107 protein-coding genes and 3 pseudogenes (2 of these 110 running past the window's edge) are annotated in these 115343 nt (G+C 52.7%); 47 read left to right on the top strand and 63 right to left on the bottom strand.

The window, feature by feature from the left end; translation table 11 throughout:
• The 3 genes from NR195_RS01940 to NR195_RS01930 all read left to right on the top strand — a co-directional run.
• Positions 1–1997, top strand: partial view of a DUF4401 domain-containing protein gene (locus tag NR195_RS01940; protein WP_256843994.1) — the 3' portion only. Its footprint begins 211 nt before the window's first position; only the last 1997 of its 2208 coding nucleotides appear in the window; the start codon falls outside the window, past its left edge; it ends in the stop codon at positions 1995–1997.
• Complete coding sequence (locus NR195_RS01935) at positions 1990–2520, top strand: GDYXXLXY domain-containing protein (protein WP_132499258.1); 531 nt, start codon at positions 1990–1992, stop codon at positions 2518–2520. The genes NR195_RS01940 and NR195_RS01935 overlap by 8 nt, the downstream gene beginning before the upstream one ends.
• A 189-nt stretch (positions 2521–2709) precedes the next feature.
• Positions 2710–3123 carry a hypothetical protein gene (locus NR195_RS01930; RefSeq protein ID WP_256843993.1) on the top strand — a complete coding sequence of 138 codons (414 nt, stop codon included), beginning with the start codon at positions 2710–2712 and terminating at the stop codon, positions 3121–3123.
• Positions 3124–3342: 219 nt separating this feature from the next.
• On the opposite strand, the gene NR195_RS01925 is transcribed toward NR195_RS01930, so the two are convergent.
• From NR195_RS01925 to NR195_RS01900, 6 genes are all read right to left on the bottom strand, one after another.
• Positions 3343–4347 (bottom strand): DKNYY domain-containing protein, encoded by a 1005-nt coding sequence (locus NR195_RS01925; protein ID WP_256843992.1) that lies wholly within the window; start codon positions 4345–4347, stop codon positions 3343–3345.
• 371 nt (positions 4348–4718) lie between these two features.
• Positions 4719–5324, bottom strand: a complete 606-nt coding sequence (locus NR195_RS01920; protein ID WP_256843991.1) for a hypothetical protein — start codon at positions 5322–5324, stop codon at positions 4719–4721.
• Between the two features lie 200 nt (positions 5325–5524).
• Positions 5525–5872, bottom strand: a complete 348-nt coding sequence (locus NR195_RS01915) for a cupin domain-containing protein (protein WP_256844105.1) — start codon at positions 5870–5872, stop codon at positions 5525–5527.
• 352 nt (positions 5873–6224) lie between these two features.
• A complete protein-coding gene (locus tag NR195_RS01910) occupies positions 6225–10349 on the bottom strand; it encodes a BapA prefix-like domain-containing protein (RefSeq protein WP_256843990.1) in 4125 nt (1374 codons plus the stop codon).
• Positions 10350–10955: 606 nt separating this feature from the next.
• Positions 10956–12173 (bottom strand): cupin domain-containing protein, encoded by a 1218-nt coding sequence (locus tag NR195_RS01905; protein ID WP_182500524.1) that lies wholly within the window; start codon positions 12171–12173, stop codon positions 10956–10958.
• A gap of 561 nt (positions 12174–12734) precedes the next feature.
• Positions 12735–13523: an enhanced serine sensitivity protein SseB C-terminal domain-containing protein gene (locus tag NR195_RS01900; RefSeq protein ID WP_256843989.1), complete on the bottom strand. Its 789-nt coding sequence runs from the start codon at positions 13521–13523 to the stop codon at positions 12735–12737.
• Between the two features lie 438 nt (positions 13524–13961).
• Here NR195_RS01900 and NR195_RS01895 point away from each other — a divergent pair, with 438 nt between their 5' ends.
• The 3 genes from NR195_RS01895 (at position 13962) to NR195_RS01885 (ending at position 16605) form a co-directional block, all read left to right on the top strand.
• Positions 13962–14570: a dTMP kinase gene (locus NR195_RS01895; protein WP_256843988.1), complete on the top strand. Its 609-nt coding sequence runs from the start codon at positions 13962–13964 to the stop codon at positions 14568–14570.
• 331 nt (positions 14571–14901) lie between these two features.
• Positions 14902–16215 (top strand): FAD-binding oxidoreductase, encoded by a 1314-nt coding sequence (locus NR195_RS01890; RefSeq protein ID WP_256843987.1) that lies wholly within the window; start codon positions 14902–14904, stop codon positions 16213–16215.
• 111 nt (positions 16216–16326) lie between these two features.
• Positions 16327–16605, top strand: a complete 279-nt coding sequence (locus NR195_RS01885) for an NmrA family transcriptional regulator (protein WP_244641231.1) — start codon at positions 16327–16329, stop codon at positions 16603–16605.
• A 144-nt stretch (positions 16606–16749) separates the two neighbouring features.
• On the opposite strand, the gene NR195_RS01880 is transcribed toward NR195_RS01885, so the two are convergent.
• Complete coding sequence (locus NR195_RS01880; RefSeq protein WP_256843986.1) at positions 16750–17496, bottom strand: NADPH-dependent F420 reductase; 747 nt, start codon at positions 17494–17496, stop codon at positions 16750–16752.
• A 100-nt stretch (positions 17497–17596) separates the two neighbouring features.
• Here NR195_RS01880 and NR195_RS01875 point away from each other — a divergent pair, with 100 nt between their 5' ends.
• Positions 17597–17965, top strand: coding sequence for a helix-turn-helix domain-containing protein (locus NR195_RS01875; protein ID WP_029519582.1), 369 nt, complete (start codon positions 17597–17599; stop codon positions 17963–17965).
• An 89-nt stretch (positions 17966–18054) separates the two neighbouring features.
• On the opposite strand, the gene NR195_RS01870 is transcribed toward NR195_RS01875, so the two are convergent.
• A complete protein-coding gene (locus tag NR195_RS01870; protein WP_033768707.1) occupies positions 18055–18405 on the bottom strand; it encodes a DUF3147 family protein in 351 nt (116 codons plus the stop codon).
• A gap of 830 nt (positions 18406–19235) precedes the next feature.
• Positions 19236–20315, bottom strand: a complete 1080-nt coding sequence (locus tag NR195_RS01865; RefSeq protein WP_029519583.1) for a zinc-binding dehydrogenase — start codon at positions 20313–20315, stop codon at positions 19236–19238.
• A gap of 103 nt (positions 20316–20418) precedes the next feature.
• On the opposite strand from NR195_RS01865, the gene NR195_RS01860 reads away from it, so the two are divergent.
• Positions 20419–21189, top strand: a complete 771-nt coding sequence (locus NR195_RS01860) for a helix-turn-helix transcriptional regulator (protein WP_010246768.1) — start codon at positions 20419–20421, stop codon at positions 21187–21189.
• Between the two features lie 98 nt (positions 21190–21287).
• Here NR195_RS01860 and NR195_RS01855 read toward each other — a convergent pair whose 3' ends face one another.
• Positions 21288–21713 carry a RidA family protein gene (locus NR195_RS01855; RefSeq protein WP_010246770.1) on the bottom strand — a complete coding sequence of 142 codons (426 nt, stop codon included), beginning with the start codon at positions 21711–21713 and terminating at the stop codon, positions 21288–21290.
• Positions 21714–21854: 141 nt separating this feature from the next.
• Between NR195_RS01855 and NR195_RS01850 the strand changes: the two genes are divergently transcribed.
• The gene (locus NR195_RS01850) at positions 21855–22451 is read left to right on the top strand and encodes a TetR/AcrR family transcriptional regulator (protein WP_010246771.1); all 597 of its coding nucleotides are present in this window, start codon (positions 21855–21857) and stop codon (positions 22449–22451) included.
• 89 nt (positions 22452–22540) lie between these two features.
• On the opposite strand, the gene NR195_RS01845 is transcribed toward NR195_RS01850, so the two are convergent.
• Positions 22541–23110 (bottom strand): TetR/AcrR family transcriptional regulator, encoded by a 570-nt coding sequence (locus NR195_RS01845; protein WP_033773654.1) that lies wholly within the window; start codon positions 23108–23110, stop codon positions 22541–22543.
• Positions 23111–23246: 136 nt separating this feature from the next.
• Here NR195_RS01845 and NR195_RS01840 point away from each other — a divergent pair, with 136 nt between their 5' ends.
• Entirely contained in the window at positions 23247–23969 is a 723-nt protein-coding gene (locus NR195_RS01840) for a glutathione S-transferase (RefSeq protein WP_256843985.1), read from the top strand.
• A 124-nt stretch (positions 23970–24093) separates the two neighbouring features.
• On the opposite strand, the gene NR195_RS01835 is transcribed toward NR195_RS01840, so the two are convergent.
• From NR195_RS01835 to NR195_RS01805, 7 genes are all read right to left on the bottom strand, one after another.
• Positions 24094–24873, bottom strand: coding sequence for an ABC transporter ATP-binding protein (locus NR195_RS01835; RefSeq protein WP_010246775.1), 780 nt, complete (start codon positions 24871–24873; stop codon positions 24094–24096).
• A complete protein-coding gene (locus NR195_RS01830; RefSeq protein ID WP_033779991.1) occupies positions 24870–25556 on the bottom strand; it encodes an ABC transporter permease in 687 nt (228 codons plus the stop codon). Before NR195_RS01830 ends, NR195_RS01835 begins: the two co-directional genes overlap by 4 nt.
• A gap of 9 nt (positions 25557–25565) precedes the next feature.
• Complete coding sequence (locus tag NR195_RS01825) at positions 25566–26291, bottom strand: ABC transporter permease (protein ID WP_256843984.1); 726 nt, start codon at positions 26289–26291, stop codon at positions 25566–25568.
• A 6-nt stretch (positions 26292–26297) separates the two neighbouring features.
• Entirely contained in the window at positions 26298–27146 is an 849-nt protein-coding gene (locus NR195_RS01820) for a transporter substrate-binding domain-containing protein (RefSeq protein ID WP_176442686.1), read from the bottom strand.
• A gap of 21 nt (positions 27147–27167) precedes the next feature.
• Positions 27168–28355, bottom strand: a complete 1188-nt coding sequence (locus NR195_RS01815) for a M20 family metallopeptidase (protein ID WP_256843983.1) — start codon at positions 28353–28355, stop codon at positions 27168–27170.
• A gap of 241 nt (positions 28356–28596) precedes the next feature.
• Positions 28597–29496, bottom strand: a complete 900-nt coding sequence (locus NR195_RS01810) for an alpha/beta fold hydrolase (RefSeq protein ID WP_256843982.1) — start codon at positions 29494–29496, stop codon at positions 28597–28599.
• Positions 29497–29546: 50 nt separating this feature from the next.
• Positions 29547–30161, bottom strand: a complete 615-nt coding sequence (locus NR195_RS01805) for a TetR/AcrR family transcriptional regulator (RefSeq protein ID WP_122889524.1) — start codon at positions 30159–30161, stop codon at positions 29547–29549.
• Positions 30162–30374: 213 nt separating this feature from the next.
• On the opposite strand from NR195_RS01805, the pseudogene NR195_RS01800 reads away from it, so the two are divergent.
• Positions 30375–30753: pseudogene (locus NR195_RS01800) on the top strand (LysR substrate-binding domain-containing protein); the annotation flags it as partial.
• Between the two features lie 34 nt (positions 30754–30787).
• Here the strand turns inward: NR195_RS01800 and NR195_RS01795 are convergent.
• Positions 30788–31045 (bottom strand): annotated as a pseudogene (locus tag NR195_RS01795) (aldo/keto reductase); the annotation flags it as partial.
• A gap of 144 nt (positions 31046–31189) precedes the next feature.
• Here NR195_RS01795 and NR195_RS01790 point away from each other — a divergent pair.
• From NR195_RS01790 to NR195_RS01780, 3 genes are all read left to right on the top strand, one after another.
• Positions 31190–31633 (top strand): antitoxin Xre/MbcA/ParS toxin-binding domain-containing protein, encoded by a 444-nt coding sequence (locus NR195_RS01790; RefSeq protein WP_033760867.1) that lies wholly within the window; start codon positions 31190–31192, stop codon positions 31631–31633.
• On the top strand, positions 31630–32100 hold the full coding sequence (locus tag NR195_RS01785; protein ID WP_033760865.1) for an RES family NAD+ phosphorylase: 471 nt from the start codon (positions 31630–31632) through the stop codon (positions 32098–32100). The genes NR195_RS01790 and NR195_RS01785 overlap by 4 nt, the downstream gene beginning before the upstream one ends.
• Positions 32101–32271: 171 nt before the next feature.
• Positions 32272–33303 (top strand): AI-2E family transporter, encoded by a 1032-nt coding sequence (locus NR195_RS01780; RefSeq protein WP_256843981.1) that lies wholly within the window; start codon positions 32272–32274, stop codon positions 33301–33303.
• Here the strand turns inward: NR195_RS01780 and NR195_RS01775 are convergent.
• Complete coding sequence (locus NR195_RS01775) at positions 33292–36021, bottom strand: cation-transporting P-type ATPase (protein WP_256843980.1); 2730 nt, start codon at positions 36019–36021, stop codon at positions 33292–33294. The genes NR195_RS01780 and NR195_RS01775 overlap by 12 nt on opposite strands.
• A 514-nt stretch (positions 36022–36535) precedes the next feature.
• Here NR195_RS01775 and NR195_RS01770 point away from each other — a divergent pair.
• The 3 genes from NR195_RS01770 to NR195_RS01760 are packed head-to-tail and all read left to right on the top strand — an operon-like array spanning position 36536 to position 41644.
• Positions 36536–37624: an efflux RND transporter periplasmic adaptor subunit gene (locus NR195_RS01770; RefSeq protein WP_256843979.1), complete on the top strand. Its 1089-nt coding sequence runs from the start codon at positions 36536–36538 to the stop codon at positions 37622–37624.
• Positions 37624–40686 carry an efflux RND transporter permease subunit gene (locus NR195_RS01765; protein ID WP_256843978.1) on the top strand — a complete coding sequence of 1021 codons (3063 nt, stop codon included), beginning with the start codon at positions 37624–37626 and terminating at the stop codon, positions 40684–40686. The genes NR195_RS01770 and NR195_RS01765 overlap by 1 nt, the downstream gene beginning before the upstream one ends.
• On the top strand, positions 40679–41644 hold the full coding sequence (locus NR195_RS01760; protein WP_256843977.1) for an acyltransferase family protein: 966 nt from the start codon (positions 40679–40681) through the stop codon (positions 41642–41644). The genes NR195_RS01765 and NR195_RS01760 overlap by 8 nt, the downstream gene beginning before the upstream one ends.
• Here the strand turns inward: NR195_RS01760 and NR195_RS01755 are convergent.
• The 4 genes from NR195_RS01755 to NR195_RS01740 form a co-directional block, all read right to left on the bottom strand.
• Complete coding sequence (locus NR195_RS01755) at positions 41630–42322, bottom strand: DJ-1/PfpI family protein (protein WP_064690945.1); 693 nt, start codon at positions 42320–42322, stop codon at positions 41630–41632. The two genes, NR195_RS01760 and NR195_RS01755, sit on opposite strands and share 15 nt — an antisense overlap.
• A 55-nt stretch (positions 42323–42377) precedes the next feature.
• Positions 42378–43280 carry an alpha/beta hydrolase gene (locus tag NR195_RS01750; RefSeq protein ID WP_163800109.1) on the bottom strand — a complete coding sequence of 301 codons (903 nt, stop codon included), beginning with the start codon at positions 43278–43280 and terminating at the stop codon, positions 42378–42380.
• A gap of 107 nt (positions 43281–43387) precedes the next feature.
• Positions 43388–43711, bottom strand: coding sequence for an AzlD domain-containing protein (locus NR195_RS01745; RefSeq protein WP_010246806.1), 324 nt, complete (start codon positions 43709–43711; stop codon positions 43388–43390).
• On the bottom strand, positions 43708–44376 hold the full coding sequence (locus NR195_RS01740; protein WP_010246808.1) for an AzlC family ABC transporter permease: 669 nt from the start codon (positions 44374–44376) through the stop codon (positions 43708–43710). The genes NR195_RS01745 and NR195_RS01740 overlap by 4 nt, the downstream gene beginning before the upstream one ends.
• Positions 44377–44487: 111 nt before the next feature.
• On the opposite strand from NR195_RS01740, the gene NR195_RS01735 reads away from it, so the two are divergent.
• Positions 44488–45036, top strand: a complete 549-nt coding sequence (locus NR195_RS01735) for a helix-turn-helix domain-containing protein (RefSeq protein ID WP_033768731.1) — start codon at positions 44488–44490, stop codon at positions 45034–45036.
• Between the two features lie 123 nt (positions 45037–45159).
• Here the strand turns inward: NR195_RS01735 and NR195_RS22940 are convergent, their stop codons facing one another.
• Positions 45160–45375 (bottom strand): ASCH domain-containing protein, encoded by a 216-nt coding sequence (locus NR195_RS22940; protein WP_372340741.1) that lies wholly within the window; start codon positions 45373–45375, stop codon positions 45160–45162.
• A gap of 118 nt (positions 45376–45493) precedes the next feature.
• On the opposite strand from NR195_RS22940, the gene zigA reads away from it, so the two are divergent.
• The gene (zigA, locus tag NR195_RS01725; protein WP_010246814.1) at positions 45494–46723 is read left to right on the top strand and encodes a zinc metallochaperone GTPase ZigA; all 1230 of its coding nucleotides are present in this window, start codon (positions 45494–45496) and stop codon (positions 46721–46723) included.
• A 92-nt stretch (positions 46724–46815) separates the two neighbouring features.
• Positions 46816–47994 (top strand): FAD-binding oxidoreductase, encoded by a 1179-nt coding sequence (locus NR195_RS01720; protein ID WP_089414700.1) that lies wholly within the window; start codon positions 46816–46818, stop codon positions 47992–47994.
• A gap of 3 nt (positions 47995–47997) precedes the next feature.
• On the opposite strand, the gene NR195_RS01715 is transcribed toward NR195_RS01720, so the two are convergent.
• Positions 47998–49368 carry an aldehyde dehydrogenase family protein gene (locus tag NR195_RS01715; RefSeq protein ID WP_256843976.1) on the bottom strand — a complete coding sequence of 457 codons (1371 nt, stop codon included), beginning with the start codon at positions 49366–49368 and terminating at the stop codon, positions 47998–48000.
• A 459-nt stretch (positions 49369–49827) separates the two neighbouring features.
• Between NR195_RS01715 and NR195_RS01710 the strand changes: the two genes are divergently transcribed.
• The 3 genes from NR195_RS01710 (at position 49828) to NR195_RS01700 (ending at position 54779) form a co-directional block, all read left to right on the top strand.
• Entirely contained in the window at positions 49828–50757 is a 930-nt protein-coding gene (locus NR195_RS01710; RefSeq protein WP_010246820.1) for a RepB family plasmid replication initiator protein, read from the top strand.
• A 1843-nt stretch (positions 50758–52600) separates the two neighbouring features.
• Positions 52601–53800 (top strand): AAA family ATPase, encoded by a 1200-nt coding sequence (locus NR195_RS01705; protein WP_256843975.1) that lies wholly within the window; start codon positions 52601–52603, stop codon positions 53798–53800.
• Between the two features lie 7 nt (positions 53801–53807).
• Positions 53808–54779: a ParB family protein gene (locus tag NR195_RS01700; RefSeq protein ID WP_010246824.1), complete on the top strand. Its 972-nt coding sequence runs from the start codon at positions 53808–53810 to the stop codon at positions 54777–54779.
• 1144 nt (positions 54780–55923) lie between these two features.
• Here NR195_RS01700 and NR195_RS01695 read toward each other — a convergent pair.
• The 4 genes from NR195_RS01695 to NR195_RS01680 are packed head-to-tail and all read right to left on the bottom strand — an operon-like array spanning position 55924 to position 59893.
• On the bottom strand, positions 55924–56934 hold the full coding sequence (locus tag NR195_RS01695; RefSeq protein ID WP_022624574.1) for a transketolase family protein: 1011 nt from the start codon (positions 56932–56934) through the stop codon (positions 55924–55926).
• A 1-nt stretch (position 56935) separates the two neighbouring features.
• Complete coding sequence (locus NR195_RS01690; RefSeq protein ID WP_256843974.1) at positions 56936–57778, bottom strand: transketolase; 843 nt, start codon at positions 57776–57778, stop codon at positions 56936–56938.
• A gap of 12 nt (positions 57779–57790) precedes the next feature.
• On the bottom strand, positions 57791–59089 hold the full coding sequence (locus tag NR195_RS01685; protein ID WP_010246829.1) for an MFS transporter: 1299 nt from the start codon (positions 59087–59089) through the stop codon (positions 57791–57793).
• A 54-nt stretch (positions 59090–59143) separates the two neighbouring features.
• Positions 59144–59893, bottom strand: a complete 750-nt coding sequence (locus NR195_RS01680) for an SDR family NAD(P)-dependent oxidoreductase (protein WP_256843973.1) — start codon at positions 59891–59893, stop codon at positions 59144–59146.
• 197 nt (positions 59894–60090) lie between these two features.
• Between NR195_RS01680 and NR195_RS01675 the strand changes: the two genes are divergently transcribed.
• From NR195_RS01675 to NR195_RS01660, 4 genes are all read left to right on the top strand, one after another.
• The gene (locus NR195_RS01675) at positions 60091–60993 is read left to right on the top strand and encodes a LysR substrate-binding domain-containing protein (protein WP_010246833.1); all 903 of its coding nucleotides are present in this window, start codon (positions 60091–60093) and stop codon (positions 60991–60993) included.
• Between the two features lie 199 nt (positions 60994–61192).
• Positions 61193–62644, top strand: a complete 1452-nt coding sequence (locus tag NR195_RS01670; protein WP_022624569.1) for a sugar porter family MFS transporter — start codon at positions 61193–61195, stop codon at positions 62642–62644.
• 345 nt (positions 62645–62989) lie between these two features.
• Positions 62990–63550, top strand: a complete 561-nt coding sequence (pagP, locus tag NR195_RS01665; protein ID WP_010246837.1) for a lipid IV(A) palmitoyltransferase PagP — start codon at positions 62990–62992, stop codon at positions 63548–63550.
• An 18-nt stretch (positions 63551–63568) separates the two neighbouring features.
• The gene (locus tag NR195_RS01660; RefSeq protein WP_256843972.1) at positions 63569–65068 is read left to right on the top strand and encodes an alpha/beta fold hydrolase; all 1500 of its coding nucleotides are present in this window, start codon (positions 63569–63571) and stop codon (positions 65066–65068) included.
• A 39-nt stretch (positions 65069–65107) separates the two neighbouring features.
• On the opposite strand, the gene NR195_RS01655 is transcribed toward NR195_RS01660, so the two are convergent.
• Positions 65108–65962, bottom strand: coding sequence for an aldo/keto reductase family oxidoreductase (locus NR195_RS01655; protein WP_187496428.1), 855 nt, complete (start codon positions 65960–65962; stop codon positions 65108–65110).
• A 95-nt stretch (positions 65963–66057) separates the two neighbouring features.
• Here NR195_RS01655 and NR195_RS01650 point away from each other — a divergent pair, with 95 nt between their 5' ends.
• Entirely contained in the window at positions 66058–67005 is a 948-nt protein-coding gene (locus NR195_RS01650; RefSeq protein ID WP_256843971.1) for a LysR family transcriptional regulator, read from the top strand.
• On the opposite strand, the gene NR195_RS01645 is transcribed toward NR195_RS01650, so the two are convergent.
• Together NR195_RS01645 and NR195_RS01640 are read right to left on the bottom strand one after the other, a co-directional pair.
• Positions 66970–71502 carry an ATP-dependent helicase gene (locus NR195_RS01645; RefSeq protein ID WP_256843970.1) on the bottom strand — a complete coding sequence of 1511 codons (4533 nt, stop codon included), beginning with the start codon at positions 71500–71502 and terminating at the stop codon, positions 66970–66972. The genes NR195_RS01650 and NR195_RS01645 overlap by 36 nt on opposite strands.
• A gap of 109 nt (positions 71503–71611) precedes the next feature.
• Positions 71612–72802, bottom strand: a complete 1191-nt coding sequence (locus tag NR195_RS01640; protein ID WP_132499236.1) for an MFS transporter — start codon at positions 72800–72802, stop codon at positions 71612–71614.
• Positions 72803–72953: 151 nt separating this feature from the next.
• On the opposite strand from NR195_RS01640, the gene NR195_RS01635 reads away from it, so the two are divergent.
• From NR195_RS01635 to NR195_RS01625, 3 genes are all read left to right on the top strand, one after another.
• Positions 72954–73226, top strand: a complete 273-nt coding sequence (locus NR195_RS01635; RefSeq protein ID WP_033773606.1) for an antitoxin — start codon at positions 72954–72956, stop codon at positions 73224–73226.
• Positions 73226–73591, top strand: a complete 366-nt coding sequence (locus tag NR195_RS01630) for a type II toxin-antitoxin system PemK/MazF family toxin (RefSeq protein WP_256843969.1) — start codon at positions 73226–73228, stop codon at positions 73589–73591. Before NR195_RS01635 ends, NR195_RS01630 begins: the two co-directional genes overlap by 1 nt.
• Before the next feature lie 289 nt (positions 73592–73880).
• The gene (locus tag NR195_RS01625) at positions 73881–74273 is read left to right on the top strand and encodes a VOC family protein (RefSeq protein ID WP_010246853.1); all 393 of its coding nucleotides are present in this window, start codon (positions 73881–73883) and stop codon (positions 74271–74273) included.
• A gap of 123 nt (positions 74274–74396) precedes the next feature.
• Here NR195_RS01625 and NR195_RS01620 read toward each other — a convergent pair whose 3' ends face one another.
• Entirely contained in the window at positions 74397–75014 is a 618-nt protein-coding gene (locus tag NR195_RS01620; protein ID WP_010246855.1) for a pyridoxamine 5'-phosphate oxidase family protein, read from the bottom strand.
• A 410-nt stretch (positions 75015–75424) separates the two neighbouring features.
• Between NR195_RS01620 and NR195_RS01615 the strand changes: the two genes are divergently transcribed.
• From NR195_RS01615 to NR195_RS01605, 3 genes are all read left to right on the top strand, one after another.
• Positions 75425–75973, top strand: a complete 549-nt coding sequence (locus NR195_RS01615; RefSeq protein WP_256843968.1) for a GNAT family N-acetyltransferase — start codon at positions 75425–75427, stop codon at positions 75971–75973.
• Between the two features lie 142 nt (positions 75974–76115).
• Positions 76116–76247 (top strand): hypothetical protein, encoded by a 132-nt coding sequence (locus tag NR195_RS01610; protein ID WP_010670579.1) that lies wholly within the window; start codon positions 76116–76118, stop codon positions 76245–76247.
• A gap of 127 nt (positions 76248–76374) precedes the next feature.
• Positions 76375–76962, top strand: a complete 588-nt coding sequence (locus tag NR195_RS01605) for a TetR/AcrR family transcriptional regulator (RefSeq protein WP_124890711.1) — start codon at positions 76375–76377, stop codon at positions 76960–76962.
• On the opposite strand, the gene NR195_RS01600 is transcribed toward NR195_RS01605, so the two are convergent.
• Complete coding sequence (locus tag NR195_RS01600; protein WP_089414710.1) at positions 76928–77809, bottom strand: LysR substrate-binding domain-containing protein; 882 nt, start codon at positions 77807–77809, stop codon at positions 76928–76930. The two genes, NR195_RS01605 and NR195_RS01600, sit on opposite strands and share 35 nt — an antisense overlap.
• A 96-nt stretch (positions 77810–77905) precedes the next feature.
• On the opposite strand from NR195_RS01600, the gene NR195_RS01595 reads away from it, so the two are divergent.
• Genes NR195_RS01595 through NR195_RS01585 form a run of 3 tightly spaced genes read left to right on the top strand, consistent with a single transcriptional unit; the run spans position 77906 to position 79124 of the window.
• The gene (locus NR195_RS01595; RefSeq protein ID WP_256843967.1) at positions 77906–78211 is read left to right on the top strand and encodes a carboxymuconolactone decarboxylase family protein; all 306 of its coding nucleotides are present in this window, start codon (positions 77906–77908) and stop codon (positions 78209–78211) included.
• On the top strand, positions 78211–78600 hold the full coding sequence (locus NR195_RS01590) for a tautomerase family protein (RefSeq protein ID WP_182504868.1): 390 nt from the start codon (positions 78211–78213) through the stop codon (positions 78598–78600). Before NR195_RS01595 ends, NR195_RS01590 begins: the two co-directional genes overlap by 1 nt.
• Entirely contained in the window at positions 78597–79124 is a 528-nt protein-coding gene (locus NR195_RS01585) for a DUF4865 family protein (RefSeq protein WP_033768760.1), read from the top strand. The genes NR195_RS01590 and NR195_RS01585 overlap by 4 nt, the downstream gene beginning before the upstream one ends.
• Positions 79125–79149: 25 nt before the next feature.
• On the opposite strand, the gene NR195_RS01580 is transcribed toward NR195_RS01585, so the two are convergent.
• Complete coding sequence (locus NR195_RS01580; protein WP_256843966.1) at positions 79150–79527, bottom strand: RidA family protein; 378 nt, start codon at positions 79525–79527, stop codon at positions 79150–79152.
• A 460-nt stretch (positions 79528–79987) separates the two neighbouring features.
• Here NR195_RS01580 and NR195_RS01575 point away from each other — a divergent pair, with 460 nt between their 5' ends.
• Both NR195_RS01575 and NR195_RS01570 read left to right on the top strand, forming a co-directional pair.
• Positions 79988–80263, top strand: a complete 276-nt coding sequence (locus NR195_RS01575) for a hypothetical protein (protein WP_010246864.1) — start codon at positions 79988–79990, stop codon at positions 80261–80263.
• 14 nt (positions 80264–80277) lie between these two features.
• Positions 80278–80616 (top strand): type II toxin-antitoxin system RelE/ParE family toxin, encoded by a 339-nt coding sequence (locus tag NR195_RS01570; protein ID WP_010246865.1) that lies wholly within the window; start codon positions 80278–80280, stop codon positions 80614–80616.
• A gap of 294 nt (positions 80617–80910) precedes the next feature.
• On the opposite strand, the gene NR195_RS01565 is transcribed toward NR195_RS01570, so the two are convergent.
• From NR195_RS01565 to NR195_RS01550, 4 genes and pseudogenes are all read right to left on the bottom strand, one after another.
• Positions 80911–81231 carry a hypothetical protein gene (locus tag NR195_RS01565; RefSeq protein WP_052271311.1) on the bottom strand — a complete coding sequence of 107 codons (321 nt, stop codon included), beginning with the start codon at positions 81229–81231 and terminating at the stop codon, positions 80911–80913.
• A 28-nt stretch (positions 81232–81259) separates the two neighbouring features.
• A pseudogene (locus NR195_RS01560) lies at positions 81260–81773 on the bottom strand (phage integrase family protein); the annotation flags it as partial.
• A 73-nt stretch (positions 81774–81846) separates the two neighbouring features.
• Complete coding sequence (locus NR195_RS01555; RefSeq protein WP_256843965.1) at positions 81847–82218, bottom strand: hypothetical protein; 372 nt, start codon at positions 82216–82218, stop codon at positions 81847–81849.
• A gap of 79 nt (positions 82219–82297) precedes the next feature.
• A complete protein-coding gene (locus tag NR195_RS01550; protein WP_256843964.1) occupies positions 82298–83230 on the bottom strand; it encodes a hypothetical protein in 933 nt (310 codons plus the stop codon).
• Between the two features lie 571 nt (positions 83231–83801).
• Between NR195_RS01550 and vapB the strand changes: the two genes are divergently transcribed.
• The gene (vapB, locus tag NR195_RS01545) at positions 83802–84032 is read left to right on the top strand and encodes a type II toxin-antitoxin system VapB family antitoxin (protein WP_163641098.1); all 231 of its coding nucleotides are present in this window, start codon (positions 83802–83804) and stop codon (positions 84030–84032) included.
• Entirely contained in the window at positions 84029–84445 is a 417-nt protein-coding gene (locus NR195_RS01540; protein WP_163641100.1) for a type II toxin-antitoxin system VapC family toxin, read from the top strand. Before vapB ends, NR195_RS01540 begins: the two co-directional genes overlap by 4 nt.
• A gap of 40 nt (positions 84446–84485) precedes the next feature.
• Here NR195_RS01540 and NR195_RS01535 read toward each other — a convergent pair whose 3' ends face one another.
• The 9 genes from NR195_RS01535 to NR195_RS01495 all read right to left on the bottom strand — a co-directional run bounded on the left by NR195_RS01535 (position 84486) and on the right by NR195_RS01495 (position 93559).
• Positions 84486–85364 (bottom strand): restriction endonuclease, encoded by an 879-nt coding sequence (locus NR195_RS01535; RefSeq protein ID WP_256843963.1) that lies wholly within the window; start codon positions 85362–85364, stop codon positions 84486–84488.
• A gap of 387 nt (positions 85365–85751) precedes the next feature.
• Positions 85752–86342, bottom strand: coding sequence for a LysE family translocator (locus tag NR195_RS01530; protein WP_256843962.1), 591 nt, complete (start codon positions 86340–86342; stop codon positions 85752–85754).
• A complete protein-coding gene (locus NR195_RS01525; RefSeq protein WP_256843961.1) occupies positions 86335–87504 on the bottom strand; it encodes an MFS transporter in 1170 nt (389 codons plus the stop codon). The genes NR195_RS01530 and NR195_RS01525 overlap by 8 nt, the downstream gene beginning before the upstream one ends.
• A gap of 54 nt (positions 87505–87558) precedes the next feature.
• Positions 87559–88827, bottom strand: coding sequence for an acetyl-CoA carboxylase biotin carboxylase subunit family protein (locus tag NR195_RS01520; protein ID WP_256843960.1), 1269 nt, complete (start codon positions 88825–88827; stop codon positions 87559–87561).
• Positions 88824–89576 (bottom strand): SDR family NAD(P)-dependent oxidoreductase, encoded by a 753-nt coding sequence (locus NR195_RS01515; RefSeq protein ID WP_256843959.1) that lies wholly within the window; start codon positions 89574–89576, stop codon positions 88824–88826. The genes NR195_RS01520 and NR195_RS01515 overlap by 4 nt, the downstream gene beginning before the upstream one ends.
• Positions 89551–90453, bottom strand: coding sequence for a DapH/DapD/GlmU-related protein (locus NR195_RS01510; RefSeq protein ID WP_256843958.1), 903 nt, complete (start codon positions 90451–90453; stop codon positions 89551–89553). The genes NR195_RS01515 and NR195_RS01510 overlap by 26 nt, the downstream gene beginning before the upstream one ends.
• Positions 90450–91412 (bottom strand): phytanoyl-CoA dioxygenase family protein, encoded by a 963-nt coding sequence (locus NR195_RS01505; RefSeq protein ID WP_256843957.1) that lies wholly within the window; start codon positions 91410–91412, stop codon positions 90450–90452. The genes NR195_RS01510 and NR195_RS01505 overlap by 4 nt, the downstream gene beginning before the upstream one ends.
• A gap of 16 nt (positions 91413–91428) precedes the next feature.
• Positions 91429–92592, bottom strand: a complete 1164-nt coding sequence (locus NR195_RS01500; RefSeq protein WP_256843956.1) for an NAD/NADP octopine/nopaline dehydrogenase family protein — start codon at positions 92590–92592, stop codon at positions 91429–91431.
• Between the two features lie 16 nt (positions 92593–92608).
• The gene (locus NR195_RS01495; RefSeq protein ID WP_256843955.1) at positions 92609–93559 is read right to left on the bottom strand and encodes a hypothetical protein; all 951 of its coding nucleotides are present in this window, start codon (positions 93557–93559) and stop codon (positions 92609–92611) included.
• 627 nt (positions 93560–94186) lie between these two features.
• Here NR195_RS01495 and NR195_RS01490 point away from each other — a divergent pair.
• Together NR195_RS01490 and NR195_RS01485 are read left to right on the top strand one after the other, a co-directional pair.
• On the top strand, positions 94187–95272 hold the full coding sequence (locus tag NR195_RS01490; protein WP_256843954.1) for a hypothetical protein: 1086 nt from the start codon (positions 94187–94189) through the stop codon (positions 95270–95272).
• 82 nt (positions 95273–95354) lie between these two features.
• A complete protein-coding gene (locus tag NR195_RS01485) occupies positions 95355–96482 on the top strand; it encodes a hypothetical protein (protein ID WP_256843953.1) in 1128 nt (375 codons plus the stop codon).
• A gap of 287 nt (positions 96483–96769) precedes the next feature.
• Here NR195_RS01485 and NR195_RS01480 read toward each other — a convergent pair whose 3' ends face one another.
• The 4 genes from NR195_RS01480 to NR195_RS01465 form a co-directional block, all read right to left on the bottom strand.
• Positions 96770–98149 carry a trehalose-6-phosphate synthase gene (locus tag NR195_RS01480; protein ID WP_256843952.1) on the bottom strand — a complete coding sequence of 460 codons (1380 nt, stop codon included), beginning with the start codon at positions 98147–98149 and terminating at the stop codon, positions 96770–96772.
• Between the two features lie 10 nt (positions 98150–98159).
• Positions 98160–98675: a flavin reductase family protein gene (locus tag NR195_RS01475; RefSeq protein ID WP_256843951.1), complete on the bottom strand. Its 516-nt coding sequence runs from the start codon at positions 98673–98675 to the stop codon at positions 98160–98162.
• A gap of 61 nt (positions 98676–98736) precedes the next feature.
• Positions 98737–99798: a zinc-binding dehydrogenase gene (locus tag NR195_RS01470; RefSeq protein ID WP_256843950.1), complete on the bottom strand. Its 1062-nt coding sequence runs from the start codon at positions 99796–99798 to the stop codon at positions 98737–98739.
• Between the two features lie 51 nt (positions 99799–99849).
• The gene (locus tag NR195_RS01465) at positions 99850–101025 is read right to left on the bottom strand and encodes an acyl-CoA dehydrogenase family protein (protein WP_256843949.1); all 1176 of its coding nucleotides are present in this window, start codon (positions 101023–101025) and stop codon (positions 99850–99852) included.
• 461 nt (positions 101026–101486) lie between these two features.
• Between NR195_RS01465 and NR195_RS01460 the strand changes: the two genes are divergently transcribed.
• Together NR195_RS01460 and NR195_RS01455 are read left to right on the top strand one after the other, a co-directional pair.
• Positions 101487–101834 (top strand): helix-turn-helix transcriptional regulator, encoded by a 348-nt coding sequence (locus tag NR195_RS01460; protein WP_033781278.1) that lies wholly within the window; start codon positions 101487–101489, stop codon positions 101832–101834.
• Positions 101827–103044: a sugar MFS transporter gene (locus NR195_RS01455; protein ID WP_256843948.1), complete on the top strand. Its 1218-nt coding sequence runs from the start codon at positions 101827–101829 to the stop codon at positions 103042–103044. The genes NR195_RS01460 and NR195_RS01455 overlap by 8 nt, the downstream gene beginning before the upstream one ends.
• Here the strand turns inward: NR195_RS01455 and otsB are convergent.
• The 9 genes from otsB to NR195_RS01410 all read right to left on the bottom strand — a co-directional run bounded on the left by otsB (position 102979) and on the right by NR195_RS01410 (position 113898).
• Positions 102979–103782 carry a trehalose-phosphatase gene (gene otsB, locus NR195_RS01450; protein WP_256843947.1) on the bottom strand — a complete coding sequence of 268 codons (804 nt, stop codon included), beginning with the start codon at positions 103780–103782 and terminating at the stop codon, positions 102979–102981. The two genes, NR195_RS01455 and otsB, sit on opposite strands and share 66 nt — an antisense overlap.
• 43 nt (positions 103783–103825) lie before the next feature.
• Positions 103826–105256 carry an MFS transporter gene (locus NR195_RS01445; protein ID WP_256843946.1) on the bottom strand — a complete coding sequence of 477 codons (1431 nt, stop codon included), beginning with the start codon at positions 105254–105256 and terminating at the stop codon, positions 103826–103828.
• A 545-nt stretch (positions 105257–105801) separates the two neighbouring features.
• Positions 105802–109620: a pcar gene (locus NR195_RS01440; protein ID WP_256843945.1), complete on the bottom strand. Its 3819-nt coding sequence runs from the start codon at positions 109618–109620 to the stop codon at positions 105802–105804.
• Positions 109621–109984: 364 nt separating this feature from the next.
• A complete protein-coding gene (locus NR195_RS01435) occupies positions 109985–110278 on the bottom strand; it encodes a DUF1493 family protein (RefSeq protein ID WP_256843944.1) in 294 nt (97 codons plus the stop codon).
• Positions 110272–110730: an STM2901 family protein gene (locus NR195_RS01430; RefSeq protein ID WP_256844104.1), complete on the bottom strand. Its 459-nt coding sequence runs from the start codon at positions 110728–110730 to the stop codon at positions 110272–110274. Before NR195_RS01430 ends, NR195_RS01435 begins: the two co-directional genes overlap by 7 nt.
• 147 nt (positions 110731–110877) lie before the next feature.
• On the bottom strand, positions 110878–112182 hold the full coding sequence (locus NR195_RS01425; RefSeq protein ID WP_256843943.1) for a DUF1173 family protein: 1305 nt from the start codon (positions 112180–112182) through the stop codon (positions 110878–110880).
• 19 nt (positions 112183–112201) lie between these two features.
• Positions 112202–112411: a phospholipase D-like domain-containing protein gene (locus tag NR195_RS01420; protein WP_256844103.1), complete on the bottom strand. Its 210-nt coding sequence runs from the start codon at positions 112409–112411 to the stop codon at positions 112202–112204.
• A 355-nt stretch (positions 112412–112766) separates the two neighbouring features.
• Positions 112767–113087 (bottom strand): hypothetical protein, encoded by a 321-nt coding sequence (locus NR195_RS01415; protein WP_033768762.1) that lies wholly within the window; start codon positions 113085–113087, stop codon positions 112767–112769.
• A 115-nt stretch (positions 113088–113202) separates the two neighbouring features.
• Positions 113203–113898 carry a B3/4 domain-containing protein gene (locus NR195_RS01410; protein ID WP_256843942.1) on the bottom strand — a complete coding sequence of 232 codons (696 nt, stop codon included), beginning with the start codon at positions 113896–113898 and terminating at the stop codon, positions 113203–113205.
• A 43-nt stretch (positions 113899–113941) separates the two neighbouring features.
• On the opposite strand from NR195_RS01410, the gene NR195_RS01405 reads away from it, so the two are divergent.
• Positions 113942–114544: a helix-turn-helix transcriptional regulator gene (locus tag NR195_RS01405; protein ID WP_010670569.1), complete on the top strand. Its 603-nt coding sequence runs from the start codon at positions 113942–113944 to the stop codon at positions 114542–114544.
• A gap of 5 nt (positions 114545–114549) precedes the next feature.
• On the opposite strand, the gene NR195_RS01400 is transcribed toward NR195_RS01405, so the two are convergent.
• Complete coding sequence (locus tag NR195_RS01400) at positions 114550–115056, bottom strand: MarR family winged helix-turn-helix transcriptional regulator (RefSeq protein ID WP_045139980.1); 507 nt, start codon at positions 115054–115056, stop codon at positions 114550–114552.
• Between the two features lie 137 nt (positions 115057–115193).
• On the opposite strand from NR195_RS01400, the gene NR195_RS01395 reads away from it, so the two are divergent.
• Positions 115194–115343 carry the start of an MFS transporter gene (locus tag NR195_RS01395; RefSeq protein ID WP_201500615.1) on the top strand. Its footprint extends 1008 nt past the window's final position, so only the first 150 of its 1158 coding nucleotides appear in the window; it begins with the start codon at positions 115194–115196; the stop codon falls past the right edge of the window.

Raw genomic sequence — 115343 nt, 5'->3', positions numbered from 1 at the left:
TTGCCGGAGCGGTGTTCTTTATTGCCTGGAACTGGGCCTGGCTGCCGAAAATGGCGAAATTTGCCCTGGCCGAGCTGTTGATCGTCGCGCTGGCGGTGATTGTCTGGTGGCGCTGGTACAGCACGCTGGCACGCAACGCATTACTGGCGACAGGGTTAAGCTTCGGTGCCCTTTTTGCGCTGTATGGACAGATTTATCAGACCGGTGCTGACAGCTGGGAGCTATTCCGGGCCTGGTTATACGTTCTTCTGCCGCTGGCGCTGATTGCACGGCAAAACAGCCTTTGGTTTTGCAGCTGGCTGGTCGCTAATCTGGCGTTCCAGCTCTATTACAACACCCTGCCGTCGTCACTGCTGGATCTGGCCGCGTCTGACAGTTTAACCAGGCTCCCGACCGCTGTGCTCTACGGATATCTGGCGTTGCTGGCAGCCTGCCTGATTGTCAGGGAAGCGCTGGCGTGGCGCGCGATAACGCATCATCCCGAGAGCTGGCTGGCAAGCCGCTGGTTCTCGCGAGTCATGGCGGGATTTTTACTGCTTCAGCTGACCGCCATTGTGGCCGGGAACCTCTCTGACTGGGGTGGCGGTGACCACCTTCCTAATATCACCGGCGGTTGGGTGATCACCCTGCTGGCAGGTTATTACCTGTACCGTTACCGCTATCCGGATCTCTGCATGCTGACGCTGGGCATCGCCAGCCTGACCGTGGTTGGCTGTGCGCTAATAATGCAGTTATTTCTTTTAGCCTACGATACGGGTGATCTGTTTTTGACCGGCATCCTGATGGCGTTCTGGGTGGCGGTAAATGGTTCAATTCTGCTGAAGTGGCAACGCAAACTGGTTGAAAAGGGGCCAATCGATCTGGTTCCGGCCAGGCTGACCTTACTGACAGACACTTTGCGTCAGCAGGGTTTGCTGAGCGCCTCGCAGGTTGAGGAAATTAAGCAGCGCGGTCACGCATCCGACCTGCCCTGGTATCTGAGGCTGGCGCTAAGCGTTGGGGGCTGGGTGGCAGCGATCATCATTCTGTTACTGATGATACTGATGCTCTATGCCACTGATCTGCTGGAAGACCCGAATGCTGCCACCCTTATTATTCCTTCGCTGCTGCTTGCCGCCATTGCGCGTGGCCTGTTAAGCAGTCAGCGTGACGGTAAACATCACCTCGGGCTGGCATGGGCGATTGCGGCAACGTGCGGGCTGATAACCGGTGTTCTGCTGCAAATTCAGAGCAATGATGCCAGCTTTATTATGCTGAGTTCACTGACTGCCTTGCCGATCCTGGCCGCAATGGCGATGGCGATGCCCGACCGCACTTATCGGTTTATGGCCATCACTGCCCTGACCTTTTTCCTGGTGCTGGCGGGCTACTCTCTGGCCCGGATCTGCCTGTCTCCGATGGCTGCACGACTTGCTGTGTCCGTACTGGTGGCGGCGGTTATATTTTTGTGGATGTGGACTGTCAGTCATCAGTTGAGGTTACAGGCAGGGCCGTATGCTGACGCGGTACATCCTCTGCAGCATGGCATCCCGTGTGGTCTGATGTTGCTGAGTTTCCTTGGGATAAACGCGGCTTATCTCACGGATTTCCTCTGGTCAGCATCGCAATTTTCCACGCTTCAGTCTGGGACAGGCACAGGGATCGCGGCTGGCTTAGTGCTGAGTGCACTCAGTCAGAAAAGACACAGCAAGCCGCTGTTTTCGATTATCACGCTGCCTGCTGCACTTATCTGCGGGGCTGCCGCCCTCTATGCACCGGGTATAGGGCTGGGATTGTGGTTAATTCTGATGGCACGTTATCAGGGAAGTCTGGGGTTGCTGGTGGCCAGTGGCGGTTTCATGGTGCTGTATGTCATTGGCTGGTATTACTTCCTGGAGGTAATTCTGCTGCAGAAATCCCTGCTGCTGCTGGTCAGCGGTCTGGTTTTACTGGGGCTGGCATGGGGAGTCAAAAAAGTATTACCCGCACAAATCGGAGGTGCCAGTGAGAATGCATAAACAGGGCCGATGGCTGGCTGGCGCTGTGATAGCGCTGGCGCTGATAGCCGTCAATATCAGTATCTGGCAAAAAGAGCAGTTGCTGAAGCAAGGCGCGGTCATGATTTTACCTCTTGCCCCGGTTGACCCGCGATCCCTGATGCAGGGTGATTATATGGCGCTGAACTATGCCCTCACCCGCCCACTGGAACTGGCGTTGTATCAACAGGCTGAGTCCTGTGGCGCGACCCTGTCAGCGTCATGCCTGCCCACCAGCGGAACCCTGATTGTTGACCTCGATGCGCAGCGTCATGCGACTCAGGCCCGTTTTGATCAGGGTGAACCTCTGCAGCCGAATCAGCTACGGGTAAAATACCATCAACATTATGGCTCGCTGACCGTCGGTACTAACGCTTATTTCTTTCAGGAAGGTCATGCCGACAGATTCGCGCAGGCACGTTATGGGGCATTTCGGGTGGGAAGCGATGGAACGGCTCTCCTGACGGATCTGCTTAATGAGCAGGGTAAAGCGATTCAGCCTTAAGGATGCGAGACGCTCACTGGCCTGGCGCTAAATACCCTGACAGGCGGCCTTAATGTCCTTATTGCCGGATGCCCGTCACAGGTCAGCAAAAGGATGCTGTGCCGGAAGCCTGTTTTGCTATCAAGCCTCGCGCCGAAAATTTAAGCGGGTACGCTGCATCAATATAGCTGCTCAGACATAGAGAAAATTATGACGAACATTACTAACGACAACTGGATTAGGGTATCTGTGATATCAGCAATATTTAGTAGTGTCGTGGGTTCATTACTGGTTTTAACCTATCTTTCCTTGGGAAAAAGCAGTACACCCGTAATGGGTTTAATTTTTACTTATTTTTTCATTGTTACGGTGAGTATTATTGGCACCACGATGGGCTCAATGATAATCGGCATGCCATTAGCGATGATTTCAAAGCGATTTTATCCTGACGCTGCCCTGAAGGGGAGCTTTTTTATCGTGTGCTCTGCGCTCTTCATGTGGCTGGTTGTACTGGCATGGCCTGTTATCAGGATATGTGAAACGCCTTATTCGGATATTTTACTTTTAAGCCCCTATGCCTTCTGTTCAGCTGCCGCACTTGCTTATCTGGTTTACTGGGATTGATGCGTATCATATCAATCAGAATCGGGGCAGTAGGACCGTTAATGAAAAGAGCTAATGGTATCACTTTTCAGCCAGACATATAGAAACAGGTGAGTCCATGGTGTCGGAATTCGGATGTTTTCCACCCCCCTGAGAGCAGTTTCAATTACAGACTCACCTGGATGTTAATTAGATAATGTTTACGTGACAGCACGTGATCACATTTTGCCTGCCAGATAATCATGGATTCTGCTCGAAATACTGTTTATCCATCTCGACAAGTTTCTTTTGTAATCCTGTCTCACCTTCAACCACTTCGTAAAATTTACTGTAACTATAAAGATAAATACGCTCGGATGACGCAAACATAAACATGTCTGGTGAAGCCATATTTGAGAAGCGACTGATCACTTCAGGCTGTAAAAAGATGACATCATTCCCGATGTGACCAATCACTCCGCGCCCCCAGTTTCCCGCACGAAAAAAGGTATCTGGATTGCTATATCCCGTGCATCTGGTAAGCCCATGCTCCGGACAGGAGACAACAGAAAGAAGATGAAATTTACTCAGATCTAAATCACCAACATTATAGCCACCGACATAGGTTGAGCCATTACTTTTGAAGACATTGTAAATACGCCATTTATCATCCTTTCCAAATGGAAAAATAACCTGGAAATCTTCCGGGTTAACCTCTTTTATCTTCTCGCTCCGGAAATATACAGACGATTCATCTTGCGCGTAGCTCGCTAATTGTTCCGATTGCCAGTATGGCCGGGTAGTCTTAACGTAATCAACCGGTCGAAACGCAGAGGAGTATTTAGCCACTAAATAAAGATCGCGCTTTTCTATTTTATTGACCTGCATGGGCTTTGCTGTTAAGCAACCCCAGGAAGTGATGTTATAAATTAAACCTGAAGTATCGCCCGTCCCAGTAATGCAGGGAGAGTGTTCGTAATTAATTTTACTCACCCAGTAAATATTGTTCTTAATGGATACATAGTTACTGAAAACAGGCCGTATATCATTTGAACATTGCTGACTTACCTGAAATAAGTTATCTCTCTCACCATTCTGGTTAAATTTACCATGAACAGATTCGCTACAGACATTAAGGACAGGCCTGCCACGCACATCGCTTTGCATTGGCCGACTTGCATCGAAAATATATTTTATGAAAATAAAAATCAGAAACACTCCAGTAATTAACCCTATCCTGACAAAGATACTATGGTTTGACTTCATGTGTTATTCCCTTTAACCGCTATCCTGGTATCACATCAGATAGTGCAGACCGAAGGTAAACGGCAAGCGCGCCGCCTGGCATGAACGCTATTCAACATAATTAATGCTTTTCCGGGATCATACATTCTGCAGCATAGCCCGCATTTAATTTTATATCTGCCCACATAACACTGTTTCTCTGGGGTACGGAGCGTAAATCTTCAGTGTAATCATTTTCTCATCTTCCCATGCTTACTTGTCTGGTGGCGCAGGTTTAAAAACCCCGGTGTGCTGGGCACGGCTAATGAACCCGGTTTACAGACATAAATAGATGATGAGTTTTAGCGGACACATTATATTTTGCCTGGTATAGAGGTCAGGCCTGTGGTTGCTTACCACCCTATCGACTTGCATTGACTGAATTCAGTCCTTGGAACAATGAGCGCCATATGGTTTTCTGCCATGCACTGTTTAAAAACCTGCTCTTTGTAACGGCCCGCCTGTAAACCCAGCATGGTGCTGGACCGTTCCGCTGCGTTATTTTCAATGTAAGAGCCACAATTTTCTTTGAACTCCTGAGGATTATCGCTATAAGACATCGACCATTTCAGCTGAGCTTCAACTGAATCATCTGATTGATGCTGGGGGACGGCTTTTACTGGTTCCAGGCCAGAATAGAGTGGATTGCCGAGTAATTTCTGTGCAAATTGTTGATTTTCTGCGGTTAAACGTCCGGTTTTACACATCTGCAGATAGATCTGCGAAAGGCGTTGCTCCTCAGCATCGGCAGCATGGGTGCATTCCTCCAGGACTTGTTCATTAGTCTTAGCCGGATTTTTTTCAGTAGATCTCCAGTAACTATTTTTCAAGTCCGGAATCGTGCCTTCGGTGGTGCCAAAAGGGCAAAGTGCACTGGCGCAACCCAGTAAAAACATGGGCACACACGTCAACGTCAGAACACGTAACAGGGAAAACGCTTTAAGACTGCTTTTGTTCATTTTATTTTCACTTTAGTAAGCTGCGGACATGGGGTCTGAGCAATGTCATTATTTTTAATGTTCCGCTTTTCGCTCAAAGCGGACCTACCGGAATGCAGGTCAGGTTTGTGCCTGAAGCAGGCGTTGCAAATAATCAGTTAAGTTAACACCTGGCGCGCAGTCCTTACCTTAAGACAAGCCATAGCGGTGTTCATAATTCGTCAGCAGGATGAAGGAAGGTCAGAACGATCTCCTCGCGTCGTTGGGTGCGAAATTACAATAAATTCTACAGGAAACTCAGTGTCGTTTCTGGCTTGATGCTTTGACCCCGGTGGAATTTCTAGCCTCTGCAGGGCTTTAATATTATGCATCTTACCCTTCAGTTCCATTGAAAGAACACCATCGAGAACAAAGAAAAATTGTCTGTAAACGGAGTGAAAGTGTCGCTTTTCAGAAGTGCCGGCAGGCATTTTCTCATGAATAACCAGCATGTCCTGACGGTTTACCAGATACCAACCATCGCAATTGTCGCCCCAGAAATAATGCTCTGCATTTTCCTTTGAAATCATCATCCTTCTCCTGTTTACACGCGCCCATCTATCAACATCTTAAGAAAGTGATACCGAGATATAGTATCGATTCTCAACAGGTTATGCTTTTGATTATTTACCTAAAGATCTGAACTGCATCGTTCAACATAACTAGTAGTTATCAATGTATTGGGATAGCAGAATTTTATCTGGCCATAATGTCCGCTTTTCGCTCATAGCGGAAATTAGCCTGACGTTAGTCTTCCCTATACCGGCAGCGTAGGTTCGCACGCCATTAGAGAATAGCTACGCTGGGCACTCGTATGCGCTTCACTGGCAATCTTAATTGCGGAAAATGGCCAGGGAAGAAAATCCGCCCCGGCCATCTGATTTAAGCCAGTTGTAAGTGAAGATTATGTTGCATCAGGATATCAGCCAGCGAACCTTCATGGCTGGCAGAGGCATTGTGATACAGGTCGTATTGCTGACCGTTACTAATACGCTGCCCATCCTCGCTCCAGACGCCGCCTTCAATGTTACTTAGCGTAACCACATTGCCGTCCGCGTCTTTTATCGTCGGCGCCTCACTCGCATTGTCGTTCATTGGCAACTGCTCTTTTTGCCCCAGATTGACGCTATTACTGCTGAAAGCGCCCAGATTAATGACCTCAGCGTTGCCTGATCTCAGCCCAAGCGTGGCAAAATCAAACGTCTCATGCGCACCATTCAGCTGAAACGAATCGTCATCGGCAGCACCGTTCAGGCTGGTGTGCAGATTTGAATATAAAAGCGAGAGCGTTTCAATGTTTACTGTTTCAGAGAGATGGAGATTGTCAGCCATATCAGGATGAAGAGACGCGTGCTCCAGTGTGATAGCACTATGGCTTTCCGAATTGCTGCCATCTTCTGTGTTGCTGCTGATCACAGTTGTGGCATTGATCAGGTTGTCCTGCGCTGCGGTTGCAATACTCAGCTTCGGTTGCGGCTCGGCCATATAAAGCTCGACGTTTTGCGAAACGTGGTTAACGTTTCCGGCAGCATCACGAATAGTTGCGGTTATCCTGTGCTCGCCCGGTTCAGGCGTGAGTGCGTCCAGCGTTTCAAGCTGCACGGCCCACGTGCCTTTGCTGGTCACACTGGTTTGCCACTGGTGGTCGCCAAGCCTGACAGTAACAATATCACCGGCTTCACCCGTACCTGATACATGCTGATCATGGCTGGAGGCAAGGTTGATTTGCTGCCCCTCTGTGAGGTGAGTAAAAGCGATTTTGGGTGCGCAGACATCCACCTGATAGCTGGTCGTTATCGTAGCCGTATGGCCAGCCGCGTCGCTAGCAGTCACGACAATGTCATGCTGCCCCTTGCCGAAACCTGTTTTCATCGTCCCCGGCGCCAGTGGCAGGCTCCAGTGACCGTCGTCGCTTACTGCCGCATTGTGATGTTTACCACCAATAATCACCGATACCGTCTGACCGCTGCCGGTGACGCCCGTTGTGCCGGTCAGCATCGAGCCCTCTTTTTTCTCCGCACGGTTCAGCCAGCCGTCACCAAATGGCGTATCAATTTCAGGTGCAGGCTGACCTGGAATATCGACCACTGGCGTAGTATTGCTTCCATCGGTGGGATTATCGGGGGTGACCGGTGGCAACGGATCGCCGCTGTTATCACTGACCGGAGAAGTCAGATCCGCTGTGACGTAACCACTCTGTTCAAACCAGTTTCCGGCGCCATCCAGCACGCCAAACGACAGGAAGTTGCCGCCCTGGGAAAGCTCCGACGCGCTGATTTCCGCGCGCCAGCTGCCATCTGCCTCTACCACGGCATAATTCCAGTGGAAGGTATCAGAAACCTGCACCGCAAAAGTCTTAAGCGGCAGCGGCGCTTCAAGCGTGCCGCTGATAACGTACCAGGTCTGACCGTCATGCTGTACCGCATCCGCCAGCGTGATGTCGTTAACGGTGACTTTCGGGTTGCTGCTGTTGTAGTGGGTAATCAGCAGCAGATTCTGGCTGAGGCTGGTACTGTTTCCATTCAGATCCGTTGCACTGACCTGAATGGTGTGGTTGCCATCCTTGATAGTTTTCACGTCGCTGTCAGAGAGCTGAACCTGCCACTGATCCTGGTAGACGCTGCCCTGCCAGGTTCTGCCGGCAAGGGTCAGTTCAACCGGCGTGCCGGAGGGGAGATGGGCGGCGGAGCCGGTGAAGATAATGCCGTATATCCCCTCCTGGTAACTGACCGCATTGTCGCCGGTGATTGGATCAAGGGTCAGCTGCGGCAACGCCTCAGTAGCGAAGATTTGCACGCCTGCTGAGGCATAACCTTTGTTGCCCGCTTCGTCGGTTGTTTCAGCAATGGCACGGTAGCTCCCTTCCTCCATTCCCTGCAGCGTTTCCGCGGGAACTGAGAACTGCCACTGGCCATTTTGATCGACGATGCCGCTCCAGTGGGAGGCCCCAAAACTAACTTCAATCGTGCTGCCGGCTTCGCCTCTGCCAGAGATCACCAGCGGGCTGCTGATTTCATGACTGTCGATCACCCCGTCCCCTGCCAGGGTATTAATCGTGACAAGAGGATCCTGCGTATCGGTAATAAACGTCGTCTCCGTGATACCGGACTGGCCCCAGCGATCGGTGGCGGTTAGCGTAACGGAATGACTCCCCTCGGCTAAATCTGCTTCCATCAGCTGCCCGGTGGAGAGTGAGACAAGCCAGTTGCCCAGACTGTCCACAGCGCCCGCATAGTGAACACCATCTACGGTCAGATCGATCTTCTGGCCCGCCCCGGTCACACCAGTGGAGCCGCTCAGCGTAACAGGCTCGAAGCGTTCATGTGCGTTCATAAACCCGTCGACAAACGGCGTGTCTATAGTCGGCTGTGGCGGGATAGCGTCTGATGGCGGTGCTGACGCCTCTACGGTAATGACTTTGTTTGCGGTGGTCGTACCGCCAACGCTGTTTTCAAAGGTTACGCTGATGTGGTTAGACCCTACCGGCAGCACCTGCAGATCGGCAGACGGCAGGGTAACACTCCAGCTGCCGTCAGCGGCCAGCGTTGTGGTATAGGTCTGACCGTTCAGCATTATGGTCAGCGTGCTCTCTGCGGCGAGGTTCGCTGTGGTGCCGCTGAACGTCTGTGGGGAGAGCTTCTCCTCAGCGCTTAACACGCCGTCACCAGTAAAACTGTTAATGGTTAAAGAAGGGGGCGTGCTGACAGGCGGAATCGGCGTGCCACCATCGGCGGGTGGCGTGTTGCCACCATCCGTTGGATTGTCATCGATAACCGGCGGAACCCCATTGCCGCCTTCAACGGGCGTAATAAGGTCGGCTGTGACATTGCCACTCTGCTCAAACCAGTTTCCGGCACCGTCCAGCACGCCAAACGACAGGAAGTTGCCGCCCTGGGAAAGCTCCGACGCGCTGATTTCCGCGCGCCAGCTGCCATCTGCCTCTACCACGGCATAATTCCAGTGGAAAGTATCAGAAACCTGCACCGCAAAAGTCTTAAGCGGCAGCGGCGCTTCAAGCGTGCCGCTGATAACGTACCAGGTCTGACCGTCATGCTGTACCGCATCCGCCAGCGTGATGTCGTTAACGGTGACTTTTGGGTTGCTGCTGTTGTAGTGGGTAATCAGCAGCAGATTCTGGCTGAGGCTGGTACTTTTTCCATTCAGATCCGTTGCACTGACCTGAATGGTATAGTTGCCATCCTTGATAGTTTTCACGTCGCTGTCAGAGAGCTGAACCTGCCACTGATCCTGGTAGACGCTGCCCTGCCAGGTTCTGCCGTCAAGGGTCAGTTCAACCGGCGTGCCGGAGGGGAGATGGGCGGCGGAGCCGGTGAAGATAATGCCGTATATCCCCTCTTTGTAACTGACCGCATTGTCGCCGGTAACCGGATCAAGAGTCAGCGCCGGTAATGGAATGGCGCTGGCCTTCATAGCGTCGGAGATGGCGGGGGCATCTGAAGCTGTTGCTGACTCAACCTGGGGCGTAAGCGTTAAGGTTGAATCAGCTTCGCTGGTCGTCGCCCTCAGGGCGACAGCTGCTCCGTTTAACGGCGTGCCTGACGGGATCAGAATCTGGCTTTGGGTAGACTCTACGATTGATAACGCGGGATCTGACTCTGGACTGGCAGGGAATGGCATTGGAGATGTTGCAGAAGCTGGAGATTGCCAGACAGGTGTCAGCGTGGTGACAGTCTGAGCATCGCCGGAAACGTCTGTGCTGAACTGTGCCTCCTGAAATAAACTTCCCTGCTGGAAAAGCATTTTACTCTGCTGGCCTGCAACCTCAGTAAAGAAATTCTGATAGCGAAGCGTATCGCTCTCGTGCAGGTTAAGAATGAGATCGTCACCCTGTTTCTGAAAAGAAGAAATCTGAGAAGGTGAGCTTTGCAGCGTGATAAGAGCGGGTTCGCTCAGAATAGATTGTGATTTTCCTTCAGTGGACTGAGACAATGGGTAACCGCTTTTCAGCGATATGACCGTGGCGCGGCCCGTTCCTGAAAATGCCATGGAAATCTCCTTATATACCAGTTATTAAGTAGGCAATGCCGTTGGAAATAAAGTGACGCTTTACTTATTTCAGGCACGCAACGGCCAGCGCCAATAAAGGTGCTGAGGCAGAGCCGGCACTCAACGCATTAAACGCAATTCGTAGCAACAATAAAGGGCATAACCAGAGCCAGATTAAATGTTCGTTTTTGAAAACAGATTATTTCTGCTGGCAAAATAAAAAGTACCATTCTTTGCAAGAGTCCGGGCATCGGCTCAATTAACCTTTACTGACTTTAACGACGTATCGTCAGGAAAAGTGAATAGTTGATGCTGGATAGACATAAGCTAAACTTCGTTTTCATGTCTGGCTACCAGGTAAAATCTGGAAATGTCCCCTGTTAATAGCAGATGCTTCATGATGATTTAACTGCCCTGCTGTCTCAGTTTAGTAACGACTTCCCCATCCCTGTAAGAGCAATGCTGATGCTATTGCACCATTTTAAGTGGCAGGTGGGATATTGCATTACCGATATAAGTGTCCGCTTTATGCTAAAAGCGGACACTTTAATTTAAATAGGAATAAGTCAGCGTCAATCCTTATTAATCAGGTAACGACTGAGCCAGTTACTTCACCACCGGGTTCTTTTTAAGTGAAAGCATGTTCATAAACTCTTCATCCAGATGCAGGTGTTGCCGGACAAGTTCAGGTGGTGTACTGGCGAGCCACTGGTTAAGCGAAATATCGGCATAGTAATCACTTTTAAAAAGCTCAAGAAAACGCAGTGGTCCCTTACCGGTGTTTTCGATGTAGTGTCCCATAGCGAAAGGAACATATCCCACATCGCCGGCGCGGTAGTCAAAAGTCCTTGCCTGACCGGATGATGCAAAGACCCCCATCCGTCCCTCTCCTTCAAGGTAATACTGCCATTCATCATTGTTAGGATGCCAGTGCAGCTCGCGCAGTCCGCCTGGCTCAATTTCCACCAGTGCGGCAGCAATCGTTTTTGAAACCGGAAAATTGGATGAATCCGTAATCCTGACGGTTCCTCCCGGCGCGCGTACCGGATCCTGAGCCAGCATCTTGTGGGTAAAGCGGATTTTCGACTTCACCCCGCCTTTTATACTGTCTGATTCCAGGCTGCCCGGAACGTTGCCGGCAAAAATGTACTCATCATCAGGTGAAGGCAGGTGAGAAAATGAAGATACCGGAACCCTGAAGTTTTTGGCGAGAATTTCCGGGGGAATATGCCTGAACCAGTCTGACAGCAGAAAAGTGCTATCCTCATCAAAATTTCCGTCGTCAAAAGCCAGTAAAAATTCACAGCCGTCGGGACCGAGACCCTGAATCGAATGGGGAATACCGGGCGGAAAATACCATAGGTCACCTGCAGCGATATCATCAACAAACCATCCTCCGCTGGCGTCAAAAGCGGTAATCCGCGCGTTGCCATAAGTCATGTAAGCCCACTCCCCCTCTTTATGCCAGTGCAGTTCGCGAATACCTCCGGCATTGAGGCGCATGTCCACACCCGCAATCGTCGTAGATATGCCCAGCTCCCGCTGCGTCACCTGACGCGTCCAGCCACCGCTTCCTTTGCGTACGTGCGCATCACTGAAAGAAAAGCGAAGGTTTGGCAGCGTTCCGCTGTCGGTAACGGGCGGATTTACGATGTCCGGACTTTCAGCCTCACGAATAGGGTCATGTGGTCCGGGATCTCGTCCTCCGCTCCCTGCCGGAAACGTCTTTACGCCGTTGTCATGTGCCATGGCCTGACCCGCCGCAAGCGCGACCGTTCCTCCTGCCGCAAAAGCCATAAAATGTCTTCTTGTCAGTGTTTTCATATTCATCCCTCTTAATAATCTTTTTATAAACGGTATTATTTTTGTTACCGCCATAAAGTTATAAGCGGGCTGAATGCGGAGGGAAAAACAACTTTGTAACACTGTGGAAAGAGTGCAATTTTCACGCAAAAAGTAAAGATACTTGAATGTATTAAGAAAGATTAATGTTGTTTAATCACCGTATAGTTATAAAGGGATTATCCTGTGCTTAAGCGCACTAATCGTCAATTAATGTGGGTCTTTTTGATTTTCATTTACCCGGTGATCGGTAACTGCTGATAAGAATTTTTACGAATTGAGGGGTTTAACGAGGCCTGAGCCTTTGATGCGTGAGCTTTCACGCACGTACTCAGATAGACGAGGCGCATGTGCAGGGCCGCTCTGTTACGCCTGATTAAGCCCGAAGCATAAAGTCCCCTTCTCGCTCATAGCGGACATAGATAAATCCGCCCTGGATCACGTATTTCAGTCACTATCACTGGCACTGTTGAAACCGGAGATCAAAGTCACCCCCGATTTACTACGCTGGTTACAAGACAACATTCAGAAGCCGTTCAGCGCTCAGCGTCCAAACATGCCCTTTAGTTTTTGCTTCATGCTCCGAACATAGAATGGCGTAAACTGCGACCTGATATGTGAGTCCAGACCTTTGTCGTTCTGGCCAAGGCGCATCAGATCCACCGCCTGCCCATCCGGAGAGGTATCCGCTGCGACAAGACCCGCACCATGCATCACCTCTTGCACATCACCGCTCATTTCCACCCCCACCAGATAATGCGGTTTATCATCGACTGACGGGTCGTGCATTAAAACCAGGAAAGCACGGCTGACCCCGGGACATTTTGCAAACCAGGCTGATAACTCTTTCAGAAGCCTGTCCGGAACAACGGCAGGTACTCCCACTAATACCTGTGTTTCTTCCTCAACCACCCTTGTCTGCGGCAGGCGACCCGTTCCTTCCGCCAGCATGGCTTCTATTTCTTCCGGCACAAACTCCTTTCCGTAATCCGACCTGGGATTAAGAAACACACCCTCTCCCCGCGTCATTTCAAAAAAGGCTCTGGCAGGCAACTTCATGTATTTACTTTCCTGGCTGATGGCGCGCTGCAGGGTGGCAAGCGAGCTGAATACCGGAATGACAGGCGTTCCATCCGGTTTTTCCCAGTGCTGAATCGAGATATTCTCACCCGCCTTTAGTTCGACCTCACCATCACCCGTTGCCCCTCCGGAACTACCCAGGACGTAAAGCGATGAATCTAACAGTACCCGGTAAAACTCAGGTCGTTCTGCTGGATGATCGGCCGCCAGTTTTAAAGCAGTCTCCAGTTTGATTTCCCTTTCGTCAGACATTTAACCACCTTAGGCAGGATTGGATTAGGATCAATTTAACAAGGGCTTATGAGCATAATATAGATAATTTCTACTCGCCAGATTCCTGCACGTACCGGAGGATTGCCTTTGAGGGCTCGTTATTGCGATTAAGGACATGCGTTTGAATGGGTAAATGGCAGAACAGGCACGATCTTTTCCGTTTTCCAGACGCTTCCCTTAAACTACACCGCACAGGCATCAACTATTAAGCTTACCTGACTAACATCCTGTTCTATAAACTCGTGAGTCAGAACCGTTACCGGCGTGTTCATCAGGGTTTGTTTAAAATCATGCTCACGCTGACATGCCATACTGCTACAGAGAACGATGTAGGTTCAGCTGTTCAAACCAGGAAAATAAGATGTTTTTACCGGATGCACGATTCATAAAAATCTTTCCTCACTTCTCATTCCAGGCATGAGTCGTCAGCTGTTTATTTCTCTGGATGGGCCCAAGGGAACCGGTAAAACCACCCTGCTGGAGTCCATTACGCAAGTGCTAAGAGCAGATAACAGGAAGGTGATCCGACTTAGCGAGCAAAAAAGCGATCCCTTCAGGTCGGAAACAATGGCGCTGGTTAACAGGCTCGCCAGAAATCCCTCAGTGGATCTTGAACGGGAAATTTGTGAACGTTTTGCCGTTAGCCGTGCCTGGATTTCACAGAATGTACTCACTAAACAGCCCGGGAACTGCATTATCCTGATGGATCGCTGGTATCCGTCTGATGCCGCGTTTCGGCGGATGGTGCCCTTTGCAGAGATTTTGCAGCGAAACATTAAGCTCAATGTGCGAGCGCCAGATCTGTATGTCGGGGTGGTCACGGCACCTGAAGTTTCATGGGAACGAGCCGCGGCACGATCGCGTGGGCTGGGGAGTACAGTGATTCACAGGCTGGAAGAGCATGTCGCTTGCACCAGAGCGTTCGAGCAGGAGATGACTAACCACGGCTGGTTTTTATGTCGCAATGAAGGAACCATAGAAGAGGCAACGATGCAGGTCATTGCTGAAATCTATAAAACGCTTTGATGCCCTACAGTTATCCGTTTCAGGGGCTGATTCCTACTCGAAATTGCCAGTTAACAGCGCGACCTGTTCCGTTTCGCTCTCCCATGCTCGCGCTTTATGAATACCGCTTTGCATATCACTGGTTTCGGTCTTTGACACCAGCAAATAAAACACATAACAGTCGCGTTATCATCTCTTCTTCGAAAATTCGTGCCACCTTTGGTTGTTAACTCAAAAATCATCCACCTAAATTTTACTTGTCTGAAATCAACAATAATCAGATTACCGCTGGCACAGATATCCCGCTTTAACTTATAAAATTGCTTTATTTTTCAGATAAGGGCACAGGGAATTGCGCTACGCATCGATACCATTTAATCACAATCAACTGGGCTGGCCTGCGGGTGAGCATTGTTTTACACCGCAGCCCATGCTGCGAGAGGATATCACTGCCGACTGGGTTATCGTCGGCGCGGGATTTGCAGGTATTGCCTTTGCGCGCCGCCTGGCTGAAATTAATCCCGACCTGAAAATTATCATCGTCGATGCGCACAGCACACGAGAAAGCGCATCGGCACGTAATTCCGGGTTTGTTATCGGTCTGCCTCATAATATTGGCAGCTCCACCGCTGAATTAAAAAAGGCCAACGCTTATCGTAACCTGCTTCAGGAAGGCATTCGTCAGCTGGAGCAGGTTATTTCTCAGCATCATCTTCATTGCGACTGGGAACAGGTCGGTAAATATCACTGCCAGGCTGAACGTGGCAGTGATCGTATTTTAAAAGAGTACGCCAGCCAGCTCGATTTAATGGATGAGCCATGGCAGATGTCAGACAGCGAGGAGCTTTACCTTAAACTCGGCACGCGCTTTTACAGCAAAGGGATATATACACCTGGCTGTGTGCTGGTTAATCCGGCGCAGTTGATCGCCGGGCTAAAACACTCTTTACCTGAAAATATTCAACGCTTCGATAACACGCCAGTGCTGGGGATTCGCTACGGCAGCATGGCTGAAGTGCTGACACCGTTTGGCATCATCAAAACGCCAAAGGTGATGCTGGCCACCAACGCATTATCGCCAGAGTTGCGACCAGGACTTTCGCGTCAGGCAGCAATGGCGACCTTCGCCAGCATTACCGATCCGCTGACGGATGAACAACTGGCCACGCTGCCCCTCATGCAGAGCTGGGGGCTTACGCCGGTTAATGCGATTGCCGGTGCAACCTTCCGTTTTACCTCAGACCGCCGTTTCCTGATTCGCCAGCACGTGATACCCGCACTCAGCGGTCAGGTGAATGCCGCGCAGACCTGGCAGGCAACCCAGCTGCATCAGCGCTTATTTCATAAAGTCTATCCGACCCTCGGCAGCGTAAAGATAACCCACACCTGGTCCGGCACCATCGGCGTCACGCGAAACGGCGCGCCTGAATGGGGCATGCTGAACAAATTTATCTGTACGGCGAGTGGCTGTAACGGTGCAGGTGTTTCAAAACAGACCGTGGCGGGCAATCTTCTGGCGGATTTCATGATGAAACAGGACAACCCATATATTGCGGATATGCTGTCGCTGGGTAAGGCCAGTTTTATGCCGCCATCGCCGGCGCTGGATATCGGCATAAAACTGTCACTGATGAAAGAGTGTTATCTGGGCCGTAAAGAGGTCTGATAATCCGTAACTGTAATCATCGAAACACGGAATATTGCTGAAGTAGCGGCAATTGAACTGATAAGGCGCGACCAGGCCAGCGAAGAATTACCGGTCGAAACGCTCAATCTCGTGGGGCCGGATACGCTCAATGGAGAAGAGGCAGCAGCAGCCTGGCAACAGCTTCTGGGCCGTCCGGTAATTTATGGAGGAGATAATCCGGATGCATTCGAAGCCAATATGGCGGAGTTTATGCCGCGCTGGATGGCGTATGAAATGCGGCTGATGGCTGAGCGTTACGTCAGTGATGGGATGCTTCCACAGGATGGCGACCGGGAACGTCTGGTCACCCTGCCTGGCCGCCCACTGCATACCTATCGTGACTTTATTACCGCACTCGCCGGAGAGTAATCTTGATCTCTCAGGCTTAAGGACAAGCCTGTAGAGCACTGCCGTGGACGATAGATGCCTGAGCCAGAGCCACTATGCAAAAATATTCTCAGAACAATCTTTATCCAGAACTTCAATGCAGACAGATTATCCTTGCCGGGCGATTTAAACCGGCCAGTTTATGGCACGGTTGTTTTCGATAATATCCTGATGAGAGGGCGCATCACCCAGCGTCGCGAAACTGGCATAAAGCTGTGGCAACCGAGCCTGACCTTCTCCCTTTCTGGCCAACGCCAGAGCTCGCAGCATCACGGGCGCTTCCCAGTCACAGCAGTAACAAGGTGTGCAGGGCTGCTGACGCCATGATTCAGCGATAGTCCCTGAGAACACAGGATCAAAACCGGTGTCGTTAACCAGTGACATGGCCGTCTGCACAGCATCAGGATGATCTCCCGCTACGGCAACTGACAGACGCCCCCGACTTCCCTGCGACTGGCCCAGATCGGCGAGCGAGTCGGCAAGGATGTTATTAAAAGCTTTAACCACAGGGTGCCCGATTTGCTCCTGAACCCATTCGCTTTCGGTCTGCCCATTATCCAGTGCAGTAATCGGTGCATCGCGCAGGCCAGGATAGTAGTTGCTGGTGTCGATCACCGGGACATGGGGTGGCAGGTGATCGAAAAGCCCATCCGGCAGGCTGCTAAGTGCCGGAAGCGGAATGGAGAGAATCACAGCTTCCACGTCTGTAACCGCTCCCCTGATGTCTGTGGGTTCTGCATTAATTTCACCCGCAAAATCACGCACGCCATCAACTCCGCGAGAATTAGCGATTTTTACCTTGTGCCCCGCTTCACTGAGCTTACGTGCCAGGGTACCACCGATATTACCTGTGCCAATTACGCCGATTTTCATATTTCGCTCCTGATTCTTTGATGAAGTGAGATACCCTATATATTTACTGAATAAACAACAAGAACCGACAAAATAGTGGGTTACTAACCTGAAGGTAAGTATGGAAAGAGACTGGCGTTGTGATATTCCGGAGCAGCGACTGGTGTGGGCTCAGGCTACCACCGAGGCGCTGAAGATTATTGAAGGAAAATGGAAGACAATTATTATCTGTCAGCTTTTCGCCGCTAAAGGCCCGCTGCGCTTTTCAGAGCTGGAGCGCCGGATTGAGGGCGTAAATCAAAAAATGCTGATCCAGCAGCTTAAGCAACTGGAACAGGATGGCATCGTGACACGCACGGTGTATCCCGAAGTCCCTCCGCGTGTTGAGTACTCACTTACCGATCTGGGAAAAGCGCTTGGGCCATCAATGACTGCTCTGATTGACTGGGCCTTACTACGTCGTGAAACGCTGGGGCTTGATGGCTCCTGAAGCTCACAGATGGTTCAGGTCATGCAGAAAGCCCGGAGTGTCTGAGCAGTGCAAAAGCTGTTAATACTCTCTTTGGCACGCTGATTTCTTCACATGAGCATGATGCCAAAGCGCTTCAGAAGCAGCGCCCAGAGAGTGAAGAGCAAGACAGTGATGGCGCAGGAGATCAGCAGCGTCAGCCAGAAGCCGGTACGCTGGTAGATAAAGGGAAACAGAATAAACATGGGAAGTGTCGGCACCACATACCAGAAGGTGTACCAGGCATGAGCACTGATCTTTTCCGACGTCTCCCCTTCCAGCTTCATCCAGATCAGTACCATTATCGTGACTAGCGGTAAAGCGGCAAGCAAGCCGCCCAGGCGATCGCTGCGCTTAGCCGCTTCTGAAATCAGCACGACCATAAAAGCCGTAATCGCATATTTGGATAGTAGCCAGAGCATGTTTTTCCTGTGAGCTGGTATATCTGCAAACAAACCTGTTATAGGCCTGCGGAAGTGGGCTTAAGAAAGGGCGGGTTGTACTGGCGTAAGGTTAAACCCTCGCCGCGATCTGGCCTCTAGCATCGTTTTGTCTGATATTAATCTGCCAGTTGCACCTCTCTGTTTGATAACAATCTCGAAAAGCTGCATGCGACACTAAATTGATTATTTCAGATGAGCCTGTGCGAAGCCATGAATAAGCAGCAGCGCCGGCACACTGGGCCACAATTAACGCTGGCAAACCGGCGCTGTCCACCAGTGCCGGGGATGTCTCGGTATTAATGGCGCTCTGGCATGCTCAGAGGGGGCTGAGACCATTCGCCAGGAATTGATCACTCGCCGCATTGGCTCGGAGACGGCTTTACTTGAGAGGCTCAAACGTGCAAAACACGAGGGCGAGCTTTCTTCATCCGCTGATTGTGAAATGTTAGCGAAATACCTTATGACTGTAGCGCAGGGCATGGCTGTTCAGGCAAAGGCTGGCGTAACGAGAGAGAAACTCCAGCCGATGGTGGATTATGTCGTTTCTGGCTGGTCCCGATGACCCCGGGACACCCTTGTCGCTGATCCAGAAAAACGGCCATGATGCCCCCAATCTTTTGCATCTTTCCCCACGTGCCGGTCGCATTAAAGGGGAAACCGTATTGATTAACGCTGCGGGAGGCGGCGGTGGACATCTTGCGGTGCAGATTGCCCGATGTAGGGACGCACGGTTTATTGCTGTGGTCTCCGGGCGACATGAAGCCCTGATGCGTGAACCAGGCGCAGAGACCTTTGTTGATTACATAAAGTTATGGACGAACTACCGTCAGTTTAAAGGGGCCACTATTTTCGGCGGCGTGAATAATGGCATGATTAATCTCACTCAGTGTAAATTCCGTTACTGCGTAATGGCTGAGATCCAGCAGTCCTGCCCGGATAAGCCCCACCAGTGTGTAAACAGCTTCATGTTCATACATCCACTGTCCTTTAATCGTGATGAGATTACGCATGATCCACGGATAAGGGAGTGCCAGATCATCGCCGCCCAGCATGCCAACGCCTCCCATCAGCACAGCACGACCATAAGGCCTTACCGACATAATGGCGTTGCGCGCCGCCGATGCCTCAGCTGAAGGCGGGAGCAGGTCGAGCACGGCATCGATTGGCCCACCCGCCGCGCTTTTCATCGCGCTGATATCTTTATCGGCCATGCCGCTCAGCGTGACGGTTTCTATCCGCGAACCAAACCGTTTCCTGAGATCCTGTAAAACCTGCGGGTTGCGTCCGGGTGCAATGACTTTACTGGCACCCATTGCGATAGCGGCCAGAACCGCTGAACTACCGAAATTACCGGTCGCCCCACTTACCAGCACGTTCTCACCGGCTTTAAGCTCCATGGCCAGCAAACCGCCATAAGCCACCAGCAACGTATTTATGGCACACCAGGCTGAGGCGTCAGCAGGATCGATATTACCGATTGGCAGTGCGTTTTCAGTGGGAACACGAATCTGTTCAGCGAAGCTGCCATTCAAATGATACTGCTGGATTTTTTGCCCGCCCTCACCTCGTGCACTCCAGCCCTGCAATACGATTTCAGGTGATTGAGCGTTATCTCTCGATCGGACTGTCGGATCGCAAAAAACCCAGTCGCCGGGTTTAAGCCAGGCCGCATCGGGGCCGGTTTCACGTACCCGACCAATTGCCCCACAGCCGGGAATAACCGGTGGGGGTAAAAGATATTTTCTTTCGCCACTGAATACCTCTCCGGCGTAAGAAAGAATCGGTGCCGCAAAAACATCCACAATCACCTCCCCTGTTCCGAGGATCGGTGGCGGTACATCCTGAATGCTGAGTGGTTTCCCGAACGCTTCGAGCACAGCTGCTTTCATAGTTTCACCCTCATCTTATGTAGAGAAGGTGACTATAAAAGGCCTTAACAGCGGCGAGAATAGACTAGTTTTATACAGGTATAAATCACGACCAGGTTAACCCATGCAGCCAAAAAGTGAATTAAGTCATTTCCTGCGTTCCCGCCGCGCTCGCATCAAGCCTGATAACAAGGGATTACGATCAAGTGAAAGGCGTCGCACGCCGGGATTAAGACGCGAAGAAGTCGCGGCCAGGATTGGCGTCAGCACAGAATGGTATACGAAAATCGAACAGGGACGGGTGGAGACGCTCTCTGATCGCATTGTCAGTGCGCTTGGCCGGGCGCTTGAACTTGATAAAGTTGAAGTACTGCATCTGCAGTCGCTGACCCGCAGGAAATCCGTTCCCGACAACGACGCGGTCATTACTGAGGGATTGATAAAACTGATTCAGGGCTTAGCAGAACCCGCTTACATTACCAACGCACACTGGGACGTGCTGGTCTGGAACAGCGCAGCAGCAGACCTGATCACAGATTTCAGCCTGTTATCCGATGAAGACAGGAACATCCTGATTTTCATGCTGACCACCTCTGAGGCCCGGACGCTGTTCGGCGAGACATGGCATCAGGAAGCCCAGAGAATGCTGGGTCTGTTTCATGCTGACTACGATCGAAATGCGCACAACCCCGCTTTTCAGTCACTCATTACCCGGCTTGAGCACGAGTGCCAGGAATTCAGCGAATGGTGGAACCAGCATGTCATCGCAGCGCCCGTCTCCGGAGTAAAGTGCCTTACAGGCAAGGATGGCGTGAGGAGAACCTTTAGTTATTCCAGTTTTATGTCGAATGATGCGCACTCATTGAAGATGTCGATATATGTTCCTGAAGGTTAACATTTCTTCTTCCTCCACCTGGTTCATAGCGGGATAGCTGACCGCGTTCGCTATCCCCTTGCTACCCGTTTCAGGCCAGGCAGATTGCCACTCATGCTTTATGCACTCTGTGACAGGCTCCGTTGGTCCCGTTGATCGGGAATGCGCGCAATCACCTTAATTTCAAAATCAAATCCCGCCAGCCACGTCACACCCACCGCTGTCCAGTTAGGATAAGGAGGCTGCGGAAAAACGCGCTGCTTTATCTGCATGATGGTTTCGAACTGTTGCTCCGGATCGGTGTGAAACGTGGTGACATCGATCAGATCGTCAAAGGTACACCCTGCCGCAGCGAGCGTGGCTGCCAGATTTTCAAATGCCCGTTCTACCTGAGCAGCAAAATCGGGCTCCGGCGTGCCGTCGGCACGGCTGCCCACCTGACCAGAGACAAACAGCAGATCGCCTGAGCGGATAGCCGCTGAATAACCATGTTGCTCATAGAGAGCGTGACGATTAGCAGGAAAAATGGGTTCGCGGGTGATCATAGAATTTCCTCAATAGCCTTTAGCGGATTGCAGGATGCAGCGCACACGAGTTTGATTTAATATACGCGGCGTATGTCACATTAATCACACATACGCCGAGTATGTCAATTAATATACCTTGCGTATGTGAAAGGAGAGTGTATGGCCGTTAAACGTCGCGCTGAAACAATGGAAGAGAACCGGGCAAAACTGATTGCAGCAGCACGCAAAGCCTTTGCCGAAAAAGGCTTTGCCGCTGCGTCAATGGATGAACTGACGGCCAGCGTAGGTCTGACACGCGGGGCGCTCTACCACAATTTTGGTGATAAAAAGGGGCTGCTTGCGGCGGTCGTCGCACAGGTTGATGGCGAAATGGCCCAGCAGGCTAAAGCGGCAGCGTCTGGGGTGAGCGATGCGTGGGAAAAGCTGGTGGCTGAAGGCATCGCCTACATCCGCATGGCAATGGATGCCGAAGTGCAACGCATTGTGCTGCGCGATGGCCCGGCTTTTCTGGGAGATCCTTCCCAATGGCCCAGCCAGAACAGCTGCCTGGAAGCCACGCGTGAAACGATTACCCGTCTTATCGACAGCGGGATAATGAAGCCGGTCGACGCCGATGCCGCCGCTCATCTGCTGAACAGCGCGGCGCTGAATGCCGCACTGTGGGTCGCTTCCAGCAGCGAGCCGGAAAAGGCGCTGCCAAAGATGATCGACGTGTTCACACAACTGGCAGGCGGCTTGCGCCATAGTGCGATTTAACCCTGAATGCTCACTGCTGCTTTCACTGATAGCCCTGAAGCTCTGAGTGCTGACGCCTGCATCTCTTTCAGGCGCGGTGTCGTTTTAATTCAGTGTGACAGCGGAATCAGGCCGCTCTCCTGATAGGTCGCAATCAGGTTATCAAAAATGGTTATATCCTGGCGCGTGCGGGCTATTAACTGCGCGCCAGCAACTGCGGTGTAAATTGCCAGCGCACGCTGCGCATTTTTCTCCGCGTTATCGGGCGACTTTTCGCAAAGGACCTCTGTCAGCCACTCGACGTTCGCATCGACAAAACACTGAACCTCACGCTTCACTTCCTCGGGCAGATCTTCATATTCCGCCGCCATAAAGCTGGAGAGACAGAGCCGGTTGGCATCTTCAAGCGACTTGCGGAAAATCTGCGGATAGCGCTGCAACGCTTCATCCGATGAGGCACTTTGCTCGCGTATAGTCTTTAAATCCTCAGCCGTATCCTGCCAGTATCGGTTGGCAACCGCGGCACCCAGATTGGCCTTACTGGCGAAGTGATAATAGATACTGGCATTCTTGATGCCTACCTCGTCAGCGATACTGCGAAAATTAATCCCGTTATAGCCATGATTCTGGGCAGCACTTTTTGCTGCGGCCAGAATGGCTTCACGCGCGTTCAGGCTCATAACTCAGTTTTCCTTCAGGAGGTGAAGACGCATTATAAGGGGAAAATATTTACCTGCCAACTGGTAGACAGGGGTTGACAGGAGAAAAGTTCGGCATCACAATCCACCTACCAATTGACAGGTAGGTAACTTAATCATGACTGATATCCACAATGCATCTGCAGTTCCGTCACTCCCCGCCATGAAGATTTATGACTGGTATGATGGCCCTTATCCTGCACGGGTCAGGATTGCGCTGGCGGAAAAGGGATTACTTTCTGAGGTCGAATTTATTCCGGTCAACCTGTGGAAAGGTGAGCATAAAAAACCTGAATTTTTAGCGATCAATTATTCAGGAACACTGCCGGTTCTAGCGCTGAATGACGGAACGCTGATCGCTGAATGCACCGCCATTACGCAATATCTCGATGTGCTGTATGACAATCCTGTTCTGACTGGCGTCTCGCCGGCAGAAAAAGGCGTTATCCATATGATGACCAAACGGGCTGAGATCGAATTTCTTGATGCGGTCAGCGTCTATTTCCATCATGCCACAGCAGGACTGGGGCCGGAGGTGGAGCTCTATCAGAATCCGGAATGGGGTGCGAAGATGCGTGAAAAGGCCATCAGAGGGATGCACTACTTTGACGGCGTTTTACGCTCGCAGCCTTATGTCGCGGGCAATACATTTTCGATGGCGGATATCGCCGTAACCGGCGGAATGATTTTCGCGGCTTTGGTGAATCTTGCTGTTCCTGACGAGTGTCGCGCCCTGAAAACGTGGTATGCAAAAATCCAGAGCCGCCCCAGCTATCAGCAATGGCAGGCAATGGTTGAAGCGGGCCGCCCTGCTGCTGCATCGTCTCAGGACCGGGCGTAAGATCGCGCTGATCGTTCTGGATAACGTGGTCTGGCGGCTATTAAAAAAACCCCGGGAAATCTTCCGGGGTTTTGTGATCTCAAAACATGAAATTTCCGCGCGTCAGCCTTATCAGAATGCCGCTTCAGCCTGCATTGCGCTCAAAGTGGCTATTTACAAAGGCGCGGCAGCGTGGCGAGATCGGATCGAGAAACACCTGCTCCGGTGAACCGGACTCCTCAATCATGCCCTGGTGCAGAAACACCGCTTTGTTCGACACGTCACGTGCAAAGCCCATTTCATGGGTGACGATAATCATGGTACGTCCCTCTTCCGCCAGACTGCGGATCACCCGCAATACTTCGCCCACCAGCTCCGGATCCAGCGCTGAAGTTGGCTCATCGAACAGTATCGCTTTCGGCTGCTGCGCCAGCGCCCGTGCAATCGCCACACGCTGCTGCTGTCCGCCGGAAAGCTGTGACGGCCAGGCGTCGCGTTTTGCATAGAGTCCCACTTTATGGAGCAGCGCTTCTGCTTCTTCAATCGCCTCTTTATGGCTGCGCTTCTGCACATGAACCGGCGCTTCAATGATGTTCTGCATCACCGTTTTATGCGGCCACAGGTTGAAGCTCTGAAATACAAAGCCGAGCTGCATTCGCATCAGCTTGATGCGACGGCGCTGCTCGCGGCTCAGTTTTTCGTCGGCGTTATCCAGCGTAACGTTCACCTCGCCTACCGCAATTTCACCCGCCTGTGGTACTTCAAGAAACGGGATGCAGCGTAACAGCGTACTTTTGCCCGACCCACTGGCACCAATCAGCGATATCACATCGCCATCCTGCGCGGTCAGGCTGATGTCGTGCAGCACTTCGTGTCCCGCATAACTCTTTCTGAGATGACTCAGCATGATGGTAGGGGCGGTCATGAGCGTGCTCCAAAATAGTAAGGTGATAAGCGTCGTTCCAGCATCGATACGCCTTTACTGACCAGTATGGTGAGTATCAGGTAGATCACCGCCGCGCTCAGGAACACCTCCAGCGCCCGGAAAGTGGAAGAGACTATCGAGTCGGCAATGCCGGTCATCTCCATCAGGCTGATAGTGCTGACCAGCGACGTTGCTTTGATCATCGAGATGATCTCATTGCTGTAGGCCGGCAATGCCTGTCGAATCGCAATCGGTAAGGTGATGCGGGTAAAGATTTTATACGACGACATGCCCGAGACTTTAGCGGCCTCCAGCGACTGCTGACTCACCGCGCGCAGGCCGCCGCGCAGGATCTCCGAGGTGTAGGCGGCATCATTCAGAATCAGCGCCAGCAAGCCGCACCAGTAGGGATCGCGCAGCAGCGGCCAGAACAGGCTTTCCCGCACCGCCGGTAAACTGCCAAGGCCGTAATAGACCATAAAGATCTGGATCAGCAGTGGCGTACCGCGAAACAGCCAGACGTAGAAGCGACAGAAAACGCTGCCGACACGCGTCATGCGCAGCAGGTTAAGCAGCAGCGCCAGCACGCCGCCGCCAAAGAGTGAGAGCAGCGCCAGGTTGATGGTCAGCGGCAATCCTTTCAGCAGCGCCAGCAGCGTCTGCTGTAAAAACATCATATCCACGTGGACTCCTTACCCCTTCACGCTCTGTTGACCGCGCATCGCAAACTTTTCCACGTAGCGGAAAACCATATCGGAACAGGTGGTGATAATCAGGTAGATCACCGCCCCCACGCTGTAGAAGAAAAAGGACATCTGGGTGGAGTTGGCTGCGGTGGAGACCTGGTTCATCGTTTCCACCAGTCCGGTTACCGAGACCAGCGCCGACTCTTTGATCACCGATTGCCACTGGTTGCCCATGCCGGGCAGCGCAGTGCGTAACGCCTGCGGCACGATAATGCGGCGAAACATCATCAGCCGTCCCATGCCGGTCACGGTCGCCGCTTCCAGCGTTCCGCCGGGAATAGCGTAGAAGGCGCCACGGAATACCCCGCTTTGATAGGCACCGGAGATCAGCCCGATGGCAATCGCGCCCGCCACAAAACCGTTCACATCGAACGGTCCCTGGAAGCCCAGCGCGGTGCCCACGGTGGAGACCACCTGTCTTCCACCGAAATAGAAGAGGTAGATCACCAGCAGTTCCGGCACGCCGCGAAACAGAGTGATGTAGCCTGCCGCCAGTCGCTGCTGCCAGCGTGAACCGGCAATCTGCATCCAGCAGAGCACGCTGCCCAGCAACGCACCCAGTAGCCAGGCGCAGAGTGACACGCTGACGGTGACGGCGGCGGCGTTAAGCAGGACGCCACCCCAGCCCTCATCCCCGAAGCCCAGTATCTGCCAGTCAATATTCATCAGCATCAGCGGTTACGCTTTCGGCGCGACATCTTCGCCAAACCATTTGATCGACAGTTTGCTCAGCGTCCCATCTTTGATCATGGAGTCCAGCGCCTGATTCAGCACCTGCTGTAGCTCACTGTTGCCTTTACGCAGACCAATCGCCGAGCCTGCGCCGAGCACGCCACCGGAGAAGCCATAGCCGCTGCTGCTGATTGCCTCAGCATGTTTTTTCACAAAGGCGTTGAGGTTAGTACGAGAAGCCATGACGGCATCCACCCGGCCATTCATCAGGTCGGCAAAGGTTTCAGGACCCGCCTGATAGGTGCGGATAGTGGCAACGTCGCCCAGGTATTTCTGCAGGAAATCCGCCTGAATGGTGGCGACCTGCACCGCGATGGTTTTCCCTTTGAAGGTGGTTTTCAGATCGTCGATCGCTTTTTTCATGCCGGCGTCATCATCCGCCGTCACAATCGTGCCGCTGCCTGGCAGCGTAGCCAGCGGGCTTTTTTTCGCAGTCACAAAGCTGGAGACACTGACGGTGTACTGATGGGTAAAATCGATCGCTTCAGCACGTTTTGGCGTTACGGTCACCGCATCGATCACCGCATCATATTTACCGTCGATAAGACCTGGGATCATGCCCGACCATTTCTGGGCGATGATTTCATATTTAAAGCCAGCACGTTTAGCCAGCTCCGCCACCATATCCGGCTCATAGCCGACGATTTTGCCGCTCGGTGTGGTCTGGTTGAACGGAGGATAAGCCGCTTCAGTCGCAAACTTCAGGGTGCCGAAATCTTTCGCCTGGCTCAACGCGGAAGTGGCGAGCAGTGCCACGGTCAGAGAAGCCGTGAACAGGCGGTTACGCATCATCATATAAACCTCATTTATTTATTATTAAGAGAGTAAATCAATTGCAAGGCGGGTCAGCGCCTGCGTCCCGGCGGTAATGCTGCGTTCGTCCGGCTGATAGTCGGAGTTATGCAGGTGATCGTCACGGCCCGGCGTGGCCGATCCAATATGAATCTGGCAGCCCGGTACCCGTTCCGTGAACAGTGAAAAATCTTCGGCACCAAAGCTGGCGCTGGGCTGCGCGATGATGGGCTTATCAAACTGATGCGACAGAATCTGTTCCAGTGAATCGATCAAACGATCGTCATTCATCAGAGGCGGCACGCCACGCTGGAAGTTAACCTCCACCCGCACGTTTTGCGCCAGCGCCACCCCTTCGCACATCCGTTTAAACGAGGTTTCCATAGCAGCGCGTACTTCCGGCGACTTAGTACGGATGGTGCCCTGAAACAGGCAGCTATCGGGAATGATATTGTGGGTGGTACCACCCTGAATGTGCCCGATGGTTAATACGGCGGAGTGAGCGGGATCGCGTTCACGCGAGATGAGGGTCTGTAGCTGGCTGATGAGATGCACGGTCGCGATGATCGGATCGGTGCCCATGTGAGGACGTGCCGCGTGGGTCGATACGCCATGCACCGTAACGTCGAGTTCATCGCTGGAGGCAGTGCTGGCCCCGCGCGTCAGGGCGACTTCTCCCGCAGCCAGTTCAGGCTTGTTATGCAGGGTCACGGCCCAGTCGATGCCATCTGCCGCACCGTCCGCAATCATCGCCTCAGCGCCACTTTCTGGCGTCTCTTCCGCGGGCTGGAATATCAGCCGGACCCGGCCTTTGAGCTGCTGACGATAGTGCGGCAGGATCGTTGCGACACCCAGCATCGTTGCGGTGTGAATATCATGCCCACAGGCGTGCATTTTTCCGGGATAGCGGCTGGCAAACGGTAAACCGGTCTGCTCATGGATCGGCAACGCGTCCATGTCGGCGCGCAACAGCAGGGTCTTACCCGGCTCTGCACCGTCGATGTCCACCACAACACCGCTGCGGCCAACGCCGGTGCGGGGATTAAGTCCCAGCGCCTGCAAATACTCTGTGACCAGACTGGCGGTGCGCAGCGTATCAAAGCCTAATTCCGGATGCGCATGGATATCACGTCGAATCGCCACTAACTGCGATTCAAGTTCACTAACTCTGGCTTTTATTTCCCCGGCCAGTCGTGCTTTTTCCTGATTCATAGCAGCCCCGGCAATATGCGATCGGCACTCTGCTGCCGACCGCTATTTTAATCTCATCCTGATGACGGACGTTGATGACCGTTTATTTATTCACAGCACGCGACAGAAAGCAACGCGCAACAGCCTGCTCTACATACTTAAAAATCAATAAGATAGTGTTATTTATTGGAAACCTGTATGAGATAACAGCGGATCAGCAATAATATTAATAATCCGCCACACGACATTACTTTCCCTACTGTCACTGAGGTGATATTTCGCTTTTATCCGGAGAGGGAATAAAGAAGTCTGCCAGTATTTCCGCTAATTTCTCGGGTTGTTCGTCGGGAATAAAATGGCCGCAGTTGAGAACAGTTTCACTGCTCACCTGATGCGCTACGGTGCGCAGTGGGGTGGCCATATCGGGTATCGATCCCTGGTCGGCACTGACAGCCAGCAGCGGTAAAGCCAGTTTGCCTTTTAACGCGCGCTGTCGATTCTGCTCTGCCGACTGTGCAAAAGCGCGGTAAAAAGCCAGTCCGGCCCGCAAGGCCCCGGGCTGCTGAAAAACGCGCAGATATTCATGACGGGCCGCCGCATCTATGCGATGTGGATTGGCTGACTTACGGTTAAAAAACCAGTCGAGGTAGATCGCCTCTCTGCCAGTGATCAGCGCTTCCGGTAAATCATCCACACAGTGAAATCCAAAATGCCAGGTTTTCCAGACGCTATCACCCACCATTGGCAGTAAGTCAGGCAGCGTGATACCGGGAATGCCGCCATCCAGCAGCGCGAGACGGCTGACCTTTTCGGGATGGCCTGCCGCCAGTGACCAGGCGACCCACGCCCCGATATCATGCCCGGCCAGATGAAAGCGTTTGATACCCAGCTGGTTCAGCAGCGCCAGTATGCGCTCTGCCACGCTGTCAGTGTCGTAACCACTGGCTGGAAAGTCAGAATCACCCTGCCCTGGCAGGTCGGGTGCGATCACATGAAAGCGGCTGGCAAGCAAGGGAATAACCTCCCGCCAGGCATAACTGCTTTGCGGGAAACCCGCGAGCAAAACCACAGCCTCAGCGTGTTCACTGCCTGCGCTGAGGTAGTGTAGCCGCTGCGAGTCAATGTTAATAAAATGGTGCTGGTAGAGTGGATATACGTGCATAAAACCTCCGGACAATAAGGAAACGATCACTTCCTTAATGAGTAAAAAATTTAGTCGAGTAACTTCAGCGCCAGGGGGATGATGCTGGCATCGGGCCGGGTCGCAGCAACTTTACCGGCCACCCGCATCCCCAGAACAATGCAAAGCATTAGCGAAGCGGTGGCGTCTCTGTCCAGTGCAGGATTGACCGAACCATCCTGCTGACCCAGGCTGATTATCTGCTGCAGATTCTGCTGGTTGCGTATCAGCGCCGCGCTGACGGCTCCGGCAAGTTCCTCATCCAGAGTTTGCAGCTCCACGGCGCTGACAGCCACCAGACAGCCGCGCTCACCTTCGACATCGCGCACTGAATCCACATAAAAATTGAGTAGCGCCGCCAGTTGCTCACGGCCATTTTCACATTGCGCCAGCCGCGCGGCTAAACTGCTGTTGCGCATTGAGAGATAGCGAGCAAAGACGTTTGCAAACAGCGTGCGCTTGTCGGTAAAAGCTTTATAGATGCTGCCGGTAGTGAGCTGCATAGCATGGCCCAAATCGCCGATCGAAGTGGCGTGATAGCCCTTTTGCCGGAATACCAGCATTGCGCTGTCCAGTGCCGCATCGGTATCAAACGCCCGCGGTCGTCCCCGCTCTTTATAACGGTTATCGTTCATCACAAACACCATTAGAGAATGATCATTTCCTTAAAGATAGACTGATTTGTCCGCCAGATAAAGGCTTTCTTATGCCTGGGGCTCGCCTGGAAATGGAACTCGCCCCTCACCATGACCTTCTCAGATAAAACACCGTTTCGACGGCGCGTGAAAGGCATAGGCCCAGACATGTTCGGCACGTCAGGCACGCCGTTTTAATCTCGCGTTATGTAATCAGGCCTATCTGAGCCACGTATTGCCGATCTTGAGCAGGAGCATGAATTTCAGGTTCAACTCAATGGAACGCTCTCTGGCAATATCCGTTTATCCGCAGGGGAGCATGCAGCTCAAACTCTCGTATGGCCGAAATTAAAACTTTTATCATTGGAAGTTCGTGAAGGAAGGAAAATCGTTACGTGTCAGAGTTGAAGGACAGGTCACGTTTAATTTTCTGTCAGAAAGAATCGATGCCGTATTATCGGGTTTTGGTATTGCCTGTGTTCCTGAAGATACGATCAGGGAGCATGTAAAATCCGGAAAGCTAATTCAGATTCTGCAGGATTGGTGCCCTGCATTTCCCGGTTATTATCTCTGTTATCCGAGCCGTAAACAGCACCCGGAATAGCGGGTCTGCAATTCGATGCAGACCCGCCTGAATCTTAACGGCCCACACGAGCCTGATGCTCAGGGGAGTAACGCTCGCCGACGATTTCTATCGTTTCAAGCGCCTCTTCTATCTGCCGCACGTCGTCCTGTGAAAGCGTGATGTCGGCAGCACCCAGGTTTTCATCCAGCCGGTGCAGTTTAGTAGTGCCGGGGATGGGAACAATCCACGATTTTTGTGCCAGCAACCATGCCAGTGCTATTTGTGCAGACGTAACCCCTTTTCCGGCAGCCAGTTCACCCATTAATGAAACTTATGAATATGTGTGAGTCGCGACTTGATCTGACACATGACCCTGAAAGGTTCAGAGTGACCGGCTTTCCTGATTTATCAGATCCTGAAATTTGCGCCCCTCCCACCAAATGGTTATAGTTAAATGACCAATTGGAGGTGACAGATGAAAACATTCAGCTTTTCTGCGAACAAAACCAGGCCGCCACGCTTATGGCAGGCCGCAGGCCTGAACAACGCTGATGGTGTCGCCCTGCTGGGCCAGATTAATGAAGGCCTTGATGGCAACGTAGCTCACCTGATCGTCAACTGGGCGAAGATTACGCAAAACGACCTGCGCAAAATGTCCGGTATTCCCTCCACGACATTCAGCCGAAGCGTGAAAGCGAAATTCAGCGCTGAACAAAGTGAACGACTGGTACGTATTATCCGTGTCATTGATCGCGCAGTTGAACTGTTCGAAGGTGATAAGGATGAAGCGCAAAAATGGTTGAATGAGCCTAACAGGGCGCTGAGCTGGAAAATGCCCGCAGAACTGATGGCGTCTGAAACCGGGGCTTACGAGGTCATGAAATTAATCACGCGCCTGGAGCACGGAGTTTACTCTTGATTCTCTACAGGCTGACCAAGACAAAGTATCTTTCAACAGCCTGGACGGGATTTGGCGCAAAAGAGGCGGGCGGCCGCTGGAACAGCATCGGCATCTCCATGGTTTATGTTTCTGAAACAGCATCACTGACTTTGCTGGAAACACTGGTCCATCTGCACTCAGCACACATCCTGGATGCTTTCACACTTCTGCGCATCGATGTTCCCGATGCGTTGATTCAGACCGCTGATATCACTGAGTTGCCTGCAAACTGGGCTGATGAAGACGCACCGGCAGAACTGGCTGACTATGGAGACGCCTGGTGCTCTGCCTGCGATGCTGTTGCGTTGCGTGTTCCCAGTGCCCTCTCCCCTGTAGAATATAACTATCTGTTAAATCCTGAACATCCCGAGTTCTTCCGGATAGTTCAACAGGCTGAGGCCATTCCGTTCCGGTTTGATCGTCGGCTGAAACCGGATCGTAAATAAACTATCCGCATAGCTTTTGGTCGCGCATTCGTGCGTTGAACAAGGGCCGGAAGCCACCAATGATCGTCTCTTAAGCCCTGCGAGAAGCCTTTCCCCCTCTGACCTGACGCAAAGCACTGAAGCTTAAGCCTCATCTATACTGCAGCTTATCTTTGCTGAAGGAGCCCAATCATGGGACTGAGCTGGTTCACCCTCTGGCCGCCACTGGCACGCGTGCTGTTTATCCTCGCCTGTATGACCATTATTCTGACCGGCCTTTATCTGGCAGCACCGCTGATCAATCAGGTTCTGCTGGCGATGTTACTGGCCATCATGCTTGATCCCCTGATTACCCGGCTGGAAAACAAACGCATACCGCGCATCGTCTCGTCACTGCTGGTGATTATGCTGATGCTGTTGATCATGGTGGTCACTATCCTCAAGTTAACCGTGCTGACGCCCGATTTAATGCAGCTCAGCCGCCAGGCGCCCGTGCTGCTGGCGGCCCGGCTTGAACAGCTGACGCTGGCCTTTGCCCGGCTTGATATCGGTATGACGCCCGACCAGTTGCTGACCTTTGTGGATGCAGGTGCGATAGTGCGCATCGTCACCGCGTTTCTGACGCAAATCCCTGGCGTCATCTCATGGTGGATCATGGTGTTCCTGATGCTGCTGTTTATGCTCTATGAGATGCCGCTGCTGAAAGCTGCACTGCAACAGCGGGTAAAGGGAAAACATCAGGCCTTTTATCTGGCGCTGCAGGAGGGAATTCAGAGCGTGATTGTGTATGCCAGAGTGAAAACACTGACCAGTATTCTGGGCGGGTTAATCGTGGGCGTCGGCGCGCATCTGATCGGGCTGAAGTTTGCCTTTTTCTGGGGCGTGCTGATGTTCATCTTTAATTACGTGCCGGTGCTTGGCTCCTTTCTGGCCGCGATTCCGCCGGTGATCCAGAGTTACATCATGTTTGATTTACAGATCGCGCTGGCGGTAGCTGGATTCTTTGTGGTGCTGAACCTCTGTCTGAGTTCGGTGATCGAACCATTGCTGATTGGGAAGCGACTCAATCTGGCGCTGACCACGCAGCTGCTGGCGTTTCTGTTCTGGCAGGCGTTGCTGGGGATTACGGGCGGGATACTGGCTATTCCACTGACCTATCTGATTAAAAAGGTCCTGCTGGCGAGCTATCCGCAGCAGGACCCGGAGACAGAATTAACTCAGTGATGGCGTCTTCACCCGCCATGCGCGGGTGAGGCGTTTTTCAATCTCAACTATGATGAAGATTGCGATACTGACAATCAGCGAAATCAGCCAGTAGTTAATCGGCAGTGGACGGGTACCAAACAGCGTGTTCATTAATGGCACATAAATAATGATCGCCTGAAGGACAATCAGTACCAGCGTCACCAGCCAGATACCGCGATTTTTCAGCAGACCGCGATCCAGTGAGAAGCCATCTGAATTACGGCAGTTAAGCATATAGGCCCACTGCGCGGTGACCAGCATCTGCAGCAGCACGGTACGGATAAACTCGGCACTGTAGCCACGCGGTTGCAGCCAGGCTTCCAGCACAAAGGCACTGATTGAAATCAGCAGACCGACAAACACCACGCGCCAGATGGCGTAAGCGTCCATCACGTGCGCTTTGACATTGCGCGGTGGCCGGCGCATCGCATTCGCTTCAGCAGGCTCGAACGCCAGACCAAACGACAGCGTGGCTGACGTTGCCATGTTCATCCACAGAATCTGTACCGGGGTTAACGGCAGCAGATTGCCCATCAGAATCGCGATAATAATCAGCAGACCCTGCGCCAGGTTGGTGGGCATGATAAACAGAATGGTTTTCTTGAGGTTGTCGTAAACCCGACGTCCCTCTTTGACTGCCGCAGCGATGGTGGCAAAGTTATCGTCGGCCAGAATCATATCGGCCGCCTCTTTTGTCACCTCGGTGCCTTTAATACCCATCGCAATACCGACGTTGGCCTGTTTCAGCGCCGGAGCATCGTTGACGCCGTCGCCGGTCATGCCGACGATCTCGCCGCTCGCTTCCAGCGCTTTCACCAGACGCAGTTTGTGTTCCGGGCTGGTGCGGGCAAAAATGTCATAGGTTTTTGCCGCGTCGGCCAGTTCGGCGTCACTCATGTGTTCAAGCTGGTAGCCAGTGATAGCAGCCTGGCTGTTGCCGATTCCCAGCATCTGACCAATCGCCATTGCGGTTTCCTGATGGTCGCCGGTGATCATTTTGACGCGAATGCCCGCTTTCTGGCACTCGTCAATGGCGGCAATCGCCTCGGGACGTGGGGGATCCATCATACAGGCCAGACCCAGCAGCACCATGTCACTTTTCAGATCGGCATGATCCAGCGCGGTAACGGGTGCAGAGGTTCTCTTCCAGGCGGCGGCAACGGTGCGCAGCCCTTCGCTGGCGTAGGTGGTGATGGCGGCATCCCAGTACGCACGGTCTATCGGCTCTGCACCCTCCGGCGTTTGCTGCTGTTGACACAGCGTCAGCAGCACGTCTGGCGCACCGGTCAGCAGCACATAAGATTCGCCGTTGGCAACACAGCTGACCGACATATATTTATAGAGGGAATCGAACGGCAGCTTGCTCACCACCTCAACCGGCTGAGGTGTCGTCTGGCCCTTCGCCGCCAGCACCTTCAGCGCGCCTTCAGTCGGGCCGCCAACAATCGTCCAGTGACCCTGACTTTCCTGACGCAGCTGGCTTTCATTACAGGTGTCTACCGCATGCAGGAACTGCTGAAAGAGCGGATCCTGTGCCGCAGAGAGTCCACTTGCGTCGCCCTGCTCAGCAACAATCTCCCCTTTGGGTTCATAGCTGTTTCCGCTGACGCGCCAGCGGCTCTTCGCCAGCACCACCGCTTTCACCGTCATCTCATTCATGGTGAGCGTGCCGGTTTTATCGGAGCAGATCACCGACATCGCGCCCAGTGTTTCAACAGTCGGCAGCTTACGGATAATCGCCTGGGTGCGTGCCATCGACTGCACGCCCAGCGACAGGATGATAGAGATAATGGCAGGCAGACCTTCCGGAACCGCAGCAACCGCCAGGCTGATGACGGACAGCGACAACTCGCCCAGTGGAATGTCACGCAGCAGATAGCCGAAGATAAACAGGGCGACCATCATCAGCAGGATGATGAAAAAGATCGCTTTACCGAGTTTGTCGATCTGCACCAGCAGCGGGGTTTTAACCTCTTTTATGCCGCTGATCATTTCGTTGATATGGCCCAGCTCAGTATCACCGCCGCTGGCGATCACCACGCCTGCGGCGGTGCCGGAGCTGACGGTAGTGCCTGAAAAAGCCAGGTTCAGACGGTCGCCCAGCGATTTTTCACCGCTCAGCGTATTGGTGTTCTTCGACACCACCGTCGACTCCCCGGTGAGAATCGCCTCTTCAACCCGCAGATTATTGACCTCAAACAGTCGCAGATCAGCCGGGATTTTATCGCCCGGGCGTAACATCACCACGTCACCGACCACAATATCGCGCGTCGCGACCGTGACCTGTTTGCCATCCCGCACCAGCATCGCTTCACTGGCGAGCATGTTCTGAATACTTTTCAGTGACTTCTCGGCATTATTCTCCTGAATAAAGCCGATCAGGGCGTTGATAACAGCCACGCCGATAATGACAAAGGTATCGACCCAGTGACCCATGATCGCGGTGATCACCGCCGCGGCCAGCAGAATATAGATCAGCACATCTTTAAAATGCGCGATGAATTTGAGCAGAGCCGATTTCTCAGCTTTTTGCGGAAGGGCATTGGGACCGTGTTTCTGCAGGCGTTCCTGCGCAGTGGCGGTGGATAATCCTGCTGAGGAGCTCTGCAGTTCGGAGAATATCTCTGCCACACTACGCTGATACCAGGGGCGCTCAGATAAAGCTAACGCTTTATCCTGCTTATCATTATTTAGCATATATAAACCTCGTGCCATTTAGCGATGAAATAAAGGCGCAATTAAAAGACATGCATTTTGCAGGCAGCCCCTCCTGCAGGTAATGACCGATATCATATTTACGTAAGAAACGTCTGACGAATAACATAAAATGGCTAAATTAAATCTAACCTATATTATGAGAATGACAACGTTGTTTTTGTTTAGCTAAGGTTTAAGTATGCTGATGCAGTGTGCATCGGTTTATACTCTGGCTCGCAAAAGGAAACTCTGATGAAAAAACAGAGCATTATCATGCTTTGCGGTTTCGTTATTCTCGCGGTCGCCGCAACGACTCTGGTGGGCTTACTGACCTGGCTGGTGGTCTCTCAGATGGCGGCGTAAGCCGATTCAGGCGAAGCGGCCCTGCCGCTTCGTTAAACTTATATGACGAAGATTAAAAATAAGTTTATCCCGGTCGCGATAAGCATCAGGGTTTATTACGCCTTAATGCTTATCAAACCGCAGTTTAAAAGCTGATGTTAAGGCGAAGAAAATGATTAAACGCAAGGTTATCCTCATTTTGCTCTGTTGTTTTTTTATGACAGCGTGCGATGAAAAAAAAGAACCGGATGCTCCCCCGCCCCGCGTAATTAAAGTTTTCACCCTTGAGTCGGACATCGCTCAAAATATCCGGATATTTCCTGCGCGTATTCAGGCGGGTGATAATACCGATCTTGCGTTTAAACGGGCAGGCCAGCTGGTACAGCTTGATATTCGTGACGGAACGCCCGTGAAAGCGGGACAGCTTCTCGCTACCCTGAATGATGCAGATGCGAAACTACGGGTACGCGACCGCCAGACTGCACTGCAACTGGCGGAGCGACAATTTCAGCGCTTCAATACGCTGGCCCAGCGCAGCGCCGTTTCAAAGTCTGAAATGGATGTGCAGCGTGCTAATCGCGATGCCGCCGCGACTGCGCTGAAAATCGCACAGGAGGAGTTACAGTTTCTTAGCCTTCGCGCGCCGTTTGATGGCGTGATTGCAAGGGTACAGGCGCGTAATCATCAGGTCGTGGCCGCCGGACAGCCCATTGCGCTACTGACCCGTGCCGATCTGCTCGACGTCATCTTTACGCTGCCCGAAACCCTCTTCAGCAGCCTCGATATCCAGAATATTGACTATCAGCCTGAGGTGCAGTTTAACGCCCTGCCAGGCCGCTTTTTCACCGCACAATACAAAGAGCATACCAGCCAGACGGATGCCGCCACGCTGACCTATCAGGTGGTGCTGACCATGCCGCGTCCGGCTGATCTCCCTGGCGTTGCCGGCCTCAGCGGATCGGTGCGCGTCAGGCTGCATAACCTGCCAAATGCCCCTGCCCAGCCGCGTCTGGTCGTGCCTGCGGCGGCGGTGTTCAATCCCGATCGCAGCCCCACCAATCAACCGCACGTCTGGCTGGTTGAGCAGGATGGTGAGGCGCTGCGCATCAAAGATCGACCTGTCGAAGTGGGTCGTCTCACCGCCCAGGGCATTGAAATCATCAGCGGGCTAAAGCCGGGCGACCGTATCGTTGCCGCCGGAGTGGGTGAGTTGCGTGACGGTGAAGCGGTGCGCATCTGGCAGCGCGAGCGGGGGTTATAATGCGTATTCAGGAGCATTTTCTTGATAAACCCATTCGCATCTGGATGGTCATTCTGCTGCTGGGCGTGGGCGGCATCTATGCGCTGCTCAACATTGGCCGCCTCGAAGATCCGCTGTTTACCATTAAGTCGGCGGTAATTGTCACCCACTATCCCGGCGCGTCCGCACAGCAGGTTGAAGAGGAGGTAACGCTGCCGCTGGAGAATGCGCTGCAGCGCCTGCCGTCGCTGGACAATGTCACGTCAATTTCTGGCAATGGCCTGTCGCAGATTACCGTTAATATTCATACCCGCTATCTGGCCGATCAGCTGCCGCAAATCTGGGATGAGTTACGTCGTCGGGTCGGCGATGCGGCCCGGCAGTTCCCGCCTGGCGTTCAGGCCCCGCTGGTTAACGATGATTTCGGCGATGTTTACGGCTACTTCTTCGTCATCCACGGTAAAGACTTTACCAACAGCGAACTGCGCAACTATGCCGATCAGCTGCGGCGCGATCTGGTGCTGGTGCCGGGTGTGGCTAAAGTTGCAGTAGCGGGCGTCGAGCAGGAGGAGATCCGCATCGCTCTCTCCGCCAGCAAAATGACCGCCTATGGTATGACGCCGCAGCGCGTCGCCGATCTGCTGAGCCGGAATAACAGCGTTGCCAGTGCCGGAACGCTGCGGGTCGACAGCGAATCGATCCGTTTTCATCCCACCGGCGAACTGCAGACGCTGGACGATCTGGCTAATCTGCCGATTCTGCCCGCTGGCAACCCACAGAACGTGCATCTGCGCGATATCGCCACCCTGACGCGTGGCGTTACCGACAATCCCGCCAATATCTACTTTGCAGACGGTGAAGCGGCTCTGGCTATCGGCATTTCGTTCGCGCCCGGCGTCAATGTGATTGATGTTGGCGACGCGCTTTCCGCCCGAATGGCGCACTATCAGCAGGATACACCCGCCGGTATCAGCCTGAAGGTGTTCTATAACCAGGCGCATGAGGTAAAACAGTCGGTTGATGGCTTTATCCTCAACTTCCTGATGGCGCTGGCGATTGTGGTGGGAACGCTGCTGCTGTTTATGGGCCTGCGCAGCGGCATGGTGATTGCCGCCTCGCTGGCGCTTAACGTGCTTGGCACACTCCTGATCATGTACCTGTTTAAACTTGAGCTGCAGCGGGTGTCGCTGGGCGCGCTGATTATTTCGCTTAGCATGCTGGTGGACAATGCCATTGTGGTGGTCGAAGGGGTCAAAATCGATCATCAGCGCGGGCACCCTTTACAGCAGGCCATTGCCCGCATGGTGCGGCGCACTGCCCTGCCGCTGCTGGGTGCCACGGTGATTGCAATTCTCGCCTTTGCACCGATTGGCCTGTCGCAGGATTCGACCGGCGAATATTGTAAATCACTGTTCCAGGTGCTGCTGATTTCACTGATGCTGAGCTGGGTCACGGCGCTGACCTTAACGCCGGTATTTATCAACTGGAGTGAGAAGCGCCGCAGCACGGCTCAGCCTGAGCAAACCGAACCCTCCACGCCTTATCAGGGCATCGTATTCCGGCTCTATCGTCAGGCGCTGGGCGGCCTGCTGCGTTTCCGCCTGACCACGCTGACGGTAATGGTGGCACTGCTGGCTCTGTCGCTGTATGGCTTTACCCTGGTGAAGCAGAACTTTTTCCCCTCCTCCAGCACGCCGGTCTTTTTCACCGATCTCTGGCTGCCCTATGGCACCGATATTCATTACACCGCGAATACGGCGGCGGATATTGCCCGGTTCATTAATCAGGATCCTGAGGTCGCAGCCACGGTCACGACGGTGGGCCAGGGCGCTCTGCGCTTTACCCTGACCTATGACGCGGCACGGCAGTACAGCAACTTCGCCCAGATTATGGTGCGGGTTAAGGATGGCCGACAGCTTGATGCGCTGGCGCTGAAAACCGAGGCCTATATTGAGCAGAACTTCCCACAGGTGAATCAGCGCATCAAACGTATCCAGTTTGGCAGCGCCAGTGACAGCGCCATTGCCCTGCGGGTGATCGGCCCCGATCCCGAAGTGCTGCGCCACATCGGCAGCCAGCTGGATGCCATCTTCCTGGCGGATGGCTCAACGTTCCCGGTGCGCAATGACTGGCAGGAGCGCAGCAAAGTGATCCGCCCGGTCTATTCGGCGCTGCGTGGTCAGGAACTGGGTATCGATAAACGTGACATCGATCAGGCGCTGAGAATGAATTTCAGCGGTGACGCGGTGGGCATTTTCCGTGACGGTTCGCGGCTGATGCCGGTGATGCTCTATCCGGCTGATGAAGAGCGGCAGAGTGTCGATCACATCGAGAATATTCAGCTGTGGAGCGCCGCCCTGCAGCACTTTGTGCCCCTGAGCAATGTGATTTCTGACTTCCGGCTGGAGTGGGAGAATCCGCTGATTATGCGCCGCGATCGTACGCGCGTGCTGACGGTGCAGACCGATCCCGATCCCGCTTCAGGGTTAACCTCCGCACAAGTGGTGGCGCGGGTTCAGCCACAGATCGACCAGCTTAAACTCCCGGCGGGCTACCGGCTTGAATGGGGAGGTGAGCTGGAAAGTTCACGTGAAGCACAGAGCGGGCTGCTGAGTTCGCTGCCGGTGGGATTCCTGGCGATGTTCATCATTACCGTGCTGATGTTTAACTCGCTGCGCGACGCAGTCGCTATCTGGATCACCGTGCCGCTGGCGCTGATTGGCGTCACCTGTGGCTTTTTGTTCACCGGTATTCCGTTTGGCTTTATGGCGCTGATTGGGCTGCTGAGCCTGTCGGGCATGCTGATCCGTAACGGGATCGTGCTGATTGAGGAGATCAGGCTGTTCCGGCAGGAGAAATCGCTGCAGCTGGCAATTATTGATGCGGCGACCTCACGTCTGCATCCTATTCTGCTGACCGCCTTCACCACGGTGCTGGGCCTGCTGCCGCTGCTGCGCGACGTCTTTTTCCAGAGCATGGCGGTGGTCATTATTTTTGGACTCGGGTTCGCGACAGTATTGACCCTGCTGGTGCTGCCGGTCATCTATCGTTGCTTCCATGGCCGGGAGGCGCGCGGTGAATAAGAGCGGACTGGCAATGCTGAAGACGCTGGCCTGTATCACCGCCGTCTCGTTTTTCACGCTTTACCAGAGCTACGATAGCTACCATTACGACATTAATCTGACGCTGAACGTGCTGAGTTTTGTTTCGACGATCGCCACGCCGCTCTATTTTCTGCTCAGCGGTTATATTGACGCCGGTGAGCTGCATACGCCCGCGTGGCAGCTCGGCAAAATTCGCCGCATTCTGCTGATTTTTATCTTCTGGTTCAGCTTTTTCTGGTTTGCCGGGATGCATCATAAGGGCTATCTGATTCAGCCGTGGTTTGTAATTGCGCTGATTGTGATTTATGTGTCGCATCCGCTGATTGACCGACTCATTCAGCGGCCTAGGCTGATGGCATCGGGGATTTTACTGCTGCTGGTGTTAGCTTTTGCCTATGACCTGCTCGCCAGTCTCTACCCGGGCCAGCGAGCCTTTTCGCTGCTGCCGCAATACCGAATCTGGACCTGGGTGCTCTACTACCTCACGGGTCGGCTGATGGCCGCGCCGCGCGTGATGCAGTTGCTGACATCACCCAGAGTGATAAAGATCAGCCTGCTGCTGCTGCCCGCGGTTTATCTCTTTACCTGGCTGTATGAGCGTCATTACTTTCTTGCGCGCTTTCTGGCGACCAATAACGATGTGGTGCTGACGGGCTCGCAGGTTTATCTGCTGGTGGTGCTGATTGTGATCAGCATTAATGCCATTCGCCTGCCGGAAAAAGTCCAGTGGCTGACGCCGTTTCTGACGACCCTGGGGAAGACCATGACCGGCGTCTATATCCTGCACTATCTGATTTTTGGCCTGCTGGCGGCGGCAATCCGCATCCAGACGCTGGGCGATAAACTGCTGGTCATCGCCCTGACGTTAATCTTCTCAATGGCGCTGTCACTGCTGCTGTTGCGCATCCCCGGCGTCAGTAAGCTAATCAGCCTGTAGTCGCAGGGCGGCTCGTTCGGTTGCCGCACGACGAGTGGCAAGAAACTCAGCCATTTTCGCCCGCGCCTGCTCCACTTCCTGTGGCGATGCGGTATGCGGCGAACCGCTGGTAAATGGCGGTTCAGGATCATATTCCATCTGCAGCTGAACCGCTTTCGCCACCGCGTCACCCGCAATTTCTGCCACCAGCGTCAGGGCAAAATCGATGCCAGAAGTCACGCCTGCGCCGCTGATACGATTGCGGTCGCGCACCACCCGCTCACTGACCGGCTCCGCGCCCAGCAGTGCCAGCTGATCGATGGAGCTCCAGTGCGAGGTAGCACGATATCCCTTTAGCAATCCGGCGGCCCCCAGCACCAGCGAACCGGTACAGACCGACGTAACCCACTTCGCCTGATCGGCCTGTTGGCGAAGGAAATTCAGCGTGACGTCATCCGACATCAGGGCGATCTGTCCCGGCCCGCCAGGCACACAGATCACATCCAGTGGCGGGCAATCTGCAAACGTAGTAGTCGGCAATATCGACAGGCCGCGATCGGAACACACCGGCTGAAGATCTTTCCAGATGAGATGGCATTCGACACCAGGCGTGCGCGCAAACACCTCCCACGGGCCGGTTAAGTCGAGCTGAGTGACATCAGGGAACAGTAAAAGACCAATCTGTAGCGGACGATTCATGCGTGAACTCCGGGCAGGTGATGAACGCCATCATGCCGCGATGCCCGGTCAGATATCAATCCCGGCTACCGGAAACTATTTCCAGCGTATCCACCAGCGATGAGGGTAATATCTGGCCGTGACTCTGACCGGGATAACGCGTCAGAATCAGTCTGGCACCGCTCGGGCGCAGGATGTCGGTAAGCGCACGCTCTTCCTGCTGAAGATCGTCAGAGTGGCCGGTTCGGCGTTCGGTAATGCCATCGCCCTCCATCAGATAGAGCGACAAATGTTTGAGCGGTCCGGCGTCGGCGCGTCGGGCCAGGGTAAGAATGCGCTGATGATTCCAGCTCAGCGAGGGAGCAGCCGAAAAGTAATGGCTGAACCAGGCGGCATGAAAGAAGGTATCCAGCACGAACAGTCCGCCGTAGGAGTGCCCCCAGAGCGCACGCCGCTGCGGATTACTGGGCGCAAGGCGTTCTGCCCACGGGACAATTGTGTTCAGCAGCAGCTGACGAAACTGATGGCTGCCTCCGCCTTTGCGGCCATGAGGCTGAGTGACCAGAGTATCAGGCGCATCATTGGGTGGGGTGTAGTCGTAATTACGCGCCACCACATCAAAGGGCAAATGGGTGTCGTAACCCACCGCGACCAGCACTGGCGGCGTGCCGCTGCTCAGCTTTTTAAGCAGAGGTTCTGTCAAATGCGCCATCGCCGCATTGCCATCCAGTAGCCAGAGCACCGGATAGCCGCCTGGCGGCGCATCGCTTTTGGGGATAGCAAGCCACACCCGATAGTGCCGTTCCCCATCCTGTGAGACAAACTTTTTACTCTGGAAGCGATACCAGGCAGAGCCTGTGTCGGCGATGTTCTTGCCCAGCGGACGCATATCGGGTCGGGCAATGGCCGGAACGGCGGTTAAACCGGCTGTCATCACGGTCAGCATCATCAGGAGGAAACAGATACGGATAGTGTTCATTCAGCAATCCCTGCAAGGTTATCGGGCTAATCACGCCTGAGAGAGTGCCATCCTGACAAATTTTCACTGCGATAACATCCCCGCTTTTGCCGGGGTTAATGACATCCTCAGGGCACGCCGAGAAAACGCAACAGCGCCGTCATCGCCGCCGCCCCCAGAATAATCATAATCAGCGGCGCACGACGCCACGCCAGCAACAGGGCAAAGCCCACGCCCGCCACCCGTGCCACACCGGCAAAATGCTGGCCTTCAAACAGCGTGGTGGTGGCCGCTACCGCCAGCAGCAATATCGTGGCGGCGTCGGAGAGCATCTGCTGGGTGCGCTCGCTGATCGGCAGACGGTTTCCCAGCCTGACGCCTGCAAACCGCATCAGATAGGTTCCGGCAGCCAGCAGGGCAATCCCGGCGATAATCATTCCCTGATGTGTCATTTGCGCGATCTCCATGTCAGCAGGCCCAGCAGTGAAAACAGCACCGGCATGCCCGCCGGAACCAGTGGCGTCGCCAGCAAGGAGAGCAGCGCGCCGACGGTCGCGGGGATCCGGGTGCGTCGCTGGCGCAGCGCCGGGAAGATCAGAGCAATCAGGATCGCCGGAAACACCGCATCCAGTCCGATCACCGAGACATCAGGAATAAACTGCCCGATTGCTGCCCCGATCATGACGCTGACCGGCCATATCAAGCCGATACCGATACCGCACAGCCAGTAAGCACTGCGGCGCTGCGCCAGTTGCGGCTGAGAGATCCCAAATACCACACTTTCATCGTTCATGATGTGACAGCCCAGCCAGCCTGACGGACCCTGCCCCACCAGATCCTTAACCGCGATGCCAAACGGCAAATGACGTGCGTTTACCAGCAGGCCCGCTGCGGCGGCGGTAAATGGACTGCCGCCACCGGCCACAATGCCGATAAACAGGAACTCCGACGCCCCCGCCAGCACCAGCGTTGAGAGCGCCAGCGGCACCCAGAGCGGAAACCCGTCGGCCGACGCCAGCGAGCCATAGGATAAACCAACAATTCCATCAGCCAGGCAGACCAGAAAAATCGCTTTGATCACCCCTTTGTCCAGCAACTGCATTTGCGGAAAAAGCATCACTCTGTCTCATAATGAACATATAATCCGATATAATGAACACTGCGAAAGCGTTTTACAAGACGAACGTTATGTTCGATATAAAAAACATTCAGGTTATCAGGAGTGCGTTTGAATACCCCTATCAGCATTATTGCCAGTGCCTTAGTACGTGAACGTCAGCGAGCCGGTCTTTCACTGGCTGAAGTGGCGCGCCGCGCAGGGATCGCCAAATCTACGCTGTCACAGCTGGAAGCGGGTAATGGCAATCCGGGCATTGAAACCCTGTGGTCGCTATGCGTAACGCTGAACATTCCATTTTCACGTCTGCTGGAGCCGGATGCGCGTCGTCTGCAGGTGATTCGGCGTGGAGAGGGCCTGACGGTTACCGCCGATCTTGCCGATTATCAGGCCGTTTTGCTGGCCTCCTGCCCGCCCGGCGTTCGGCGTGATATCTATCTGCTGGAAGTTCAGCCCGGCAGCGAACGCATTTCCCAGCCCCATATCCCCAATACCATTGAGCATATTATTATCGCTAAAGGGCGTGCGCTGGTGGGCCCGGTCGACAGTGCGGTGGAGCTGGATGTGGGGGATTACATTACCTATCCGGGCGATGAGCTGCATATCTTTCGGGCGCTGGAAGCCGATACGATGGCGCTGCTGGTGATTGAGCACAGCTGATCACTGTTTAGTGAGCTTCTGCAGGGTTTCTGCGGGCGTGAGGTGAGTGATTAGCTGCACCTCACTGCTCAGCCTGATCTCCGGATAGTGCTCGCGCATCCCTTCCAGCAGCACCTCATCAGGCTATTCCTCCTGTTTCCCCAGCGTCGCGGCGACTTCGCTTAAGCGCAGCGTGTCGACCTGCGTCACCCACACGATTACCGCGTCCGTTTCATCGTGCTGATTCACCAGTCTCAGCGGACCCATGGTGATATCGCCCTCCTGCCAGCGAATCGTCGAGGTTTTCTCCCCGGACCTGACGGCTGGCATCAGACGCGGGACAAGCGTGAGTTGTTGCATTTCCACTCCCTTTTAACGCTCATTGGTACCCACAACAAAAACACAAATCCGGATTGAAAACAAACTCACTAATGTTATGTTATAACGTATCTATAATCGCGTTCTTACAGGTAACACCATGACACTCTCTGCTCTGACATCCGACGATCCCCGTCTGCCGGTTGCCGTTCTCTCCGGCTTTCTCGGTGCCGGTAAAACTACCCTGCTTAATCATATTCTGAACAACCGCGAAGGACGGCGGATCGCGGTGATCGTCAATGATATGTCTGAAATTAATATTGACGCTGCGCTGGTGCGCGATGGCGGCGCGCAGCTCTCCCGCACCGATGAAAAGCTGGTCGAAATGAGTAACGGCTGCATCTGCTGCACGTTGCGTGAAGATCTGCTGCTGGAGGTAAAACGTCTGGCTCAGGCCGGGCGTTTTGATCACCTGGTGATTGAGTCTACCGGCATTTCTGAACCGCTGCCGGTTGCCGAAACCTTTACGTTTGAAGATGAAGCGGGTGAAAGTCTGTCAGCCTATGCCCGGCTGGACAGTATGATCACCGTAGTCGATGGCTTTAACTTCCTGCGCGATTATCGTTCAGCCGATGATCTGCAGTCACGTGGCGAATCGCTGGGCGCGCAGGATGAGCGCTCAGTGGTTGATCTGCTGGTGGATCAGATTGAGTTTTGTGATTTGCTGGTGCTGAACAAAACGGACCTGCTCAGCCCGGCGCAGCTGCACCAGTTGAAGGGCATGCTGCAGGCGCTTAACCCGCACGCGCTTATTGTGAACAGTGAGTTTGGGCAGGTTCCGCTGGACTGCCTGCTGAATACCGGCCGGTTTGATTTTGACCGGGCAGCGCAGGCACCCGGCTGGCTGCAGACCCTGCGCGGTGAGCATCAGCCGGAATCGGAGGAGTATGGCATTCGTAACTTTGTCTATCGCGCCCGTCGTCCGTTCCATCCGCAGCGTTTCTGGCATGCAGTAAACCACCAGCTTGACGGCGTTATCCGCTCTAAAGGCTACTTCTGGCTGGCCAGTCGGCCGGAATATGCCGCAATGTGGTCGCAGGCGGGCGCGGTGGCACGTCAGGGTTATGCCGGGCGCTGGTGGGTCAGCGTGCCGCGGACTGAATGGCCACAGGATGCAGATTCGCTCAACTTTATCGCTGAACAGTGGCAGGAAGGTACCGGCGATGCGCGCCAGGAACTGGTCTTTATCGGCATTGAGATGGACGAGAAGAGCGTCCGTGCCGCGCTGGATCATGCGCTGCTGACACCACAGGAGATGGCTGCGGGGCCTGAACAGTGGATCACCCTGGCCGATCCGGTGCCCGCATGGTTCGATGAAACCACCGCCTGACGCTGCGGTTGACGTACTTCTTTGACTTCGCAATAGTAAACGAACCGGCGGGTAGCAGTTTTCCACTAATCCCTGTTCAGGAGAGACCAGATATGCCACAACGTATTGCCGTAATCGGTGCAGGCGTGCTGGGTTTAGCCGTCGCGCAGTCATTGTCGCGACGGGGCGCACAGGTCACCGTCTTCGATAAAAACTATCCTGGCAGCGGAACCAGTCAGATCAGCTATGCCTGGGTCAATGCCAACGGCAAAGAACCCACCAGCTACCATGATCTTAATGCCCATGCGATAGACGAGCACAAGCGCTGGCAGGCAAGCCATCCTGCATCACCCCGATGGCTGCTGGAAACCGGCACGCTGGAGTGGGCGGCCGATGAATCATCCCTGCGCCAGCTGGCGCAGCGCGCAGCAAAGCTTACGACGCTCGATTACCCCGTAGAGAAACGTAGCCGCGCCGCACTTCTGGGTGCAATGCCCGAGTTGCGGCTTGATCCCCGCGTTCAGCACGCCTGGTCTTTCCCGTCGGAGTGTCTGCTTTATCCGAGCCTGTTTATCGCCTCTCTGCTGGCAGAGCTGCGTACCAGTGGCGGGCAGCTGGTCTGCAACAATGAAGTGACGACGCTCACTGAATCGGCGCAGGATGTCCATCTTACGCTGGCCAGTGGGGATGAATGGCGCGGCGATCAGCTGGTACTGGCGACCGGCCGCTGGGCACCGGAACTGATAAGTCAGTGCGGGCTTGAACTGGCGATGACCGATGCGAATCGAGCCGATCCTGTTGCCTGCAGTTTTCTGGCGCAGACCCAGCCTCTGCCGATCCCACTTAAATGCAATCTGATTACCCCGGAACTGAATGTGCGGCCGGATGGCGGTGGCCGTCTGATGCTGCAGGCGCTGGATCTGGATCAGCACGCCGATCCAGCGCGGCCGGTCTCGCCGGATGGACTGATTGGCAAAGAGATGCTGCGTCGATTGCGGCGGCTGTTTAAAAACACGGAAGGCGCGAGAATTGAGCGGATTGAAACAGGACAGCGGTCGCGTCCGGCAGATGGCTTGCCGGCATTAGGCTACATCAGCGAGTCAGCACGCGTTTATCTGATGGTAAGCCATAGCGGCATGACACTTGCCCCATTGCTGGGCAGGCTGGTGGCTGAGGAGATGCTGAGCGGCACAGGCTCACCAATACTGAGTGCGTTTGCACCGCATCGGTTGCTGCGTCCGCTCAGTGCGGTCGCTAAAACAGCGCCCGCTTATCTTCCGTCGGCACAGTAAATACTAGCGACGATTCTTCCACACGGTCTGCACGTTACAGAATTCGTGCACACCAAAGTGCGACAGCTCACGGCCGTAGCCGCTTTTCTTCACACCACCGATGGTAACGCGCGGATCGGACGCGCCGTTGCCATTAATAAACACAGCACCGACTTCCAGCTGCAGCGCCAGACGATCGGCAATCTCTTCATTACCGCTCCAGACGGTGGCGCTGAGGCCAAATTCGCTGTCGTTGGCGATCTCCAGCGCATGTTGTGGATCCCTGGCGACCGCAATAGCGGCTACCGGGCCAAACAGCTCCTGCCTGAACGCGGTCATGTCGCTGGTGACATCAGCGAGAATGGTCGGCGCGTAGTAGTTACCCTGCCCTGCCACTTTCTCGCCGCCCAGTACCAGACGTGCACCTTCACGCAGCGTGGCCTTTACCTGTCCATCCAGTTCGTCACGCAGATCGGCGCGTGCCATCGGGCCCAGGAAGGTATTTTCATCCAGCGGATCGCCCATGGTGAGTGCCTGGACCGCGGCAGTGAAGCGTTTTTCAAATTCTTCAGCGATCGGAGCTTCCACAATAAAGCGTTTGGCAGCCATACACACCTGTCCGGTATTCTGGAAACGTCCAATAACGGCTGATTTAACCGCTTCATCAAGATCGGCATCCGCCAGCACGATAAAGGGATCGGATCCACCCAGCTCCAGCACGGTTTTCTTAAGTGCTGCGCCCGCCTGTGCGGCGATCGCGGCGCCAGCCCGGACACTTCCGGTAACGGCAACGGCGGCAATACGGTCATCTTTGATGGCTACGGAGACATCGTCGTTGTCAACGTTGATCAGGTTAAAGCCGCCAGCAGGCAGATCGGTTGCCCTGAACAGATCAGCCATCAGTGTGGCGCTTCCCATGACGTTAGGCGCGTGTTTAAGCAGATAGGTGTTGCCCGCCAGCAACATACTCACTGCGCCCCGCAGAACCTGCCACAGGGGGAAATTCCATGGCATTACAGCCAGGATCACCCCGATGGGACGGAATCGCTGCCACGCATCGGCAATCTGAGTAGGCTGATCGGCCAGCATTGCAGGGCCATGTTCCGCATACCAGTCGCATAAGTTAGCGCATTTCAGAACTTCAGCGCGTGCCTGTGCAATGGGTTTACCCATCTCGAGGGTGATCATGCGGGAAAGATCCTGCTCACGCAGACGGATCTGTTCGCCAAGCTGACGTAATACGCGAACGCGGTCCGTCATGGTGCTCTGTTTCCATGCTGCAAAAGCAGATGCGCTTTCAGTTAGTGTCTGTTCCAGCTCTGCACTGTTCTGCAAAGGATAGCGTGCCAGAATTTCACCAGTTGTAGGGTTACGTGATAGGGCATGTTCAGTCATGGTGCCGTTTTCCTCATTCTGTCAGTGATGGAGAGACGATACGCGCTGTAGTTGATGATGAAAAATGAATAATAGTGAGGAAGTTGTTTATAGATTGAGAATGAATGCGGCTATAGCCGATTAGTCGGTCAGGCAGTGGGCAGATTGCTGGCCAGTTTTTGCTGATGGTCAGCTCATCTGAAAATGATGTTACGCCTTAAGTTTTCCACTTATACAGTGAACAGATCCTAATAAACGATCCTTAATAGATCATATAGAGATCCTAAGAGATCCCCGATCGTCGCAGGCCGCACCCCACAAGGGCTGAAAGGGTGATCGCGTTCACTATAATCAGTAAAGTGTTCACTGTAATCAGTACTTTATTCACTGTACCAGGTAGAATGTTCACTGTAAACAGTGCTAATGTTCACTGTAGTCAGAAAACGATCCCTTTCATCCACAGAATGAAGATCTTACGCCATGGCAGATAAAGACAACGAAAACAAAGCGTTACTTGAACCTTTTCTGTCAGTGACAAAAAACAGCGGTGAAGTTATTCAGCTTCATCCCAACAAGAATAATACCGTTCAGCCTGTCGCTTTAATGCGTCTTGGGCTGTTCGTGCCGACGCTGAAATCTACTGCACGCGGTAAATCCGGTGCGATGGCATCAACGGATGCGACGAAAGAGCTGAAGAATCTGACGCTGGTGAAAGCGGAAGGCTACGAAAAGATTACCATTACCGGCGCGCGGCTGGATATGGATAACGATTTCAAAACCTGGGCGGGTATTATTCAATCTTTTTCCCGCTATCCGACCAAAGGCGATACCGTCACGCTGCCGTTTATCGATTTTGTGAAGATGTGTGGCATTCCCTCTGCCAACTCTTCAGCTGCCCTGCGCAAGCGTCTTGATGCCTCTCTGCGCCGTATCGCGACCAATACGCTCTCTTTTGAAGGCAACGGCAAGGCCTATCATACCCACCTTGTTCAGTCTGCTTATTACGATCGCGAAAAAGATATTGTGCGCATCCAGGCCGACCCCAAGCTGTTCGAACTCTATAACTTCGACCACAAGGTCCTGCTTCAGCTCCGTGCAATATCCCGTCTGAAGCGTAAAGAGTCTGCGCAGGCGCTTTACACCTTCCTGGAAAGCCTGCCAACCAATCCGGCGCCTATCTCGCTTGCACGCCTGCGTATGCGCCTGAACCTCGGCTCTAAGACCACCACGCAGAACCATGTCGTGCGGCGCGCGATGGAGCAGCTGAAAGAGATCGGTTATCTGGATTACTCAGAAGTGAAGCGTGGCCGCTCAGTCTTTTTTATTATCCACAGCCGTACGCCTAAGCTTGATGGCATCAGTAATCTGGAGAGCATCGATTCGCTGGATGAGATCGAGTTTGATGATTAACCCCTCACGTTCACTGTAATCAGTATTCCTGCGTGGCAGTGTCACTTTCTGCGTCACCGGTGACATTGCGCCATTCTCTCTTCATTCACTGTAATCAGTACTCTCCGGGGATTCACTGTGATCAGTAACGTTCACTGTAATCAGTAACCGGGCCGCCGTGCAAATGTGTGTTCTTCCCCCCTCCCCCTTCTGCGTGCCATTTTATAAGGCTTAACAAGTAAGTTAGTACTTACTCTCATATTGGTTAGCACTCAATTATACTGTGTTTACTGATTACAGTGAATGCCCTGACTTCGGTTGGCTAAGCCTCTCTCTGCTGATTACAGTGAATCCTTTTTACTGACTACAGTGAATGCCTTTGCTCTGGCCTGTTCTCAAAGAGCATTAACGACTGGCCAGCAAATCAGGGCTGGATGCGGTTTACCATGAGGGGTCTGCTCAGCGTGATTCACATGATACGTATGACCTGAATGACACACGTAACCAGAGAGAGCAGCGTGACACTGTTACTGATTACAGTGAATGTTTGCTGATGGGCACTACCCTCGCCTCACCATTGAATCTCTTAAACGGCTTTCCGAATCGCTACTGATTACAGTGAACGTTGTTGCCAGATGTCCGGTCTGAAGCGAGTCATAACTGCCATGGCGGGATGCTAATCTTGTACTGATTACAGTGAACGTTCTGCTGATTACAGTGAATGTTTGCTGCGGTGTACCTGAAGGCATCGTGCATTCTACTGATTACAGTGAACGTTAAAGTGAACCTGCTGACGGCATTGCTGATGTATACGATACGGGGCTGGTGTATGACTGGCTGAAGGGCGACAGAAGAAGCCGTTGCTCGCAAGGTCTGGTCACTTCATGACTCGGAACAACGTCGGCACACTCTGATGCAGAACAGAATCGCCTCTGTCTACTTACTGCTAACTACTGACTCATATTACGACCCTGTCGGCACGCCCTGATGCAGAATGGAATCGCCTCTGTCTACTTACTGCTGACTGCTGACTGCTGACTACTGACTACTGACTACTGACTACTGACTACTGACTACAGTGAATGTTTGCGTGGCTGTTCTTCTTCTCATCCCTCTTCCACTAGTAGTGTTACTGACTATAGTGAATGTTTACTGCTTTCTGGATTTACTGATTACAGTGAACGTTTATGGGCTTTACGCTTCTGTATCGCACACCAGACCTTGTTGTGACATTGCCGGTGTATATTCCCTCTCCAGATTCCGATGCTTTTATCATCCGCTGAGGATTATTCAACCCATCCTTACTGACTACAGTGAACGTTTACTCTGCCCAGCTCCCTCTTCTGGCTCCTGATCGGCAAGTTTACTGATTACAGTGAACGTTGCTCTTCACAGAGCTGAACACGTAAAACGCTACTGACTATAGTGAATGTTGAAGTGATGCAGTGGCAAAGATCAGCACTGCAACCTGCAGTCACTGCCTGAAATCCATTTATCAATGTATCCATCGCTCTTTCGCCTGCTCCATAACGTCACCGGATGAGACACAAGCTTTACTGACTACAGTGAACGTTTGATCTCAAGGTTCGTCTTCTGTGTTCTCCCCTTTCCCGCTCAATGTACCCGGTTTGGCTGATGATTTTTTAAACCTGTTTGCTCACTACAGTGAATGTTCTGCTGATTACAGTGAATGCTTACCGCAATTAACCTGCAAAAGTATATTCGGCCAGACGAAATAATGTGATGAAGCTCACCAAAACCTGTGTGGTTACATAAAAACGGAGATTATGTTGAGAAGATAATTTATTGCCTCACGTGCAGGATTTCTGTATAAAGTCATAAATCCTACATGTTTGGAGCAACTATGGCTAATGATGACAAGCAGGTGATGAAGGTTGCGCAGCGTTCAGAACGCATGCTGCTAAGCCTCACCGAGCAAATTCAGGCGCAAAAGCAGGAACTGCATGAAAATACCTACTATCAGGTCTATGCCAAAGCGGCGCTGGCAAAGTTGCCCAAACTGACCCGAGCCAGTGTGGATTACGCAGTCAATGAGATGGAAGAAAGCGGTTATCAATTTGATAAACGTGCGGCCGGTTCTTCCGTTAAATATGCTATGTCGATTAAGAATATTATCGATATCTATCATCATCGTGGCGTGCCGAAGTATCGCGATCGCCATAGTGACGCTTACACCCTGTTTGTCGGTAATCTGAAGGGCGGTGTCTCCAAAACGGTTTCAACCGTCTCGCTGGCACATGCGTTGCGCGCACATCCCCATCTGCTTTTTGAAGATTTGCGCATCCTGGTTATCGACCTTGATCCGCAGTCCTCAGCAACCATGTTTCTGAACCACGAGCGCTCCGTCGGGCTGGTGGAAGCGACTGCGGCGCAGGCAATGCTGCAGAATGTCTCACGAGATGAGCTGGTCAACGAGTTTATCGTTCCGTCGATCATTCCGGGTGTGGATGTGCTGCCAGCATCGATTGATGACGCCTTTATCGCCTCAAGCTGGGATCAGCTTTGTGCTGAGCATCTTCCGCAACAGAACGTTCACGCCGTGTTGTATGACAACGTTATTGCCAAACTGAAAAAAGATTATGACTTCATCTTTATCGACAGCGGCCCGCATCTTGATGCCTTCCTGAAGAATGCGATTGCAGCGTCAGATCTTCTGATGACTCCGGTGCCACCGGCTCAGGTAGACTTTCACTCGACACTGAAATACCTGACTCGTCTTCCGGAACTGATTGCGATTATCGAAGACTCCGGCGCGACCTGTCGGCTGCAGGGTAATATTGGCTTCATGTCGAAGCTCTCCAATAAAGCAGACCACAAACTCTGTCATAGCCTGGCAAAAGAGATTTTTGGTGGCGACATGCTTGATGCTGCCCTTCCCCGCCTTGATGGTTTCGAACGTTGTGGCGAATCCTTTGATACGGTTATCTCCGCCAATCCTTCGACCTACGTCGGCAGCAGCGAAGCGTTGAAGAATGCACGATCCGCCGCAGAAGACTTTGCTAAAGCCGTCTTCGACCGTATCGAATTTATTCGCCTGAACTGAGGTTTGTATGAGCGCAAAAAGAATTACGATTGGCAGAACCTTCAGCCAGACTCCACTGGAAAATGACACGCCAGACAGCCAGCACAACCAGACATTCGTTCTGGCAACGGGCAAGCGCGCCCTGTTTCGCTTTGAACGCATTGCCGCCAGCGACGTTGAAAGCAAAACGTTCGTCACAATGGAAACCAACGGTCGCGATCAGGCAGGCCTGACACCTGATTCGCTGCGCGACATTATCCGGACCATTAAGCTGCAGCAGTTCTTTCCCGCTATTGGCGTGATGCGCGATGACCGCATCGAAATCCTGGATGGCTCACGTCGTCGTGCAGCCGCACTCTACTGCAAAACCGGCCTGGACGTGCTGATCACTGACGCGGCCATCACCGCTGATGAAGCCCGCCGACTGGCGCAGGATATTCAGACGGCACGGGAACACAATCTGCGCGAAGTGGGGATGCGTCTGTTAACACTTAAAGATGGCGGTTTGTCGCAGAAGGAGATTGCTGAAAATCAGGGTTTGTCCCAGGCGAAAGTGACGCGTGCCCTGCAGGCCGCCAGCGTTCCATCAGATTTGATTTCACTTTTTCCTAATCACGCTGAGCTGACCTATCCCGACTATAAAGCGTTGTTACAGGCTGCTGACAAGTTGAGTGAGTCCGGGCAAAGCGTTGAAGCTCTGATCAAATCCATTTCCAGGGAAATTGATGTGGTCTGTGCCCGTGAAGGTCTGGCCGAGGACGAGCTTAAAAATCATATTCTGCGTCTGATTCGACAGGGCAGCCAGACTCTGATCAAAGAACCGGAGAAAGATAAAACCCAGGCGACTGCGCTCTGGTCTTTTGCTGATAAAGATCGGTTCGCCCGAAAAAAGGTACGCGGACGGATGTTCAGTTATGAATTTAACCGGCAGTCGAAAGAGTTGCAGGAAGAGCTGGATAAAGTTATTGCGGAGACCCTGAAAAAATATCTCAACCGTTAACGTATATGCACTCAAATCAGCCAGCGATAAACGCTGGCTTTTTTTTCGATTTTTGTAGCGAGTCGTCGTTAAAAGAGATGGCGGACACCCAAATTTCAGGCTGAAATCGCCAGATTTTTAAGTGTGAATTCCTGCTTAAGATATTGAAATATAATAAATTTCTTTATTATCTCTTGCTGAAAAACTGCATGAAATCGCCACTTCGCTGAACTCTTTCGCCAGATACCCAGGCCCCTTCCAAACCGCACAGGTCACTATAAACAGAGATAACGTTTTTCGTATGATGCTATCGTTGATGAATCTCATCGCCGTCAGCGCGCATCCGACGGTCAGAATATTGCAAGTAATGATTTTCCGGGGCTGGTTCATTAGTGACCAATCAACTTTACTAAACCTCAGTAACAGCGTACCGGCTTCACACACTCCGCTAAACCCTCTGCCTGGCCTTTCTCCAAACATTAGCCCGCCAGCGATATTTCGTTATTAACTGTTTGTTTATAATATAAAAGATGCAAGAATTTCAGCCTGAAATCGCCATGCCTGCAGTTAAACGCTTCCTCTTTTCACGACTGCGGGGGAACAGATAAGATCAGAAAAGAGGCGTATCTTACGGGCAGTAAAGTCCTGAACAGAGAGTGAAAAAAGATACTCAGAAACTATCCCTCACTTATCCACAGAAAAAGTGGATAACTTTTTCTGCGCGATAAAATTTTTTTTGAAGAGGTGCGATACAAGATGCAGCTTTGGCAGGGAACTCCATTAAAACCTGATCAGCGCGAAAAGATTGTCACAGTCTGCTCATGACGGAAAGGTAGTTGCATGGCATCAGATTCACTGTATTGGGTAAAGCAGATGAAATCGGCAGCTTACGGACGAAGAGCCCCTATCGGCCTACCTGATAAAAGGCGATGGCTCACTGCACTGCTGTTTACAGTGAATTGCGAGAAATAACGTCTGTATGGCATTGAACCGGGTTATAAGTGGCTGTTATCAGCATACAGCGTAGTTGCTGATGCGCAGAGAGTGCTGACCACTGCAATCAGTAATCAGACCGATGTGAAGTGACGTAATGCAATGATGATCTTCCACGGCAGCAGCGAACCTATGCAGAAGAAAACCGGGCCAGGCCCGGTTTTGATATGAATCAGGCTTCAAGCCAGGCGGTGATTTGCTTAACCATGGCATCCGTTGAGATGCCATAACGGTCATGCAGCGTCGGTAGTGCGCCTGCTGCAAGGAAAGCATCCGGCAGCGCAATTTGTTTAAAGCGCGGTGTCACATGGTTTCGCATTAACAGGCCGGCAATAGCTTCGCCTAAGCCACCGGTTATCGAATGATTTTCAGCGGTGATAACCAGCTGGTTATGATGCAGTGCTACTCCCGCCTCACGCAGGATGGTCTCTTCATCCAGAGGCTTAATCATGGGTGAGTGAACCACACCGACCTCAATCCCCTGCTTCTCCAGCGCTTCAGCGGCCTCAAGCGCCCGCATGGTCATCAATCCGCTGCTGATAATAACGGCATGCTTACCGCCGCGCAGGCGCTGAGCCTTACCGTGCTGATAGCGATAGTCATATTTATCCAGCACCAGCGGAACCTTACCGCGCAGCAGGCGCAAATAGACCGGACCCTGATGTTCAGCGATAGCCGGTATCACCTGGCTAATCTCCAGTGCATCGCAGGGATCGATGATAGTCAGGTTCGGCATGCCACGGAAGATTGCCAGGTCATCAGTCGCCTGATGACTCGGTCCATAACCGGTGGTCAGGCCCGGCAGTGCGCAGGCGATTTTAACGTTCAGATTCTCTTCGGCGATGGCCATGCAGATAAAATCATAAGCGCGGCGGGAAGCAAAGACGGCATAAGTGGTGACAAAAGGCATAAAGCCTTCACGCGCCATACCTGCTGCGGCGCTCATCAGTAACTGTTCCGCCATGCCCATCTGATAAAAGCGTTTCGGAAAAGCCTCTGCGAACAGGTGCAGATCGGTGTATTTACTTAAATCAGCCGTCAGCCCCACCACATCTGAGCGCTGCTCTGCCAGAGAGACCAGGGCATGTCCAAAAGGAGCTGAAACCGTGGGCTGGCCTTCAGCGGCGATCGAGGCGATCATGGCGGATGTGGTCAGACGTTTTTTTTGCGGTTGTGAACTCATCTCAGACTCCTTGCTCAAGTGCGGTCAGGGCTTTGTCCCACTCATCGGCATCGACCCGAATAAAGTGGGTTTTCTCACGACTTTCCAGAAACGGTACCCCTTTGCCCATTCGGGTATCGCAAATGATGACGCGCGGCTGGGGTTCGGGCCAGCTGCGAGCCGCATCAAAGGCGGCCTGCAAAGCAGAGATATCGTTGCCATCAACCCGCTGGGTGTACCAGCCAAAAGCCTGCCAGCGATCCACAATGGGTTCAAAAGCGAGAATCTCACTGCTATGGCCGTCAGCCTGCTGATTGTTGACGTCGATAAGGGCGATCAGGTTATCAAGTTGCCAGTGTGAGGCGGACATTGCCGCTTCCCAGGTAGAGCCTTCATTCAGTTCACCATCTGAAAGCAGGTTATAGACTCGTGCCTGCGAGCCTTTCTGTTTCAGCCCCAGACAGGCACCTACAGCAATACCTAAGCCATGACCCAGTGAACCGCCGGTAATTTCCATGCCTGGGGTATAGGCAGCCATGCCGGACATCGGCAAGCGGCTCTCATCAGTCCCATAAGTTTCCCTTTCTTCTTCAGGCATCACGCCTGCTTCCAGCAAGGCGGCGTAAAGGGCGATAGCGTAATGGCCAATCGACAGATAGAAGCGATCGCGGTCTTCCCACTCAGGTTGATCCGGCCGGTAATTCATGGCGTGGAAATAGCTGACAGCAAGCAAATCGGCGGCACCCAGCGCCTGACCGATATATCCCTGCCCCTGAATCTGCCCCATTAATAAGGCATGGCGGCGAATATTGGTGGCTCGTTGCTGCAATGAGAGCACGTGTGAAGCGTGACGAGAGTCAGTCATATTACCTCCTGATTAACGATTAACGTCCGCTGCCCGGATGCGCAGCACGCATAGCGCGCCACCCAGCAGGACGGCAGCAATAAAGTACATTCCGGAAGCGGGCGTACCGGTTGCGGTGGTGATGGTGCCTATCAGCCACGGTGAGAAAAAACCGGCCAGATTAGCAATGCAGTTCACGGCGGCGATGCCTGCGGCGGCAGAGACGCCACCTAACAGATTGGTCGGCAACATCCAGAACAGCGATGAGGCGGAAAGAATGCCCGCAGCGGCAATACAAAGGGAGAGCAGTGACAGGGAAACGCTATGGCTCAGCAGAGTTGCCAGCGTCAGTCCGGTGAGTCCGATCAGCATTGGAACAATCAGATGCCAGCGGCGTTCACGATAGCGATCGCCACTGCGCCCGGCCAGCAGCATAAAGATAATGGCGCAGAGGTAAGGCAGACTGGTCAGCAGCCCAATATGCAGCGGTTCACTGACGCCTGAGTTTCTCACCAGCGTCGGTAACCAGAACGTCAGGGCGTACTGACCCATCACCACACAGAAGTAGATCAGCGCCAGCAGCCACAGACGACGGTCGGCGACAAAGGCTTTTACCGTGCCATGACAGGCTTTCTGCTGATTATCCTCATCCAGATCGGCACGCACCCGGCGTTTCTCATCTTCGTCCAGCCAATCTGCCTGTTCAACACGATCCTTCAGAACCAGCAGTACCACTAATCCCATAACAAGGGTGGGGATAGCTTCCAGCATAAACATCCACTGCCAGCCGGCCCATCCGTGAAAGCCTGCAAAGGTCGCCATAATCCAGCCTGAGAGCGGGCCGCCAATCATCCCTGAGAGTGGAATGGCGACAAACCAGAGCACGGTCATACGTGCGCGACGGTGTGATGGAAACCAGTAGGTCAGGTAGAGCAGTAAACCTGGCGCAAGACCGGCCTCGGCGACGCCGAGCAGAAAGCGCAGCAGGTAGAACTGCCATGCGGTTTCTACAAAGGCGAACAGGGCTGAGATGATTCCCCATGTGATCATAATGCGGGCAATCCAGCGGCGTGCGCCGACACGGTGCAGGATCAGGTTACTCGGCACCTCAAAGAAGAAGTAGCCGATAAAAAAGATCCCGGCACCCAGTCCATACACGGTTTCGCTGAGAGACAAATCATCCATCATCTGTAATTTAGCGAAGCCCACATTGACGCGATCAAGATAGGCGCAGAGATAACAGAGCATCAGCCAGGGCATCAGGCGCCAGGCAATTTTGCGATAGGTGATATCGCGCGCAGCAGAGGCTGCGCTCAGATTAAGCGTGGTCATGGTGTTCACTCCCGAGGTTAGCCCGCCAGGCGTGCGGGCAGGGAAGGGCGCTATTTAATGGATCAGCATGCCGCCGTTCACATCCAGCGTGATGCCGGTGAGATAACCGGAGAGATCGCTGGCGAGAAACAGCGCAGCGTTGGCGACGTCACTGGCGGACCCAAGGCGGCCGAGCGGAATTCCGTCGAGAATGGCGTGGCGGCGTTCATCCTGTAACAGGCCACCAGTGATGTCCGTCTGGATCAGACCGGGCGTCAGGGCATTAATGCGTATCTGGTCAGGGCCAAATTCGCGCGCCATCGCTTTAGTCAGGCCCAGAACGCCCGCTTTAGCGGCACTGTAGTGCGGACCGCCGAAAATCCCGCCGCCGCGCTGTGCTGAGACCGAGGACAGGCAGATGATGCTGCCGCCTTTCTGCTGCTGCATGGTGGGGATCACCGCCTGAGACATCAGCAGCGTGCCGCGCAGATTGACATCAAGAATACGGTTGTAATCCTCGATGCCGATTTCCAGTGTTTTAACCGGCTGAGTAATACCTGCATTGTTGACCAGCACATCAATACGGCCGAAGTGCCCAAGAACCTGGTCGATGGCACGACGAACAGAGAGGGGATCGGTCACATCTGTGGCCAGGCCGAGATGCCCATCACCACAAGACAGTGCGCTGGCCTGGGCGGCCTGCAGATCTAAATCGAGCACCACCACGCGCGCGCCATGCTGAGCAAAACAGGCGGCTGTGGCCCGGCCAATGCCGCGCTGAGAGGCGGCACCTGTAATAATCGCAACTTTATTTTCGAGTAACATTGTCCACTCCAGAAAAATAATTATTAGTGGTTCGGTATCGCTACCGGCAGGGTCACGATCAGAATTGATAAAGCGGCTAATATTGGCAATGCAAAAAAATTCATTTGATGCTGAATGAATTTGTTGGTTTGATGCAGTTAACAATTCTGCGATTTAAAAATGGGCACACATCACAAAATTCCAGTGTGGAGAGGCGGATGGAAAAGCAGTCTGATCACTTACCTTCGATTAAATCACTGCGGGTTTTTGAGCAGGTGGCCCATTTTGGTAATGTCGCGCGTGCGGCCGAGGAATTAAGTATTACGCCTTCGGCGGCCAGTCATCAGCTGGCAAAACTGGAGCGTGAACTGGGCTGTATTCTGTTTAATCGTTCGGCAAAGGGCGTAGTGCTGACGCTGTCGGGTGAGCACTACCTCAGGGAGATTGGTCCGATACTGCTGAGTCTGACGCAGGCGACTGCACGCATTAGTAACGAGAAAGCCCGCAGCAACCTCAGGATCCACTGCGCGCCCAGTTTCGGTCTGCTGTGGCTGTTGCCGCGCATCCATAAATTTCGCGACAGCTATCCCGAGTTCCAGCTCACGCTCTCCTGCTCTTACGAGAATTTATCTTTCAGCCGCGACAATATTGATATTGCGATACGCCATGGATTCCCGGACTGGAACTCATTCGAGATTAAAACGATCCGCCACGAAAGAATGTCGGTGCTGGCCTCGCCTGAGTATCTGAAAAAACATCCTGTTAATCAGGCCGCTGATTTAATTCATCATGCGCTGATATTATCGGAGTCGCCGCTTATTCAGTGGCCGCAGTGGTTTGCTTCTCAGCAATTACCTCAGCCAGATAAAGAGTGGTTATTTCGCTTTGATCGCTCTTATATGAGTCTTGAGGCGGCGATGTTAGGCCACGGTCTTATATTTGAAAGTGAATTGCTGGCGGAGGATTATCTGCGCAGTGGAAAACTGGTCAGAGTCTTGTCCGAACAGGAGAGTCTGCCCGTCAGCGCCCATCATCTGGTCTTCCCGCGTGGATTTGCCCAGTTTCCCCGCGTCGCGCATTTCCTGAGCTGGATCCAGCAGGAACTGAAAGTGTTAACCTAATGTTAAAACAACTTTCACGACGTCATTATTGCGCTGGTTTATTTATCCGGTTAACTATCCCTGTTATAAAAATCGCATTGCTAAAGCTAACTTTTAAATACCGTCTACACTTCTTTACCCACTCGGTAAATATGTTCCATTTCTATTCCGTATGAAATTTAATCAAACGGATGTTTAACTAATTAATGGCAGGGATATTATGAGTACGAATACACCAGACTCTGGTGAAGCGGGCGATCACGCGCCTGCGGATACGGTACGCCAGCGCATTTTTTTAGTGGTACTGGTTGCCACTATGGGCGCGCTGGCTTTTGGTTATGACACCGGGATAATCTCGGGTGCGTTACCCTACATGACCTCACCACCCGATCAGGGTGGACTTGGACTGAATTCATTCACTGAAGGGCTGGTAGCCTCTTCGCTGGTGTTCGGTGCCGCGATAGGCTCTTTCCTGAGTGGTTTCTTCTCTGACCGGTTTGGCCGGCGTATTACACTACGCAGCCTGGCGGTTATTTTTGTGCTGGGTTCACTGGGAACAGCGCTGGCGCCTTCTGTCAATGTCATGGTGGCAATGCGCTTCCTGCTGGGGATTGCGGTCGGTGGCGGTTCCTCTACCGTGCCGGTGTTTATCGCCGAAATTGCCGGACCGCGCCTGCGTGCGCCGCTGGTCAGCCGCAATGAGCTGATGATCGTTACCGGACAGCTCATTGCTTATGTTGCCAGTACGCTGCTGAGCTATCTGCTGCATGATGAGCACTTGTGGCGCTACATGCTGGCAATTGCCATGGTACCGGGTCTTTTGCTGTTTATCGGCACGTTCTTCGTTCCCGCCTCACCACACTGGCTGGTCGCGGAAGGGCGTCTGAAAGAGGCTAAAAAGATCCTGAAGTATCTGCGTGAAACGCCGCGTGAAGTGCGCCATGAGATGGCGCAGATGAAGAAGCAGGCGAGAGCGGCGGAACGTGGACCGGATGCGAAAACCCTGATCCGTGAGAAGTGGGTGATTCGCCTGATGGTTATCGGCGTCGGTCTGGGCTTTGTTGCCCAGTTCACCGGGGTTAATGGTTTTATGTATTACACCCCGATCATCCTTAAACAGACCGGACTTGGCACCAGCGCCTCGATTGCCGCGACCATCGGTAACGGCGTGGTCTCAGTGGTGGCGGCGATTGTAGGTATCTGGGCGGTTAGTCGCTTCCCGCGCCGGACGATGCTGATTACCGGCCTGTGTCTGGTGGTCGCTTCGCAGATTATGCTGGGCAGCGTGATGACCTTTATCGCTCCCAGCCTGATGCAGAGCTACCTCGCCCTGGCCTGTATTCTGCTGTTCCTGTTCTGCATGCAGATGTGCATCTCGCCGGTCTACTGGCTGATGATGTCGGAACTGTTCCCGATGCAGTTGCGTGGCGTATTAACCGGCGGCGCTGTCTCACTACAGTGGATCTTTAACGCGATAGTCGCCTTTGGTTTTCCACCGATAATGGAATATGCCGGCAGCACCACCTTCTTTATCTTTGCCGCGATTAATGTCGGGTCGCTGATCTTCGTGATGGCGATGGTGCCAGAGACGCGGGGCAAAAGCCTGGAAGAGATTGAGTCACACATGAAAGAGAAGTTTGGTGAAAAGCCAAAAGAGGCTGAAGCCTCCTGAGTCTCCCACCGGATTCAGCCCACCGGCTGAATCCGGTTTTACCTCCTTATCGCCTTATCTTGTTACCTCCTTATCTTCTTACTAACCGTTGCACCGCATTTCTCCGTCCTTATCCTCACTAAATCCCAGCAGACAACATTCACTGTAATCAGCAATTTTCCCTCGATTAATTTCCATACAGTTCTGGCGATTTCAGGCTGAAATCGCCAGAACCTGACTGAATAAGCTGTCGTTATTGTCTTCAGAAACTACCGGTTAAGCGAAGCATGACCGCTGACAAAGATTGCCTCAGGCTCTGCGCTATACTCATTTTTCATCTGCTCCGCACGCTGACCGGTACGCACTATGAAAATTTCAACCACGACGGCAGTTTTTGCCGCACTGCTGACTGCTGCGCCATTACATGCTGAAAACACACCAATCTCCTCCTGGTGGAATGGATTCACTGACGATGTTGCGCAGACCTGGAACGCGCCTCAGCATACCGATCTCTACCTGCCATTTATCAGCTGGCACGCCCGCTTTATGTACGACAAAGAAAAAACCGATAACTATAACGAGAATCCCTGGGGAGGCGGTCTGGGCATTTCCCGCTACAGCGACAGCGGCAACTGGAGCGCGCTTTATGCAATGGCTTTCAAAGACTCACACAATGAGTGGCAGCCGATTGTCGGTTATGGCTGGGAGAAGGGCTGGTATCCTGGTTCGAATCAGGACTTTCGTCTTGGCGCGGGATTAACCGCCGGTATCACCGCACGCGAAGATTTTGGTAACTATATTCCGCTACCGATTATTCTGCCGCTGTTCTCTGCCGGTTATAAGGCGCTGAATGTACAGTTCACCTATATTCCGGGCACGTACAATAATGGCAACGTGCTGTTCGCGTGGTTTCGCTATGCATTTTAATTTTTCAGGAAAGGATTTATGACCCGGAGGTGGAAAACCGTCACCCGCAGGCTCTGGCGTCTTGCGATTGTGTCTGGAGTATTGTTACTGCTGCTACTGATTATTCGAATCTATGAAGCGGAGCGCGGGCCGGAGTTACATCGCTGGCACACCTGGGTCCCGCATGAACTGACAGTGGAACAGCTTGATAATGCGACCTATGCTGACTACCTCAAGGCCGAAAATCATCTGTTCGACGAGATGAAGCAACAGGTCAGTGACCGACTGGATGCGGAAGAAAAAACGCCACTCAACCGATACTATGCTGGCAGCATGATCTATCCGGGGCATTTCGCGCAGGACTGGAACCGTTCCTATATTCTGCAACCGACGGGCAGGCCGCGCGGTGCGGTAGTGCTGTTACATGGACTGACCGACAGTCCTTACAGTCTGCGGCATGTGGCAGAGGCTTACCGTCAGCAGGGTTATGTGGCGGTGGCGATACGGTTACCGGGTCACGGTACGGTGCCTGCGGGTCTGACCGATGTTGACTGGCAGGACTGGATGGCCGCCACACGCCTGGCGGTGCGGGAAGCGACCCGGCTGGCGGGCACGCAGACGCCGCTGCATCTGGTGGGTTTCTCGAACGGCGGGGCGCTGGCGGTAAAATATGCGCTCGACAGCCTGGGCGATCACACGCTGCGTCGTCCGCAGCAATTGATTCTGTTATCGCCGATGATCGGTGTGACTCGTTTTGCCCGGTTCGCAGGTGTTGCCGGGTTGCCCTCTGTTTTCCCTGCCTTTTCGAAAGCGGCCTGGCTGAATATCGTGCCGGAGTTTAATCCGTTTAAATACAACTCTTTTCCGGTTCACGCTGCCCGGCAGACCTATTTGCTGACGCAGGCGCTGCAGAAAGAGATCCTGCAATATGCGCGTAATCAGCAGCTCTCCGGTTTCCCGCCCGTGCTGACCTTTCAGTCGGTAATGGATTCCACCGTCAGTACGCCTTCGGTCATCCGCTCGCTCTATAATTATCTGCCAGTGAACGGCAGCGAACTGGTGCTGTTCGATATCAATCAGGCGGTCAGCGTCAGTCCGTTATTCCGCCACTCCTCATATACCGCGGTTAATCAGCTGTTGCCTGCAGCGCGTCGGAATTACTCATCCACGGTGATCACTAATGCCTCCGCCACCTCACTGGAGATGGTGACAAAAAGCGTTCCCGCGGGAGAGATGCAGGAACGGATTCAGCCGCTGGCAATTGCCTATCCTGCGGGTCTCTACTCGCTGTCGCACGTTGCGATTCCGTTCCCGGCCGAGGATGGGTTATATGGCAGTGCGCCCGCGCAGAAGAATGAGTTTGGTATCAGTTTTGGGACGTTGTCACTGCGCGGCGAGAGTGCAGTGCTGATTGTCGGGCTGGACTCAATTATGCGCGCCACCTCTAACCCGTTTTATCCTTATATGATTAACCGAATCGATCACCACATCAGTTGTAGCGACAAGCCGCAACTTGCGGCCTGCCTCAGCAGTTTCTGAATCAGTACAGCATCAGGCCCGCATCGTGCGGGCTTGATGTTAAATAGCGTTCAGCTTTTCCATCACATCATCCGACAGTTCCAGGCTGCCGCTGGCAAGATTCTCTTTAAGATGTTCCGGGGAAGAGGTGCCTGGAATCAGCAGAATATTTGGCGATCGCCGCAGCAGCCACGCAAGTGCGACCTGCATCGGCGTGGCATTCAGGGATGCAGCCACTTCATTAAGCTGATCCGACTGCAACGGAGAAAAGCCGCCCAGCGGGAAGAACGGCACATACGCAATTCCCTGCTGCGCCAGCTGATCCACCAGCTCATCATCCTGTCGATGCGCCAGGTTATACATATTCTGCACGCAGACAATCGGCGTCATCGCCTGAGCTTCTGCGATCTGCGTGGCGGTAACGTTACTCAGGCCAATATGGCGAATCAGTCCGCGTGCCTGTAACGCCATCAGCGCCTCCAGTTGTGGCTTCAGAGAGCCTTCTTTGGGCCTGGCCGGATGCAACATACTGCGCAGGTTCACCACTTCAATCACATCCAGCCCCAGGTTGCGCAGGTTATCTTCAACTGCCTGCGTCAGCGCCTCTGGCTCCATCGCCGCCAGCCAGCCGCCTTTGGCGTCGCGGCGGGCACCCACTTTGGTGACGATGCAGAGATCCTGCGGGTAGGGATGTAGCGCCTTTTTAATCAGCTGGTTGGTTTCGTGCGGGCCATAAAAGTCGCTGGTGTCGATATGATTAACGCCTGCCGCGACAGCATCGCGCAAAACCTGGATTGCCCGGGCTTCATCTTTTACCGGGCCGAACACGCCCGGCCCGGCCAGTTGCATTGCGCCGTAGCCAATACGGTTAACTTCACGATCGCCTAACGTAAAAGTCATGGTGGTGTTTGACATGAAAACCTCCTGCGTGAATGTAGATCAATTGTAACGGTGATTCAGCTGTGCAACTATCCGGTGAAATCAGGACAGACTGTACGGGGTGATGCACAATGGCGATCGATATGGCGCTGCTGGATGCCGTCGTGGCGGTGGCAAAAGCGGGAGGATTTCGGGAAGCGGCACGCGTCACCGGCAGCAATGCGTCACGCCTGAGCGATGCGGTACGACGGGCGGAACAGCAGCTGGGCATTCGTCTGTTTCACCGCACCACTCGCACCGTGGTGTTAACCGAAGCAGGCAGGGCGCTGATGGAACGTCTGCTGCCCGCGATCAATGAAGTTAACGCCGCGCTGGATGCGGTGAATCGCTACCGTAACACCCCTGGTGGCACGCTGCGGCTGAATGTGCCGGTCAGTGCAACCCGGCAGGTGCTGCCCGCGCTGGTGCCGGAATTTTTGCAGCGTTATCCCGACATCCGGCTGGAAATTGTGGCGGAGAGCAGCGTGCAGGATGTCTTTCGTGACGGTTGTGACGCCGGGATTCGTTATGATGAGCGGCTGGAGCAGGATATGGTGGCGATGCCCATTGGCCCCAGACAGCAACGGTTCGCGCTGGCGGCTTCTCCGGCTTATCTGGCAGAACATGGCCGACCGGAACATCCGCGCGATCTGATCCATCATCGCTGTCTGCGTGGCCGTTATGCCAGCGGCATCATGGCTGACTGGACCTTCAGCCACGAGGGCGAAGAGATCAGCGTTGAAACCAGCGGGCCGCTGGTGGTTTCGGTCGGTGGCGCAATGGATCTGGCGGTGGAGGCGGCCATCGCCGGAAGCGGCGTGATATATCTGTTTGATGAGTGGCTCAGGCCAGCCCTTGACAGCGGCAGGCTGGAACCGCTGCTGCAACCCTGGTGGCTGACTTTCTCCGGTCCGTGGCTCTATTACAACGATCGCCGCCTGATCCCCGCCCCGCTTCAGGCATTTATCGACTTTGTGCGCGAAAAAAACGGGCGCGAAAACAACTCAGCTATACCAGCTAAACCCCTGTGGCACCCGTGAAAATCCGGCATGTCGCAACGCGTTAAGCAGCGGTGACTGCGAAACCGGTTCACCATCTACCTTCTCAAGCGTGAAACTCGCGGGCTTTTCACGCTTCAGTGCCAGGCCCAGCGCCGCCACCGCGACCTGCTGCAGCGCGGCATCGTCGATGAATGTCAGCAACTCTTTGCCTCCCGGCGTCAGATAAAGCACCAGCGCGCCGCCTGCAATCACCACGCGTCCCCCCTGACGGCGGGTCGGGCGGATGCCGCTGGCGTGGAGCGGCCAGCTCAGTAACGCGCCAAATGGATTCGCCGGGTCCGGTGCGGCCAGCGCCACCGCCTCTGTCGCGGTCAGCGGCTTTTCTGCCAGCTCCCGCAGCCGCTCAATGGTGTTATGGTAGGCAAACTGCGCGCCGCCCGCACCAGCGACAAACCGGCCACGCAGCAGCCGTCCGGCATCTTCCATGCTGCGTAATACCGGCTGTAACGCCGGGAATCCTCCGGGGATCTGCTCCGATATCGCGCTACCACGGCTGATCACCCCATAACGGTCGAGAAGATTTTCCACCAGCGACAGGGCCAGCCGGGCAGGAGCAACCTCCTGTCGGTTAACCCGCGACCAGCGACCAGCCAGCGTGTTGACCGCCGGTCGGCGTGCAGAAAGTGCGCCCGGGGTGAAGCGCTGACCAAAACGGGTGCGCAGGGAACGCGCGGGACGTGAACGGGTCGCGCCTGGCGTGGTCAGCAGCCCACGCACCGCAATCCAGCTATCGGCAGTGACATAGCCCTGCCACACCAGTTGCCACAGGGCAGCATAAATGTCGGTGGTTTGCGTCTCTGCCTCGTCCATCTGTGCCATGATCTCATGAACAAACCACGAGCCACCCCGGCTCAATGCGTCGAGAGTCGCCTGCTGAATCGGCGTCAGAGGCTGTGTGGTGTCAATCACCGGCAGTGTTTCAGCGGCATATTCCGTGAGGTGCAGCGAAATCAACCCATCATTCTGACCCAGCGCTTTATGTCCGCACCAGGTAACCTCGCCACTGGCTAACAGTTCATCGAGCATCGCGGGCTGATAGTCGGCTATCCTGGCGCGCAGGATTTGTGACTCCCACAGCGAGGCCGGTAGCGGCACGCCCGCAAGTTGCTCAACTACCCGCAACAGCCCGTTAACCCCGTGATGCTCTTCACGCTGCGTGTTAAGCACACCGTGACGCTCCAGCAGCAGGTTGATCCAGGCGGCAGGTGGAACAGGCCGGGTTGCTTCACGTGCTGATTGCAGTGAACGTAAGCGTAACCGTTTGAAGATCTCTGTGGAAACCCACTCCGTATCCGATGCGCCCTCTGGCGAACCCATATTGAGCAGGTTGCCCTGCTGATGCAGGGAAAGCAGCACCTCATTCACAATGGCCACACCCAGACCAAAATGCGTGGCCAGCTGTCGGGCGGTGAACAGGGTATGGGTACGGGCGTAGCGGTTAATGAGATCGCGGAGCGGATCGGCCTGCGGCTCCAGAAATGTTCCGGGCAGATCGTCAGGCAGTACAACGGCCAGTGCATCGCGCAGGCGGGCTGCATCTTCAATGATCGCCCAGCGCTCTTCACCGGCAAGGGTGACCGTAATCATTCGCTGCGCGGCCGCGAACTGCGTTATGGCTTCCGCGATCTGCTGGGCGTTGCCACTGAAACGTGCCGCAATACCGGCAACCGGGAGCGGGCCAAGATCGCGCAGCAGATCGATAATGCCTTCGGTGTGCTGCGCCTGATAGCGGGAATCGATGCGCTGCAGTTCCTGTTCAACCTGCTCAACGACGTCAGGTGCCAGCAAATCACGCTTGCTGGTCTGGCCGAGCAGCTCACCCAGCAGGTTACTGTCGAGCGCCAGCAGTGAGGCGCGCCGTTCTGCCAGGGGGGCGTCGCTGGCGTAAATAAACTCTGCAACATAGCCAAACAGCAGCGGCGCGGCAAAAGGGGAGGGCTGTTCGGTCGTCACCTCGACCAGCTTTACCTTTCCCTGTGCCATCTGTTCCATCAGCTGGTGCAGGGCAGGCAGATCGTAGACATCCTGCAGACATTCGCGTGCGGTTTCGATAAGGATGGGGAAATCGTCATACTGTCGTGCAACTTCCAGCAACTGACCGGCGCGCAGCCGCTGCTGCCAGAGCGGCGAACGTTTGCCCGGATTACGCCTCGGCAGCAGCAGAGCGCGTGAGGCACATTCACGGAAGCGGGCGGCAAACAGCGCCGACTGACCGACACTCTCAGTGACCTCCCGGGTCAACTGGTCGGCGTCGAACATAAACAGGTCAGCGCCGGGTAATACTCCCTCACTGGCGGGAAAGCGGGCCACGATGCCGTCATCGCTGGCCGCAACAGAAGCATCAATGCCCAGGCGTTGCTGGATTCGGGCGGCAATCGCCAGCGCCCAGGGCGCATTGACCCGCTTTCCCCAGGGCGAATGCAGGATCATCCGCCAGTCGCCGATTTCGTCACGGCAGCGTTCAATCAGCAACGTGCGATCGTCCGGCAGTACGCTGGTGACGGCGCGTTGTTCAGCCAGCAAAGCCAGCAGATTCGTGACTGCGCGGGCATCCAGCCCCAGCGCGCGCAACTGCTCCTGCGCGTCTACCGGTGAAGCCGCACTCAGATGACGCAGAAACAGCCCGAGGCTGGCACCCGATTCGGCCGAGCGGCCCACACCTTCTCCGCGCCAGAAAGGCAGACGAGCCGGACGGCCTGGCGCAGGCACCACCAGTACCTGGTCGTGGGTAATCTGCTGAATCCGCCACGACGTTGCGCCCAGGGTAATAATGTCATTGACCCGCGACTCATAGACCATCTCTTCATCCAGTTCGCCGACACGACGTGAGCCAGCCTGCTCTTCGCCTTCCGGCAGGATGACGCTGAACATGCCGCGATCGGGAATGGTGCCGCCGCTGGTCACGGCCAGATGCTGAGCGCCGGGTCGCGGCGTCAGCAATCCGCTCTGACGATCCCACACCAGCTGCGGCCGCAGCTGAGCAAAAGCGTCTGAGGGAAACTTACCCGCCAGCATATCGAGCGTGGCATCAAACAGCCGACGCGACAGAGTGCGAAACGGATCGGCCCGACAGACCTGCGCATACCAATCATCGACCTGTAAGGGATCCATTGCGACGGCCGCCAGGGTTTGCTGCGCCAGAATATCGAGCGGGTTACGCGGCGGAGCCAGCGCATCGAGCTGGCCCGCACGCATCGACTGCAATATGACGGCCGAATCCAGCAGATCGCGCCGGGTGCGCGGAAACAGGATGCCGGTTGATACGCCGCCAACCTGATGTCCGGCGCGTCCCACGCGCTGCAGTGCACTGGCCACTGAAAGCGGTGCGCCCACTTGGATCACCAGATCCACCGGTCCCATATCAATGCCAAGTTCCAGACTGGAAGTCGCCACTACGCAGCGCAGTCTGCCCAGCTTCAATGCGGCTTCAATCTCGCCTCGCTGCTCCTTCGAGACGGACCCGTGGTGCGAGCGGGCAATAAGATCGTCACTGTCGTCCGGTTCTGCATCCCGATCGCCAGCGGCTGTCTGCTGCGCCAGATAACGCGCATTGAGCCGCGCAGTCAGCTTTTCCGCCAGGCCACGCGAATTCACAAACACCAGCGTGGCGCGATGGGACATGACCTGCTGCAGAATGCGCGCTTCAATGTGCGGCCAGATCGAACCGCTGGCAGAGGTGGCTTCCCCGGTCAGGTCATCGGGGCTGGCGATATCGGTCATATCTTCGACCGGAACCTCGATGGTCAGGTGCAGCGTCCGATCGGCGGCCGGATTAACGACCTGAACGGGCTGACAGCCGCCAAGGAAGGCGGCCACCCGCTCAACCGGTCGTACCGTGGCGGAAAGCCCGATACGCTGGGCGGGCTGTGGCAGCAGCGCATCCAGCCGCTCCAGGCTCAGCGCCAGCTGGGAACCCCGCTTTGTTCCCGCCACCGCATGCACCTCATCGACGATGACCGTGGCCACGCCCTGCAGTGTCGTTCGCGCTTTTGAGGTCAGCATCAGAAACAGTGACTCGGGCGTAGTGATCAGGATATCGGGCGGGCGGCGCACCAGCCTGGCGCGCTCTGCATCGGGCGTATCGCCGGATCGCATTCCGATATTCAGAGTGATCTCTGGCTCATTCAGCGCCTGCCGCTCAGCGTAAACGCCTGCCAGCGGCAGATTAAGGTTGCGCTGTACGTCCGCGGCCAGCGCTTTAACCGGTGAAATATAGAGTATGCGGGTGGTCGTTTCACGTGCAGGTGAGGGCTGCGCGGTTCGGAACTGAAACAGCGTGTCGATGGCGGTGAGGAAGGCCGCCAGCGTCTTCCCTGAACCGGTCGGGGCGATCACCAGCGCATGCTCTCCGCTGGCTATCGCCTGCCATGCCGCCTGCTGCACCGGCGTGGGTGCAGCAAAGGTGGCAGAAAACCAGCGTCGTGTGGCGGATGAAAACCGGGCTAAAACCGCATCAGAATGGGATTTCGACATCATACTCACGGTATCACGCAGCAACTGCGCCTGAAATTAATCCGTTGAGTGTAAGTGAAAATTGCCGTTTGTGGATGACGCGGCAGATATCTGGCCGCGTCGGGCGGGTTTATTAACTGGCCGCTCCGGCTAAAGCGCGACCTCTGATCGCCAGCAGCGACACCAGTGCCAGCACGATAATAGTCATGCCATAGAACCAGGCGGTCTGGTTCAGCCCGATATGGGGCGCTGCCATTCCGGCGGCAATCGCAGGCAGGGCAAAGGCGAGATAGCTTTTGATTAAAAAGGCGGAGAACAGTCCGGCGCGTTCATGACTTTCAGCTAACTGCATAATGATCTTCAGCACGCTGGAGAAAATCGATCCAAATCCCTGACCCGCAATGGCAGTGCCGAGATAGAGCCAGGCCACGCTGTGCAGAGAAAGGCCCGCAAGAGTGACGCTGACGCCCGCTATCAGCATCAGCGTACCGATAACTAATGCCCGCGCAGGCGGTAACGGGCGAAAGAGAAATACTGCTGCCGTTGCGCTCAGCATCAGCGTCGCCACAATCGAGCCGCCGATAAAAGGCGAGGTCAGGCCGGTTGCGTTCGCCACCATTGAGGGCATCAGTGAAAGGTAAAATCCGCCCAGCATCCAGGTTGCGATATTAACCGGCGTCACCATTAACAGCGGGCCCAGCGCGCGTCGCGGTATGCTGACCTGAGGTCGCAGTGCGGCCAGAACACCCGGCTGAGGCGCAATGGTTTCTGGTATTAGCGGCAACAGCGCCATGGCAACCAGCATCAGTATCAGCAGCAGCGCGTAAAGCGTCACCGTGGGAAAGGGCGCAAAGGTGACCAGTATGCCGCCCGCCAGCGTGCCCAGCGTCATCCCCAGAAAGGCGGTGAATGAGTTCAGCAGTGGCCCACGGGTTTTACTGGCGTCAATCAGGCTGGCACCAAAGGTCGGTAAGGCAATACCGGTTGCAAAGCCCTGCACCAGCCGGGCGGCGATTAAGGTGGTGGCAGAGTTGGCAGACATAAAGATCACCAGCGCGACCGCATTGATCGCCAGCGCCAGCAGCATCAGCGGGCGGCGGCCGGTATAGTCGGACACTTTACCGACCGTCAGCAGCGCGGCCAGCAACGCGAAAGCATAGGCACCAAAGATCAGCGTCAGCATGGTCGGCGTCAAATGGAACAGGCTGCGATAAAGTGGGTAGAGCGGCGTTGGCGCACTGCTGGTGGCGGAGATCAGCGCCGCACCGGTAAAACTGAAAAGCGTGGTGCGGGCAGCAGCCTGAGGCGTCAATGTGGGGTTCATGAAATTACCTTAATGCAAAGTATTAGCTTTTAATAAGGTATACGGCTATCTGTGCCTTAATGCAATATCTTTGCTTTAACCTATTTTGCTGTGTGACTTAGTGTCACCCTGTGGTAAGGTTTGTGTTACTAAGTCACACATGGGAGGAGATATGGCTTCAACAAGACTTCGTCAGCAGGGCGGGGCGGTCGTGCTGACTATCCCCAGCGAGATTGCTGCCAGAGCGGGCTGGACTGTTGGCATTGAGCTGGACGTCACCGCAGAAGGCGAATCCGTGAATATTGTGCCGGTAACGCGTGTACCACGCGGTCGCCGCACAGTTGCTCAGTTGCTGGCCGGTATCGATCAGCAGGAAATTCAACAGTATAACGAAGAGGCCGCGGACGGGCTGAACGACGCGACGCAGGGCAGGGAGCATATCTGATGGTTTCAAGGAGAGTGCCGCAGAAAGGCGAAATCTGGCACGTTAATGGCGATCCGGTTGAAGGGCGAGAGTTTAAAGGGCCGCATTATTACCTTGTTATCTCGCAACGGGAGTTGGTTGCGGCTTTGGGAACGGCAGTTTGCGTGCCGGTAACAAGTGGCGGCGGCGCATCACGCTCACAGGGCGTGACCGTTTATCTGGACGGTAACAGCACAGATACCGGCAAAGTGACCGGCGTGGCGCTGTGCTATCAGGTGCGCTCGCTTGACCTGACTGCGCTCAGGGCAAGCTATGCCGCCACCGTTGAGCCACATGTTATGGATGAAATATTGTCTTTGGTCGTAGACCTTATCGACCCGCGGTAAATCAACACTGGCTGAAAGTTAAAACTTAATAATTATAAATTCCTGGAAAGCATAAAGGTCTGGTCCATATTGTGATCGTGTGACCTGATGCAAGCGTTACAACCCCAAATGGGGCTCGTTTATGCTAACTCACATCCGCTCTCCCTTCGCCTGCGCTTTGTCTCTCCGGGCCGCTTTCCTGCGCTCTTCTCTGTCCGTTTCCTGATACGTGTTGTTATGTGCTTTGCGGGTTGTTTATCAATAATATTTCGGCGAGTCTCACTGTTAATAACAATCAGGGAGCCAGATGATGAAGATAGCTGAGATCGATCATATCCATCTCTACGTTGAAAATATTGAACAGGCAGAAAAGTGGTACAACGAGATCCTGGGCTTTGAACGCGACCCTTCCCTGTACTTCTGGTTTGAACAGGGTGGGCCGCTGGTCATAAGAAATAACAGGGCATCACTCTCTCTTTTCCTGCGAAAATCTCAGCCACCAGGCCATACGGTGGCTTTCGGGGTGGCAGCATCATTTTTCAACGAACTTATGCCTGTACTCCGTAAGAATAAAATCCCTTTCAGCGTCAGTGACCACGACGTGTCGATGTCCGTCTATTTCAGCGATCTCAGTAATAATAAAATTGAAGTGACCTCTTACGACTACCTGCATGCAAAGCAGATACTGGAGAGCTTTGCGTAACGCTATCGCAGTTTGCGCTTAGAGGCGTGACTGCAGGCGCACTGTGATCTCCGCTCCGAAAGTATAAGTACTTCACTCATCAGCACGCTGGAGGAAGTTAAGCCTCCAGGCCCTGAACGGCGATTAATAAAGTGAGTTCTTCAATCGCTCAGGCAGCGCTTTGTCGTAGGCATCGCCATCAATCTCTGCAATCTGTTTGAGGATCGAACCGGTGCTGGGCAGCGACTGCCGTGAGATCTGCGTTTCGGCATCCCATAATCCGGAGCGAATAATCGCCCGGCTGCACTGAAAGAAAACGCTCTCCACAGTGATGCGCAATACGGTTTTTGGCAGCTGATTGTTGATGGCAAAGCGCTCAAGCAGCGCCGGGTCGGTGCTGATTGCTGCCGTGCCGTTCACGCGCAACGTCTCGCCAATGCCAGGGATGAGAAAAAGCAGCGCTACCCGATTGTCATGCAGAATGTTGCGCAGGCTGTCGATGCGGTTATTGCCGCGTCTGTCGGGTAATAACAGGGTCTTGTCATCTTCGATTTCGATAAATCCGGCCGGATCGCCGCGCGGTGAAACATCCAGTCCCTCGGGCCCCGACGTTGCCAGCGCCACAAAAGGCGAGGCGGCGATAAACGGACGATAGGCGGGATGAATATGATCCGTCTCTTTAGCGACAGAGGGCCGGGCGACCGTGCCGTAAAGACCTTCAAGTTCGGTAAGTTCAGTGATAATGCTGCTCTGTTCAGACATTTTTGCACTTTCCTTTCACTATTCAGATCCTCATAACGCTGAAGGTGAGACTACACAGACCCGACGCGCCAGTTTAAGCAGCACTTTAACACCCATGCAGCGTATTCAGAACCCGTGCGCCACCCTTTATGGCAATCGCCCCAGGTGAATCCGTCTTCCCGCCGCGAAAACAGCTTATTACCTGGGGCGGCAACCTCTTTCCACCCTTTACCAATATCAGAAGCACAACACAACGTAGTGACAGCCTCTGATGAGAGGTCCATTTTCTGCAATCAGATGAGCACGAAAACCGCGACTTGCGCACTGAAATTAGCCGCCGTTCGTTAAGAGTATTAACAGAGTTGGTGACAGCAGAAGTTGCTGATATAAAGAGTAAAGATTGCTTATTCAGCACCCACAAGGAGCGCAGGATGGTTTGGGAATCAGAGCGGCTGCTCTACAGATATACTCTTCGTGAGGATCTTGACGACCTCTTCAGAATCTATGGCGACCCCGAAACGCATAAATTTAACCCGCGAGGTCCATGGCCCGACAGAACGTATGGCATTCAGGCCATAGAGCGCATATTACAGAGCTATCAGGAACAGGGTTTTGGCGACTGGACGATATTTGAGAAAGCCCATCCGGATAAAATTATCGGCTTTGGCGGTGTTTTCAGAAGCCAGTTTGACGGTCGTCAGACGAATAATCTTGGTTACCGGTTTGAGCCTGCTGCCTGGGGAAAAGGGTATGCTACCGAGCTTTCCCGCAGAGCCATTCGCTACGGATTCGAAGAGGCCGGGCTGAGCATCATTACGGGGGCGACGCGCGAAAACCATCTGGCTTCGCGGCGGGTACTGGAAAAAGCGGGCCTGACCTTTTTGAAAAAGGTCGACGATCCTGAGGGGTTGCCTCCCAGCCTGATGTACACCCTGACACGACGTGACTGGCTTGCGGCTGGCAACATCGTTACCGCATAAGTTTGATCTTTCCCGTTTGTGATTCAGGCGTGGCGAAATCTGCGCCACCTTTTCGCGCAAAGTCCCTTTAAACCCTCTCTTATCCCGCGATTAATACTCCGCTGTGTGGATTACTTTAGCCACCTTAATCAGGGGAGGCTTTATGGATATTCGTACAATTTTTATTTCAGCAGTTATGGCAGTCAGTCTTTTATGGATAGGCGCATCAGATAACCGTTCGTCACATCTCACCGCCGAGCCGGTTAAATCTGTCCTGAGTAAACTGCAGCCTTGATTCTCAATCGTCCGATAGCACACATTAGCGCCTGCTCAGCCTGAGATGCGGTACACTGCCGCTATCTGTTAATGCAACTTCGTTGCTTTAACCATGACGTTGAGGCTGATAAAAGCGGGAGAAAGAGATGGCGAGGGAGATGATTCGGCAGGGTGGGCGCAGCGCACGTATTCAGGCGGAAGTGCATAACACCGTTAACCGGTTGCTTGAAACGCTTGATCGTTCAGCTATTACAGTGCCGATGATCGCCGAACAGGCGGGTGTGACACCTTCCACGATCTATCGGCGCTGGGGCGATCTGTCCCAGTTGCTGGCGGATGTGGCCGTGGCACGGATGCGGCCCATTGCAGAACCGGAAGATACCGGATCGACGGCCGGCGATCTTACCGCGTTCATCCAGCAGTATGCTGAAGAGATGTCGTCCAAAGTCGGTCGTGAGCTTCTGGCTGATGTGATAGGAAGTCAGGCTGAAGTGGCGAGCCAGAAATGCTGTGGGTTTACCTATCAGCATCTTGAAACACTGAAAAGTCGGGCCGAGGCACGCGGCGAATCAGGCTTTGACGTTGATCGCATCATCGATGTGGTCGTGGCGCCGGTGATGTTTCATATTCTGTTCGGCGACCGCGACATCTCAGCAGAATACTGTTCGTCTCTGGTTCAGCGGGCATTTCAGACAGTAGTCAGCGCTGAACAAAGGGCAGGGCGGCTTGCGTGATCAGATGCTGCAAGAGTGCTCGCGCCGGATCGTCACCCTGATCGGAGCGGGCGAGCGCGATACCCAGATAGCCGGGCATTGGCAGCCGGTGTGATTCAATCACCAGCGTCTCCGGCAACCCGGCGCGGGTGCGCAGGGTGATGCCCAGCCCGGCCTGTAATGCCGCCCAGATCCCGCTAAGACTGTGGCTGGTGAACACTACCCGCCACGGAATACCTGCCTTATCCAGCGCCTCGATGGCGCGCGATCGCATGACACACGGCGCATCGAATGCCACCAGCGGCAGCGGCTCGCCGCGCTGCAGATATCCCGCCAGATCAAACGCCGGATGCTGTATCCAGGCTAACGGACACTGACCAATTAACTGCGTGCCAGCCTGCTGCTCTGCCTGCCACAGCAGCGCCAGGTCCAGCTCATGACGGGCCAGCGCCGTAAGCAGCGGCAGATTTCTGTCGACGCGTGCGGTCAGCATCACATCCGGATGCTGCCGGTTGAACGCGCCGAGAATGGCCGGCATCAATGCCTCGCCAAAATCCTCCTGCATCCCGATGCGTATTTCGCCCTGCAACGCTTCGCCTTTCACTGCCCGCAATGTCTCATCGTTCAGCGACAGCAGGCGTCTGGCGTAACTCATCAGCTGTTCACCGCTGCGGGTCAGCTGCACATGACGCCCTTTTTTCATCACCAGCGCCGTGCCGCATTGCTGCTCCAGTTTCTTAAGCTGCGCACTCACGGCCGAGGCAGACCGACACAGATGCTGTGCCGCCAGGGCAAAGCTGCCGGCATCAATGCCAGCGACGAAACTGCGCAGCGCATCCATATCGAGGGACTCCGGTACCTTGTTCATTATTGTCCTGTAATTATGGATGGTAATAGCTGATTAATTTGATTTTCAGGATTGAAGGCCTGAGTGACACTCTGTCTCACCACTGAGGAGTGTGCAATGAAAAAATCGCTTGATCGGGAAACACTGGCGCAGCGCGCGCCAAAACTGGCCGAACTGACACAGCAGGTGCTGTTTGGCGATATCTGGCAGCGCGAACTGCTGTCAACGCGTGAACGCAGCCTGCTGACACTGGCAACGTTAACCGCGCTGGGGCGGGTCCAGCAGCTGCCGTGGCACATCGATTTCGCCCGACAAAATGGGCTGACGCAGGATGAACTGGTGGAGAGCTTCACCCATCTGGCGTTTTACGCAGGCTGGCCCGCCGCCGTCACCGCGCTGGGTTATCTGGAGGATAATTACTGATGCCCTTTACCCGAATTACGCTGCGTCAGGGCTACAGCGAGGCGGCTCTGCATCACATCTCCACGCTGCTTCAGCAGGCGCTGGTCGCGGAATTTGACGTTCCTGAGCATGATTGCTTTCAGGTGATTGAGATGCTGCCCGCCGGACAGCGGGTATTTGATCGTCACTATCTCAGCGGCGGGCGTAGCGACAATTTCGTGCTGTTTCAGGTGACAGCAGGCCGACCGCGAACCCGGCAACAGAAGCAACGGTTTTATCATTCACTTTGTACGACGCTTCAGGCGGAGATGGCGATCGATCCTGACGACGTGATGATCATCATTCAGTTTAACAGCACCGAAGAGTGGAGCTTTAGCGGCGGCAGGATGCTGGCACAGGAGGCGTTATGATTATCATGCACTACCGTTTTACCCTGCCCGCTGACTACGACATGGGCATCATTGAACAGCGCATCAGTCTGAACGGAGCCCGGCTTGATGGCTTTCCAGGGCTGGTGGCCAAGGCGTATCTCTACACCTGCCGTGATGATGACGGACAGAATGAAAACCGTTATGCGCCGCTCTATTTCTGGCGGGAGGCGAGTGGTATGCAGCGTTTCCTGCAAAGTCCTGGCTTTGCGACGCTGGTCAGGGATTTTGGCTGGCCGATCATCGAAAGCTGGCTGGCGCTTGAGGGGCAGACCCACATGCCGGATCTGGCCGATGCCCGCTTTATAACGCTGAACCGCTGGACGATTCCACCGCATTCAGACCTTACGACACTGCCGGTAACAACAGGGATCAGCGCCTGGGATGTGAGCCGCTGGCAGGGAGTAGACGTTAACGCTTCACACCAGCGCCCCGCTGGCGAGCAGGAAGTCTATCGGATCGGTTATCTGGCACGGGGTGCAGCCGCCGCGGATCTGCAACTCTAGCATCGGGAATGTCGCTGCTTTCTACTCACAGGGCAAAAATGGCTTCTATCTCTATGCGCAGGTCAGCGGAGAAAAGTCCGCTGACCTGTACCAGCGAGCTGGCGGGCAGATGCTCGCCGAAGTTGCGATAAAGCACTTCCCGCAGCGCGGTGATCTCTGTGAAAGAGGTGATGAATATCGTGACCTTCAGCAGCGCTGCGAGCGACGTATGCTCAGCTGCGGCAACCGCCCTGAGTTGATCAAAAATAGCCTCTGCCTGTTCAGCCATATTTCCCTGCTGAGCCGCCGTACCGAAAGCGGTCAGCCCAGAGACATACAGCGTCACGCCATGTTTCACTGCGTGGACATAAGGCGCTTTTACTTCGCCCAGTTGCGGATAATTTTTGCGTTCTGGCATCGTCATATTTTCCTATTTTAAGTGATTTCATACCATACAGGCTACTGGCATTAAAGCAGGCTGAGAGTCGATAGCGGGTTGTGTTAACAAATCGGCAATAGGCAGAAGAGGTGATTGCTGGTGGTTAAGGCGATCTTTTGACGATTTCAGTCGATTTCAGTCGATTTCAGACATCAACGCCGGGCCTGTGTTGCGTGCTATATACAATACATTGAATAGCATGACTACCTTCTGATTTTAAACCTATCAGGACGATGCCTTGCCATCCAGATTCAGTAACGTGGATAGGGTGGATAAATATGTACACGATTTCACTCGTAGGTTATATTCATCCTATGACCCTCGGAAAAGAGAGGGGCAGTTCAAATCTTACGGTCTGTGAAATTTTTTAATCAACGATGAAATCTGGATGGCTCTACCGGCAATCCCTTTGATTTTACCCGTCCTGTCTAATCGGAAATCATGTATGAACTCAAATCAAACCATGTCCCAGAAGCTTGCCAGAGACAGTCTCGGAAATGCTGCCGCCTTCGAAGGAGGAGTATACGTAACAAAAAACGGCGTCTCTGAACTCTTCATCCAGACTGCTGCTGAGCGTCAGGCTGAGATTAGAGAGATCGAGCAGGAAAGAAACATAAACGCCCTTTTCAAGCTGGCCTTGCAAGCTAAAAAGGAAGTCGCTGATGGCAAAGGCATGACCCCTGAAGACGTTCTGGGAAGGTTACGTGCCGCAAGAAAATAATAGAGAGGCTTTGAGTGTCAGAACAATATCAGCTGGTAATCGCGCCTCTGGCTGAACAGTGTCTCAAGGACATTGAGTCCTATAAGAGCGGAACAGTTGGGGCGCAGCAAGCGGCTGCATTTGTCGATAATCTACTCATGGATTCAGTCGACAATATCAGTCAGGATCCTGAAAGGTATCGCTACAATGCTTATCTTTCAGAGCGCGGGCTTTTGTTACGCGAACGTCTTGATGTTGAAGGAGAGTATCGTGTTCTGTACGATTTCGTGGACAATACTATCCAGATTCTTCTTTTCGTTAGCATGAAACAGGATTTCGGAAATTTGCTCTACAGATACAACATACTGAAATGACGCTCAGGGCCCGCTAATGCGGGCTTTTTCATAATGAAAGCTTATGGACGTAAGTGCCACTGTCAGCATCCCCGTTTTAGTTTCACTCAATTTTTGAGATTTCCGGATTCTCAGCCATCAGCCCATATTCTTCCGGCATCAGGTTATCAGTGATTCATAAGCCCGCTTACCTGTTAGTCGTAGACAAAAAACACTTTAATTTCAGATGTGTAGGGATAAGCCAGGACGGGCGCGGCCATAATGATGACCAGCGCGAAATCATATGAATAACGATATGAACACGCCCGTCAGAAATCAGCGCTTCAGCAGTTGCTGGCAGAGAAGATTATCCTGCACGGCGCGCTGCTGTTCATCAGGTGTCAGTTGCTGCCAGCGAGCAATCACGCTGCGGCCCAGCCCCGATTTATAAGTGATTTTTTGCAGCGCATAATCAGAGTTGCCGCCTTCAATGACGTTCTGCATCTGCCGGTCGAGGGGCTGCTTACTATCATGATCAATCGCGCACAACACCGCGACGTAATACGCCTTATCTTCCTCACTGTCGTGTGGGATAAACCACCAGGCGGCCAGGGCGAGGATCAGCAGTAGGGGCAGGATATATTTTACTTTAGCCATCGGCGTCATCGGTTGAGGGCAGTTAAGTCAGCCAGATGTGCCCTGTCCTATCTGTCATGGCCCAGAGCCTGATCTTTATCGTTGTGGTCGGTCTCCGAATTGAAGTGCCCAAGCGGGAATTTCGGTGTGGAGACCATCAGCTCTTGCTGGGCCACGTACTGCTGATCGGATAGCGGAATCAGGCAATGCAGTATTATACCGGCAGGCGCGCGGCCGGGCCGCATACGGCTTTTTCACCACGCTGTTTCAGCGTGGCCAGCTGCACATAAAGGTAGGGCGGTGCCAGGCAAAAATCCCCTTGGTCAGCGCCAGCGCTTCGTTAATGTGCGCGCCCGTATTCCAGAGGGTGGTAAAAGCATTTTGCGGTGCAGAAAAGGCACGTAATGGAGAAGGGCGCTCACCTCCGGGGCCAGCAGGTACTGCGGGTATTCATCATGCTGCGCGGCCATCTGGCGCAGCGCCAGCGCGGCTGGATAGTCTATGGCAACCGGCAACTGTGTGGCAGATGCCTGCGGATAAAGGGAGGGTAATGACATGGTCATTCCTGCTTTTTTTATGGCAATAACTCGGCGGATCGTCAGGTTTCCGGACCACATAGGAATGGAAATCCGTAATTTATGTCTGGCTGAAGGGTGCAAATTCTTCACCTGCAGGCAGACGCTGACGCATACCCTCAAGGACGGTTTTTTCGCCTTCCGGCCCTGCTACTGGCATTGAGACAACCATACTGTCAGGATCGATTCGCGAATAGTATCCCGACCCGCATTTTCTCTGCGTGCCCGCAAACGTCAGTGTCAGAGCGGGAGTGTCGCTGCCACGGGTTGTCCATGTTGCGATACCCTGTCCGGTGGCCAGGTCTGCTTTCCGGCTGAGAACTGTCCCGCGGACTTCCAGCCGGGTCGGCAGGCGCGCCATACCATCACCTGGCAAATCCTGGCGGCAAATCACCACGCTCCCTGGCGGATAGGCCGCCTCAAGCCGCGTCATTTCATTCGTTGCCGCTTCAGCTGCAGGTATCAGTCCAGAACAAAGTAACCCGCACACCGAATTTTTATTACAGCTGAATTCATTCTGAAGTCAACCCACCCGCATTGCTGCTGTCCTCGCCGAATGGCGTATTACTGATTTCTTTAAGATCTGTTTCCCATCCTTTAAACCAGTCCGCCGGATCGTCACCGATAAATATCTGCTGTAGCCAGCGCGCCGTTGAACGCCTGTTTGCATCCTGGAACCAGACCGGATGATGGTGACCAATGACAGACCAGAAATCAAAGTCCGGCTGCTCTGGCTCAAAATCAAACGTATTCACTCCAAAGTGCGCACTTTTTGTTTTGAGGAACAATAGGAAACGCTTCAGGTTAGTGTGTCCGCCCGCCCCCATACCCGCGCACAGGTAAAAAGCTTCTGTTATTACAGCGAGTTCGGTGCGGCCAGTGTTCTCATCGGTTCGCAGAATGATCAGGGTGCCGGCATGGCGTCCCGTGCTAATACGGATTAGTTCAAATGTGTAATTACCAACGTTCTCGGGCAGTAAAAACTGAGTGTATCCGCTGCTGCCTATTCGGGTAACGGTGAATGGCGAACCACTGTTGCCCAGCAACCATTCAGCGGAGGATCCAAATTTTTCGGCGATCGCATCGGCAAGACAGAACGGCAGTTCCTCATTCCCCTCCATGATATCCATCAGAAGGCCGGGCGACGTATCCAGCTGCCGTGCCAGCTGGACGAGTTCAGGGACCCCTGCTTTATCCGCACGTCCGAACGTACGGAAATAATTGTCCGCCATCAGCCGGTCAAACAGCCACTTCAGTCGCTTGCCCGTTTCGTACTGCCAGCGTTCCCGTTCTGACATCGCAGGCCCTTCACTGACGACCGGCTGATAATACTCCCGCAGCGCAGTCCGTATTTCTCCTTCCAGTGATCGTTCGTTTTTCATTGCTGACTGCTCGATGCGCTGATAGAGCGCATCGTCCACGTTACGGGCCTGAATTTTCGCCATGATTCAACCTTTCTTTTGTTTGCAGACAAGTGACACCAGACTGAACGGAAAGTACAGTTTGCGTAAAATTAAAAGGGTATTAAGTATCAGTGTATTCATTATGAGTCAATTAGTATGCATGATTTGAAATACCAAATTATTTTCAAGTGAAACTGTTTCATTCCGCAATAATCTTAAGCCTATCTCAGCATGATCCGAATTTTTCCCGATATGGCAGTAACCGGAAGCACAGCACGGCGGCGGGGCGGGGAAAAGCCCGGCGGTGCAGGATCCGGCAGCCGCCTTTATCCCATATCTTGTATGCTTACCAGCTGCAGGAGGCACTATATGTAGTAAGCTGCGCAGAAAGTCGCCACTGAGATTCGGAGATCCAGTTCTGCCTTTTTACGGATCTAAGCTGAAAAGTGAGGTGAAACTAAGTTGATCAAAACACATATGTCATGCATCTGCATATACTAAGCCTATGCATCCCCATGATATCTGTATATACTCAACACATGCACGACCATTGTGACTGCAATATTAGGCCGGAAACGGCACGGTGTCGGAACCCCGACCGGAAGGAGTAATCATGCGAACTGTATCTGTGTTTAAAAATGGCAATAACCGCGCTATTCGTCTGCCCCGGGATATGGACTTTGAAGGCGTCAGCGAGCTGGAGATTGTCCGGGAAGGGGACTGCATCATCCTCCGTCCCGCCCGGCCGACCTGGGGTTCGTTCGCCAGCCTGGAAAAGGCTGATCCGGACTTTCTGGCGGAGCGCGAGGACATTGTCAGCGACGAAGGGCGATTTGATCTGTGAACAAAATTTACATGCTCGACACCTGCATCTGCTCGTTCATCATGCGCGAACAGCCGGAAGCCGTACTGCAGCGCCTGGCGCAGGCGGTGCTGCGAAATCAGCGTATCGTGGTCTCGGCCATCACCTACTCCGAGATGCGCTTCGGCGCCACCGGCCCGAAGGCCTCCCCGCGCCACACTGAGCTGGTTGACGCGTTCTGCGCCCGCCTCGATGCCATCCTGCCCTGGGACCGCGCCGCGGTAGATGCCACTACGGAAATTAAGGTGGCGCTGCGGCTGGCCGGGACGCCGATCGGTCCGAACGATACGGCGATTGCCGGTCATGCGATTGCAGCAGGGGCAATTCTTGTCACCAATAACACGCGGGAATTTGAGCGGGTGCCGGGGTTGAAACTTGAAGACTGGGCGAAGTAAGCCACTCTCTTAAGGGTAATATCTCGTATTACCCGGCAGGTTATTTCGGCGTGCCGGGTATTTTGTCCTTAAGAGTGTAAAGCCTGTCGAACTCAGCATAAGGCTCCCCGGTTTCAGCCGCATGCCGGAGCTTAGCTTCCAGCAGGTCGGGCAGAGCGATACCATGACTGAGTGAATGATAAAGATCATAACCACTAACACAGATAACCCGTTTTCCTTTACCGAAGGCCGTCAGACCTTCATCAGTAAAACCCATCCAGCTAATGAACACTCCCCGGGCCCATTTTGCCTTGGTGCTGAGTTTCCCTTCGAATACGTGCAAATCTGACGCCGGCGTTCTGTTTTGATGCCACTTTGCTTCCATAAGGTAAAAGTCATCATTCAGCCGGAAGCTACCGTCAATCTGTTCACCCGTATTACGGAATGACGAACGGGGGGCAAGCTTAAAGGTACTGAACAGTTCAGCAAGCCAGGTTTCAAACCGGAAACCCCGGGGATGGGGGGGCAGGGATTTCATCGCGTTCATTTCGGCTACCAGTGAAGGCCAGTCAACACCGTTCCATACCTGAGCAGGCCTGGCACCTTTGGCTGTCTCGGTGTCAGCATTTTCCAAACGGGAAATGAGTGCAAGATAGTCATTACGGCTTTGTTCGGCCTGCTCAGGCATGGACTCCATTTTGTACTGCCAGAGGGCACCAAGAACCCGCAGGGCGGTCTCACGATCCACCTGCTTCAGCAGACATCGGACCCGTTTGGCCTTTGAGGTTCCTTCCTCCTGATAACGTTCATCATCAATATCTATGTTCAGCTCTTCATCAAAAAAAGCCGACAGCTTACGGTTGGAAAAATCGAGGATCCAGCCGGCATCGCTCTCAAACACGAGGTTAAACAGTCTCATTTCCTGCATTTTCAGTTTCACGCCAGCCTCCTGTTTTTTCACAGTATAACGGTATGAAATTGCAGGTGGTAATGAGTAAACAACCGTGCGTCAGTATTTGTGTGTTCCGACTTTACCTTTTTCCGGATCCTGGAGTTTTAACAAATGAGTGGCGTGCAGAATGCAGTGAATAAGACGTAAAACCGGCATGAATTCATAAATCCGGTTTTAATCTCTTTTTTCGTTCAAACTCGTTTATCAAGCATGAAGCACTTTCTTTTTCATGCAAGCCAGTTTATTGCCTGTGGGCATTAAAGAACAGGCAGACAGACTTTCTTCATCATCGGAACGGTGGGGTTCAGGTACCTATAAGACCCGCCAGCAGATCTGAATCAGCAGGCCGGGGCGTGCCAGCCTGCTAAAGCATTTTCAGGTGAACGGATGGTGCTGAAATGTGCTGTATAACATGAAAATACCGAATGACATCAGCGCCAGCGACGAAAACGATCTGACTGTAAGGTCAATACGTCTGTTTTTATTTCGGCGCTTTATCATTACACCCAGTGAAATCCAGAATCCGGAAGCAGTAAGAACCGCGACAGTGAAATTGAGAAAAACCATAGTGTACCCTCCCGGGGAAGACACAACGTTTTCCGGAAATACTACGGAGGCAAAAATAAGCGCTTTCGGATTCATAACCGTTGTTAAAAATATTGCACCTGGGGTAAATATGTTACCAGTGGTGTTTATTTCTGAGTGCCATATTTTGAAAGCCAGGAAAAAAAGATAGCCCGCACATAGCAGTCTGAAAAAACTAACCCCCGAACTCCCCGCTGATAATAATATAAAAGTCACTGCTGACCAGGAAGTTATGCTGAAAAGATACCCCCCCCATTCAGCAATCATTAAAAGGTAGGATTGACGAAATCCCTGCCTGGCACCCGCATTAAAGAGAAGAATATTCGTCGGACCGGGAACAAACAGGAGTAAAGCACATGATAAAATAAGCACACTATTCATTGACCCTCTCCTGAGTAATTGCTGCATTAATCAGTAAGCCGCCACACACAGCTATGGCTGCCATTACGTAATAAAAAGAGGCCGGGCTGAAACGCTCAACGAACCATCCGGTTACAGCCGGATTTACGGCTCCGCCAATCCCGGTCAGGGTCTGTACCGAAAACACTCCCGCCCTGGTAAGCCTGTATCCTAAGCCGTCGGCCAGTAAATACTGGACAGGATTCAGCAGGACTTCGCCAAGCGAGAAAAAAATCATGCCGGCAATCCACATTATTCCGGACGACCCGGCCTGAGAGAAAATCAAAATGCCAGCTATCAGCCCGGCAGCGCCGGCAGCATTTAAGGCTGCCAGGCTGCCCGTGTTCACACGCCGCCCCAGAGGGATCTGAAAAAGTATGACAAAGACTGCATTGGTAACCAGAATCAGCGTTATGATTTTGTAGGTCTTTTCAGGGGAAAGCGTTGCGATCAGGATCTGAGAAATGCTCGAGGAAAACCGCCCGTAGCAGAATGAAAATAACAGGCCGCCGAAAATGATCACTATAAACCGCCATGTCTCCGCCCGGCTCTGAGTCTCCCTGCTCTGGACTCCCACCGGCCGGCTTACCATAGCATCAGCAGGCGCAGACCGGAACAGAAAAGGAGACAGCAGCGCCAGCGTCATGCTGATGGCTGCCGAGATCCAGAATATGAGACTGCCGTTGATGTGCAGCAGCAGCGTTCCCAGCGCGGGACCTGCCACCCAGCCGATGTTAATGAAAGTATAATTGACTGAATAAAGATGAGCTTTCTCGGACTCACCTGTTTCGGATATCTCCAGTTTTACAATCACGCTGTATACGGAATAGGCGAGATTCGTAAGGGTATAACTCATGACTATGAGCCAGATATTTTCAGAGAGAGCTAAGCCGGTATAGCCCAGGGTAAACATAGCCATTGAACCTGCAGCAGCACCTTTTTTACCTGTGAACAGGATAAGTTTACCGCAGAAAGACGTCAGCACTATTCCACAGAGAATTCCGCATGTCAGAATTAAACCCGTTGTTTCCGGCGTAAATCCTCTCTGCGTCGTGAGAAAAACGGCAAGAAATGGAAGAGTGACACCTCTGGATACGGTAAGAAAGAAAGAAGACAGAAAGAGAGGGAAATATTTATTCTTCAAATTAATCGCCTTTTAATGCCGTTTTTATCCATGCTGAGCAGGTTATTTCCGATATCAAACACTGGGTTTCTTCAGAATGAGTGAAGACTGCTTTTCAACTGACCGTATAATATCTTCAAGTACCGTCCATGCATCATTCGCCGGAGCCTCTAATATCACCCAGCCAAAAATATCCCCCTCCGCAACAGCTTCACCAGGCTTCATCCTGAACTCCAGCGTTCTGATATGATCCCTGATTTTCTCGGGGAGGGAGGGCGTGAATTCGCCTGAAACCGTGCCGGATCGGAAGGCCTTGAAGAAATATGACATGACCCGCTTTCCGCTTTTTACACCGGGTAATGCCGGCGCGTTTCCCTGACTGATATCAATGAGGTGTTCAAAAAGGCTGACTCCCGTCACCAGGTCGTACAGAATCGGGATCGTGCCGTTCCCGATTCTGCCGTTAATTTCGATGATCGCAGGCCCGCGTGCCGTCACCATAAGTTCAACATGAAACACGCCATAATCAAGCCCCATCTCAGCGATTGCTTTTGACGCCAGATCAAAACACAACGTTTCGGTCTCCCCGGTCAGATAAGAAGGCATGACACTGCCGAGTTCAATCACGTCATTCTCGGCACTGCGGATCCTGCTGGTGATCATAAACGGATAAAAGGTGTTATCCCTCCGGCCAATCTCCACAGAGACCATGGTGCCTGACATGTATTGCTCTATGAGAAAACCGCGATAGAGATAATCTGTGACTGATGAAGGCAGCTGCGTTAATTCCGCTTCAATTTTACCGGTCAGCCCCTCAATGTCGTTTTTCGTCCTGATGATATAGGTCAGCTTACTGCCGGATGAAGTCACGGGTTTAACAATGGCGGGAAGGGGCACATCCTCAAGCCGCCGGGCCAGTTCTCTGTAATCGCTGACGTGTGAAAACCACGGTGCGTTCAGGTCCACGCCCTGGGTTTTCTGCCGCATGCGCAGTTTGTTTCTGGCAAGCTGGGCCGCCTGACTGCTCACAAAAGGCACATTCAGGGATTCTGCTGCGCTCGCCGCCGATTCGAGAGATCGGTCATCCGGGCAGACAACTGCCGTTACCGGATACCGGTCATTTAAGTCGGTCACAGCAGCAAGGACGAATTCAGGCGAGGATGTGCGCGGCACGTCAACGACCTCATGAATACGTGAAAATATTTCGTCATTATGAGGTGAGTTCCAGTGCCGGATATTAGCCTTGTTGCGGATGTGGCTTACACGATAGCCCCTGTTCAGCAGTCGGGTGATCAGATCGATTCCACTCACCACCGCGTTATTCACTATGACAACATGTTTCATCTGTTCACCTGCGCAGGTTCAATAATGATTTCACCGATTCTTACCTTGGGTGAAGACGCTGTCAGCCAGAGTACCAGAGAGGATATATCTTCGGGCTGCAGGAGATCTTCAGCAGGCAACCGGCACCCTCCCGTACGTGCCATGTCCGTGTTGATCCAGCCGGGACACAGCGAAGTAAAGCGTATTTTCTTCAGGGCCGGGACAGCTGTCAGGGACTGGACGTAGAGCAGCAGCCCTGCTTTAGATGCGCCGTAAAGACCCTTGTCAGAAAATCCGGTTTTGCCGGCTCTTGATGCCACACTCACAACGTAAGGCTGTTCCGCCTTCATCAGTAGCGGAATAAGCTCATCAATAAGCAGCATCGGGCCGGTAAGATTGGAAGAGATAACCGTCGTAACTTCTGTGTCGCTCAGACCGGTACTTTTATTGCTCGTGATCCCCGCAGACAGCAGCAGTAAATCCAGCCGCCCCAGCTTCCGCTCAACGTTTTGCCGGATATGCTGTGCTGCCTGCGCGGCTGTAATATCCGCACGAAGCGTTATCAGGCTTCCCGCAGGCCCTGCCTCCAGGGCCCGGCGGGAAAGATCTTCTAACTTAGTGTCACTCCGGCTTAACGCGACAACCCGGTAACCCGCCCGAATCAAATCAAACGTACACTGCTGGCCTACACCTCCCGTCGCCCCGGCAATCAGGGCAACAGGCCTGCTGTCAGACGCCGCCTGCTCAGTCGTTCCGGTGAAGCTGTTCATTCACACCTCCCCAGACGCTGCTGTCTGTTTTAAGCACTTCCACTGTACCGGTCTGACTGTTTCGCCTGAAAAGTAGGTTGTTCCTTCCTGACAGGTTACGGGCATACTCAACACTGCCGTCAGGCAGTGTCACCTTGGTTCCGGAGGTGACGTAAAGGCCGGCCTCCACAATGCAGGAATCTCCGAGCGAAATACCGATGCCGGCATTGGCACCGAGAAGAGAATCACGGCCGATGGAATTCGTCTGCTTGCCGCCTCCGGAAAGCGTTCCCATAATGGAGGCGCCCGCTCCGACGTCGCTGCCATGACCAACAGTCACACCGGGCGTGATCCGGCCTTCGACCATGCACTGCCCGAGGGTTCCGGCGTTGAAGTTAACAAAACCCTCGTGCATGACGGTCGTGCCTTCTGAAAGATAGGCCCCGAGACGGACACGGTCAGCATCTGCGATACGCACGCCGGTCGGAACAACATAGTCAACCATGCGCGGAAACTTGTCGACGCTGAAGACGGTTAACTGATGATGCTCGGCGGCAACCAGGTGCCGCAGCCGTGCTACCTGATCGGGAAGGACCGGCCCGGCAGACGTCCATGCAACGTTTGGCAGGTGAGCGAAAATTCCCGTGAGGTTGATCTCATTAGGTCTGAACCGGCGTGAAGAAATCAGATACAGCCGCAGATAGGCATCCTCAGTGGAGGTGATATCTGCCTGAACATCCGTTTTGAACTGAAAGAATTCACTTCGGATCAGGCCATATTTCACTGCAGGGCAGGAACGTGCGTTTTCTGAGTTGTCGGAATAATAGGCATCCAGCGTTGTTCCGCCCGCAGTCTCTACGTACCGGCTGCCGGCCATTTCATAGATATACGCTGTCACGCCAGACCTCCGGACTGAGTGCGGATTACAGTTCCGAGTTCAGTATTAAACTTCTGGCCATCACCGTCAGCAATTCTGTTTACCAGTACGGATACATCCCCCCCGGTTTTGTCAGAATTAACTTTGTTATAGCGTGAGCTGACGTCTATAAAACGCATCACAAACGACCTGCGGGAAGGCTGGGGGCCGGAAAGAAATTTATTACTTTTGTGGAACACATCCTTATCAAAGGCTATTGCATCCCCGGGACTGAGACGGTATTTAACAGATTCACTGTCGAAAAGATTCCGCGCAAAGCCGGAGATATACAGTGACTCGCTAAAAAGGTGAGGGAACTGCTCCTGAATAAAGGGATAAAGCTCCTTAAATTTTTTCTGCTGTTCAGTGCGGAATCGCGGGCCGAGAACGGTTTTGAATATTGCCGGTATTTTATATTTACCTTCTGTCAGTGAGCGCGTTACTCTGGACTGAAGCTTATAAAATTCTCTGCCAGAAAAAGCTTCTGTTGAAAGCAGGCTCATGCCCCCATCCTGCCCGTCAGGATCAACATCATCCAGCGCTATCCACACAGAAAATGCGCGGTCTTCAGGGAAGATATATTTAAAACTCGTAACGCCTATATGCCAGTCGAAACCGACAGAGCTGGCATCTGTCTCAAAAATAATTCCGTCAGTGAAGACCACATCACTGTAACCCAGATTCGTTACAAATCTTGAAAATCCGGGGCTTTTAATAAATGCCTGCACTTTTTCGTCATCGATTGCAACGTTATAGGTATTCCTCTTGAAAGAATCAAAGGCGCTGTTGCTTTTGGTCTGGCTGTTAATTTCACGCAGGTGTTCAACCATCTCACTGGAAATAAGATTTTTGACATCCGTAAAACCGTGCCTGCGATAATATTCCGCATCATATGTAACATTTTCGCCAGAGAGTATTTCATTCCTGGATTCAACAGACATATTTTTACCCTTATATTTAGTTGAGAAGATCAGTAATGCTCTGTTTGTTAAGTTTCAGTGAGTCAAGATACTGCTGATAGCCTTTAAGGTGATCGGTTTTCACCTGTAGCGCGGTCAGTACTTCATTAATCGAACTGACAAACTGGTTTGTACTGGCATAGTTTTCCCCGGAGACTGAAGTGAGCCAGTTCATAGTAAGAAGCCCCGGGTAATCTTCACTGATGATGCGCCCGGTTTTAAGCCTGCCTAAAGAGGGCTCAGAAAGTGAACGATAGATACTTCGGGTGCTCTTTATCATCGCGAGAAACGTTTTCTGCTGGGGAATTCCGTACTGTTCAGTAAGCATGTCCGTAAAAAGACGGGTCCGGGCTCCAAATGCCCCGGCAAGTTTTACCCTTTCGCGATCCAGGGCTTCGATAAGGTCTGAGTTTCCTTCATGTACCCCGTCGCTGTAATGCAGGTACTGCTCACCCCGTCGGGTCCTGATCAGGTTTTCCGAATCGAAGGCTACGGCCAGATGAATGATATAGCCGAGGGGGTCAAACTGCAGATCGAGTGGGCGAACAAGCTCAAACCTGTGTTCCTCAGGGCCAATCGCATGGCCGGAGAAAATTCGCTCGCATAATGACAGGGCACTGACACGGTCATCGCCCGGAATTGCAACTCGCGTAACTTTTTTTCGTTTAAATTCAATAATACTGTTAATACACCTGGTCCCGTAAAAGCTGTCTTCAACGAGCAGCAAATGCATACTTCTAAGCTTTGCATTTTTGCGCCATTTGTCGATCAGCGCTATCTGACCGCCCTGACCGGCTCTGACAAATGCAACGGTCGAACCCGCCGGCATAGGACTCGCCTGAATGTACTGCAGCAGTTTCTCTCTCAGAACGGGAATGTCAGGCACCGTCAGTATTACGGCGGCACACTTACTGAAAAGGCCACTGAGATCGCTTCCGAAATGGTGCAGATTACTCTTTGGGAAAGAAGCGGAGAGGGTTTCACCGCTCAGGATATTTTCCATGCTGAACTGAAGCGGAGCGTTTTCCTTAAAAAAGGGATGATTATCCGGTTTTATAACAATCAGATGAGGATCAATATTCGTTTCATGTCGCCTGCCATACATATCCACTGCAAGAGTGGAACCCACATGGCCCCCGCCTATAATCAGTACGTTTTCCATAAACCTTCCTTTGTGCTCAGGAACGGAGGGATAGCATCGTATTGCCGTGATGCGCGTCTACTATGTCCTGCGATACCACATAAGAACGCAGCAGAAGTCTTTTCACATCATCTGATGCAAAAACGTCCCGGCCGTGGACCGTATAGTCATTAGGTATAATGAGCGCTTCCCCTTTCAATATGGGGTGACCGTCCCTGAGGCCGATATCGAGCGCTATTTTCGAAAGTTTTTCCAGAGCCTGTTCCGCCTGGACAAACTTTTCACTATCAAGATGGGCAGCAGGACGGATATTTGAAAAATTCATCTTTATTTGCAGGCTGCCATCAGCTTTCTTATCAAATATTCTGAGTTTCCTGATCTCCTCATTCGGCCATAACAACTTTCCGCCTGCACGCATTTCAAAAACAGCGTCGCTGAGCAGGCTTATTTCCGCTGGCGATAGTTCGTTTTTAATGTCCTGTGAAGTGGCCAGAAGTGTTTTGGGGATGTTCCCTTCTGAGATATGAGGTAACAGAACAAGCCTTTGGGGCCGGCAGTGATCAGAGGCAAAACTTAAATCATTGTGCATCGAAAGCAGCTCAGTTCCACTGCTAAGCTCTGCAGATGTCGGTGTAGGACGAATATCAGTTATGTAACTCTGGTTATATTCGGAATAAGCAACACAGCGTCCGACAGTTTCTCCGATGATAAGCAGTAGTATTTTTGAACGCTCAATATCATCAAACAAAGGGAGATTTTTTAGAAGAAATGGTTCCTGATGAACGAGTTCAGGGAAAAAATTTTTCATTTCTCCTTTGTCTATATGGAATCGAATTCTTGAGAGATACCTGTTCTGAGTCTGACCAGGACACTCAGCATGAATATTTTCGACAAAGGCTCTCAGATTATCTCTCGATCTTTCAGGAAAATAAAAATATGAAAAATTAAAGCATCCCATAGAGTTTTCCGTTTCATCTGAAGGTTTCATTAATTAAATATTCCACGCCAAACGAGACAAGAATCTAAACGAAAATAAAAACAACTTCAAAATGCTTTATTGTGATTTGCATATGATTATCTTTTTAATTAACCAGTTGTGATATGTTAATTTTCAGTGGAAATTTTCAGGGACTGGTTAACACAGAGTTATCTACTGAAGATGAACTTATTAAGCGTGATTTTTTTGGTTCCACCACATTTCTCATATGCATTTTTATATTCTTCATAAATGGATTAATCTGTTCTCCCGTTCGCTAGCAGCATTTATAAAAATATTTTTAGGATTTATCCGGGGCCTGAGTCTCGGTGGATTCTGTCCAGCCAGCATACTTTTTAAGCTTTAAACAGTGCTGTACTGTCACCGACATGTCAGGAGGAGATTTAACATGACCAGCCGTTCAACCTTGTTCAATCCGACTCACAAGTAATGACTTTTTGAGGTACAGGACTAACAGGATCTGACTTTGCCTTTTTCCGGATCTGAACCTGAAGAACCCATTGAAAGCATTGTGACCGCATATTAATGACATCATGTCATTTTTACATGGTGGATGATTTTTTATAAATATTCATGCATTCTGATATCTGATTAATAAGCGATACAGGAAAAAGCCTCATGCTGAGTCAGCTGACATTACGGTTCCCGAAAAAACTCATTGAAAGCCTGAAGTCCCGCGCCTCGGTCGAGGACACTTCGGTCAACGCCCTGACCGAACGGCTCCTCGACGGCGCGCTGAAGTCCACCTCCCCGGACGATGCCTTTTTTGCCCTGCAGGCCGATCCCGCCGGGACCCGGGAGGCGCTTTACCGCAAGGTGGTCCGCGGGGAAACGTTCGGCCGCCAGACGGTGAAGCCCGCCGAGCTGCGCTGGCTGTTTGCGCAGGCGCACGCGGCCTGCCAGACCGGCAGCGCCTTCATGAGCTGGCCGGTAATGGAGGCGCTGCTGGGCATTACCTTTGACGCACTGGTGTACGCCGCTGAAAACGGCATCCCGGTTGACACCTACTACATTAACCGGGCCTTTGACCTGACGGGCGAAAACTACCGCGCCGAAACGGACGCGTTCATGGCGGCCATGCCGCACGGGGTGGATACCACCTGGGCCGAGTTTCTGCTGCGCCCGCTTTACTCCGGCGCCCTGAACCTGAAGGCCTTTCCCGACGAGGCGATCGCCCGCATCTGTACGCCGGCACGCCTGAAGGTCATTTTTCCGTTGGTCATCCGGGCGCAGCAGCCGGATTCGGAGGGTATGAAGGCCTGGGCGGCGGTGACCGGGCTGGTCACGGACAACGTGTGTCTGACCGCTGAGGTGGCTGACGTCATGCTGCGTGCGGAGGCACGCGGAAACCGGCAGCCGCAGCTGCCCGGGCAGGCCTGGCTGGCGCCGCAGTTCAGCCTGTTTGTGACCGCCGGGCGGATGTCGCTGGCGCAGGGATGGGACGTGTTCAGCGCGCTGGTCCGCTACATGCAGGCCCGGGCCGGGGCCGGGGTCACGTACGACTGGAACGCGCGGGATAGTCTGGTATCGCTGTATATCCCGCGCGGTGAAGGAGAGAAGGTGATCCTGGGGCTGGACGGCATCCACATCGCCATGACGACGGAAGAGTACCTGGCGCTGGAGGCGGGGCTACTGGCGGCGGTGGCGGCGCCGGACGTGGCACCTGTGCTGGCGGAACTTCGCGCCCTGTACGGAGATCTGTAGTTAAGCCGCATCCTGTTCTGCAACACCGTTTTACCTGGACAGGATAATTTACCCTGACGGATTTCCTCACTCAGGAGCATCAATGAATAAACCAGCCTGGCTCATCAGCCTGATGCCGCCATTAATGTCTGTTGTCATTATCAGAACCTATCTTGGCGCTTTTGATAATGCCTCTCTGTTCACCGAGAACCTCTCGGTCTCAGGCCTTTTTAATTTTGTGTTCATCTTTATGATGCTGACCCTCGCCGCCTTTGCCGTTATTTTCTTTCTGCCTTCGGTGATCTTCAGCCTCTTCGTACCCCGATGTGTGTCGAGTCTACCTAACTATACGGATATAAAAAGAAGAATAGCGCTGTCCGCATTGTTTTCAGTTCCTGTCGCGGTTTTCTGCTTTTTCGGCTGGTCCGTTATTTCAGACAGGTACCCGGAGCATGAAACGCTTACAGGCTGGGCATGCCTGCTGGGAGGAATTATGTCTGTATTTCTGATCAGCTATTTATTTCTCAGAAAGGCAGTGAGAATTGCCCAACAATATCAGACTGCCAGAATCCGTATCAGGACAGCCCTCAAGCTGTACGTGGGCACCTTCGCACTTCTTCTTCTGGTTATCATCCTGTTTTTCACCTTCGGTCTGCCCACTGTCGTCGGCTGGTTAGACCATAAAGTGGCCGGAGAAAGCATCATAATGATGCTGAAAGTGTCCGTGCTGATATCAGGGCTGGGTATGCTGCTGCTGTTTCCGGGCGCAGTGTATGTCGTTACCGATCCGGCGGTCACAAACAATGCCTGGCTGACAAGGTTCGGAATTATTACCGTTATACTCTGGTCCCTTCTGACCAGTATGTACGTACCGTCCTTTTTCCCGGTGCTGGTTGATAAAACAATGGCGCTGGCAGGTATTTCGGACTGGAAAACCCGGCGTTTTCAGATTGATAATGCCAATATACCGGCCTGGAATTTCAGTAATGATGAATGGCACAGAGTCAGGATCACGGGGGAAAAAACCTTCAGCGTGAAGGGGATTATGGTTTATTCACTCAACAACGTTAAGCTTCTGTGTCCCGAGTCGGTAAGGGAACCTTACCGAAATATGCTCCGCTTTGTGCCCTGGGACAGGGATTATGATAAAGAAAAAGCGGCCGAACTGAACAAGGCTTCAGCCCGGTGTCAGCCCTTTACTCAGGGACGGGTCATCCGGCTGTCCGAGTAACAGGCAGATTTGCTGAGAGGGATTACCGGTCGTCAGCCATCGCCGGGTTCTGCCCCCTCTCAGCCAATTTTTGCGATACTGATACAGATATACGGGAGTTTAAGGGAGTGCCGGATCTGCCTCTGCAAGACCCGGATAGTTTCATGCCTCACCGCATATAACTTCCGGCGGCTTATTTTAGCGTGACCGCTGTTTTTCAGGGTCCGGATCCAGTCAAACCCGGAACAGGGGGCTTCATCCTTCCCGGAAAAAAATCCCTGTATCCGCCCGTTAGATCATTACACTTATCAGGCAACCATCCATATTTCCTGCTCTTTAAGGCTGTTCAGAAACTCACCGCACCACCAGTGAACATCATGATCAAGGATCGATCGCATCAGTGATGTATGGCGGCTTTTCCTTTCTTCAAGAGGCATATTCAGCGCTTTTTCAATTGCACGGGCTGTCGCACCGGCATCAAACGGGTTCACCAGTAGCGCATCGGCAAGCTGATGCGCTGCGCCGGCAAATTCAGAAAGAATCAGTACACCGGGATTGTCAGGATCCTGAGAGGCAACATACTCTTTAGCAACGAGATTCATGCCATCACACAAAGGCGTCACAAGACCTACTCTGCTGTTTCGGTATATGACAGGTAAATCATCCCGTTCGACATTGCGGTGGACATAACTCACCGGTGACCAGTGCATGTCCCCTAAATCGCCATTAATTTTCCCGCTGAGATAATCCATTTCTTCGCTCAGCTTTTCATACGCGGTTACCTTTTCACGACTTGGAGCTGCAATCTGCAGAAGCGAAACGGCTTTCTTCTTATCCGGGCACCGCGCAAAGAATTCCCTGATAGAATGGATTCGCTGCGGAAGTCCCTTAGAGTAATCCAGGCGATCAACGCCAACGATCAGCTCACCGGTGCGCTCCCGGCGGAACCTCTCATTCAGCTCCCGGCTGCGTTCGGATTCAAGAGCCTGCAAAATCTCTCCGGTATCTATGCCAATGGGAAATACTCCGGCCCTGATTTTACGGCCCTTGAAGAAGAAAGTCTTTTCTCCGATCAACTCTGCATCCGTATGATTTAGGATGTATTTCTGAAAATTCTGGAAATCTTTTTCTGTCTGAAAGCCTACCAAGTCATAGCTCAGTAAAGAGGTGATAAGCCAGGCGTGATCGGGTATGCATCTGATTAGCTCAGGTGGTGGAAAAGGAATATGAAGAAAGAAACCGATGCTGTTTTTAATCCCCTTTTTTCGTAATTCTGCTCCACAGGTGATCATCTGGTAGTCATGGACCCAAACCACATCGCCGGCGGAAATTCGCATGAAGCAGGAGGACGCAACACGCCGGATGGTTCTTTCATAGAAAAGCTTAAATTCCGGGTCATGTTCAGCCAGGTCAGTACGATTATGAAAAACCGGCCAGAGAACAGAATTTGCATAGCCAATGTAAAAATTTTTATATTCCTGTCCGGTCAGCTCAGTCGTAAAGAAATCCACGCCCTCTGCCCGGCGACAGGTCATGTCCGGATTATCATGTGAACACACACGGCCATCCCAGCCGATCCACGTACCACCTGACTGTTTCAGCGTGCTCCAGAGAGCGACAGCCAGCCCCCCGGAGCGGGATTCATCAGGGTCTGCAGTTCTGTTTGAAATCACCACAAGTTTTGACATAGTTATATCCTTATAGCGCAGTAGTTATATCCGGAATAACGGCATATTCCCGCTTATAGTAGAGCAGTGAGTCTTTAGTGTTTTCGGTCTCTACTTCTTTAACGCTTCCATACACGACAAGATGCGTTCCCTGCTCCTCGATGCACGTTTTATCGCAGAACAGCACGTGATTCGAATCTTTCAGATAAGGAATGCCGCCTTTATAAAGCCATCCTTTCTGCCTGAATTTCTCTTCGACATCGGACTGGCTACAGATTTGAGCAATTTCAACCTGATCATTGTGGATAAAATTAATGGCAAAAGTGTCACTCCGCTCAATTAAACTGGCGAAACGCGAGCTTTTATTAACGCAGAACAAAATTAATGGTGGCGATACAGAAACAGACGTGAATGAGGTAATGGTTATGGCATTTTTACTCTCATTTTCTGAACCAGAGGAAACAATATATACTGAGCTGCATGTATTACTCATTGCAGATCTCAGACGATGTTCAATAAAAGCATCCGGGGTTTCAGGCTGGGACATATAGTTCACCTTAATGACGGCTAATGCGGACTGGCGCAGGGATCCCCTGCGCCATCGATCATTAACGGAAATCAACAACCGTTTTAAGCTGTGTGGTGGAACGGTACGTTTCGAAGATTTTTACGAGGCGACCGTAGTCTTCAAAAGGACATACTGTTGAAATAAGACCTTTGGCATCTACAACGCCTGAGTGGATCATCTGCAATGCAGACTGGATGACGTTAGCTGTTTTGTGCATCGGGAAACTCTGCACATCGAAGGGAGCAGAGCTGATGTTGATCCCTTTAGAAAGCATCAGCCAGTTGTCGAACTTCTGCATGGCCTGAGAAGCGCCGTATAACAGATACTGACCGCGCGGCACGATTTTTCTCATGGCGATACGGCGCGGGTCGCATTCTTCATCCACGTTCTTGATAGTCGGCAGGCCATCAAAAACATAATCAAAGGTATTGTTTTCAACCATCTCCGTAATTTCTTCAGGCAGGTACGCCTTCTCTGAGAAGAACTTTTCAGCATGCTCGTTTCTCATAGGGTTGTTATCCATGGAAACGATGCTGTGTGGAGCAAAAACTTTCTTGATGATCTGGCCGGCAATAATACCGATAGGGCCCGTTCCCAGTACCAGAACTTTATCGCCAGGTTTTGGCGGGTGAGTTAAAATCGCGCGCATCGCAGCTGTTGTCGGCTCAATTAATGGGGCAACAAGGTCATCCATGTCATCCGGAATTTTGACGGCTGATGCATGATGATCATCCCAGAAATAACGGTCTGTCCAGAACTCGTCTTTTTTAACCTGCCCTGAAAAAATGGGACGGAGCGTACGGTATTCAGCAAAACCGCCAAAATCTGTCTGCCCCCAGTACACAATACGGTCACCGATTTTTACGTTGTTATCTTTGTAGTCTTCGCCAATTTCAACAACCTCACCCAGGAACTCATGCCCCATGATAATCGGATATTCAGAAGGATAAAGATAACCTTCGAAATAGGAGATGTCTGTTGAGCAGATTGAAACGCACTTTGTTTTCAGCAACAAGCCATCCTTTGGCGTTTCCGGAACCGGGATAGTAACCAGTGCGGTTTCTTTAGGCGAGACAAGGTTGATTGCTTTCATGGTTTTCATGGTGAACCCTCATTATTTAAAATGCCAACTGTTAACTTTCTATTTTATTTACTACCGTCTGATCAGCAGTTCTTCTTCCATAATAAACTGGCCAACCATTTCAATACTTGCAGGGGCTAAGGTGATATGTTTTACGGCTGTATTAATATCGCGAAAACATTTTTCAAGCCGGTCCCCCTCATATACTGAGGTTGCTCCGGACAGGGTGTGGACAATATCAACAATTTTTTTCGCATTACGGGCTGTTGTTGATGCAGATAAACGGATCAGCGCGCTGAGTCGCTGCCCTGAGTACCCATCCTGAATCGCATGTGAGGCGGCATTCTCAATCAGTAACCGGGACGACAGCAGCAGAGACCAGGCATAGCCAATTTTTTCGTGTACGGTATGACTCTGCCTTAATGGAGTTTTGCCACCGAGAGGCACTTTCGAAACCGCCATTTCCCTGAAAGACTCCAGTGCATCCTGCGCAATGCCTAACGTGGTCGGTGCGGACGTAAAAGGCCCGAAGTCGTAATAGCCAATGCCAAATGCGCGGGACGGCCGTTCCGGTGGCGGTGCCAGTAAATCGGGGCCGGGGATAGTAAATTCGTCAGGCACGAACACGTCGTTCACTTCAAAAGAATTACTGCCGGTACCCCGCAGCCCCGTTGTATACCAGTCATCCATAAGCCGGTAATCTTTTTTAGGAACAAAAAGCATCTGGGTCAGCGGACCGGCATCCGTCATAACCGGCTGGCCCTTTTCAGTCACAACGGCAGCACAGGCCAGCCAGTCCGCATGGGCTGAACCACTGGCAAATGACCAGCGGCCCTTCAGCAGAAATCCCCCTCCGACCCGCTCTGCTTTTCCACTCGGGGCAACCACACCCACGATGAGTCTGGAGTGATCCTGGAAAATATGGCGGGCTGAAGATTCCGGCAGGTAATCGGAAAGCCGGCTGAGTGCTCCCTGCACCCCCATCTGCCAGGCGACAGAGGCGTCCTGTCTGGCAATAGATTCAATGAGGGCCATACCTGAAGGAAGGCTCAGATGAGCGCCCCCAAAGGCTTTTGAAACCCAGATCCGGTGAACGCCCGCTTCCATCAGCGCGTCCATTACTGCGGCGGGGGTTCGCCGATCTTTGTCTCCCTTATCGCGATACTCATTAATAATCTGATGCAACGACTCAACGTTGATCAACTGATCCTGAACTTCAGGCTTCAGCGGGCGCTGTATATAACTCACTGTTATCTCCCTATAAGAAAATGAAAGTGAATAAGGTCATCAGCGACCAGGATGAACAGAGCGACACCGGAAAAGACTACTGTTCATATTCACTAGTACAGTCGCATATACAAATAACCAGAATGTAATTTTGTGTCAACAAAGTGCCAGAAAAACAAAATAAACATAACCAATTGATTTATTTGATAAAAAATATTGACTGAAAAAGATTCACATGGTTGCCGGCTGAAAATAAATTGTTAATTTTATGTATTGTTTCCCGTTATCGCCCCGTGAGTAATAATCACGCATATTAATATCGCTAATAGATAACAGTGCATGTTTTAAACACAAGTCAACAGCTTTACGACCGTGGCAAGGGGAAATGCATCACAAAAAATGAAGCTGACGTGCTGAAAACATATACAAAACCGGCAATATGTTTGATAATTTACGTACCTACGTACGTTAAGAAGGCACTAATGATTAGACACCATCCGGACCGAGACCAAATCAGACTGGAGCACGTGCTTGCTGCTCTGGGCAATCCAATGCGTATGACGGTTGTACGTGTTCTTGCTGACGGAAGTGAGCACACCTGCGGATCTGTGCTCAAAGGCGTATCAAAATCCACGCTGACGCATCACTGGCGCGTGCTGAGGGATAGCGGAGTGATCTGGCAAACGCCGTCGGGTCGCGAAAATTTACTCTCGTTACGTAAAGAAGATCTGGAGGCGCGTTTTCCGGGGCTTCTGACGTCTTTCCTGGCTGCTACCGAAAAAGATAAATTAACAGGTGAAACCGTCAGGCATTTCAATCCGGATGTCTGATAGCAGAAGTGGCTTATTGTTTTTTTTAGGTTTTTTGCTATTAAGCTGGGGATTACTGGGAGCAGGCATCGGACCACTGCTCCCGCAGATCAGCGAGGCTTTTGGCCTGCCATTACCTCTTACTGGTCAGGTTTTTCTTCTGTGGTCCTCGGGCTTTTGCCTGGGGTCTTATATCACCTCCCGTCTGCTTAAAAGATTTCAGCTTTCTGCACTTTTCCTTTCTGCATGCCTCGTGGCCTCTGTAGCTATTTTCGGCCTGTCCGTTACGCCATCATTTTTTTTATTCTGTTTTCTCTACTGTATAACTGGTACTGCAGGTGGCATAATTTTCACTTCCTGCCATACTTCTGTCAGCTGGTTTTTCCCTGAAAGACGGCAGGCAGTACTGAGCTTTGCTGATTTTTCATTCAGTGCTGGAACCCTTCTCGCCCCTTTGCTGATCAACATAATAATGAACAGCAATTATCCCTGGCAGATATTTTTTAAAGCCATCTCTTTTGCGAATATCACTTTAGCCTTCCTAATGATTCCTCTCGCTTTGACGTTTTTCCGGTCATATGCAGTGGAAAGACAGGTCTCTCCATCGACGGGAGAAAAGACTTCTTTTTCACTGGAGTCTGACGCTACAGGTTCGAAAAAAACCCTTATAAATTACGCAACTGTTTGTTTTTCAATTGGTTTTATTGAGTGGCAGCAGAATGTCTGGCTGGTAACGTATGCAATGAGCAAGGGTATCCCTCAGGTTTCAGCCAATCACGTTATATCGCTGTTTTCATTAGGAATGCTCGCGAGAAGGGCAGGTAGCATGTTTGCCGGTAAAAGCCACCCTGAATTCAGGCTGCTTCTGCTGGATGACATCATACTGCTGGGAGGCATCAGTGCAATTCTGGCAGGGAAAGGAACGGCAGTACTGGGTGCAGGCAGTTTTGCAGCGGGTTTTGCGCTTGGCGGGGTATTACCCATTGTGATGGCCACAGCCATGGCTTCCAGACCATCACGTGCACCGCTACTTTCAACGATTGCGCTCGTTATGCTGACTGCCGGAGGGCTGTGCTCCGGGATCTATACAGGCTCTGTGGCTATATATTTCAGCCCGGAATCGGCGCTGACCGCCGGGCTGTTTGTTTCGGTACTGCTGATTATATCAAGAAGAGCGTTTATCAGCGCCCTGCGCGGGCACTCTGCAGCCTGCGGCGGCACTGGCCATTAAGCCATCGAGCCACCGGTGAACACCACAGACATCTTTAAGCCTGTGCGTTGCTGACGTTTCCTCAGCGCCGACCTTCACTGAGAAACCTTCCATTTCATTGACTGCCCTGAATGCCGTCTCATCGGTAATATCATCGCCAACATAGACAGGCGTTCTGCCGCAGAATGCCGGTGACATCATCATCTTTTCAACGGCCGCTCCTTTACTGGCTTTCACGGGCCTGAGTTCGCAGACAAATTTACCGTGCTGAACTGCAAAGGTGTCCGGATACAGCTCGGCCAGAGAGGCGGCTGTCCACATCGCGACTGCTGCCAGTTCCGGTGCATCGCGGAAGTGAATAGCAAATGAAATGAGTTTATTTTCAAGGCGCAAGGCCGGATAACGCATACAGGCAAGTTTGAGGCGCTCCCAGACGTGAGCAACGTCACTGCCACATATAGCAAGCCGCTCATATTTTCCATCTGCATAGCGTATCTCGGCCCCGTGGACGCCTGCGCAGGGAACGTCATGTGATAGAAACAGGGTGTCAATGTCCAGTATGCTGCGTCCGGATATCAGGGCGAAGGGGATGCTGCGTTGTGAAAGAAAAGCCAGGAAACGGGTTACGGTGTCATTAATCTGAACCTCACCGGGCGTGGGCCTGAGCCCGCTAAGCGTGCCATCGATATCAAAAAGGAAAGCGTAACGGGACAGTTCATGTGGCAGAACAGGGTAAGGCAAAGCAAACAGGTCAGACATCAAGATGCTCCATTCCGGCCGTTTCCGGCCGGAGACATATCCCTTAAACGGTTTCCTGCGCAGAAGCAACGAGACGCTTTTTGCCCGGCAGGCTGAAGGAAATTAACAGGGCAATCGCCATACCAGCGGAAGCAAAAAGGAACGCGTGAAACGCTTCTGAAGCCAGCGCAGCGGTATTATCCGCAACAGGCCCCGTGGCAGTCATCGCCGAGGAAACGGCAATCAGCACGGCCAGACCAATAGCATTGCCCACGTTCAGGGTTGTGGACGCCATGCCTGATGCAATACCCTGCTCATTGTGGGCAACTCCTGTTGCCGCTGCGATCCACATTGCCGTCCAGACAATCCCTTGTCCCAGACCTGAGATAACCAGCCCCGGCAGGATATCTTTATAGGTCGCAGATACATCTGCTCCGGTCATCATCAACAGCGTGCCTGCAATACCCACAACGCAGCCTGCAATCAGGGCATTGCGGGTCCCCATGCCATTTGCCAGACGGGCACCGGCCTGAGTACCGATAAAAATGGAGACAGAAGGAACGATGAAGGCCAGGCCGGTTTCGAGCGCGCTGTAATGCATTACGTTCTGGAAAAGCACGGTCTCAAAATAAGGCAGTGCGCCAAACGTTCCCATATAGAGAAACGTCACTGAAACGGCAGCGACCAGATTTTTATTGCGGAACAGCTGCATAGGCATCAGCGGGTCTTTGCTTTTTGACTCGATCAGCACAAACAGCACCAGGCTGATGACAGCCAGAATAAGCGAGTTACGGATAAGCGGGGTGTCCCAGCCGTATTCGGGCCCCTGTACCAGAGCAAAAACAAACAGCGTAGAAGCTGCAGTCACGGTCAGCGCGCCCGGCAGGTCAAAACTGCGTTTCTCATGACGCGCCGGATCGGCAGGGATGACCAGAAATGCTGCAACAATAGCTATGCCTGCGAGCAGAACATTGACGTAAAACACCGAAGACCAGCCAAAGTAACTCGTGAGAAAACCGCCGGCCAGGGAACCGATGGTCAGTCCGCTTGCGCCCGCTCCGCCCCATGCAGCCAGAGCCCGGTTTCGTTCAGGTCCTTCCCGGAAGAGACGATTAATCAGTGAAAGCGTTGCCGGAAAGAGGAATGCTCCGCCGATCCCCTGCACTGCGCGTGCGGCGATAATGACTTCCGGACGCCATGCCAGGCCTCCGACCAGAGATGAAATCGCATAAAGCCAGAGTGCACCGATAAACATGCGGCGCTGGCCAAGCAGATCAGCCGCCCTGCCGCCAAAAAGCAGAAATCCGCCGCAGAACACCGTATATGCACTTACGACCCATTGCAGGGTTTGTTCAGAAAATCCGAGGCCGCTTCCTATTTCCGGTAATGCAACGAATACGATGTTGATATCCAGAGAAATGATGAGCTGGGCAAACGCCAGCAGAGCCAGACTCCAGCCCAGCCGATGCTGACTGCTGTTTTGATGCATTGTCATAGTAACCTTCCCACTGTTCGATTGTTCGTATTTATATGGACAATCGAAATATATGCTCTGTAAACCTGTTTAGGCAAGAGTTTTAGATGAAACAGGTGAGAAATCTCTGATATCAGATTTGCAGATCCAGAGCAGATGTATCCGACCTCAGGCGTAACAACTCATGCCCCCCTATCCATTCCTCATAGGTCACACAGTCGATCTGCCTAGCTAAAGGAAGCATTACGGTATCTCACCGCAGCTGACACGCTGTAAAAGCACGTTGATGTGCCGCAGCGCAGAGAGGCTAAGAAAAAAACGAGGGGATGGGGTGGTACGACCCACATTTCGTTTAATCTGCCTTTCAGTTGAAATGGGGGATCCGTATTCACCCTGTTTCGGATCTAGCCAAGTTTATAAGAAGATGGTGCGCAGCATGTAGAAAATAAAACATAAATATACCAGAAGAGCGGCAATAGTGATTTAAGACACTTTTACTGGCTAAAAGTAAAAATCCTGCATAATGTCTATATTCCACGCCGCATGCAGGATTTTGAATGAAAGGACTATCCACGTCTGAAAACAGGACTGTTGTGTGGGATAAACCAGATCCGGTCAAGTGCTTCATTCCAGCTAAGGGAGCGAATGAAGCCCGCCTTATCGAGTAAGAGGGCCAACTGCCAGAGTGGGTCGTTATGCTTTAACGACCGGTGGGATTTATCACTGATGAAAGAATGATAGTCATCATCAGAAAAGGATTTGAGGATAACAGTGATGTCTTCATCGGATAAACTAGCTTCTTTAAGACACTGAGTAATTAACTGAAGCCGCAAGTTATCATCTGAGAGATCCGGAGCCAGACGAGTTAATGATCCTGCCGCAATAAATAATGAACCAGAAAATATTTCCGGTTCTTTTTTCCAGAGCCAGTTCAGCGCATTCACTAGGTCGGCTTCAGATACGTCCTCACTGCTGAAAAGCATTTCAGCAAGAGGCCTGTCAAAGTCATCCTCTACTTTAAGTACGAGATCGGGCCAGTTTCTGAGGAGCACCGGAAACTTCACAACGAACTTCACCAGTGTTTCAGTAACTTTTCTTCCATCATTTATGAAAGTATCATTAATGTTTCTAAAAATCTCATCGGTCGGGGCTAGTCGGCCGTACTCTATAAGCAGAGCAACCTTCTCCAGATCAAGATTTTCTGGCAGCACCAGGAATGTTACATGGAGGTTTGCGAGAATTTTATTACGTGAAGCATCGTTCAGTGCAGGAGAATTAAAAACCCTTTGTATCAGCAAATCAATTAAGTCAATAGAAGAGGAATTTACATATGTATCCTCAAAGGTCCCTGCATTCTCATCAAACCATTTTGAAAGGTTAGTATCTGAGATGTCTTCCTGTTTCAGCAGAAAACCCAACTGGTCCCAGTTCGTAGTGATCCTATGATATTCAAGGAGAAGAGAATATAAATCATTGCCTTCCTTTTTAGTTTCTGCACCTTCGAACATTACTAAACGGTTTTTTATTTGGCTGATATCATCGACAATGAACTGCATTTTAGTCACTATCTCAAAACACGTCTTAGCGTTGATGCTATTCATATTAAGTAGTTCGGTAATGCGACGGTGTTCCTGTGAAGCAATGAAATAATCCACAATAAAACTATTTATATTTTCCCACACAACAGCTTTAATTTCCGGTATATTTAATGCTTCCACAGCTGAAACAGGCTCTTTATAAAGATAGTCTAGTTTCTTTTCATCTCTAACAGTCAGCATCAGTATAATATTATTTAAATTTGCTGCCGAATATCCCCACCGCTGATTTTCAACAATAGTGGCTACAATCTCTTTTCCGCATGCAGTATCACAGACATCCAGCCTCAAATCATTCAGGTTTGTATTAATTAAATTCGTTTTGAATGTTTTGCAATATCCTTCAGGCACCTGGTCAGGGAAAAGACCATTGCTGGCAAGAATGGACTGAGCCCACTGCTTCATGTCAGTTGAGTCATGGTTCCACTTGGGCCCAGAAGAGCAAAGATGTAAAAGCAGGAGTTCAGATGCAACTGCTTTTTGTTCCATTTCAGAGAGGCGCCTGACAAATGTAAAGGCCTTTTCTTTATCTGAAGCGATCAATTCAACGTAGCGAATGCGCTGCGATGTACTCCACTTTTTGAACGTATGTTCAGCCAGCCGGACTAGGCACCAGTCATCTCCAGACTGAACTTTAATAATGGGTTGAAGTTTAAGAGGTTCATGTCCAAGCAGATAAAGTAGAATCTCTGAATGCCATGCACTGTCCTCCATCATCAGCCCAAGACTGGACAGCTTGGCTATAACGTTTTCGACCCGCCTCAGCGGCATGTCCAGCGTATCGGTCACCATCCTGCCGATACTGACCGCTTTTATAAATTCATTGTCCTCATGGCTCAGGCTACCCGGCCTGAAGACTGAACGGTAAAACATGTAGTCTGACGCAATATAGCTATGAATCAGGAGAAAATAAATGAAATCCAGGTGGTCAATTCTTTTTTCATTATTTTCGGTTATTGAATTATCAGAGTTAAAGCTTATTTCCGCCCAAATAAAAAATCTATTACGCCCCATATTTCGGGTTAATGCAGCCAGACTTGTCTGATTTAGTGTATTTATCTCACCTTCGATAGCGTTAATATCTTCCTGTAGTTGACTAACTTTCCCTTGGTTTTTTTTATCGAGATTTGCCATTCTTTCATCAAAGGACTCAACTATCTCTTGTATCGAACCTTTCTGAATGGTAAAAGCTGCTGACATTATTTCTTGAGACCATACATATATAGCACTAACATTCCTTAACTTATTAAATGCATCTTCATCTTGTGCGATTTCATTTAAGTAATAAGATTCAGAACCAAAGTGAAACTTAAACCTCCCCTCCTGTTTAGGTGATATATAATCAGAAAGGATATCTCTCCTTATTTCTGCAGCACTCACAGCTTTATCGTTAAGAAGAGCATCAATTTCACTTTGAATATCCAACATTTTAACACGAAGTTCTTTTTCTGGTTGTTCTTTTAACTCACCAGATACGAAAGCTCTGACGAAGGAATACAGCACACCTTTTTTTAGATCAATACCATGATAATCTTCAGAAAATAAATTCTTATAAGCAATCATAGAAAGAAGGCGCGTGATATCGCCAGCTCCGTTAACCAGATTCTGATATATCCTGAATTCATTAGCAATATTTCTCATGATTCGCATATCAGGAATGAATAATGCAAGACGTGAGACACATTTATTGAAGCCAGGTTCACTGATTTCATTTCCCCTGAACATGCTAATAAAATGCTCAGCAGCATTTTCGCTGTCCATAACTGTTATCACAGGTATAACAAAATCGAAAAATTTCGTCCTTGCTTCAGCCGTTGAGAATAGCCCGTCTCTGACGGCATAAATAAACCGGACAGGATCATCATCAGGACGTGTGTTATTAATGATCTGGTTTATTTCCCGCAGCTTGATAAAAATAGCTCCGTCGTTATGGCGGTCTAAGTCTTCAAAAATGACCACGTTGTGCCCGGTCTGCTCAAAGAAATATACAATTTCGTCAATATAGACATTAAGAAGGGACGGGGAAGAGGGGCGGGTTGATATGGCACCTTTCAGCATATCGACCTTGTCGACACTGACCCGCCGGTCAAAGAGGCCGATGCGGTGCAGTTTTTTGACAGAGAGAAACAGCGCCGTAAAAATCAGTAACCCGGCCATTGCCAGCCTGACTGCCGGCATACTGCTAAGTTGATGGCTCATCATCTCAGGCAGCGACAGCTTGTTACTGACGTAGTCCGGAAAGAGGCAGAGCAGGCCTGCCACTATGACCCCCATGATCACAAGCAGGTCTGCAGCTACTGCAGCGACCTGAAATGAAGTGATATCGGAAATACGTTCTATGCGCGAATACGGTAGCGCACTCTTCTTTTCTTTATATAGCAGCTGCTGAAGGATGCTGTACTCGATGGTTTTTTCTTCCGCCGCAGCTTTTTTATCGTCAGCGGAGCTTGTTTTGCCCTCCTCACCGGCAGGCTCAGGTTTTTTCTGAGGGGCGGACTGCATTTCAAAATCAGCCAGGGAGATGGTCATGATGCGTAAATCGTTATCAGGACACTCTTTCCATGTCCGGAGAACCGAACTTTTACCCGCTCCATAGGCACCCGTTACAGCAATGTTTCTGATATCCCAGCGGGAACAGGCAAAATTAAGTGCATCCGTATACACTGCTGATTCCCTTGGCTCGATAATACTGGGAGTAAGGGCTTCATAATCGTCAGTAGTACTTATCTCGTTTGAATTATTACAGGCTGTGTAAGAAAGAATATCAGCCAGCTTTGGCTGTTTAAGCATTTTTTCACCCGTTTTTTATGGTAATTAACATCAGTATATCTTCAGTTTACCTGTTAATTCACTGTAATAAATAGCTTGATTGATGGTCGCTTTGTTTATTAATAAGGAACAAACGGACAGGGTTCCGGTTCCACGTTTTTTAAATCCAAAATGTTGATGAATGTTAAGCAGAAAGGGTGCAATGATTTTCAGCTAAAGCGGCATAAGAAATTGGGGCTATACAGAGCAGATAGCAATTTTGCGATACTAGAGCTTCTAATGATGGAACTTATCACTCACAGTCCCCCCACTTAAGTTGTGCTGAGAGGCATTCTGAGCGCCACATTTTAAGGCAACAGAGAGCGTGTAGCACTTAGATTACCTATCAGTCATAGCACCATCGTCTGGCACGGGCTGACTCGATCAACATTTCGATAGTAAGAGGGATAGCCTCGCGCGGGTTTTCTGGATAGTAGAAGATGAAAGTCACCTCGTCAGAATCCATTCCAAACGCATCGAAGACGTTCTGAAGGCATTCCGCAGCATCCTCCGGGTCCAGCTTCATGTCCAGATTGAGCGACATCTCTGGCGTGAGTGTTTTTTTCCGGAACTTCAGCAGGGAGCGGCCATTCCACGGCTCAATGAGTGCCATTACGCGTGCCTGGGTGTCATCTACCATATCTTATCCTCCCCACGGGCGATGGCATTGTATAGTCTGACCGAATTGAAACTGATACTGGCAACGTCTCTGCCCAGCATCACCCAGCCTACGACGGGTATCGCCCGTCCGACAAAGGTGCTGAGCTTATGCGTAAAAAGAATACGCGCGGTCCGGGGCGGGTACCCCCCTACGATGGTGGGGAGCTTTATGCCGAAGGGAAATTTGGCTTTCGGAAATACTCTGCGCGCTGCCCGTGAGGCATAGGAGGTTCCCTTGAGAGCATCGCGCGGTTTGGTGCGGGTATTCAGGACATTACGCCCGGACAGGATGGCCACGATCGCGCCGAAGTCATCAACCCCCAGCTGTTCAGCAACTTCTTCACAGAAAATCATGAAAAAGAGCTCACCAGCGGTGAGGTTGGGTCTGCCTGCGTAGAAATAGGTGTTATTGAGTTCTTCAGTCGTGTCCACTGCCAGCTCCTGCAGGTTCAGCTTCAATTATCGTCCTGACGTTTCTTAAACAATACCTTCCGCGTTCAGGCCTGACAACCTGTCAGGCACAGGATAAACAGATACAGTACTTCAACCCTATCTCCCTGCAGTTAAAAGACACCCGTGTCAGACGTAGGGAAATGCAGGCATGTCTGGCTTCGCAGCAGCATCCCAGTACCACCACCGCCCGGGCCCATATTCCGCCTCATAGTGAGCGGTTTTTACCTGCCTGCGCTGCAGGTACTCTGGTGAGTTCATGCCGAACACTTCCATCGGAAGCGCATCCACGCCAGGAACGTCCTTGAGCACAAAATCCGGAAACACATCTTCTTCACCGTCGTAGCGCAGAGGCTTGATAAAGGCGCGTTTTTCCTGCCACAGTTTTTCTTCCACTGCCCCCTCATAGCCTGAATCCAGCGGAATAAAGCGTGGGCTGACCGTCATTAGCGCCACATCGATGACGGTGCTGCAGCTGGACGGCCGGTTGCGTCCGTCTACGTGCCTGAACGTCGTTTCCGGCGGCTCCGTCTCCGCGATGACCACGACCTTCATTCCCCGCCGCCAGTCGCCCAGCTCGCGGCCAAAGCTCCTCTCCAGGCGCAGGCGAGCGTCCTCCGGCAGCATCAGATTCGGGAAGCCGAAAAACAGCCCCAGTGGCAGCGTTGTCTGCAGACGGGCTTCAGCAGCCTCACTCCAGCAGGCCAGTACGGACACCACGATGAGCCGCCTTTTGTTCTTTTCGGCCGCTCTCAGGTGCTCCCGGTTGGCCACAACCTGCGGCGTGCCCTTCGTGGTCATGAGCAGTAGCGATTCTTCCAGTGGCACGCGGCCGACGCGTATCCGGCCAGCCGTCTGCTGCAGGTGCCAGCACACCCAGCCGGGTGTGCGTTTCTTTTTATCGAAAGCAGGATGCCAGACGTTGATGCCGGACTGTTCCCACAGCAGGTGAAGTAGCCCGAGAAGGCGCATTGAGGGCCTGCGTTTACGCTTTACACGTTCATCACCGGGCGCGTTCTCAGCCGCCTTGACCTCTGAAGGGGCCTTTTTTTGCAGGCCGGTGGGCAGCCTGACCACGATGGTGCCGTCCGCGGCAGTGCGGACCGCATCGCCCTGATAAATCTCTGCCTGCCGTTCGTCTGACCACACCGAATAAAACCGGCAGTCCGGTTTGTGCTCGTTGCCGGTGAAAGCGTAGGAGGACAGCCAGCAGCGTTCAGTATCCTGAGAATAGTGGACCTTCAGGCGGCGCCTGACAGGATCGCTTTCTGCCGGCAGACACCTGCAGGTCACTACTGTGGTTTTTTTATTATTTCGGGAATGCTTAAGCCAGCGCTGCCATGTGGATCTTTCATTCTGCTGGAAAGCCTCAGAGGCCTCCTGCTGGCCCCGCTGACCGGTAAAGTGAACCGGATAAACTTTTTTCTTTGTCATATACAGTCCGCTAAGCAGATTATATTTCGTTTGCCGACCATGAATAATTACACTGTACGGGCAATGACTCGGCCCAAAGGCGGTTAAATTCATTCTGATATTGCTGACTCAGGAATGAATTGCCCCGGATAACCAGGGCATTCTCAGCATTACGTTTTTCAGCCGATGATCTGAAGTTAAAAGAACCGTCTACAGCATTATCATCAACCACCATGAATTTATTATGCATGAAGGCGTAACGGCTTTTCATTCATAACATCACACCCTGATTGACCAGAAATGTCACGGTGGTGTACCGGATGCTATTGGCTTTTCATCGGCAACTAACCTAAGAGTTACACCTCGATTTATCGCGGACGCCAGTGCCGCCACAACGGGCTTGATGTTGAAACTGTATGCCGCCATATTGATAAGGCTTACAGCACCATCAACAGCGTTTAACACGATTTTTAATGCAATCCTGTCTGCCGTAGACAAAAAACACGGTAATTTCAGATGCGTAGGGATAAGCCAGGACGGGCGCGGCCATAATGATGACCAGCGCGAAATCATATGATTAATGATATGAACACGCCCGTCAGAAATCAGCGCTTCAGCATCTGCTGGCAGGCGAGGTTATCCTGGGCGGCGCGCTGCTGTTCATCAGGTGTCAGTTGCTGCCAGCGAGCAATCACGCTGCGGCCCAGCCCCGATTTATAAGTGATTTTTTGCAGCGCATAATCAGAGTTGCCGCCTTCAATGACGTTCTGCATCTGCCGGTCGAGGGGCTGCTTACTATCATGATCAACCGCGCACAACACCGCGACGTAATACGCCTTATCTTCCTCACTGTCGTGTGGGATAAACCACCAGGCGGCCAGGGCGAGGATCAGCAGCAGGGGCAGGATATATTTTACTTTAGCCATTTTAGTCACCGGTTGAGTGCCGTTAAGTCAGCCGGGTATGGCCAGACGCAGGGCGCGTATCCTGCCACAGTTTCCGCTCACCGTTAACCTCGTTCAGCCGCGGTTGAGGCAATGTTCAGTTTGCTGGCGCTTCAATCAGCGTCGTACTGATTTGCGCACCCGGCATCATCTGCTGTAATCCCGAAACCAGATCGTCGCTGGCCTGTTGCAGCGCGGAAAGCGGCATAGCGGGCAGACTTTCCAGAATGAACCACATCTGCTGCGCGCTGGCATCCAGTCGGGTTCTTACACCCTGCCGCCAGTTCCAGCGGCGACAGGTCACGCCCTGATCGTCGCGCCAGATCACTTCGCCCGGTTCCGGCGACTCATAAACCACCTCGCCCTCTTTAACGGTATCGAAACGTTCACTGCCGTCAGCTATCACCAGGCGTGGCTCGCCAGCATAGGCCGCGATATTTTCACCCCCGACCGGCAGCGCATAACGAATGCTGATGGCGTTATAGAGATCGACAACCGGATCGATGGCAGGCAATGCGCCATCCCGCAGCACACGCTTACGCAATGCTTCTGCCGAACAGGGTGTACGTTTCGCTTTGGCACCAAAGGCTTTAAATATCTCAGCCCAGGCGGCGAGATGCGCGTCTGCCCACGTCGCATCATCATTTAACACCTGCTGGCATGCGCTTTTCAGTGCATCGCTGGCAACGTCTGGTCGGGTAATCGGTGTGGCTTCCACCACAATACTCATGGCACGAAAGGCGGGAGCGAGCGCGAAAACAGCAGGATCGATTGACGGGTGAACAGATAACATCGGATACTCTCTCAGTGACTAATTTATTTCATAGTAATGACCGATGACCAAAAAAGTCAATATAACGACCGATGCGGGTGCCGATGTCGCCAGTGTCAATCAGGCTGTTTCGGACAGCATCAAAAGCTGGCGTAAAAGTCAGAAACTCTCGCTGGATGAGTTATCACGCCGGGCTGGCGTCAGTAAAGGCATGCTGGTGGAGATCGAAAAGGGTGCCGCCAATCCCAGCATCGCCATTCTCTGTAAAGTGGCTGCCGCGTTGGGCGTCTCGGTGGCAGATATCGTCAACGTTTCGCATGCGCCTGACGCCTGGCTGATTGAGAACAGCGAAATGCCCCGGTTGTGGCAGGGTGAGCAGGGCGGTTATGCGCAGCTGCTGGCGGGAACCCGTGGGCCGGATATGATCGAGCTCTGGCGCTGGCAGATGTTTGCGGGCGAAGCTTTCCGTTCTGCCGGTCACTCCTCAGGCACACTCGAACTGTTGCATGTCGAGCAGGGCACGCTCGCCTTAACGGTGGGTGAGCAGACCCTGGTGGTGCAGCAGGGCTGTGCAGCCGTAGCGCGAACCGATATGCCGCATGCCTATGCCAGTGCCGATCACCTGCCGGTTATCTTCACCATGACAGTGGCCGAACTGCAGCGCTGACGGCGCTATTCTGCGGCGGTCGCTTCGCCTGGACACACCAGCAGCAGCGTTTTCAGCAACCTTTCCAGTTCGGCACGCTCTGAAGCGCCAAGCGGGGCCAGCAGCGCCTCCTGCGTAGCGGTATGGACGCGGAGTGCATGCTCAATCTGCTGCTGCCCGTGCGGCGTCAGCCCGACCAGCATGCTGCGCTTATCCTCTGGCGCGGCAATACGCTCAATCAGATGCTGCTGCTCCAGCCGGTTCAGACGATTTGTCATCGCACCGGAAGTCACCAGCAGCGCCTGGTAGAGCTGGGTGGGCGACAGGCGAAAAGGCGATCCCGCCCGTCGCAATGTCGCCAGCACATCAAATTCTCCCTCCTGAAAACCAAAAGGCTCCAGTGCCTGACTGCGCGCTTTCGCCAGATGTTTCATCAGACGCAGCACCCTGCCGAAGATCCGCATTGAAGAGGCGTCGAGATCGGGCATCGCGTCGTCCCACTGACTGACAACGAAATCAATATGGTCATGCATAAATTACCTTTAAATATTGTGGTTATGTTGTCGGGTTGTGCGCAGCCTCTTAACACCGGGGGGAATTTATCTTAACGTTAAGATAAATGGTGGCAGCCCGGAGCTGTCATCGTCAATCCTCTGTTAAGGCGTCGATGATGAAAAATAAGGTGTTGTTCCCCATTCTGTTTGCCGTGATCGCTTTTCTTATCGGGCTGAATCTGCGGCCTATGCTGGCGATTATCGGCCCGCTGTTCCCGGTGTTGCAACTGCAGGCCGGATTGTCGTCGACGACGTTCAGTCTGCTG

This window comes from Pantoea sp. Ft-CA_14 (assembly GCF_024520875.1).
Classification (GTDB): domain Bacteria; phylum Pseudomonadota; class Gammaproteobacteria; order Enterobacterales; family Enterobacteriaceae; genus Pantoea; species Pantoea agglomerans.
This window is presented reverse-complemented; position numbering and strand designations above follow the sequence as displayed.

Excerpts from the sequence above, each read along its gene's own strand:
- NR195_RS01935 (WP_132499258.1), top strand. The coding sequence starts at position 1,990 with ATGCATAAACAGGGCCGATGGCTGGCTGGCGCTGTGATAGCGCTGGCG.
- NR195_RS01930 (WP_256843993.1), top strand. The coding sequence starts at position 2,710 with ATGACGAACATTACTAACGACAACTGGATTAGGGTATCTGTGATATCA.
- NR195_RS01925 (WP_256843992.1), bottom strand. The coding sequence starts at position 4,347 with ATGAAGTCAAACCATAGTATCTTTGTCAGGATAGGGTTAATTACTGGA.
- NR195_RS01920 (WP_256843991.1), bottom strand. The coding sequence starts at position 5,324 with ATGAACAAAAGCAGTCTTAAAGCGTTTTCCCTGTTACGTGTTCTGACG.
- NR195_RS01915 (WP_256844105.1), bottom strand. The coding sequence starts at position 5,872 with ATGATTTCAAAGGAAAATGCAGAGCATTATTTCTGGGGCGACAATTGC.
- NR195_RS01910 (WP_256843990.1), bottom strand. The coding sequence starts at position 10,349 with ATGGCATTTTCAGGAACGGGCCGCGCCACGGTCATATCGCTGAAAAGC.
- NR195_RS01905 (WP_182500524.1), bottom strand. The coding sequence starts at position 12,173 with ATGAAAACACTGACAAGAAGACATTTTATGGCTTTTGCGGCAGGAGGA.
- NR195_RS01900 (WP_256843989.1), bottom strand. The coding sequence starts at position 13,523 with ATGTCTGACGAAAGGGAAATCAAACTGGAGACTGCTTTAAAACTGGCG.
- NR195_RS01895 (WP_256843988.1), top strand. The coding sequence starts at position 13,962 with ATGAGTCGTCAGCTGTTTATTTCTCTGGATGGGCCCAAGGGAACCGGT.
- NR195_RS01880 (WP_256843986.1), bottom strand. The coding sequence starts at position 17,496 with ATGAAAATCGGCGTAATTGGCACAGGTAATATCGGTGGTACCCTGGCA.
- NR195_RS01875 (WP_029519582.1), top strand. The coding sequence starts at position 17,597 with ATGGAAAGAGACTGGCGTTGTGATATTCCGGAGCAGCGACTGGTGTGG.
- NR195_RS01870 (WP_033768707.1), bottom strand. The coding sequence starts at position 18,405 with ATGCTCTGGCTACTATCCAAATATGCGATTACGGCTTTTATGGTCGTG.
- NR195_RS01865 (WP_029519583.1), bottom strand. The coding sequence starts at position 20,315 with ATGAAAGCAGCTGTGCTCGAAGCGTTCGGGAAACCACTCAGCATTCAG.
- NR195_RS01860 (WP_010246768.1), top strand. The coding sequence starts at position 20,419 with ATGCAGCCAAAAAGTGAATTAAGTCATTTCCTGCGTTCCCGCCGCGCT.
- NR195_RS01855 (WP_010246770.1), bottom strand. The coding sequence starts at position 21,713 with ATGATCACCCGCGAACCCATTTTTCCTGCTAATCGTCACGCTCTCTAT.
- NR195_RS01850 (WP_010246771.1), top strand. The coding sequence starts at position 21,855 with ATGGCCGTTAAACGTCGCGCTGAAACAATGGAAGAGAACCGGGCAAAA.
- NR195_RS01845 (WP_033773654.1), bottom strand. The coding sequence starts at position 23,110 with ATGAGCCTGAACGCGCGTGAAGCCATTCTGGCCGCAGCAAAAAGTGCT.
- NR195_RS01840 (WP_256843985.1), top strand. The coding sequence starts at position 23,247 with ATGACTGATATCCACAATGCATCTGCAGTTCCGTCACTCCCCGCCATG.
- NR195_RS01835 (WP_010246775.1), bottom strand. The coding sequence starts at position 24,873 with ATGACCGCCCCTACCATCATGCTGAGTCATCTCAGAAAGAGTTATGCG.
- NR195_RS01825 (WP_256843984.1), bottom strand. The coding sequence starts at position 26,291 with ATGCTGATGAATATTGACTGGCAGATACTGGGCTTCGGGGATGAGGGC.
- NR195_RS01820 (WP_176442686.1), bottom strand. The coding sequence starts at position 27,146 with ATGATGATGCGTAACCGCCTGTTCACGGCTTCTCTGACCGTGGCACTG.
- NR195_RS01815 (WP_256843983.1), bottom strand. The coding sequence starts at position 28,355 with ATGAATCAGGAAAAAGCACGACTGGCCGGGGAAATAAAAGCCAGAGTT.
- NR195_RS01810 (WP_256843982.1), bottom strand. The coding sequence starts at position 29,496 with ATGCACGTATATCCACTCTACCAGCACCATTTTATTAACATTGACTCG.
- NR195_RS01805 (WP_122889524.1), bottom strand. The coding sequence starts at position 30,161 with ATGGTGTTTGTGATGAACGATAACCGTTATAAAGAGCGGGGACGACCG.
- NR195_RS01790 (WP_033760867.1), top strand. The coding sequence starts at position 31,190 with ATGAAAACATTCAGCTTTTCTGCGAACAAAACCAGGCCGCCACGCTTA.
- NR195_RS01780 (WP_256843981.1), top strand. The coding sequence starts at position 32,272 with ATGGGACTGAGCTGGTTCACCCTCTGGCCGCCACTGGCACGCGTGCTG.
- NR195_RS01775 (WP_256843980.1), bottom strand. The coding sequence starts at position 36,021 with ATGCTAAATAATGATAAGCAGGATAAAGCGTTAGCTTTATCTGAGCGC.
- NR195_RS01770 (WP_256843979.1), top strand. The coding sequence starts at position 36,536 with ATGATTAAACGCAAGGTTATCCTCATTTTGCTCTGTTGTTTTTTTATG.
- NR195_RS01765 (WP_256843978.1), top strand. The coding sequence starts at position 37,624 with ATGCGTATTCAGGAGCATTTTCTTGATAAACCCATTCGCATCTGGATG.
- NR195_RS01755 (WP_064690945.1), bottom strand. The coding sequence starts at position 42,322 with ATGAATCGTCCGCTACAGATTGGTCTTTTACTGTTCCCTGATGTCACT.
- NR195_RS01750 (WP_163800109.1), bottom strand. The coding sequence starts at position 43,280 with ATGAACACTATCCGTATCTGTTTCCTCCTGATGATGCTGACCGTGATG.
- NR195_RS01745 (WP_010246806.1), bottom strand. The coding sequence starts at position 43,711 with ATGACACATCAGGGAATGATTATCGCCGGGATTGCCCTGCTGGCTGCC.
- NR195_RS01740 (WP_010246808.1), bottom strand. The coding sequence starts at position 44,376 with ATGCTTTTTCCGCAAATGCAGTTGCTGGACAAAGGGGTGATCAAAGCG.
- NR195_RS22940 (WP_372340741.1), bottom strand. The coding sequence starts at position 45,375 with ATGCAACAACTCACGCTTGTCCCGCGTCTGATGCCAGCCGTCAGGTCC.
- zigA (WP_010246814.1), top strand. The coding sequence starts at position 45,494 with ATGACACTCTCTGCTCTGACATCCGACGATCCCCGTCTGCCGGTTGCC.
- NR195_RS01720 (WP_089414700.1), top strand. The coding sequence starts at position 46,816 with ATGCCACAACGTATTGCCGTAATCGGTGCAGGCGTGCTGGGTTTAGCC.
- NR195_RS01715 (WP_256843976.1), bottom strand. The coding sequence starts at position 49,368 with ATGACTGAACATGCCCTATCACGTAACCCTACAACTGGTGAAATTCTG.
- NR195_RS01710 (WP_010246820.1), top strand. The coding sequence starts at position 49,828 with ATGGCAGATAAAGACAACGAAAACAAAGCGTTACTTGAACCTTTTCTG.
- NR195_RS01705 (WP_256843975.1), top strand. The coding sequence starts at position 52,601 with ATGGCTAATGATGACAAGCAGGTGATGAAGGTTGCGCAGCGTTCAGAA.
- NR195_RS01700 (WP_010246824.1), top strand. The coding sequence starts at position 53,808 with ATGAGCGCAAAAAGAATTACGATTGGCAGAACCTTCAGCCAGACTCCA.
- NR195_RS01695 (WP_022624574.1), bottom strand. The coding sequence starts at position 56,934 with ATGAGTTCACAACCGCAAAAAAAACGTCTGACCACATCCGCCATGATC.
- NR195_RS01690 (WP_256843974.1), bottom strand. The coding sequence starts at position 57,778 with ATGACTGACTCTCGTCACGCTTCACACGTGCTCTCATTGCAGCAACGA.
- NR195_RS01685 (WP_010246829.1), bottom strand. The coding sequence starts at position 59,089 with ATGACCACGCTTAATCTGAGCGCAGCCTCTGCTGCGCGCGATATCACC.
- NR195_RS01680 (WP_256843973.1), bottom strand. The coding sequence starts at position 59,893 with ATGTTACTCGAAAATAAAGTTGCGATTATTACAGGTGCCGCCTCTCAG.
- NR195_RS01675 (WP_010246833.1), top strand. The coding sequence starts at position 60,091 with ATGGAAAAGCAGTCTGATCACTTACCTTCGATTAAATCACTGCGGGTT.
- NR195_RS01670 (WP_022624569.1), top strand. The coding sequence starts at position 61,193 with ATGAGTACGAATACACCAGACTCTGGTGAAGCGGGCGATCACGCGCCT.
- pagP (WP_010246837.1), top strand. The coding sequence starts at position 62,990 with ATGAAAATTTCAACCACGACGGCAGTTTTTGCCGCACTGCTGACTGCT.
- NR195_RS01660 (WP_256843972.1), top strand. The coding sequence starts at position 63,569 with ATGACCCGGAGGTGGAAAACCGTCACCCGCAGGCTCTGGCGTCTTGCG.
- NR195_RS01655 (WP_187496428.1), bottom strand. The coding sequence starts at position 65,962 with ATGTCAAACACCACCATGACTTTTACGTTAGGCGATCGTGAAGTTAAC.
- NR195_RS01650 (WP_256843971.1), top strand. The coding sequence starts at position 66,058 with ATGGCGATCGATATGGCGCTGCTGGATGCCGTCGTGGCGGTGGCAAAA.
- NR195_RS01645 (WP_256843970.1), bottom strand. The coding sequence starts at position 71,502 with ATGATGTCGAAATCCCATTCTGATGCGGTTTTAGCCCGGTTTTCATCC.
- NR195_RS01640 (WP_132499236.1), bottom strand. The coding sequence starts at position 72,802 with ATGAACCCCACATTGACGCCTCAGGCTGCTGCCCGCACCACGCTTTTC.
- NR195_RS01635 (WP_033773606.1), top strand. The coding sequence starts at position 72,954 with ATGGCTTCAACAAGACTTCGTCAGCAGGGCGGGGCGGTCGTGCTGACT.
- NR195_RS01630 (WP_256843969.1), top strand. The coding sequence starts at position 73,226 with ATGGTTTCAAGGAGAGTGCCGCAGAAAGGCGAAATCTGGCACGTTAAT.
- NR195_RS01625 (WP_010246853.1), top strand. The coding sequence starts at position 73,881 with ATGAAGATAGCTGAGATCGATCATATCCATCTCTACGTTGAAAATATT.
- NR195_RS01620 (WP_010246855.1), bottom strand. The coding sequence starts at position 75,014 with ATGTCTGAACAGAGCAGCATTATCACTGAACTTACCGAACTTGAAGGT.
- NR195_RS01615 (WP_256843968.1), top strand. The coding sequence starts at position 75,425 with ATGGTTTGGGAATCAGAGCGGCTGCTCTACAGATATACTCTTCGTGAG.
- NR195_RS01610 (WP_010670579.1), top strand. The coding sequence starts at position 76,116 with ATGGATATTCGTACAATTTTTATTTCAGCAGTTATGGCAGTCAGTCTT.
- NR195_RS01605 (WP_124890711.1), top strand. The coding sequence starts at position 76,375 with ATGGCGAGGGAGATGATTCGGCAGGGTGGGCGCAGCGCACGTATTCAG.
- NR195_RS01600 (WP_089414710.1), bottom strand. The coding sequence starts at position 77,809 with ATGAACAAGGTACCGGAGTCCCTCGATATGGATGCGCTGCGCAGTTTC.
- NR195_RS01595 (WP_256843967.1), top strand. The coding sequence starts at position 77,906 with ATGAAAAAATCGCTTGATCGGGAAACACTGGCGCAGCGCGCGCCAAAA.
- NR195_RS01590 (WP_182504868.1), top strand. The coding sequence starts at position 78,211 with ATGCCCTTTACCCGAATTACGCTGCGTCAGGGCTACAGCGAGGCGGCT.
- NR195_RS01585 (WP_033768760.1), top strand. The coding sequence starts at position 78,597 with ATGATTATCATGCACTACCGTTTTACCCTGCCCGCTGACTACGACATG.
- NR195_RS01580 (WP_256843966.1), bottom strand. The coding sequence starts at position 79,527 with ATGACGATGCCAGAACGCAAAAATTATCCGCAACTGGGCGAAGTAAAA.
- NR195_RS01575 (WP_010246864.1), top strand. The coding sequence starts at position 79,988 with ATGAACTCAAATCAAACCATGTCCCAGAAGCTTGCCAGAGACAGTCTC.
- NR195_RS01565 (WP_052271311.1), bottom strand. The coding sequence starts at position 81,231 with ATGGCTAAAGTAAAATATATCCTGCCCCTACTGCTGATCCTCGCCCTG.
- NR195_RS01555 (WP_256843965.1), bottom strand. The coding sequence starts at position 82,218 with ATGACGCGGCTTGAGGCGGCCTATCCGCCAGGGAGCGTGGTGATTTGC.
- NR195_RS01550 (WP_256843964.1), bottom strand. The coding sequence starts at position 83,230 with ATGGCGAAAATTCAGGCCCGTAACGTGGACGATGCGCTCTATCAGCGC.
- vapB (WP_163641098.1), top strand. The coding sequence starts at position 83,802 with ATGCGAACTGTATCTGTGTTTAAAAATGGCAATAACCGCGCTATTCGT.
- NR195_RS01530 (WP_256843962.1), bottom strand. The coding sequence starts at position 86,342 with ATGAATAGTGTGCTTATTTTATCATGTGCTTTACTCCTGTTTGTTCCC.
- NR195_RS01520 (WP_256843960.1), bottom strand. The coding sequence starts at position 88,827 with ATGAAACATGTTGTCATAGTGAATAACGCGGTGGTGAGTGGAATCGAT.
- NR195_RS01515 (WP_256843959.1), bottom strand. The coding sequence starts at position 89,576 with ATGAACAGCTTCACCGGAACGACTGAGCAGGCGGCGTCTGACAGCAGG.
- NR195_RS01505 (WP_256843957.1), bottom strand. The coding sequence starts at position 91,412 with ATGTCTGTTGAATCCAGGAATGAAATACTCTCTGGCGAAAATGTTACA.
- NR195_RS01500 (WP_256843956.1), bottom strand. The coding sequence starts at position 92,592 with ATGGAAAACGTACTGATTATAGGCGGGGGCCATGTGGGTTCCACTCTT.
- NR195_RS01495 (WP_256843955.1), bottom strand. The coding sequence starts at position 93,559 with ATGAAACCTTCAGATGAAACGGAAAACTCTATGGGATGCTTTAATTTT.
- NR195_RS01490 (WP_256843954.1), top strand. The coding sequence starts at position 94,187 with ATGCTGAGTCAGCTGACATTACGGTTCCCGAAAAAACTCATTGAAAGC.
- NR195_RS01485 (WP_256843953.1), top strand. The coding sequence starts at position 95,355 with ATGAATAAACCAGCCTGGCTCATCAGCCTGATGCCGCCATTAATGTCT.
- NR195_RS01480 (WP_256843952.1), bottom strand. The coding sequence starts at position 98,149 with ATGTCAAAACTTGTGGTGATTTCAAACAGAACTGCAGACCCTGATGAA.
- NR195_RS01475 (WP_256843951.1), bottom strand. The coding sequence starts at position 98,675 with ATGTCCCAGCCTGAAACCCCGGATGCTTTTATTGAACATCGTCTGAGA.
- NR195_RS01470 (WP_256843950.1), bottom strand. The coding sequence starts at position 99,798 with ATGAAAACCATGAAAGCAATCAACCTTGTCTCGCCTAAAGAAACCGCA.
- NR195_RS01460 (WP_033781278.1), top strand. The coding sequence starts at position 101,487 with ATGATTAGACACCATCCGGACCGAGACCAAATCAGACTGGAGCACGTG.
- NR195_RS01455 (WP_256843948.1), top strand. The coding sequence starts at position 101,827 with ATGTCTGATAGCAGAAGTGGCTTATTGTTTTTTTTAGGTTTTTTGCTA.
- otsB (WP_256843947.1), bottom strand. The coding sequence starts at position 103,782 with ATGTCTGACCTGTTTGCTTTGCCTTACCCTGTTCTGCCACATGAACTG.
- NR195_RS01445 (WP_256843946.1), bottom strand. The coding sequence starts at position 105,256 with ATGACAATGCATCAAAACAGCAGTCAGCATCGGCTGGGCTGGAGTCTG.
- NR195_RS01440 (WP_256843945.1), bottom strand. The coding sequence starts at position 109,620 with ATGCTTAAACAGCCAAAGCTGGCTGATATTCTTTCTTACACAGCCTGT.
- NR195_RS01435 (WP_256843944.1), bottom strand. The coding sequence starts at position 110,278 with ATGGTAGATGACACCCAGGCACGCGTAATGGCACTCATTGAGCCGTGG.
- NR195_RS01425 (WP_256843943.1), bottom strand. The coding sequence starts at position 112,182 with ATGACAAAGAAAAAAGTTTATCCGGTTCACTTTACCGGTCAGCGGGGC.
- NR195_RS01420 (WP_256844103.1), bottom strand. The coding sequence starts at position 112,411 with ATGCATAATAAATTCATGGTGGTTGATGATAATGCTGTAGACGGTTCT.
- NR195_RS01415 (WP_033768762.1), bottom strand. The coding sequence starts at position 113,087 with ATGGCTAAAGTAAAATATATCCTGCCCCTGCTGCTGATCCTCGCCCTG.
- NR195_RS01410 (WP_256843942.1), bottom strand. The coding sequence starts at position 113,898 with ATGTTATCTGTTCACCCGTCAATCGATCCTGCTGTTTTCGCGCTCGCT.
- NR195_RS01405 (WP_010670569.1), top strand. The coding sequence starts at position 113,942 with ATGACCAAAAAAGTCAATATAACGACCGATGCGGGTGCCGATGTCGCC.
- NR195_RS01400 (WP_045139980.1), bottom strand. The coding sequence starts at position 115,056 with ATGCATGACCATATTGATTTCGTTGTCAGTCAGTGGGACGACGCGATG.